Origin of the sequence: Alcaligenes sp. HNGD-HTN06, from assembly GCF_049932565.1 — a bacterium.
Taxonomy (GTDB): Bacteria; Pseudomonadota; Gammaproteobacteria; order Burkholderiales; family Burkholderiaceae_B; genus Alcaligenes; species Alcaligenes ammonioxydans.
Window position 1 is genome coordinate 3,547,081 of sequence record NZ_CP187782.1, and the last position, 115,343, is coordinate 3,662,423.

At 55.9% G+C, this 115,343-nt stretch carries 96 protein-coding genes and 4 tRNA genes (2 of these 100 only partly in view); 26 read left to right on the forward strand and 74 right to left on the reverse strand.

What is annotated here, in order from left to right:
- The 4 genes from ACOZ42_RS16225 to ACOZ42_RS16240 all read left to right on the forward strand — a co-directional run.
- A protein-coding gene (locus tag ACOZ42_RS16225; protein ID WP_003805303.1) for a penicillin-binding protein 1A crosses the window boundary here: on the forward strand, window positions 1-1,946 show its 3' portion. It extends 502 nt beyond the left edge of the window; only the last 1,946 of its 2,448 coding nucleotides appear in the window; its start codon lies beyond the left edge, outside the window; its stop codon occupies window positions 1,944-1,946.
- 96 nt (window positions 1,947-2,042) lie between these two features.
- On the forward strand, window positions 2,043-2,177 hold the full coding sequence (lptM, locus tag ACOZ42_RS16230) for an LPS translocon maturation chaperone LptM (protein ID WP_003805306.1): 135 nt from the start codon (window positions 2,043-2,045) through the stop codon (window positions 2,175-2,177).
- 41 nt (window positions 2,178-2,218) lie between these two features.
- Complete coding sequence (gene lysA, locus ACOZ42_RS16235; protein WP_003805308.1) at window positions 2,219-3,487, forward strand: diaminopimelate decarboxylase; 1,269 nt, start codon at window positions 2,219-2,221, stop codon at window positions 3,485-3,487.
- A 194-nt stretch (window positions 3,488-3,681) separates the two neighbouring features.
- The gene (locus tag ACOZ42_RS16240; RefSeq protein WP_426345375.1) at window positions 3,682-6,594 is read left to right on the forward strand and encodes a putative bifunctional diguanylate cyclase/phosphodiesterase; all 2,913 of its coding nucleotides are present in this window, start codon (window positions 3,682-3,684) and stop codon (window positions 6,592-6,594) included.
- Window positions 6,595-7,158: 564 nt separating this feature from the next.
- Here the strand turns inward: ACOZ42_RS16240 and ccsB are convergent.
- The 3 genes from ccsB to ACOZ42_RS16255 form a co-directional block, all read right to left on the reverse strand.
- Complete coding sequence (gene ccsB, locus ACOZ42_RS16245; protein ID WP_039944080.1) at window positions 7,159-8,517, reverse strand: c-type cytochrome biogenesis protein CcsB; 1,359 nt, start codon at window positions 8,515-8,517, stop codon at window positions 7,159-7,161.
- A gap of 12 nt (window positions 8,518-8,529) precedes the next feature.
- Entirely contained in the window at window positions 8,530-10,572 is a 2,043-nt protein-coding gene (locus tag ACOZ42_RS16250; RefSeq protein WP_240209111.1) for a cytochrome c biogenesis protein ResB, read from the reverse strand.
- A gap of 222 nt (window positions 10,573-10,794) precedes the next feature.
- Window positions 10,795-11,499 carry a c-type cytochrome gene (locus tag ACOZ42_RS16255; RefSeq protein ID WP_051010476.1) on the reverse strand — a complete coding sequence of 235 codons (705 nt, stop codon included), beginning with the start codon at window positions 11,497-11,499 and terminating at the stop codon, window positions 10,795-10,797.
- Between the two features lie 157 nt (window positions 11,500-11,656).
- Here ACOZ42_RS16255 and yihA point away from each other — a divergent pair, with 157 nt between their 5' ends.
- Window positions 11,657-12,280, forward strand: coding sequence for a ribosome biogenesis GTP-binding protein YihA/YsxC (yihA, locus tag ACOZ42_RS16260; RefSeq protein WP_003805318.1), 624 nt, complete (start codon window positions 11,657-11,659; stop codon window positions 12,278-12,280).
- Window positions 12,277-13,296, forward strand: coding sequence for a porphobilinogen synthase (gene hemB, locus ACOZ42_RS16265; RefSeq protein WP_003805319.1), 1,020 nt, complete (start codon window positions 12,277-12,279; stop codon window positions 13,294-13,296). The genes yihA and hemB overlap by 4 nt, the downstream gene beginning before the upstream one ends.
- A gap of 118 nt (window positions 13,297-13,414) precedes the next feature.
- Here the strand turns inward: hemB and dsbD are convergent, their stop codons facing one another.
- From dsbD to ACOZ42_RS16420, 31 genes are all read right to left on the reverse strand, one after another.
- Window positions 13,415-15,340, reverse strand: a complete 1,926-nt coding sequence (gene dsbD, locus ACOZ42_RS16270; protein WP_426345376.1) for a protein-disulfide reductase DsbD — start codon at window positions 15,338-15,340, stop codon at window positions 13,415-13,417.
- Window positions 15,341-15,377: 37 nt separating this feature from the next.
- Window positions 15,378-15,764 (reverse strand): divalent-cation tolerance protein CutA, encoded by a 387-nt coding sequence (gene cutA, locus ACOZ42_RS16275; RefSeq protein WP_003805324.1) that lies wholly within the window; start codon window positions 15,762-15,764, stop codon window positions 15,378-15,380.
- A 47-nt stretch (window positions 15,765-15,811) separates the two neighbouring features.
- Window positions 15,812-16,786, reverse strand: coding sequence for an AraC family transcriptional regulator (locus ACOZ42_RS16280; RefSeq protein WP_426345377.1), 975 nt, complete (start codon window positions 16,784-16,786; stop codon window positions 15,812-15,814).
- Between the two features lie 123 nt (window positions 16,787-16,909).
- Window positions 16,910-17,455, reverse strand: a complete 546-nt coding sequence (locus ACOZ42_RS16285; protein WP_003805328.1) for a flavin reductase family protein — start codon at window positions 17,453-17,455, stop codon at window positions 16,910-16,912.
- A 121-nt stretch (window positions 17,456-17,576) separates the two neighbouring features.
- Window positions 17,577-18,662 carry an LLM class flavin-dependent oxidoreductase gene (locus ACOZ42_RS16290; RefSeq protein WP_003805331.1) on the reverse strand — a complete coding sequence of 362 codons (1,086 nt, stop codon included), beginning with the start codon at window positions 18,660-18,662 and terminating at the stop codon, window positions 17,577-17,579.
- Between the two features lie 508 nt (window positions 18,663-19,170).
- Complete coding sequence (gene rplQ / locus ACOZ42_RS16295) at window positions 19,171-19,557, reverse strand: 50S ribosomal protein L17 (RefSeq protein WP_003805334.1); 387 nt, start codon at window positions 19,555-19,557, stop codon at window positions 19,171-19,173.
- Window positions 19,558-19,761: 204 nt separating this feature from the next.
- Window positions 19,762-20,745 carry a DNA-directed RNA polymerase subunit alpha gene (locus ACOZ42_RS16300; RefSeq protein WP_003805337.1) on the reverse strand — a complete coding sequence of 328 codons (984 nt, stop codon included), beginning with the start codon at window positions 20,743-20,745 and terminating at the stop codon, window positions 19,762-19,764.
- A 152-nt stretch (window positions 20,746-20,897) separates the two neighbouring features.
- Window positions 20,898-21,521, reverse strand: a complete 624-nt coding sequence (rpsD, locus tag ACOZ42_RS16305) for a 30S ribosomal protein S4 (RefSeq protein WP_003805341.1) — start codon at window positions 21,519-21,521, stop codon at window positions 20,898-20,900.
- Window positions 21,522-21,532: 11 nt separating this feature from the next.
- Window positions 21,533-21,931 carry a 30S ribosomal protein S11 gene (rpsK, locus tag ACOZ42_RS16310; RefSeq protein ID WP_003805343.1) on the reverse strand — a complete coding sequence of 133 codons (399 nt, stop codon included), beginning with the start codon at window positions 21,929-21,931 and terminating at the stop codon, window positions 21,533-21,535.
- A 14-nt stretch (window positions 21,932-21,945) separates the two neighbouring features.
- Complete coding sequence (rpsM, locus tag ACOZ42_RS16315; RefSeq protein WP_003805346.1) at window positions 21,946-22,311, reverse strand: 30S ribosomal protein S13; 366 nt, start codon at window positions 22,309-22,311, stop codon at window positions 21,946-21,948.
- 36 nt (window positions 22,312-22,347) lie between these two features.
- The gene (gene rpmJ / locus ACOZ42_RS16320) at window positions 22,348-22,461 is read right to left on the reverse strand and encodes a 50S ribosomal protein L36 (RefSeq protein WP_003805360.1); all 114 of its coding nucleotides are present in this window, start codon (window positions 22,459-22,461) and stop codon (window positions 22,348-22,350) included.
- A gap of 32 nt (window positions 22,462-22,493) precedes the next feature.
- On the reverse strand, window positions 22,494-22,712 hold the full coding sequence (gene infA, locus ACOZ42_RS16325) for a translation initiation factor IF-1 (RefSeq protein ID WP_003805361.1): 219 nt from the start codon (window positions 22,710-22,712) through the stop codon (window positions 22,494-22,496).
- A 9-nt stretch (window positions 22,713-22,721) separates the two neighbouring features.
- Window positions 22,722-24,047 (reverse strand): preprotein translocase subunit SecY, encoded by a 1,326-nt coding sequence (secY, locus tag ACOZ42_RS16330; RefSeq protein WP_003805363.1) that lies wholly within the window; start codon window positions 24,045-24,047, stop codon window positions 22,722-22,724.
- Between the two features lie 12 nt (window positions 24,048-24,059).
- Window positions 24,060-24,500: a 50S ribosomal protein L15 gene (gene rplO, locus ACOZ42_RS16335; protein WP_022983333.1), complete on the reverse strand. Its 441-nt coding sequence runs from the start codon at window positions 24,498-24,500 to the stop codon at window positions 24,060-24,062.
- A gap of 11 nt (window positions 24,501-24,511) precedes the next feature.
- Window positions 24,512-24,697 carry a 50S ribosomal protein L30 gene (gene rpmD / locus ACOZ42_RS16340; protein WP_003805366.1) on the reverse strand — a complete coding sequence of 62 codons (186 nt, stop codon included), beginning with the start codon at window positions 24,695-24,697 and terminating at the stop codon, window positions 24,512-24,514.
- 3 nt (window positions 24,698-24,700) lie between these two features.
- A complete protein-coding gene (gene rpsE / locus ACOZ42_RS16345) occupies window positions 24,701-25,222 on the reverse strand; it encodes a 30S ribosomal protein S5 (protein WP_003805367.1) in 522 nt (173 codons plus the stop codon).
- A 12-nt stretch (window positions 25,223-25,234) separates the two neighbouring features.
- Window positions 25,235-25,588: a 50S ribosomal protein L18 gene (gene rplR / locus ACOZ42_RS16350; RefSeq protein ID WP_003805368.1), complete on the reverse strand. Its 354-nt coding sequence runs from the start codon at window positions 25,586-25,588 to the stop codon at window positions 25,235-25,237.
- A gap of 21 nt (window positions 25,589-25,609) precedes the next feature.
- A complete protein-coding gene (gene rplF / locus ACOZ42_RS16355; protein WP_003805369.1) occupies window positions 25,610-26,143 on the reverse strand; it encodes a 50S ribosomal protein L6 in 534 nt (177 codons plus the stop codon).
- 12 nt (window positions 26,144-26,155) lie between these two features.
- On the reverse strand, window positions 26,156-26,551 hold the full coding sequence (rpsH, locus tag ACOZ42_RS16360) for a 30S ribosomal protein S8 (RefSeq protein ID WP_003805370.1): 396 nt from the start codon (window positions 26,549-26,551) through the stop codon (window positions 26,156-26,158).
- 11 nt (window positions 26,552-26,562) lie between these two features.
- Entirely contained in the window at window positions 26,563-26,868 is a 306-nt protein-coding gene (gene rpsN, locus ACOZ42_RS16365; protein ID WP_003805371.1) for a 30S ribosomal protein S14, read from the reverse strand.
- Window positions 26,869-26,878: 10 nt separating this feature from the next.
- The gene (rplE, locus tag ACOZ42_RS16370) at window positions 26,879-27,418 is read right to left on the reverse strand and encodes a 50S ribosomal protein L5 (RefSeq protein ID WP_003805372.1); all 540 of its coding nucleotides are present in this window, start codon (window positions 27,416-27,418) and stop codon (window positions 26,879-26,881) included.
- A 12-nt stretch (window positions 27,419-27,430) separates the two neighbouring features.
- On the reverse strand, window positions 27,431-27,751 hold the full coding sequence (rplX, locus tag ACOZ42_RS16375) for a 50S ribosomal protein L24 (protein WP_003805373.1): 321 nt from the start codon (window positions 27,749-27,751) through the stop codon (window positions 27,431-27,433).
- Window positions 27,752-27,764: 13 nt separating this feature from the next.
- Window positions 27,765-28,133 carry a 50S ribosomal protein L14 gene (gene rplN / locus ACOZ42_RS16380; protein ID WP_003805375.1) on the reverse strand — a complete coding sequence of 123 codons (369 nt, stop codon included), beginning with the start codon at window positions 28,131-28,133 and terminating at the stop codon, window positions 27,765-27,767.
- Window positions 28,134-28,412: 279 nt separating this feature from the next.
- On the reverse strand, window positions 28,413-30,353 hold the full coding sequence (locus ACOZ42_RS16385; RefSeq protein WP_426345378.1) for a bifunctional diguanylate cyclase/phosphodiesterase: 1,941 nt from the start codon (window positions 30,351-30,353) through the stop codon (window positions 28,413-28,415).
- Between the two features lie 105 nt (window positions 30,354-30,458).
- Window positions 30,459-31,091: a transglutaminase-like cysteine peptidase gene (locus ACOZ42_RS16390; protein ID WP_219235345.1), complete on the reverse strand. Its 633-nt coding sequence runs from the start codon at window positions 31,089-31,091 to the stop codon at window positions 30,459-30,461.
- Window positions 31,092-31,546: 455 nt separating this feature from the next.
- Window positions 31,547-43,153 (reverse strand): retention module-containing protein, encoded by an 11,607-nt coding sequence (locus tag ACOZ42_RS16395; protein WP_426345379.1) that lies wholly within the window; start codon window positions 43,151-43,153, stop codon window positions 31,547-31,549.
- 175 nt (window positions 43,154-43,328) lie between these two features.
- Window positions 43,329-43,943, reverse strand: coding sequence for a response regulator transcription factor (locus tag ACOZ42_RS16400; protein ID WP_003802989.1), 615 nt, complete (start codon window positions 43,941-43,943; stop codon window positions 43,329-43,331).
- Between the two features lie 108 nt (window positions 43,944-44,051).
- Window positions 44,052-45,338, reverse strand: coding sequence for an HlyD family type I secretion periplasmic adaptor subunit (locus ACOZ42_RS16405; RefSeq protein ID WP_230406343.1), 1,287 nt, complete (start codon window positions 45,336-45,338; stop codon window positions 44,052-44,054).
- A gap of 71 nt (window positions 45,339-45,409) precedes the next feature.
- On the reverse strand, window positions 45,410-47,599 hold the full coding sequence (locus tag ACOZ42_RS16410) for a type I secretion system permease/ATPase (RefSeq protein ID WP_039943650.1): 2,190 nt from the start codon (window positions 47,597-47,599) through the stop codon (window positions 45,410-45,412).
- Entirely contained in the window at window positions 47,577-47,798 is a 222-nt protein-coding gene (locus ACOZ42_RS16415; protein WP_003802992.1) for a hypothetical protein, read from the reverse strand. The genes ACOZ42_RS16410 and ACOZ42_RS16415 overlap by 23 nt, the downstream gene beginning before the upstream one ends.
- 41 nt (window positions 47,799-47,839) lie before the next feature.
- A complete protein-coding gene (locus ACOZ42_RS16420) occupies window positions 47,840-49,381 on the reverse strand; it encodes a TolC family outer membrane protein (protein WP_426345380.1) in 1,542 nt (513 codons plus the stop codon).
- Window positions 49,382-50,206: 825 nt separating this feature from the next.
- Between ACOZ42_RS16420 and ACOZ42_RS16425 the strand changes: the two genes are divergently transcribed.
- The 12 genes from ACOZ42_RS16425 (at window position 50,207) to cysG (ending at window position 67,665) form a co-directional block, all read left to right on the forward strand.
- On the forward strand, window positions 50,207-51,634 hold the full coding sequence (locus ACOZ42_RS16425; protein ID WP_059318604.1) for an NAD-dependent succinate-semialdehyde dehydrogenase: 1,428 nt from the start codon (window positions 50,207-50,209) through the stop codon (window positions 51,632-51,634).
- A gap of 106 nt (window positions 51,635-51,740) precedes the next feature.
- Window positions 51,741-52,394 carry a TetR/AcrR family transcriptional regulator gene (locus ACOZ42_RS16430; RefSeq protein WP_426345381.1) on the forward strand — a complete coding sequence of 218 codons (654 nt, stop codon included), beginning with the start codon at window positions 51,741-51,743 and terminating at the stop codon, window positions 52,392-52,394.
- 270 nt (window positions 52,395-52,664) lie between these two features.
- Window positions 52,665-55,010, forward strand: coding sequence for an acyl-CoA dehydrogenase (locus tag ACOZ42_RS16435; RefSeq protein WP_003802996.1), 2,346 nt, complete (start codon window positions 52,665-52,667; stop codon window positions 55,008-55,010).
- Window positions 55,007-56,302: an acetyl-CoA C-acetyltransferase gene (locus ACOZ42_RS16440; protein WP_003802997.1), complete on the forward strand. Its 1,296-nt coding sequence runs from the start codon at window positions 55,007-55,009 to the stop codon at window positions 56,300-56,302. Before ACOZ42_RS16435 ends, ACOZ42_RS16440 begins: the two co-directional genes overlap by 4 nt.
- Window positions 56,299-58,242 carry a 3-hydroxyacyl-CoA dehydrogenase NAD-binding domain-containing protein gene (locus ACOZ42_RS16445; RefSeq protein WP_240209117.1) on the forward strand — a complete coding sequence of 648 codons (1,944 nt, stop codon included), beginning with the start codon at window positions 56,299-56,301 and terminating at the stop codon, window positions 58,240-58,242. The genes ACOZ42_RS16440 and ACOZ42_RS16445 overlap by 4 nt, the downstream gene beginning before the upstream one ends.
- Window positions 58,243-58,367: 125 nt before the next feature.
- The gene (locus ACOZ42_RS16450) at window positions 58,368-59,693 is read left to right on the forward strand and encodes an OmpP1/FadL family transporter (protein ID WP_003802999.1); all 1,326 of its coding nucleotides are present in this window, start codon (window positions 58,368-58,370) and stop codon (window positions 59,691-59,693) included.
- Window positions 59,694-59,702: 9 nt separating this feature from the next.
- Window positions 59,703-60,221, forward strand: coding sequence for a DUF4442 domain-containing protein (locus tag ACOZ42_RS16455; RefSeq protein ID WP_003803000.1), 519 nt, complete (start codon window positions 59,703-59,705; stop codon window positions 60,219-60,221).
- Between the two features lie 19 nt (window positions 60,222-60,240).
- Window positions 60,241-60,813, forward strand: coding sequence for a chalcone isomerase family protein (locus tag ACOZ42_RS16460; protein WP_003803002.1), 573 nt, complete (start codon window positions 60,241-60,243; stop codon window positions 60,811-60,813).
- A gap of 23 nt (window positions 60,814-60,836) precedes the next feature.
- Window positions 60,837-62,501: an AMP-binding protein gene (locus ACOZ42_RS16465; protein ID WP_336580015.1), complete on the forward strand. Its 1,665-nt coding sequence runs from the start codon at window positions 60,837-60,839 to the stop codon at window positions 62,499-62,501.
- 154 nt (window positions 62,502-62,655) lie between these two features.
- Entirely contained in the window at window positions 62,656-64,488 is a 1,833-nt protein-coding gene (locus ACOZ42_RS16470) for an assimilatory sulfite reductase (NADPH) flavoprotein subunit (protein ID WP_219235355.1), read from the forward strand.
- Between the two features lie 11 nt (window positions 64,489-64,499).
- Window positions 64,500-66,209, forward strand: a complete 1,710-nt coding sequence (cysI, locus tag ACOZ42_RS16475; RefSeq protein WP_426345382.1) for an assimilatory sulfite reductase (NADPH) hemoprotein subunit — start codon at window positions 64,500-64,502, stop codon at window positions 66,207-66,209.
- A gap of 1 nt (window position 66,210) precedes the next feature.
- The gene (gene cysG, locus ACOZ42_RS16480; protein WP_240209118.1) at window positions 66,211-67,665 is read left to right on the forward strand and encodes a siroheme synthase CysG; all 1,455 of its coding nucleotides are present in this window, start codon (window positions 66,211-66,213) and stop codon (window positions 67,663-67,665) included.
- Window positions 67,666-68,040: 375 nt separating this feature from the next.
- On the opposite strand, the gene ACOZ42_RS16485 is transcribed toward cysG, so the two are convergent.
- The 5 genes from ACOZ42_RS16485 to ACOZ42_RS16505 form a co-directional block, all read right to left on the reverse strand.
- Window positions 68,041-68,790, reverse strand: coding sequence for an ABC transporter permease (locus tag ACOZ42_RS16485; RefSeq protein WP_426345383.1), 750 nt, complete (start codon window positions 68,788-68,790; stop codon window positions 68,041-68,043).
- A gap of 77 nt (window positions 68,791-68,867) precedes the next feature.
- Entirely contained in the window at window positions 68,868-70,064 is a 1,197-nt protein-coding gene (locus tag ACOZ42_RS16490) for an ABC transporter substrate-binding protein (protein WP_426345384.1), read from the reverse strand.
- Window positions 70,065-70,074: 10 nt separating this feature from the next.
- A complete protein-coding gene (locus ACOZ42_RS16495) occupies window positions 70,075-70,884 on the reverse strand; it encodes an ABC transporter ATP-binding protein (protein ID WP_426345385.1) in 810 nt (269 codons plus the stop codon).
- Window positions 70,881-71,972: an acyl-CoA dehydrogenase family protein gene (locus tag ACOZ42_RS16500; RefSeq protein WP_219235358.1), complete on the reverse strand. Its 1,092-nt coding sequence runs from the start codon at window positions 71,970-71,972 to the stop codon at window positions 70,881-70,883. The genes ACOZ42_RS16495 and ACOZ42_RS16500 overlap by 4 nt, the downstream gene beginning before the upstream one ends.
- The gene (locus tag ACOZ42_RS16505; protein ID WP_003803023.1) at window positions 71,957-72,517 is read right to left on the reverse strand and encodes a carboxymuconolactone decarboxylase family protein; all 561 of its coding nucleotides are present in this window, start codon (window positions 72,515-72,517) and stop codon (window positions 71,957-71,959) included. The genes ACOZ42_RS16500 and ACOZ42_RS16505 overlap by 16 nt, the downstream gene beginning before the upstream one ends.
- A 129-nt stretch (window positions 72,518-72,646) precedes the next feature.
- Here ACOZ42_RS16505 and ACOZ42_RS16510 point away from each other — a divergent pair, with 129 nt between their 5' ends.
- A complete protein-coding gene (locus tag ACOZ42_RS16510; RefSeq protein ID WP_426345386.1) occupies window positions 72,647-73,615 on the forward strand; it encodes a cupin domain-containing protein in 969 nt (322 codons plus the stop codon).
- A 329-nt stretch (window positions 73,616-73,944) separates the two neighbouring features.
- Here the strand turns inward: ACOZ42_RS16510 and rpsQ are convergent, their stop codons facing one another.
- The 17 genes from rpsQ to rpsL all read right to left on the reverse strand — a co-directional run bounded on the left by rpsQ (window position 73,945) and on the right by rpsL (window position 86,780).
- A complete protein-coding gene (gene rpsQ, locus ACOZ42_RS16515; protein ID WP_003803027.1) occupies window positions 73,945-74,220 on the reverse strand; it encodes a 30S ribosomal protein S17 in 276 nt (91 codons plus the stop codon).
- A 1-nt stretch (window position 74,221) separates the two neighbouring features.
- Window positions 74,222-74,413 (reverse strand): 50S ribosomal protein L29, encoded by a 192-nt coding sequence (rpmC, locus tag ACOZ42_RS16520; protein WP_003803032.1) that lies wholly within the window; start codon window positions 74,411-74,413, stop codon window positions 74,222-74,224.
- Window positions 74,414-74,422: 9 nt separating this feature from the next.
- On the reverse strand, window positions 74,423-74,839 hold the full coding sequence (gene rplP / locus ACOZ42_RS16525) for a 50S ribosomal protein L16 (RefSeq protein ID WP_003803033.1): 417 nt from the start codon (window positions 74,837-74,839) through the stop codon (window positions 74,423-74,425).
- A gap of 2 nt (window positions 74,840-74,841) precedes the next feature.
- Window positions 74,842-75,615, reverse strand: coding sequence for a 30S ribosomal protein S3 (rpsC, locus tag ACOZ42_RS16530; RefSeq protein WP_003803035.1), 774 nt, complete (start codon window positions 75,613-75,615; stop codon window positions 74,842-74,844).
- Between the two features lie 9 nt (window positions 75,616-75,624).
- Complete coding sequence (gene rplV, locus ACOZ42_RS16535) at window positions 75,625-75,954, reverse strand: 50S ribosomal protein L22 (protein ID WP_003803038.1); 330 nt, start codon at window positions 75,952-75,954, stop codon at window positions 75,625-75,627.
- 3 nt (window positions 75,955-75,957) lie between these two features.
- A complete protein-coding gene (gene rpsS, locus ACOZ42_RS16540; protein WP_003803039.1) occupies window positions 75,958-76,233 on the reverse strand; it encodes a 30S ribosomal protein S19 in 276 nt (91 codons plus the stop codon).
- 12 nt (window positions 76,234-76,245) lie between these two features.
- Entirely contained in the window at window positions 76,246-77,073 is an 828-nt protein-coding gene (gene rplB / locus ACOZ42_RS16545; protein WP_003803041.1) for a 50S ribosomal protein L2, read from the reverse strand.
- Between the two features lies 1 nt (window position 77,074).
- Window positions 77,075-77,371 carry a 50S ribosomal protein L23 gene (rplW, locus tag ACOZ42_RS16550; RefSeq protein ID WP_003803043.1) on the reverse strand — a complete coding sequence of 99 codons (297 nt, stop codon included), beginning with the start codon at window positions 77,369-77,371 and terminating at the stop codon, window positions 77,075-77,077.
- The gene (rplD, locus tag ACOZ42_RS16555) at window positions 77,368-77,988 is read right to left on the reverse strand and encodes a 50S ribosomal protein L4 (RefSeq protein ID WP_059318600.1); all 621 of its coding nucleotides are present in this window, start codon (window positions 77,986-77,988) and stop codon (window positions 77,368-77,370) included. The genes rplW and rplD overlap by 4 nt, the downstream gene beginning before the upstream one ends.
- 3 nt (window positions 77,989-77,991) lie before the next feature.
- Window positions 77,992-78,666 (reverse strand): 50S ribosomal protein L3, encoded by a 675-nt coding sequence (rplC, locus tag ACOZ42_RS16560; protein WP_003803046.1) that lies wholly within the window; start codon window positions 78,664-78,666, stop codon window positions 77,992-77,994.
- Between the two features lie 240 nt (window positions 78,667-78,906).
- On the reverse strand, window positions 78,907-79,749 hold the full coding sequence (locus ACOZ42_RS16565) for a quaternary amine ABC transporter ATP-binding protein (RefSeq protein ID WP_003803048.1): 843 nt from the start codon (window positions 79,747-79,749) through the stop codon (window positions 78,907-78,909).
- Complete coding sequence (locus tag ACOZ42_RS16570; RefSeq protein WP_426345387.1) at window positions 79,746-81,680, reverse strand: glycine betaine ABC transporter substrate-binding protein; 1,935 nt, start codon at window positions 81,678-81,680, stop codon at window positions 79,746-79,748. The genes ACOZ42_RS16565 and ACOZ42_RS16570 overlap by 4 nt, the downstream gene beginning before the upstream one ends.
- Window positions 81,681-81,952: 272 nt before the next feature.
- Window positions 81,953-82,264: a 30S ribosomal protein S10 gene (rpsJ, locus tag ACOZ42_RS16575; RefSeq protein WP_003803053.1), complete on the reverse strand. Its 312-nt coding sequence runs from the start codon at window positions 82,262-82,264 to the stop codon at window positions 81,953-81,955.
- 146 nt (window positions 82,265-82,410) lie between these two features.
- A complete protein-coding gene (gene tuf, locus ACOZ42_RS16580; protein WP_059318443.1) occupies window positions 82,411-83,601 on the reverse strand; it encodes an elongation factor Tu in 1,191 nt (396 codons plus the stop codon).
- 77 nt (window positions 83,602-83,678) lie between these two features.
- Window positions 83,679-85,781: an elongation factor G gene (fusA, locus tag ACOZ42_RS16585; RefSeq protein ID WP_003800876.1), complete on the reverse strand. Its 2,103-nt coding sequence runs from the start codon at window positions 85,779-85,781 to the stop codon at window positions 83,679-83,681.
- A gap of 17 nt (window positions 85,782-85,798) precedes the next feature.
- Window positions 85,799-86,269, reverse strand: a complete 471-nt coding sequence (gene rpsG, locus ACOZ42_RS16590) for a 30S ribosomal protein S7 (protein ID WP_003800875.1) — start codon at window positions 86,267-86,269, stop codon at window positions 85,799-85,801.
- A 139-nt stretch (window positions 86,270-86,408) separates the two neighbouring features.
- Window positions 86,409-86,780, reverse strand: coding sequence for a 30S ribosomal protein S12 (gene rpsL / locus ACOZ42_RS16595; protein ID WP_003800872.1), 372 nt, complete (start codon window positions 86,778-86,780; stop codon window positions 86,409-86,411).
- A gap of 420 nt (window positions 86,781-87,200) precedes the next feature.
- On the opposite strand from rpsL, the gene ACOZ42_RS16600 reads away from it, so the two are divergent.
- The 6 genes from ACOZ42_RS16600 (at window position 87,201) to azu (ending at window position 93,223) form a co-directional block, all read left to right on the forward strand.
- Window positions 87,201-87,905 (forward strand): response regulator transcription factor, encoded by a 705-nt coding sequence (locus ACOZ42_RS16600; protein WP_003800869.1) that lies wholly within the window; start codon window positions 87,201-87,203, stop codon window positions 87,903-87,905.
- 10 nt (window positions 87,906-87,915) lie between these two features.
- The gene (locus tag ACOZ42_RS16605; protein ID WP_059318608.1) at window positions 87,916-89,007 is read left to right on the forward strand and encodes a FecR family protein; all 1,092 of its coding nucleotides are present in this window, start codon (window positions 87,916-87,918) and stop codon (window positions 89,005-89,007) included.
- 19 nt (window positions 89,008-89,026) lie between these two features.
- A complete protein-coding gene (locus ACOZ42_RS16610) occupies window positions 89,027-90,994 on the forward strand; it encodes a CHASE2 domain-containing protein (protein WP_336580168.1) in 1,968 nt (655 codons plus the stop codon).
- Entirely contained in the window at window positions 90,984-91,778 is a 795-nt protein-coding gene (locus ACOZ42_RS16615) for an AraC family transcriptional regulator (RefSeq protein WP_059318606.1), read from the forward strand. The genes ACOZ42_RS16610 and ACOZ42_RS16615 overlap by 11 nt, the downstream gene beginning before the upstream one ends.
- 103 nt (window positions 91,779-91,881) lie before the next feature.
- On the forward strand, window positions 91,882-92,520 hold the full coding sequence (locus ACOZ42_RS16620) for a LysE family translocator (RefSeq protein ID WP_426345388.1): 639 nt from the start codon (window positions 91,882-91,884) through the stop codon (window positions 92,518-92,520).
- 256 nt (window positions 92,521-92,776) lie between these two features.
- Window positions 92,777-93,223, forward strand: a complete 447-nt coding sequence (gene azu, locus ACOZ42_RS16625; RefSeq protein WP_003800857.1) for an azurin — start codon at window positions 92,777-92,779, stop codon at window positions 93,221-93,223.
- A 148-nt stretch (window positions 93,224-93,371) separates the two neighbouring features.
- On the opposite strand, the gene rpoC is transcribed toward azu, so the two are convergent.
- The 17 genes from rpoC to mnmG form a co-directional block, all read right to left on the reverse strand.
- Window positions 93,372-97,634, reverse strand: a complete 4,263-nt coding sequence (gene rpoC / locus ACOZ42_RS16630) for a DNA-directed RNA polymerase subunit beta' (protein ID WP_003800854.1) — start codon at window positions 97,632-97,634, stop codon at window positions 93,372-93,374.
- Window positions 97,634-101,746, reverse strand: coding sequence for a DNA-directed RNA polymerase subunit beta (gene rpoB, locus ACOZ42_RS16635; RefSeq protein WP_003800853.1), 4,113 nt, complete (start codon window positions 101,744-101,746; stop codon window positions 97,634-97,636). Before rpoB ends, rpoC begins: the two co-directional genes overlap by 1 nt.
- A gap of 162 nt (window positions 101,747-101,908) precedes the next feature.
- Complete coding sequence (gene rplL, locus ACOZ42_RS16640; RefSeq protein WP_003800851.1) at window positions 101,909-102,286, reverse strand: 50S ribosomal protein L7/L12; 378 nt, start codon at window positions 102,284-102,286, stop codon at window positions 101,909-101,911.
- 79 nt (window positions 102,287-102,365) lie between these two features.
- Window positions 102,366-102,890 (reverse strand): 50S ribosomal protein L10, encoded by a 525-nt coding sequence (gene rplJ, locus ACOZ42_RS16645; protein ID WP_003800845.1) that lies wholly within the window; start codon window positions 102,888-102,890, stop codon window positions 102,366-102,368.
- A gap of 230 nt (window positions 102,891-103,120) precedes the next feature.
- On the reverse strand, window positions 103,121-103,816 hold the full coding sequence (gene rplA, locus ACOZ42_RS16650; protein WP_003800844.1) for a 50S ribosomal protein L1: 696 nt from the start codon (window positions 103,814-103,816) through the stop codon (window positions 103,121-103,123).
- A 3-nt stretch (window positions 103,817-103,819) separates the two neighbouring features.
- Window positions 103,820-104,254 carry a 50S ribosomal protein L11 gene (gene rplK, locus ACOZ42_RS16655; RefSeq protein ID WP_003800842.1) on the reverse strand — a complete coding sequence of 145 codons (435 nt, stop codon included), beginning with the start codon at window positions 104,252-104,254 and terminating at the stop codon, window positions 103,820-103,822.
- Window positions 104,255-104,321: 67 nt separating this feature from the next.
- The gene (gene nusG, locus ACOZ42_RS16660) at window positions 104,322-104,855 is read right to left on the reverse strand and encodes a transcription termination/antitermination protein NusG (RefSeq protein ID WP_003800839.1); all 534 of its coding nucleotides are present in this window, start codon (window positions 104,853-104,855) and stop codon (window positions 104,322-104,324) included.
- A gap of 9 nt (window positions 104,856-104,864) precedes the next feature.
- Entirely contained in the window at window positions 104,865-105,245 is a 381-nt protein-coding gene (gene secE, locus ACOZ42_RS16665) for a preprotein translocase subunit SecE (protein ID WP_426345389.1), read from the reverse strand.
- Between the two features lie 45 nt (window positions 105,246-105,290).
- Window positions 105,291-105,366 (reverse strand) — tRNA-Trp (locus ACOZ42_RS16670).
- A gap of 95 nt (window positions 105,367-105,461) precedes the next feature.
- Window positions 105,462-106,652, reverse strand: a complete 1,191-nt coding sequence (gene tuf / locus ACOZ42_RS16675; protein WP_059318443.1) for an elongation factor Tu — start codon at window positions 106,650-106,652, stop codon at window positions 105,462-105,464.
- A gap of 43 nt (window positions 106,653-106,695) precedes the next feature.
- A tRNA-Thr gene (locus ACOZ42_RS16680) sits at window positions 106,696-106,770 on the reverse strand.
- A 38-nt stretch (window positions 106,771-106,808) separates the two neighbouring features.
- Window positions 106,809-106,882: transfer RNA gene (locus ACOZ42_RS16685), tRNA-Gly, on the reverse strand.
- A 56-nt stretch (window positions 106,883-106,938) separates the two neighbouring features.
- Window positions 106,939-107,025, reverse strand: a tRNA-Tyr gene (locus ACOZ42_RS16690).
- Window positions 107,026-107,554: 529 nt separating this feature from the next.
- Window positions 107,555-108,493, reverse strand: a complete 939-nt coding sequence (locus ACOZ42_RS16695) for a ParB/RepB/Spo0J family partition protein (protein WP_059318442.1) — start codon at window positions 108,491-108,493, stop codon at window positions 107,555-107,557.
- 29 nt (window positions 108,494-108,522) lie between these two features.
- Complete coding sequence (locus ACOZ42_RS16700; protein WP_426345390.1) at window positions 108,523-109,338, reverse strand: ParA family protein; 816 nt, start codon at window positions 109,336-109,338, stop codon at window positions 108,523-108,525.
- Window positions 109,339-109,340: 2 nt separating this feature from the next.
- Window positions 109,341-110,012 carry a 16S rRNA (guanine(527)-N(7))-methyltransferase RsmG gene (gene rsmG / locus ACOZ42_RS16705; RefSeq protein ID WP_426345391.1) on the reverse strand — a complete coding sequence of 224 codons (672 nt, stop codon included), beginning with the start codon at window positions 110,010-110,012 and terminating at the stop codon, window positions 109,341-109,343.
- Window positions 110,009-111,925, reverse strand: coding sequence for a tRNA uridine-5-carboxymethylaminomethyl(34) synthesis enzyme MnmG (gene mnmG, locus ACOZ42_RS16710; RefSeq protein WP_240209125.1), 1,917 nt, complete (start codon window positions 111,923-111,925; stop codon window positions 110,009-110,011). The genes rsmG and mnmG overlap by 4 nt, the downstream gene beginning before the upstream one ends.
- Window positions 111,926-112,751: 826 nt before the next feature.
- On the opposite strand from mnmG, the gene ACOZ42_RS16715 reads away from it, so the two are divergent.
- Window positions 112,752-113,921 (forward strand): methionine aminotransferase, encoded by a 1,170-nt coding sequence (locus ACOZ42_RS16715; RefSeq protein WP_426345392.1) that lies wholly within the window; start codon window positions 112,752-112,754, stop codon window positions 113,919-113,921.
- Between the two features lie 1,166 nt (window positions 113,922-115,087).
- Here the strand turns inward: ACOZ42_RS16715 and ACOZ42_RS16720 are convergent.
- On the reverse strand, window positions 115,088-115,343 hold the 3' portion of the coding sequence (locus ACOZ42_RS16720; protein WP_426345393.1) for a metallophosphoesterase. 803 nt of this gene lie beyond the right edge of the window; only the last 256 of its 1,059 coding nucleotides appear in the window; its start codon lies beyond the right edge, outside the window — the gene reads right to left on this strand; its stop codon occupies window positions 115,088-115,090.

Here is a 115,343-nt window from a genome sequence, read left to right on the forward strand (position 1 = left end):
TCAAGATTGAAGCGACGCTGACTAAAGACCAGATTCTGGATCTGTACATGAACCAGATTTATCTGGGTCATCGTGCCTACGGATTTGCGGCGGCGTCACGAACCTATCTGGGCAAGCCCCTGGGTGAGATCACCACCGCTGAAGCCGCCATGCTGGCCGGCATTCCCAAAGCGCCTTCGCGCTTTAACCCGATCGCCAACTTTGAACGCGCCAAAACTCGCCAGGCCTACGTGCTGGGCCGCATGCGCTCACTGGGCTACATCACGGAGCAGGAATACCAGGATGCGATGGCACAGGAAATCGTGGTGAAGTCAGCCTTGGGCACCCCTGCTGGCGGTTACGCCATTCATGGCGAATACGCGGCTGAACTGGCCCGCCAACTGCTGTACGGTGTCTATCAGGACAATGTGTATTCGCGCGGCTTCAACATCTACACCACCATCAACTCCACCGACCAGGAAGCTGCCTACCTGGCTGTGCGCAACGGTATTTTGGATTACACCCGTCGCGCCCCCTACACAGGCCCGCAAGGTCAGGTGGATCTGCCTGCAGGCATTGAAAACGACCATGCCCAGTTGGATGCCATTTTGGACGACTTGCAGGACAAGTACCCCGATACCGGCGATCTGTTGACCGGTGTGGTGCTCGATGCCAACCCCAATCTGATCCGGGTTGCCCGGACCGCCCAGCAAATTATTGATGTCAACGACAAACGTGCCTTGAAGATCGTTGCGCGGGGCCTGGTGAACAATGCCAAGGCAGACGTGCGCATTCAGCGCGGCTCGGTAGTCTATCTGTTCCGCAATGGCGATTACTGGGAAGTAATCAATATGCCGGCGGTACAAGCGGCTTTTGTGTCGGTCCGCCCGCAAGACGGCGCGATTCAGGCCATGGTGGGCGGCTTTCACTTCTCCGATGGGAAGTTCAACCGCGTCACCCAAGCCTGGCGTCAGCCTGGCTCGGCCTTCAAGCCCTTCATCTACGCGTCCTCGCTGGAGCGCGGCCTGACCCCCGCCACCCAGATTTCAGATGAACCTTTTGTGCTGACCGCGGCCCAGACCGGCTCCAAGCCCTGGACGCCCAAGAACTACGGGCGCACGTACGAGCCCATGTTGACCATGCGTCAAGGTTTGTACAAATCCAAAAACATGGTGTCTATCCGTATCATGCAGGCCGTCGGGCCCAAGTATGTACAGGAGTATGTGACCCGCTTTGGTTTCGACAAGGCACGCCAACCCGCCGTTCTACCTTTGGCTCTGGGCGCGGGCAGCGTAACGCCCTTGCAAATGGCGGGTGCCTACTCGGTCTTTGCCAATGGTGGTTACCGTGTCGAGCCTTACCTGATCGACTACGTCACTGACAGCAGCAACAAGGTCATCATGCGCGCCAAGCCAGTAGTGGCCGGCGATGCCGCCGCCCGGGCTATTGATGCCCGTACGGCTTACGTCATGAACGATCTGCTGCGTGGCGTGGCGACCTCCGGGACGGGTGCGCGCGCGTCACGCGAATTGAAGCGTACCGATATTGGCGGTAAAACAGGCACTACCAACGATTCTCAGGATGCCTGGTTTGCAGGCTACACCCCCGAGCTGGTCGGCATCGCCTGGATGGGCTTTGACAAACCGCGCAGTCTGGGCTCCGGGGAAACCGGCGGCGGTGCCTCCATGCCCATCTGGATCAATTACATGCGCACTGCCCTCAAAGACAAGCCTGTGGTGCCTCCTGGCCCTGTGCCCTCTGGCCTGTCACGCATCAATGGGGACTTTTACTTTGACGAGTTCCCACCCGGTCAGGCCATTGCTCGCGTTGGTTTACCTGCTCCCGGTGACGGCGCCTTGCAACAGGGCGGCGGGGATCAGAACGATGGAATTGGTGACCTGCTGCGGCAGCTGGATTCTGATGCCAGCCCCTCGGGCGCTGCCGCGCAACCCTTTGTTCCCTTTTAAATCACCTACCCAAACGCCGGCCTAGCCGGCGTTTTTTTGCTTTGTCCTTCACAATGGCATAATGCTCTGCATTGTCCGCACTGGTTTCATACCTACATGAACAAACTACGTTCCTCCCGTTTGCTGGCCTTGTTGGCACTGAGCGCCTTGCTGGGCGCCTGCGGTTACAAAGGCCCCTTGTACCATCCCCCAGCGCAGGAATCAGCGGACGCCCAGACAGCGCCGCGCTGATTCCCGCCCTGCTCGCCTAACCTCTGTTATTTGTCGACACCATGACCGTTGCACCTCACTTTCAATTTCAGAACAACACGCTACACGCCGAGCAAATTCCCCTGAGCAAGCTGGCTGAAGAATTCGGCACCCCTCTGTATGTGTATTCCCGCCAAGCCTTGCGCGATGCTTGGGAGTCCTACCGAGTGGCTGGCCAGGACCGCAAGTTGTTGGTGTGCTATGGCATGAAGGCCAACTCCAATCTGGCCATTTTGCAAGAATTTGCCCGCTTGGGTACCGGTTTTGATATCGTCTCGGGCGGCGAGCTGGCCCGTGTCATCGCTGCCGGCGGCGACCCTGGCAAAGTGGTGTTCTCAGGTGTGGGCAAACAGGTTTGGGAAATCGAAGCGGCTCTGAAAGCAGGCGTGAAGTGTTTTAACGTCGAGTCCGAAGCGGAGCTGGAACGTGTAGCACAGGTTGCGGAACGCATGAATGTGAAAGCGCCTGTTTCCTTGCGCGTCAATCCAGACGTGGACGCACGCACACACCCTTACATCTCCACGGGCCTGAAAGACAACAAGTTCGGCGTGCCCATTGACCAGGCTCCCCGCATCTACGCACGCGCCCAAGCGCTGCCTAGCCTGAACATTGTGGGTGTGGACTGTCATATCGGCTCGCAGATTACCGAAGTCAGCCCCTATCTGGATGCGCTGGACAAACTGATCAAGCTGATCTTGGCCCTGAAGGAACAAGGGGTGAACCTGACTCATCTGGATTTGGGCGGTGGTCTGGGGATTCGCTATACCGACGAGACACTGGTGACCCCCACCCAACTGCTGACCGAAGTCTTTTCCGCCCTGGACACCAATGGCCTGGGCCATCTGGAGATCGTGCTGGAACCCGGCCGCTCCATGGTGGGTAATGCAGGGGTGCTGCTAAGCCGCGTGGAATATCTCAAACATGGCGAGACTAAAAATTTCGCCATTATTGATGCCGCCATGAACGACCTAATTCGCCCCACGCTGTACGATGCCTGGCACAGCGTGGAAGCGGTAGAGCCTCGCCCAGTGACCGAGACCACTCCCCGCTATGATCTGGTTGGCCCTATCTGCGAAAGCGGCGACTGGCTGGCCCGCGACCGCCAGCTGGAACTGAAACAGGGCGATTTAATTGCCATCATGTCCGCTGGCGCCTATGCCTTTACGATGGCCAGCCAGTACAACACCCGCCCCCGCGCGGCTGAGATTCTGGTCGATGGCGATCAGGTTCACCTGATCCGCCCCCGTGAGACCGTGGACAGTTTGTTTGCCACCGAACGTTTACTTCCCTAAGTCGGGTCTGGATGGCAGATCATAACCATTCAGCCTTAAAGAACTCTCGAATCTGACCGTAAAACAGGCCGGGACTGTACTACCCTTATCAGGCGCAGCAGTCCCGGCCTGTTGCATCCTTGCCGGGAAAGCACAGATTTCGCTGTCAGTGGCCAGACAGTTCGATGGTAAGCGCTGGAGACTGTACCACCATCATGACCACCCCCGGGATACCGACACACGGCTTCGAGCCGGTTACTTCGGCCAGCGAACGCCTGATTCGCGGCTTAAGTCTTTACGTCATCCCTTTGTTTCTGATCATGCTCACGGTATGGGCATTACTGTTCCTGCCGAATCGCTACCCTTCCGTGCCCGGTCAAAGTTTGAGCATTCAGGCACTGGCCAGCCAGCAAGAGCAGGCGGACGCAGAGTTACTGACGCAATTGGAGAACGCTCCGTCCCGGCAGCGGCTTCACCTGAGCGAGCCCCATTGGCTCCTGTTGACCTTGCCTGCTCCCTTCCCCCAGCAGGAGCAGGTCCTGCACTTTCCTGCCTCTCCCATTTCCTCGCTGCACTGCGTGGATGCTCGCAGTGGACGGCCCCTGCGCAACAGCCAGCTGGACCCGCCGACGCCTCTATCACCAGCGCCGGTCAAAAGCTATACCCTGGAGCTGGGTCAGGTCGACCACCCTGACAGCGTGCTATGCCGCGTCGAGACTTCGCGACCTGCCCTCTTGCAAGCCCAGCTTTGGGCCAGTGCTGACATCAGCCATTCCTCGATTCGACTCAGCCGGGGCATCGGGCTACTGGAGGGCGGCTTACTGACCATGGCCATGTTCATGCTGGTTCTGGCAGCCACCAACCGTGCCTGGATCTATCTGCTGCTATCGGTCTGGCTGATTGGCAACCTGCGCCTGGGCGCGATGGCCATGGGTTGGGATACGCAGTGGCTAGGGCTGATCCTGCCCGCCCAGTACATGCCCGTACTGCGCCAGCTCACGATTGCCTGCTACTTCATTCTGAGCTATTCCCTGTTTACCGTCCTGCTGGGCAACTCCATCACTACTGCCCGCCTGCAGCGCCTGCTCCCCACCGTCGGCATCCTGGGTCTGATCCTGCTGCCGGTCTCCCTGCTGGCGCCGGCCTCGATATTCCAGCCCCTCATGTGGATCAGCACTATCTACGCACTGTGCTGCGTATCCGCCGTGCTGCTGTCCATTCTCCTGCACACCCGCTCGCGCATCTTGCTCTGGCAACTGGTGCTGCTGAGCATGGCGCTGTGCATGCTGATTTCAGCCATTTTTCTGGTGGCGTTTGGCCGCTCCAGCTTTGTCGAGAATTTCAACGGCGTCATCGCTTTCCTGTTGTCCAATCTGATGGTGGCCCTGGCGGTAGGCGAGCGCCTGCGTGAAGACCGTAGTGAATCCCTGCGCGCCCGCAATGAATTGATGGCGCATTATCTGCTTACCCCCGTTGGCATGTTCACCCTCAATGAAGCGGGGATATTCTTGCGCATCAGCCCCATTCTGGCCCGCATGTTGAACATCGATGCCGATCCGAGCGAGAGCCCCATCCACTGGACCAACTTTTTTCCCGAGCAAGACTGGAAAGCGGTCGCACAAAGCACCCAGAACGGTCAGGATGTGACCATCACTTATTACGACGCAGACGCTCAACCATGTCAGTTCGCCTTGCGTGTAGCGATTGTCAATCAATGTATTGAAGGATCCTTGCAAGATATCACCGCCCGGGCCGAGACGTACCGTCAACTGCGCCTGATGGCTGACAACGATCCGGTCACCAATGTGCTGAACCAGCGCGGTATCGAAAAGGCACTGGAAGGTCTGCTCAATCGTAGCCAGAACGACAAGCCCTGTCTGCTGGCCTATCTGGACCTGAACCACATCAAGTACGTAAACGGCACCTTCGGACACTCGTCAGGGGATGCGCTGCTGCTGAAAGTATGCGAACAGCTGGAATCGGTTCTGCGCAGTAAAGACAAAATAGGCCGCATCGGCAGCGACGAATTCGTAATTATCTTTGAAGACTGCGAGCCAGAGCAGGCGCGCGTGCTGGCCAATGGCGTACTCGAATCACTGAACAAAAGCCCCCTGCTGGCCGGAAACCGCAGCTTTAACCTGCGCAGTACACTGGGTCTGGTCGAAGTCGCTCCCGGCATGGCGCCTCAGGAAGCCATCTCCGCTGCCAGCCGTGCAGCCCGCGATGCCCGCCGCCTGCATCAGGACATGATTATCTACGGGCAGGACTCCAATGCCCTGCAGGAACACGCTGAAGAACTGCGCCTGTTTGAAGAGCTGGAAGGGGGCTCCTCGCGCGCCCTGTACCTGGAAATGCAACCGATTGCGGCCTTGCGCCGCCCCATGGACAGCCTGAACTTCGAGGCTCTGCTACGCGTGCGGGACTCCTCCGGTCAATTGATTCCCACTGGCCGCATTATTGCCGCCGCCGAAGAAAGCGGCACCATCACCATCATCGACAAATGGGTGTTCTCGGCCACGCTGGAGTGGATGGCCAAGCATGAGGCCCAGTTAAGCAAAACCCAGTGGGTCACCATCAACCTGAGCGGTGTGTCCCTGAATGACGACACTTTCATTCAATGGTTCTTTGACATCCTGGCGCGTTTTGAACATCTGGCCCGCCGCCTGTGCGTGGAAATCACTGAGGGCGTAGCACTGGACGACCTGGAGCATACCCGCAACTTCATGCGGCGACTGCAAAAAATGGGTGTGCGCATCGCGCTGGACGACTTTGGAGCGGGCTACACGTCTTTTTCTTACCTGCGCGAATTACCCGCCGACGCCATCAAGATCGATGGTGCGCTGATTTGCGACATGCTAAAGAAAGAAACCAACGTCGCGATCGTACGCACCATCGTCGAGCTTGCCAACAACCTGGGCATGATCAGCATTGCCGAATGGGTAGAAGACGTCCCGACGCTCAGAGCCCTACAGGAATTAGGCGTAGATTACGTACAAGGCTTCATCATTTCCAAAGCCTGCACTCCGGCAGAGCTGCTCAAAGCCAAATCCATGCCGGACCTGGTCCATGACGCCGCCGCCCGACAGTTTCTACTGGACTCCCAGGAAAAATTCCCGCCAACCATGTAAACCAATAGCCACCCAAGGCCCGCAGAGAGCCTGGGTGGCAAATGACAGGGCCTGCCACCACCTGTGGACGCGCACTCGTCTCAAATGCCATGGGGAAGCTATGAGTGCTTTCCTGACACCATCGCCGTCACGCACATACCCAGCCAAGCCCTGTCGCACCCCTTATTACGGCGTGATACCCAGCTCTAAAATTTGCACTTCGGAGCGGATACTGCTGCAGGTGCAGGCGCGTATCTAAGACAGAAACAGTAAATAGAACGGATAGACCTGAAGGTCGATACAGACATCCCGCTAGCTTTGGCTTTGATGGTCTGGGTCTGGGGCCTAAGTCCTGACCTGAGTCTGGCTATGGCTCAATCGAGTCATCTCGATACAACAGGCTTCCGATCAACACCTGGCCCGGAACATCAGCGGCGCCCCCAGAGACTACTTCCCTGCAAAGAACGCCTCACCAAACAGTCTGGTCACAAAAAAACCCGAGTCCGGCATCCAGCCAAACTCGGGTTTCCCATTCTCAAGCTCGCATTCTGAGACCGATCCCCCAGCCTCAGAACAAGAAAAAACTTATAGTTCCCCGTAGGAGTGCAGCCCCGACAGGAACATATTCACGCCCAGGAAGGCAAAGCTGGTAATGAGCAAACCCGCCAGAGCCCAGTACGCTGCCATCGTGCCACGCAGACCTTTGAGCAAACGCAAGTGCAACCAGGCCGCATAATTCAGCCACACGATCAGGGCCCAGGTCTCTTTCGGGTCCCACTGCCAATACGTACCCCAGGCGTCAGCAGCCCACAAAGCGCCCAGCACGGTTGCTACCGTAAAGAAGGCAAAACCCACCGCAATCGCGCGGTACATGATGTCATCGAGCACTTCCAGCGACGGCAGCTTGCGTGAAATCGGACCCCGGAAATACAGAATTGTGCCCACGATCACGCTACCGATACCGAAATACAGCATCCAGGTCGGCGAGAGCTCCCGAGAACCAAAAATCATGGGTTCGGCACACAGAATGGCACCCAGCAAAAACACCGGAATCAGCTTGGCACGCGAACGGGTTTCGCCATTTTCCTTGACCAGATACGCAAACCCGACCATGGCTGCCAAGGAGAACGTACCGTAACCAATAAAGTTGGCAGGCACGTGCAACTTCATCCACCAGCTTTTGAGTGCTGGCACCAGCGGTTGAATCTGATGGGCATCACGCGTAAAGGAGTACCACAGCAAAAAGATCACCAGCGAACTGATTGCCAGCAGCACAAAGCCACCCAAGGCACGGGTGTTGTAACGACGTTCGTAGTACAGATAGAACAAGGCAGTAACCAGCGCCAGCAACACGAACACTTCGTACAAATTACTGACTGGAATATGGCCGATATCCGGGCCCAGCAAATGGCCTTCACGCCAGCGCACCAGCAACCCCGTCGTACCTGCATACACGGCCGCCCACGTCAGCCCAGAAGCCATCCAGGCTGCTGTATTACTGAAAAAGCCCGCCCAATACATGACGGTGGCCAGAATAAACAGCGCACACATCCACAAGATGGCAGACTGGGACGAAAACAGATATTTCAGCAGGAAAACCGAATCGGCTTTTTCAATGTCGCCGGTGCCAAGGCCATTACCGGTGCTGTAGAGCCAGATCGCCAGCAAGGCTGTCACGCCACATGCCAGCGTCAAGGTACGCAGCGGACGCCACAGCCACCCCAACCAGGCCACAAAAGGCACGAAAGCGACCAGAATGATCTTCTCGTAGTAATCCATGCTGGTGCTGTAGACGTTAAGCGCATAAGCCGCGCCCAAGGCCAGTACCACCAGATACAACACATCCGTCCAGTCAGGACGACCACGAATGCCTCGCCGGTCACCGCTGGAAGCGATATTGTCTTGCCACATCGTTGGAGTGGCCGAAGAAAGGGTCTGCGCCATAGCTACACCTTGTCAGACAGATAGCCGATTGAACGCCGCTTTCAGGCGTTCAAACTCGAGGTTAAAGTCCAAGTTGCGACGTTGAGAAGTCATGGCAGCCATTACGCGACTGCCTTGGTTGTGAGGGCGAATCCAAACCCACACGCGGCGATCCCGGATATAGAACATCGAGAACACGCCAATAATCAAAAACAGACAACCCAAGTACACAATGTACATGCCTGGGCTGCGTGCCACCTGGAATACACTGGCCTGAACCTGTTCAAAACTGTCCAGGGTCAACATCACCGGTGCCGGGTAATCCGGCAGATTGGCAAACGCCAGCACGGCAGATTGAATCCAACGGTTGGCCTCATTATTTTCCTGGCTGTAATCCAGTTCTGGCAAGCCTTGTTGCTGCCTGACCAAATCACGCAATTCCGACAAGGTGAACTGAATCATGGGGATAGCAAAACCCAGGATACGTTCCCGTTCAGCTTCGGGGACACGGCTGATCAAACCATCAAAACCAGCACGTACAAAGGTTTGCAATGCCGTTTTGGACGCCGACAACATCAACTCTTTTTGCTCGGGTGACGAGGAGTTGCGCTCGGCAAAGCGTTCAGCCGCCTGGCTGACCAAGGCTTCATTCTGCGTAGCCGCCCGCAAATCCATGAATTCTTTTAAAGAACCCTTGTCGTCAGCCGGCAGACGCACATAACGAAACGGCTCGGCGGGCGAAAAACGCATCCCGGCCAGAAACACCAGGGTGTCATCCAGTTCCACCGGCAGCATGTAATTCACAAACTCGCGAGACTGCCCCTGGTCGTCAATCAAACGATAGTTCACGCTGGGGCCGACGTTCTTCAAATTCTGGTCTTTCTTGTTGGCAGCGCTACCGGTGACCGCCGCCACGTGCTCAATCATGGCCTTGGGCTGGGGGTCGCCCTCGGACAGGTTTTCCACATTAATGGGACGCAGTTCAGTCAACTGAACAGTCAGAGCATGCTCGCTGGGACTTTGCTGGGCAGTAATGCCCATGCTCTCACCCACTTTCCCATTCAACTCAAAGGGTGCGGCACTCGGACCCACCAGCGGATAGCCCTTCAGACTCAACATACTGCCGCCATCGTCAAAACCGGACTGGTAAACCGTCACACCCTTGTAGCGTAACGGTTCGTTGACCTCGATCGTGCGCTCGAAGGTATCGCCCGTCACGGGATCGGTTACTTCCACTTCGCTCTTGAAACTGCTGGGCATCCCCGTGGAGTAGTACTCCACCAGAAAACGCTTCAACTCCAAGGCGAACGGCAACGGCTGAATCAGCACCCCTTCACCGGAATTGACTACTGCTGTCGCCGTGCGCGCCCCTTCTGGCACCAGCATGTTGGCACGGAAACTGGGATTGCCCAGACCCAGTCGTCCCGACTCGGGCACCTGGGAAATCAGCATATTTTCGGTAATCGGTTGTTTGCCACCCAACCACACCTGCAAACGCACGGGCAATTCGCTGTCAAGTAAACCGCCGACACAAATCACCACGATGGCCAGGTGCGCAAAAATGTATCCCAGCTTGTTGGCGCTCCCTTTTTTGGCCGCCATCATCATGCTGCCGTCATTATCATGACGCACACGCACCGCATAGCCTTGCGACTGCAGCCAGCCCTGAACCTGTTCACGATTATGCTCAGGGCCACCTGCGCTCTCCAGCTCGACGCGGTGAGGGAAGGCTTTCAGGCTGCCACCGCGCACGTGCTCCTTGAACGTGCGCATTTCACGGATCATCTTGGGCGCATTGCGGATGACGCACAGCGTGGTCGATACCACCAGAAACGCCATAATGACCATGAACCATCCACTGTTGTAGACAGACCAGATCGAGAAATGATCGAACAACTCAAACCAGTAAGGTCCAAATTGATCAATATAGGTATTGGCAGGCTGATTTTGTGCCAGAACGGTGCCGATCAGACTGGCTACGCAAATGAACATCAGCAAGCTGATGGCAAAGCGCATCGAACCGAGCAATTCCAGGAAATCGGCCGCAAAGCGACGCACGGGAGATACTTTTTTCACAAGGGCTAGCTTAGGAGGTGTGGGGGGTTCACCGGAAACATCCAGACTTGGAACGCAGAACACGCCCAAAGTTCGATTACTGGACAAAACACCAACACGAGACCTGGCCTGAAGCGGCACTGCCCGTTGTTACGGCACCCGAAAACTGCGGCCGTCAGGACTCGAAGCCGCAGCGAATACAGGTTTCAGACAGTCAGGGGGCCATTGGCCCCCCTTGACGGATTAACGCAGGCCAGCTGCGAAATCGGATACGGCCGCAATGTCGGCATCCGACAAACGGTCTGCGATGTCATACATCATCGGGCTGTTGGCACGGTCGCCACTACGGAACAACTTGAGCTGATCCGCAATATAGGCGGGGTGCTGACCGGCCAGACGGGGGTACTGGCCGGGCATGCCGGCGCCATCGGGCGAATGGCAAGCCGCACAGGCAGGAACACCGCGCTCGGGCAAACCACCCCGCCAGATCTTCTGGCCACGTACCATGGTGTCTTCCTTGGTCGCGTTAGCGGCCTGGTCCCAGTTCACCGCTTGCTGAGACAGGTAAAACGCCACGTTCTTGATATCGTCTTCAGTCATACCGGCAGCAATGGCAGTCATCAGGCTGTTCGCGCCATCAGGACCACGGCGGGCAGGAACGGACTTCTCGTCCTTGGCACGGAAGTCGTGCAGCTGCTTGACCAGGTACTCGTACGGCTGGTGAGCCAGCGACGGGTTGACCGGAATAATACTGTTGCCGCCATCCCCGTGACAGGTCACACAGGCCAGCACGCCACGCGACATCTCACCTTGCAGGTAGAGCTGCTCGCCTTTGGCGGCATCTGGCTCGGGCAGACCAGCTGCATTGGCCACGTTAGCGGTAAAAACCACAGAGCAAGCCATCGTCAGGCTGCTTGCGATAACGACTCGGGAAAGCGCACGCTTCATTTGGACCTCGATAATCGCGAATCAATCGGGGTGCCGCATGCGCCCCGCAAAAGCCACCGTAAGCCGCTGGTCAGTACCCAGTGGACTACGACATTACTGTTTCAAATCGAGAGATTATACAATAGGCGCTGAACCAATATGGAATTACGCTGCAACCATGTCGATACTGCACCGCGCTCACTTCACGATTTCAGCTGCTCAGATCGATCAGCTGCCTCCTCCCGGACCGCCAGAGGTCTGTTTTGTGGGGCGCTCCAATGCGGGCAAATCCTCCGCCATCAATGTGTTGGCCAACCAACGAAAACTGGCTTTTTCCAGTAAAACGCCAGGGCGAACACGTCTGATCAACATGTTCGGCATCCCCGATCCGCTCTCGCCGGGCGACTATCTGGGCCACCTGGTGGACTTGCCCGGCTATGGCTACGCCGCCGTGGCCCGCCACGAAAAGCAGGACTGGGCCGAGATTCTGGGCGACTACCTGGCCACCCGTCCCTCGATTGCCGGCATTGTGTTGCTGATCGACATCCGGCGCGGCGTGACCGACCTGGACTTGCGCCTGGTCGATTGGATTGCACCGACTGGCAAGCCCGTACTGGTGCTTTTGACCAAGGCCGACAAACTGCCTTATGGTCAACGTATCAAGGCGGTAGCCGAAGTACGTCGCCAGCTCCGGGAAATTGGCGCCCTTCACGCGCTGCCCTTCTCCTCCACTGATCGTATCGGCTTGCCCGAAGCGACCGAATGCATCGAAAACTGGATTTCTCCGAAGGTTGTTCCATGACTCGTTTTATTCCTCCTGCCGACTTTCCTAATACTCGCCTGCGCCGTAACCGCCGCGACGAGTTTTCCCGCCGTCTGGTGCGCGAAAACCGCCTGTCCACTGACGACCTGATCTATCCGGTCTTTGTGCGTGAAGGCGAGAAAGTGCAGGAGCAGGTCGGCTCCATGCCGGGCGTCATGCGCTACTCGCCTGACGAACTGATGCGCGTGGCCGAACAGTGTCTGGAACTGGGCATCCCCGTGCTGTCCCTGTTCCCTTCCATCGACCCGTCGCTGAAAACGCCCGATGGCAGCGAGGCCGCCAACCCGAATGGCCTGATCCCCCGGGTGGTGGGCATGCTCAAGCAGCAGTTTCCCGAGCTGGGCGTGCTGACTGATGTCGCTCTGGACCCCTATACCAGCCACGGCCAGGACGGCATTTTGGACGATGCTGGCCACATCCTGAATGACGAGACGGTGGCCATGCTGATCCGTCAGGCTCACACGCAGGCTCAGGCAGGCGTAGACATTGTGGCTCCCAGCGACATGATGGATGGCCGTATCGGCTCCATCCGCGCCGCCTTGGACAAGGACCAGTTCATCCACACCCGCATCATGGCCTACTCGGCCAAGTACGCCAGTGCCTTCTACGGCCCGTTCCGCGAGGCGGTGGGTTCAGCGGCCAATCTGGGCCGCTCCAACAAGAACACCTACCAGATGGACCCGGCCAACCGTAATGAAGCGCTGCGCGAAGTGGCGGCCGACATCCGCGAAGGTGCCGATATGGTCATGGTCAAGCCCGGCCTGCCTTATCTGGACATTCTGCGCGACGTCAAAGACGCGTTTGGCATGCCGACCTACGCCTACCAAGTCAGTGGCGAATACGCGATGATCAAGGCCGCTGCCCAGAACGGCTGGCTGGATCACGACAAGGTCATGATGGAATCGCTGCTGGCATTCAAGCGTGCCGGTGGGGATGGCATTCTGACCTATTTCGCCATCGAAGCGGCCAAGCTGATGCGCGAACAGAACTGCTGATTCACATCAATCAGAACGCAAAAAACGCAGCCCATGAGCTGCGTTTTTTGTTGCTTGTACGCGACGATCTACCGACTGTTAGGCACCGATAAGCCCGGTTTCGAAAAAATCAACGTCTTCAAGCACCGGCCAGAGCCTCATCCAACACTTTGGAAAAGCGGCTGGCATCCTGAAAACCAATCACGCGCAATTGCTCCAGCTGTTTCCCTTTGGAATCAAAAAACAGGATGCCGGGAGGTCCAAACAAGCGGAAATGTTTCAGCAATGCCCGATCCTCAGGGGTGTTGGCCGTCACATCCACCTGCAGCAACTCAAACTGCGCCATGCGTTGCGCGACGGCGGGATCGCTAAACGTGAAATTCTCCATTTCAATGCAGGACACACACCAGTCTGCGTAGAAATCCAGCATTACGGGGCGAGTGGTCTTGGCCAGACGCCCTTCCAGCTCCTGCAGGGTCAGTACGCGCTGGAACTCAACCTGGCTTTGGGCTGCCGTCACCGTACCCGAGGATTTCAGCCCTTCCAAAGGGCGAATCACGCTGGGGCGACCCAGGGCAATGCTGATCATCATCATGATGGCCCAGACCGCCAGCATCATGCCCACACCCTGTCGCAAGCCCGACCACGGCGTACGTGCAGCCGTGCCGCGCCCAAACGCGCCCAGCAAGGCAGCCGCCCACAAAGCCAGGACAACCCAGCCAAAGACAGCCATCGTGCCAGACATCAGGGGCGAGACCATCCACCAGGCGGTAGCCAGCAACAAGACACCAAAAGCGGTCTTGACGCTTTCCATCCAGGCGCCGGCCTTGGGCAAGACACTGCCCGAACCCGCACCCACAATCAGCAGCAAGACGCCTGAACCCCAGGCCAAGGCAAACAGGGCCGAACCACCCAGGACCACATCCCCCGTCTGCGAGATAAACAGCAGCACGCCCGCCAGAGGCGCTGCCACGCAAGGACCGACAATCAGCGCAGACAGCATGCCCATCAGGAACACGCCACCCATCTGCCCGCCCGGCAAACGGTTCATGGTTTTATTCAAACGATTTTGCAGCGCCGCCGGAGCCTGTACCGTGAAGACATCCAGCATGGACAAGGCCAGCACCACCAGGATCAAGGCGAACAGACCCAATACCCACGGGTTCTGCAACCAGCTCGCCAAACCGGCTCCCAGCAAGCCGGCGGCCACACCCAGCAAGGTGTAGACCAGGGACAGACCCAGCACAAAGGCGAACGCCATCTTCAGGCCGTGCCAGCGCGATGGCGCAGGCTGATTCCGTCCAGCAATGATGGACAGCAAAATCGGCACCATCGGCAGGACGCAGGGCGTAAAGGACAGCAGCAGGCCAAACACAAAGCTCAGCAGCACGATCTGACCCCACCCAGCCTGCTTGAGGTAGTCGGCCAGACCCACATCACTCAGGCTCAATGCCGAGGCCACCCCCGCACTACGGGAAGGGGCGACCGTGGAATCGGGGTTCGCCTGGGCCGGATTCTGGCTTGCCCCCTCTCCTGGGGCCGGCACCGACACCACGCCAAAAGGCCCCGCCACTTCCCAGCCCTGCCCGGTGGGGATCAAGGTCAGCGTTTGAGTCGACGGGGAATAGCATAGACCTGCGTCGGCACAACCCTGACTGACCACATCGACCGTCAGATCGTGTCCTATGGAGCTGTCTGCCAGGACCGGTACGCGCAACGTAACCGAATGGCGGTAGACCTCCATGACCTCGTCAAAGGTAGGATCGTAAACCCGCTCTCCTTCGGGCAGTTGAAGCTTGCCTACCTGCTCCGCCTTCTCGGTCGAGACGGCGAAACGCTTGCGATACATATAGTATTCAGGCGCAATCTGAAAGTGGATATCCAGCTGATCGGGCTGACTCATGGCCGCCGTCAACACAAACGCCTGCTCAGGGTCCAGAAACTCTTCTTCTGCCTGCGCCGCCAAGGGCGTTGCCAGCCAAGCCAGCATCAGGGCAAAAAAAACAGCAAACCAGGCCCCAGGGCCATGGGCGGAAAATGGAGAACGCTTTAAAGACAAAGGCACAAATCTATTCCGATTTATTAGGCTGGGCTATCTGCACTCACGCAGGGCGTGTCTGGGTACGAACCCAATCCAGATAAGCGGTGAAACCACCAACAACCGGAAGCACAATCAATTCAGGCAGCTCGTAAGGATGCTGCTCACGCAAGCGATCTGCCAATTCCGGTAGCCGGGCCACTGTGGTTTTGAAAGTCAGCGTGATTTCCTCATCGCCTTGCAACTCCCCTTGCCACATGTACATGGACAAGCTGCTGGGCGCAAGGTTCGCACAAGCGGCAATTCCGTCCTCAACCAGATGATGAGCCAGATATTTGGCCAGCATCATATCCGGCACCGTGGTTTGCGCCAGCACCAGCTGCTGCGCGTCCAGATCGGGCAAGGTCAAGGCTAAGGGCGTTTTGGAATTAGGGGGAGTATCAGCGGACATGCGGGGCTCCTAGTCAGAGCCCTTAGTGTAGCGCCGGATGGCAATGCTTAGCTGCCAGACCGGGGACGACTCAAGCCGCTCAATGTTTCAGACGGGCGCTCGCCAAAGCTATGCCGGTAATCCGCGGAAAACTGCCCCAAATGCGTAAAACCGCAAGCCAAGGCAACCTCGGTGACCGACATCCCGCCTTGTTGCAAGTAACGCCGGGCTGCCTCCAAACGCATTTGTTTCAAACGTGCCATGGGTGCTACGCCCAGATGCTCCCGGAACCCTGCGTACAGACTGCGCACGCTCACACCGGCCGCCTGGGCAATATCGCCATTGGTGATAGGCTGACCGGCCTGGCTTTCCATGAAGTCTAGGGCACGCCGCAAAACATGGGGCAAAGCGGCCGGCGTCTTGTGCGCAGGCTGATTGTGCTGATGCAGTTCGAACAAGGCATAAATCAGGGTCTGCTCAAACTGGCGCACCTGACGGGGCTGGTCGAACAAGGTGCCATCGGACACTTCGGCAAACTGCCAGTCCAGCAGGCGACGCAGGCTGGCACCACCGGGCGCATCAAAAGGAATGGAGGGCTGAAACTCCAATGGGCCACGCACGGGCTGCGCAAAATAGTCCTGATAATGACGCTCCAGCCCTTGGCGACCTATACGGACGAACAACTTGTCGGCTTCCAGGCTGTGTTCCATGCTGAAAGCTTGCGTCGGGCTGATGATGGAAGCCAGACGTGATGTGGAGGCAAAGCGTCCATGTTCCGTATGGATCTGCTCTTGCCCCGACAGGGGAATCTGCAAGAGATAGAAGTCATCCAGCGGCTGAGGCTCAATCTGCACCTGCGCCCCATAGCGCAAACGACCATAGGCCACATCCTGGCCTTGGCGTAAATACAGTCGGGCGTTCAGGCGCTGACGCGTATCCGCCAGGGTCAGGCTGTGCGGACAGAAAACCTGGGAGATATAGTGCTGAACGCAGTCCACATCCTGCGAATGCAGCTGGGCATAGCGATTCAGTATGGTGGTCATGAGCGTCGCAACAAGCGATAAAAAAAGCTGTGCCCTAGTGTGACACAGCCTCCCGCACTGCAACATCGAGACAATCCCTAGGCCGGGCTCACAGGGCCGGCCAAAGGTCGCTACGTCGACGAGCTACTGCCCCTGAAACCGTCCAAACCGCCCCTGCCAATACAGCAGGGGCGAATCCTGCTCTTGCTCGGCATGATGCACCTGCAGCACACGGCCCAGCACCAAGGCGTGGCTGTGACGCTCGATGACCTCCACAATCTGGCAAGCCAAAGCGGCAGGGGCCTGTCGAGCCAGCCAAATACCATGCTCGGTACACAGCCAATCGTGCCCAGCATAACGTGCATCACCTTGCTCGCCTTTGAAACCGGCAAACTGCAGAGCCAGGTCAGCCTGTTGGGCACCCAGCATATTTACACCAAACAAACCGCTGTCGCGCATCAAAGGCCAGGACGAGGAGCTTTGATTGACGCAAACCAGCACCTCTGCAGGATCCGCCGCTACCGAGGTCACCGAGGTCGCCGTCAGTCCACTGCGCTGACCTTGATGTTCAACCGTAATCACACTGGCTGTGCCGCCCAGATGGCGCATAGCACGTTTGAACTGATCGGCAGAAACTCCCGGCGCCTCAAGCGCTTGTTCTGTCGGTAAGAAAGCCAATTCCACAGGCATGATTCACCTTTTCTAATCGTAGGGGCAGCGCTGTCATCCGAACAGCGCCGCCTGCAGGGCGCACATGTACTGGCTATTCCCCCGGCAAGTCAGCCCCTGCCCGATAGCCAGCCGATCGCTCTTAGCGAATGCCGCGCTGCTGCAACAAAGGCAGCACAGTATCACGGAAATACGGGAATTCCTGAACATAGTCCACAAAGGACAAGGTTGTTCCCCGGAAACCGGCCGCGTGCAGTGCACACAAACCATCAGCCACTTGCTCGGGCGTACCCACCAGCGGGAAGCCGCCATGACCGGCTGCCATACGTTCGCGAATCTGTTCCAGCAGCTCATGCGGGAAGGAGTGCGCATGGGCAAACTGCAGGCGCATCAGATTGTCGACCGCGCCATTGTCGATGTTGCCCATGATGCGCTCCCACTCAGCCTTGGCTTCAGCTTCGGTGGGACGGCACACCACATGCGAAAAGGTCATCACATCGACCTTGCGACCTTGCGACTCGCCCAACGCCTTCAGTTCAGCCACTTCCTTGGCGGAACGGTCCAGCTCCATGGCCGGGGTGAACAGGAAATTGGCATTACGACTGGCGAACTCACGTCCCTGACCGGAACCGGCAGCATTAAAGATAGGCGGGTCAAACTCAGGGCGAGGATTGCCATACACTCCCTTGGCCTGGAAATACTTGCCGTCCCAATCGAAACGGCCATCGTGGTGCCAGATCTTCTTGATCAGGTCGAACCATTCCTGAGCATAGCCATACCGGGTTTCATGATCGTCCGGCAACGTGACTCCCAAGGCGTCGTATTCAGGCTTGTTCCAGCCCGCCACAATATTTAGACCAACCCGATTGCCACTCATCTGCGCCATGGTGGCGATCTGTTTGGCAATCACCACGGGGTGGTTGGCAACGGTATGCACAGTGGCAAACACGCTGATATTGCGAGTGTTAGCCAGCAAGGCCGTCGCCCAGGTCACGGTTTCCAGCACATAGCCATGAAAATCGGTTTCGCCGCCGTAACCGATCCAACGGGCAATGGGCAGCATGAAGTCGATGCCAGCCTCATCCAGCAGCTTGCCCAGCTTCAGATTGTTTTCCCAAGTAGCCTGCCAGCGATCCGGCAAGGTCGATACCGTCATGCCGCCGCCACAATTGGTGGCAAACGTACCCAGCAGAAACTTATCGTGTGTCAGCAATGTATTCTGTGCCATCGCCAGTCTCCTGAAAATCGTCGTTCTTTGCAGCCCGCCACCATGGCAAAGCTGATATAGCGCAGATTTTAGGGAGCGGCCGTCAGCCCTACTATCGAATCACTGCGGGTTTTATCAATTGCCTGCAATTATTTGAACCATAAAGCGATACACAGCACCCATATCAGTAAAAACCCTTATATAACAGCGTCTTGCTGTCAATACAGGCAGCGTTTTCCTGATCACGAAACCAGTAAGCGGGCCTTTACGCTGAACGTGGGATCAATGGGTGCGGGAATTTGAAAACAGTCTCGGCAAGCATGCGAAGGCAGGCGGGGCCTCAAACTTCCTGGTCTAAAGGGGAGCTGCTGCGCGGGCAGACTAAAAACAAATACGGGTGAGGCCGGAACCCCATGCCCGCGTCTGGAACATCCAGAGCCTTCTTCTCAGGGTGCAAGAAAGACCGTGGGAATAAAAAAACGGACTCCTGAGAGTCCGTTTTCAATACTACGAGAGAAACAAGCGATGCTTATTCAGCAGCGGCTTCTTCCTGAACTTCTGGACGATCCACCAGCTCCATGAATGCCATAGGAGCGTTGTCACCCTGACGGAAACCCATTTTCAGGATGCGGGTGTAGCCACCGTTACGCTCTTGGTAACGTGGGCCGAAAACTTCAAACAGCTTGGTCACTGCATCGCGGTCGCGCAGACGGGCGAAAGCCAGACGACGGTTTGCCAAGGTTGGGTTTTTAGCCAAAGTGATCAGGGGCTCAACCACGCGGCGCAGCTCTTTAGCTTTAGGCAGGGTGGTTTTGATGGCTTCGTGGGTCAGCAGGGACACGGACATGTTGCGGAACATGGCCAAACGGTGGCTGCTGGTACGATTCAGTTTACGTAGACCGTGACGGTGACGCATGATGATTTTCCTAAATAATGAATCTTAGTTGGCACGCCGCGTATGCGACATGCGTAAATCCGGTTCTTCTATCAGCTAAGCTGCGGACCAGATGGACAGCGCAAAACAATAGCACATTTTTAGCCGCCACCTACACTTTTTGCAGGTGTACCACACCAGAAAAAGTGTAAGCAGCGTCTAAGAAATGACTGTCTTGCTTACTACTTATGGACGCTCAAGACCCAGTGGCGGCCAGTTTTCGAGCTTCATGCCCAAAGTCAGACCACGTGCGGCCAACACTTCCTTGATTTCGTTCAAGGACTTGCGGCCCAGGTTTGGTGTCTTCAACAGTTCGTTTTCGGTACGCTGGATCAGATCGCCGATGTAGTAAATATTTTCGGCTTTCAGGCAGTTGGCGGAACGAACCGTCAGTTCCAGATCGTCGACAGGACGCAGCAACACGGGATCGATCTGTGGAGCGCCACGCACTGGAGCTTCGTAGGCATCGCCCACACCTTCCAGAGCAGCAAACACAGAGATCTGATCCATCAAGATACGAGCAGACTGGCGCACGGCTTCCTCGGGCGAGATCACGCCGTTGGTTTCGATGTCCAGAACCAGCTTGTCCAGGTCAGTACGCTGTTCCACACGGGCGTTTTCGACCGCGTAGCTCACACGACGCACGGGGCTGTAAGATGCGTCCAGCACGATACGACCGATCGTGTGGGTGCGATCATCGGCCAGGGCGCGCACGTTACCAGGAACGTAGCCACGGCCTTGCTCAACCTTGATTTGCATTTCCAGCTTGCCGTCGTCGGTCAAGGTGGCAATCACATGATTGGGGTTGATGATTTCAACGTCGTGCGGCAATTCAATGTCGCTGGCCAGAACTTGACCCGCGCCTTCTTTGCGCAGGATCAGCGTAACTTCTTCACGGCTGTGCAGCTTGAAGACCACGCCCTTCAGGTTCATCAAGATATCAACCACGTCCTCGCCCACGCCTGGCAGCGTGGAGTACTCGTGCACCACACCGGTAATCTGCACTTCAGTCGGTGCATAGCCGGTCATGGAGGACAGCAAGATACGACGCAGTGCGTTGCCCAGAGTGTGGCCGTAGCCGCGCTCGAAAGGCTCCATGATCACCTTGGCGTGATTTTTGCTGATCGGTTCAACTTCGATGGAACGGGGTTTCAAAAAACCTTGAGACATTCGATTTCCTTTTCAATACCCTCGGCTCGTTACACCGATAAGGCTGACGGAAACTGGCCTAAGCCAGCAGAAAGTATCGCAAAGCCCACTTGCCGAAAAACGGGAAGTGGGCCTGCTTTACTGCATTGTATAAGTGGTCTTCGCGTAAAAAATTAACGCGAGTACAACTCAACAACCAGCGATTCGTTAACGTCTTGAGCGACGTCAGCGCGGTCAGGAACTTGCTTGAACACGCCGGACAGCTTGGCAGCGTCCACTTCCACCCACTGAGGCAGGCCAATACCGGTCGCCAGTTCCAAGGATTCCTTGATACGGCTTTGGGATTTGGCTTTCTCACGCACGGCAACCACGTCACCGGCTTTGATCAGCATGGAAGCGATGTCAGCGGTGTGACCGTTGACTTCGATAGCACGGTGGTTAACCAGCTGGCGAGCTTCGGCACGTGTGGAGCCGAAACCCATGCGGTACACCACGTTGTCCAGACGCGATTCCAGCAATTGAATCAGCGTTTCACCGGTGTTGCCACGGCGGCGGTCAGCTTCAACGTAGTATTTGCGGAATTGCTTTTCCAGCACGCCGTACATGCGCTTGAGCTTTTGCTTCTCGCGCAGCTGCAGACCGAAGTCAGACGTACGGGCACCCGAGGTGCGGCCGTGCTGACCAGGACGCGATTCCAGTTTGCACTTGGAATCCAGCGAACGACGAGCGCTCTTCAAAAACAGATCGGTACCCTCGCGACGCGAGAGCTTGCATTTTGGTCCAATATAACGAGCCACTTCGCTTCCCCTTAGATGCGACGACGCTTGGGCGGACGGCAGCCGTTATGCGGAACCGGTGTGATGTCTGCAATGCTGGTGATCTTGATACCCAGAGCATTCAGAGCACGCACAGACGATTCACGGCCTGGACCGGGGCCCTTGATGCGAACTTCAAGATTTTTAATACCGTATTCCATGGCAGTACGGCCGGCTGTTTCAGCGGCAACCTGCGCGGCAAACGGCGTGGATTTACGCGAGCCTTTAAAGCCAGCGCCACCCGACGTAGCCCAGGACAATGCGTTGCCCTGACGGTCAGTAATGGTGATGATCGTGTTGTTAAAAGAAGCGTGGACGTGAGCAATCCCGTCCGACACGCTTTTTTTGACTTTCTTGCGTGCGCGTGAAGCGCTGCTAGAAGCTTTGGCCATCTTCTATTCCTCGATTATTTCTTCAGGGACGCGGCGGCGCGACGCGGACCTTTACGGGTGCGAGCGTTAGTGCGTGTACGTTGGCCGCGCACTGGCAGACCGCGACGATGACGCATGCCACGGTAAGTTCCCAAGTCAGCCAAACGCTTGATCGAGAGCTGAACTTCACGACGCAGGTCACCTTCAACGGTGAACAAGCCGATCTGTTCGCGAATGCGCTCGAGTTCCGCGTCGGTCAGATCTTTGACCTTCTTGGAGTATTCAATACCCGATGCTTCGCAAATCTTGCGAGCGCGGGTGCGACCGATGCCGAAAATCGCGGTAAGACCGATTTCGGCGTGTTGATGCGGCGGGATGTTAATGCCGGCAATACGGGCCATGGTTATTCCTTGTTAAATCGGTTGCGTTTCGGCAACTTAGCCTTGACGCTGCTTATGGCGTGGATCGGTGCAGATGACACGCACCACGCCATGACGTTTAATGATTTTGCAGTTGCGGCAGATCCGCTTTACTGATGCCATTACCTTCATGGTTTGACTCCTAGTTTCCTGTAACCGGCCGCTTATTTGGAGCGGAACACAATTCGTGCTCGGGATAGATCATAGGGCGTGAGCTCCACAGTGACCTTATCGCCCGGCAGAATCCGGATATAGTGCATACGCATTTTGCCTGAAATGTATCCGAGCACTACGTGACCATTTTCCAGCTTGACGCGAAAAGTTGCGTTGGGAAGGTTCTCAAGAACCTGTCCCTGCATTTGAATGACGTCGTCCTTTGCCATTTTCGTGAATTACCGCATCGGCAAGCTCGAGCCTTTGAAGTTAGCCTTCTTGAGCAGCGAGTCGTATTGTTGTGACATGACATAGGCCTGGGCCTGCGCCATGAAGTCCATGGTTACTACAACAATAATCAGCAAGGATGTGCCGCCAAAATAGAACGGTACATTCCAGCGCATTTGCAAGAACTCTGGTACCAGACACACCAAGGTAATGTAGATCGCACCGGCCAAGGTCAAACGCATCAAGATCTTATCGATATAACGCGCTGTTTGGTCACCGGGACGAATACCTGGTACGAAAGCTCCACTCTTTTTCAGGTTGTCTGCAGTTTCGCGGCTGTTAAACACCAGGGCCGTGTAGAAAAAGCAGAACAAGATGATCAGCGCGGAGAACAAAGTAATGTAAAGCGGCTGACGCGGCGACAAAGCAGCCTCGATTTCACGCAACCAACCCAAACCGGGCGTGCTGGAGAACCAATTAGCAATTGTCGCTGGCAACAGAATGATGGACGAAGCGAAGATCGGAGGGATCACGCCAGCCATGTTCAGTTTCAGCGGCAAATGCGAGCTTTGACCACCATAGATACGGTTGCCTACTTGCCGTTTGGCGTAGTTCACCGTGATACGACGCTGACCACGCTCGACAAAGACGACGAAGTACGTGACGGCGGCTACTAAAACGAGGATAAACAGTGCCGATAGAATCGACATGGAATCCGTACGCACCAGATCAAGCATACCGCCCAAAGCATTAGGCAGACCCGCTACGATACCGGCGAAGATCAGTATGGAAATACCATTGCCCAATCCACGTTCAGTAATCTGCTCACCGAGCCACATGACGAACATGGTGCCAGTGACCAGTGTTACCACTGTCGTGAAGCGAAACAGCATCCCTGGGTCGATAACCAGACCGGGCTGCGATTCTAGAGCGATGGAAATCCCAACTCCCTGGAACAAAGCCAAAAAGACCGTTCCGTAACGGGTGTATTGCGTGATCTTGCGACGACCCGACTCACCCTCTTTCTTGATTGCTTCCAGCGTGGGCACCACAGCGGTCATCAATTGCATGATGATGGACGCAGAGATGTAGGGCATGATTCCCAGTGCGAACACTGAGAATCGCTCTAAAGCACCACCGGAGAACATATTAAACAAACCCAGAATACCACTCTGGTTTTGAGTAAACAGTTCGGACAAGGCATCAGGATTGATGCCTGGTACCGGAATGTGCGTACCCAAGCGGTAGACAATCAGGGCGAGCAACAGGAAAACGAGACGACGTTTTAAATCGCCGTAGCGCGGACCCGACTTACTCTGTGCCTGAGCTTTTGCCACCGTGACCCCTTTTTATTCCAGCGAGCCGCCGGCTGCTTCGATCGCGGCGCGAGCGCCGGCCGTTGCATTAATGCCTTTCAGCGCAACTTTACGGGAAAGTTCACCGGACTTGATGACTTTAGCGTAACGCACCATTTGGCCAACCACGCCAGCCTGCTTCAGTGCCTGGACGTCGATAACTTCGGCATCCATTTTTTGCAGTTCGGACAGACGTACTTCTGCGTACAGGTGGTCGTCCAGGGTGGTGAAACCACGCTTGGGCAAACGACGTTGCAAAGGCATTTGACCGCCTTCGAAACCGACTTTATGAAAACCACCCGAGCGCGATTTCTGGCCTTTATGACCACGTCCGCCGGTTTTACCCAAGCCGGAACCGACACCGCGACCAACACGGCGTGCTGCGTGTTTGGCGCCAGCGGCGGGCTTGAGATTGTTCAATTGCAATTCAGACATCCCGATTCCTTTCAGGCTTCCGAGACCGTAACCAGATAATCCACCTTGCGGATCATCCCACGAACCTCAGGAGTATCAACCAATACACGGCTGGTGTTGACTCGGCGCAGACCCAGGCCGCGAACGGTGTCGCGGTGGCTTTGCTTTGTGCCGATGACCGAACGCACCAACGTAACTTTGATTTGTTTCTGTGCCATGACTTACCCCAGAATTTCTTCAACTGTCTTGCCGCGCTTGGCAGCAATGTCAGCAGGTGTCGAGCAAGCACGCAAACCGTTCAATGTAGCGCGAACCATGTTGTATGGGTTGCTGGAACCCAGGCTCTTGGCTACGACGTTGCGCACGCCCATCACTTCGAAGATAGCGCGCATTGGGCCACCGGCGATAACACCAGTACCTTCAGCTGCGGGAGAGATCAGAACGGTGGCTGCACCGTGCTTACCAACTACGGTGTGATGCAAGGTGCCGTTTTTCAGAGGCACTTTGATCAGGCCGCGACGGGCCTGTTCCATTGCCTTCTGAACAGCAACGGGTACTTCGCGGGCTTTGCCCTTACCCATGCCGATACGACCATCGCCGTCACCGACCACGGCCAGCGAAGCAAAGCTCATGGTGCGACCACCCTTAACCACTTTGCTGACGCGGTTGACCGCAATCATTTTTTCTTTCAGGCCATCATCGCGCTCTTGCTCTGGAGCCTGTCTGCCTTGTGCTTTAGCCATTTGATAATTCCTTTAGAATTTCAAGCCGGCTTCACGCGCGGCCTCGGCCAGCGCTTTCACGCGGCCATGGTAACGGAAGCCCGAGCGGTCGAAAGCAACCGTCTCGATGCCCGCAGCCTTCGCCTTTTCGGCGACGCGCTTGCCAACCAGGCTGGCTGCCGCTACGTTGCTGCCAACGGCCAATTCTTTGCGAACTTCGCTCTCGACAGTGGAAGCACTGACCAGAACGCGGTCGCCTTCGGGCGAGATGATGCTCGCGTAAATATGCGTATTCGTGCGATGCACCGACAGGCGGTGTACGCGCAGTTCGGCGATCTTGCGGCGAGTAGCCACTGCACGACGCATACGGGATTGTTTCTTGTCCATGATTCGTCCTTGCCTGCGGGCTTATTTCTTCTTGGTTTCCTTGAGGATGACGCGTTCGCCGACGTAACGTACACCCTTGCCTTTGTAAGGCTCTGGTGGACGATAGCCACGAATTTCAGCGGCAACCTGACCAACCACCTGCTTGTTCGAGCCCTTGATCACGATTTCGGTCGGAGTAGGACACTCGGCTTTGATGCCTTCAGGCAGGTCGTGCACGATGTCGTGCGAGAAACCCAGTTGCAACTTCAAGGCATTACCCTGGACGGAGGCACGGAAACCCACGCCAACCAGACTCAGCTTGCGTTCGAAACCGGCGCTCACACCAACAACCATGTTGTTGACCAGTTGGCGCACGGTGCCGGACATTGCGTTTGCGTGACGAGTTTCGTTCGCAGCGGCAAAAGACAGCTGACCGTCTTGAAGTTCGATGGTGACGTCGCCAGTCAGAGATTGAACCAAAGTGCCCAGAGGGCCTTTGACCGTGATCTGATCAGCGGCAATAGTCGTTTCTACGCCCTTGGGCAAGGAAACGGGATACTTAGCGATACGTGACATATGATGTTCTCCTTATGCCACGTAGCACAGCACTTCGCCACCGACGCCAGCTGCACGTGCTTTGCGATCGGTCATCACGCCGCGAGACGTGGACACGATGGCAACACCCAAGCCGTTCATGACTTGAGGGATGCTTGTGCTACTTTTGTAGATGCGCAGTCCAGGACGCGAAACGCGGTCGATGCGCTCGATGACTGGCTGGCCGGCATAGTATTTCAGGGTGACTTCCAGTTCTGGCTTGGCTTTTTCGCCAACGATACGGAAATCTTCGATGTAGCCTTCGTCTTTCAGCACAGCAGCAATAGCTGCTTTCAGCTTCGAGGAGGGCATGCTAACCGATGTCTTGTTGACCATTTGCGCGTTACGCACGCGGGTCAACATATCGGCGATTGGATCGCTCATGCTCATGTGTATTTCTCCTACCAGCTGGCCTTGGTCATACCGGGGATCTCGCCGCGCATTGCCATTTCGCGCACTTTATGGCGAGTCAAACCGAATTTCTTGAAAACACCACGGGGGCGACCGGTGATAACGCAACGGTTGCGTTGACGGGTCGGGTTCGCGTTGCGTGGCAATTGTTGCAACTGCAAACGAGCCTCGTAGCGCTCTTCGTCAGACTTGGACTGGTCGTCAATGATCGCTTTCAGTGCTGCACGCTTGGCGGCGAATTTCTCAGCCAGCTTGGCGCGCTTGATGTCGCGATTGATGAGGGAAAGTTTAGCCACGTTGCGCCCCTTAGTTGCGGAACGGGAAGCTGAACGCGCTAAGTAGCGCCTTGGCCTCTTCGTCCGTCTTGGCAGTTGTAGTGATGCTGATGTTCAGACCACGCACTGCGTCGATTTTGTCGTACTCGATTTCGGGGAAAATGATTTGCTCTTTAACCCCCATGTTGTAGTTGCCACGGCCGTCAAACGCACGACCCGACACACCACGGAAGTCACGTACGCGTGGCAGAGCCACAGCGACCAGACGATCCAGGAATTCGTACATGCGTTGACCGCGCAGGGTCACCATACAACCGATCGGGTAATCTTCGCGAATCTTAAAACCGGCAATAGCTTTGCGGGTTTTCGTGATAACGGGTTTTTGACCAGCAATTTTGGTCATGTCCGATACCGCGTTCTCGATAATCTTCTTGTCAGCAACCGCTTCCGAGACACCCATGTTCAGAGTGATCTTGGTGATGCGCGGTACTTCCATGATGCTCTTGTACTCGAACTGCTTTTGCAGGTCGGCAACCACTTTTTCGCGGTAGAAATCTTGTAAACGTGCCATGTTATCCGCCCCTTAAGCCTTGGCGCCAACGGCCTTGCCGCTGGAACGATAAACACGCGTTTTCTGACCGTCGATCACCTGGATACCAACGCGGTCGCCCTTGCCGGTTTCTGGGTTGAACAGTGCAACGTTCGAGATGTGGATAGGCATGGTCTTGTCGACGATACCACCCTGCGTGCCAGCCATAGGATTGGCTTTAACGTGTTTTTTGACTACGTTGATGCCTTCCACGATAACGTGGTCTGCATCGACGCGTTGCAGTACTGTGCCACGGCGTTTTTTATCACGGCCGGTCAGCACAATAACTTCGTCGCCTTTACGAATTTTTTGCATTTTTTCGCGCTCCTTACAGCACTTCGGGAGCCAAGGACACGATCTTCATGAACTTCTCGGTACGCAGTTCACGCGTAACGGGTCCGAAGATACGGGTGCCGATGGGTTCCAGCTTGGCATTGAGCAATACGGCAGCATTGCCACCGAAACGAATCAGCGAACCGTCTTTACGGCGCACGCCCTTAGCGGTACGAACCACTACAGCGTTGTAGATTTCGCCTTTTTTGACGCGTCCGCGCGGGGCCGCTTCTTTAACGGTAACTTTGATGATGTCACCAATTGCGGCATAACGGCGCTTCGAGCCGCCCAGCACCTTGATGCACATTACGGAACGCGCACCTGTGTTGTCGGCCACGTCCAGCGTGGTCTGCATTTGAATCATGATTTTTCCTGTTCCAACTTAATTGCAACGATCCAGCCAAAATGACTGGGTCACACAACCAGTTTTGGTCCCGTCAGATTCGGATCCAGCCAGTTCGATACCGTAAACCCGATCTCGATCTGGTCCGGCAAGCCGAACCCTAGGTTGAAATCTTGCGAGAGACAAAACGTTGTATTACCAACTTCAATCCGGATAGGCGACTAAAGCCTCTCCGGTCAAAATAAAGAGGTAAGCCACATATACTAGCAAATAAGCCCCAGAAAAACAAGGATTTATTTGCTAAGGCCTTGGCGGCACGGCGTTTTCGCGCAACAACTCGTCCAGTTGGGCGCTATTGCTGGCGCGTGTAACCCGACGCAAGCCAATACCCAGTTCCTGCAAGCTTTGCAGAAACGCCATCAGCAAATGACGTCCTCCGACCTCAGCCTGCAAGGTCTGCGCCCGTTCGTCATCCAGAACGATGTACTTGAGGGCCATCATGTGCAACCACAAAATGGATTCGGGCTGCTCCAGAACGCGACGCAAGCCAAACTGCACGCCCAAAGGACGCAATTTATCCACAAACGCGACCGTTTCCGCATCGTGTTCGCTGAGACAGTAGGCATCCAGTTCAATGATCAGACGCTGGGCCTTGTCACCAGTCTTGGACAGCACATCGGCCACCTGCTGCGCAAAGTCCGGCTTGACCACGGAGGCCCATGACACTCGCACGCTCAGACTGCCTTCATGCGTGGCCAGCCAGTCGCTGGCCAATTGCATGGTACGCAAATCACATTGCGCCGAAAGACCCAGGCGCACCGCCACGGGAATGAAGAGATAAGCGGGCAAACTGGCCTGCCCTGGCTGCTCGGGCAGCAAGTTCAGGGTGGCATCGTAAATCTGGCCTGCCTGACCCCAGACTTCGACACCCGGTTTCACGCTCAGCTCAATACGCCCCTGCTCCAGGCCGCGTTCAATGCGTGAATGCCACTCCTGCTCGCCGATTGAAGAACCCGCCTCGTGATGCCCCCCTTCCGAAGGTCGGTACTCCACCTCCTGGTGCCCCGCCCCTTCAGCGCGCATCAGCGCATTATCCAGGCGTGTCATCACAGCACTGAGCGAATCGTGAGCCTCATAGTTCGTCATCGCCATGGACCAGCGACACAGGCTGCCGTCCGGCAAGGGTTGGCGCAATTCCTGCAAGGCCGTGCGTAGCTCCTGGGCAAAACCCATCACCTGAGGGCCCGTCTGCCCCTTGAGCAGCACAATAAAGTCAGAGCCATTCAAGCGCGCCAGATCACCCACGTCCATACCATTTTCCCGCAACAGCTCAGCGCAACGCTGGGTCACCAATTTCAACCAGGCATCCACTGCATCGCGCGACAAGGAGGTATTCAATGGCAACAAATCTCGCTGTCGAAACAGCAAGACATGACCACCCTGCTCTTGCTGCAGCACTTGCCGGAACAGATTGACAAAGTACTTACGGTTAGCCAGACCAGTGACGGGGTCGCAATTGAGCTCCAGCTGCAACTGTTCGATCCGGGCATTTTGTTCCTGACTGCTGACCCGTATCCGCTTTTGCACGGTACTTAAAGTATGGGCGACCTCTTCCAACTCAGGAATGAGGCGTACTTTCTTGCGACCGGGCGCAGAGTCACTTTGATCCATCTGCTGCAATTCGAACTGCACATGGTCACGCAAGGCCCGACGCAACCAGGCCATGACCATCAATACAAACACGCCCCACGCAATCCCGGCGCCCAGCACCAGCAAGGTCACGCGCACAAAGCTTTTCCATAAACTGGCGCGGGCATACTCATCGGCAGGCTTGACCTCAACCGTACCAATCTGGTTCCAGCCATTACTGACATGCGCTAGCGCCACAGGCACCTCAATGGGCAAGGAGTTGGCAAACCATGCCGGTGAGGACGTGCTGACCTGCGTTTCCTGCTGCGTGCTGCGCTCAACCAATACGGCGTTGGCGGTATCAGAGAAGCGGATACGCTCAAACTGCCCGGTGTCGTACAAAGCAGCAATCAACAGCTCTTGGGTGACCGGGTCCTGGTTGCTGGGCTGCGACAAGGTCAAGGCCAGCGAAGTCGCCGCCGACTCTGCCTGGGCCTGCAACTGGCTGCTCAGGTATTGACGTGCCGAATCGACGCTAAACCACAGCGTGCCCACCAAAATAGCAAGAATCGCGCACGAGACACTTAGCAGTAGCTGTTTAAGTAAAGACATAGCGCTTCCGTATATTCCATAAATTCTTGTCTAGTCCGCCTTGAAAGGCCACCCTGGTCGTTGTTTCTGATCGGCGCCCCGACCCGCACAGCCTGGGGCTCATCATCATGGCACAAAGCCTTCCTTACGCATTTTGTCCAGCAAGCCACGCCAACGACTGATGCTGTCTACCGAGCCCTTTTGGGCATTACCGACATACACGCCTTGCGAGTTAAAACTGAACACAGGCGTTAAATCGGGACGCTGGCTGGCGGGACGGATCGAGCCGCTTAAGTTGTCCAGCAGCAAAGGCTCGGACTGCGGCGTAGGGTAATAGCCCAACACCATATGGGCAATGCTTTGGCCACCCACTTGCGCCCTGACATAAATCAATCGGAGTTTTTCATTGGGCACACCCAGATGCAACAAGGAAAAATATTTGCCAATCACAAAGTCTTCACAATCAGCGGCCCCTTTTCCCAGAGTCTCGACGGGGGTTGCCCAATAATCGAGTTGTCCCCAAATATGGATGTCCTCACCTGCCATTGCCGTCATGTTCCAGAAATCATTGACGGCATCGAGCTGGCGGCGCTCGCTTAAGCCCCGCGCAGACTCCAGATTAGCCATCCACCGGTCAATCGCTGTTCCGGCCCGGGCACCAAAGCGGGCGACCGCCGTCTGTCGAATCTTGCTGGCCTCGAACTGCAAGGCTGGCACTGACAAAGGCAGCCACACTCCAACCAGCAGTGTGACCAGCACAAGCAGCGCAACCCTAGATCGAAGAAAAAGGCGTAGCCAGGCAAAAGACAAGAACACGTCAGTCCCAAATAAGCAAACCCTTATAACGGCCTTACAGCTTGCCTATTTAGCGAGAGCCTGGCAATTGCCATAACACCTGAATACCGCATCGGCAGCGTATTTCGGACGCAAAATCAGTCTACCTGCCCCGTCATACTATCGAATCAGGAAGCAAGTCGGCAAACCGGTCGGACGACCACGCACAGACAGGCATACAAAAGGATCTGAAACGACCAGGGGCTTCATCCCGTCTGATTTTACTGGCTGATTCGCTCGATACTCCAGGATCATAGGCAGAAAAGTCAGACATCTGCTATTGGCGCTGACGACAAGCCACAGACAAAAAACCCCACAAACCCATGCGGATTTGTGGGGCGTAGCGCTATCGATGAGATAGCGCCGTGTCAGCTAACGATTTAGAAATCGGATGACTTCAAAGTACCGTCTTTCAGCGAGTTGGCAATTTGGGCTGCCTTCTCTGCGTCAAAGGCGATATTGTCCAGAATGATCTTCTGATCAATCTGACCGTTGCCTTGAGAGCTGATACCGATCTCCATCTTGCCGCTATCCGAACGGCCTACCGTCAAGTACTGGCTCAAATCACCATTATTGAGGTTATGGCCCGACAACAGATCGGTGATATCCAGCGTATCGGTGCCGGAGTCACCGAAGTCCATCACGTAATCCACAGCCGGCTTGCTGACAGTGCCTTCATCCCCCTTGTTCCACACGAAGGTGTCATTGCCCTCGCCGCCGAACAGGATGTCGTCACCCGCACCGCCGATCAGGGTGTCGGTGCCACCTTGGCCGTACAGGATGTCATTGCCTTTACCGCCATCCAGCGTATCGTCGCCGCCACGCTGGTCACCTGCCACATTAAAGGCGGTGTGATTCTGCTTGATGTACTCGTACAACTCAACGCCGGTTGCGGGTGTACCGCCGTTTTTCATCTGCAGGAACACTTCCAGTGCCTTCAGGCCGGAACCTTCTGGCAGATTATCCGGACGACCACCCACTTCATCCCATGGCAAGACGGAACCATCGGTGTTAATCGTGTCACCGAAGATGATGTCATTACCATCACCGCCCAGAATGGTGTCATTACCTACTGGTGCTGGATCGTTCGTTACCGAACCACCCTTCAGGGCAGCATCCAGGTCTTCCTTGGTATTGACGATGTCGACCTTGTTAACCTCTGTCCAATCCTGAGGATTGCCGGAGGACAACAGCGTTACGTCATCAATGTAGACCTTGTAGTTACTGCTGCTGGAACGATCGTCCACCAGGAACTCGAAGCGGTATTGGCCTTCGCCCACGGGCTTGGTCGTGATGGTGCCGGAGCTACCTGGACGACCGCCTTCCTGCACAACTTCCCAGTTACCTGTCTTCTCGTTGTACTTCTGCAACTGCCACTTAAACACATCTTGGCTGTTACGACCGTCTTCCGAGTAATAAAAGCTCAGTTTGCCGTAGTGTCCAGCAGCCACAGTCATGCCTGGGCCACGAATCGTCGTAGAGGTATCGTTCCCCTTGCTGTAAGTATCGGTAATTTCCAGACGCTTGTCGGCTTCCCAGCGCTGATTCCATGGCCAGCCTACATATTTACCCAAATCTTTGACTTGGACTGTGCCTTGACCATTAACCTTAGCCCAACCGTCGTGACGGCCATTCTCAAAGTCAGTAACGGCCCGGGTACCACCTAACACATCAATGACCTCGGTACCGGTATTGTCATACTTACGCAGAATATCCACGCTGACATCATTACCAATACCGACAGCGTAAACCTTGCTGCCTGAAGAACTCACCAGGCTGTCATACGCACTCTTACCACGCGCATCAGCAGTGGCGTCGTAACTATTGCCAGCACCCTGTGCATTACCATACTGAGTAGGATTCCCGTCAGTCAGGAAGTAGGTGACGTTTTCATACGCGTTGCCGTTCTTGTCCACAGCAGGCGCATCGCTCGTCTTGAACCATGCTTCGGCCGCTTTAAAGGCGGCTTCATAGTTGGTACCACCCTGCTTCGCACTCCAGTCCGCGTTGTAACCGTTCAAGGTGTCGATCGAATTGATCAGGCTCAACAAATCAGCATGAGTCAGATCCTTAAATATCATAGGCTGATCCGCGTAGGTACCAAAGCCGATGATGCTCAGGTTCACCGTACCACCTTCGTGGTTGGCCAGGCTGGTAGCCAACGTCGTCAGCGCAGCCTTGAGCAACTGCATACGGTTCAGACCATCCGTACCAGAGGCTTCCTTCATGCTGTTGGAACGGTCAACCAGAATGGCAATGTTGTAGCTCTGCCCATGAACGATATTTTCCTGGACACCGCCGCGGTCACCAATAATGACATCATCACCCACGCCACCGTTCGGGTTGCCACCGCCGTTACCGTCAACAATCAGTTGATCCAAATCCAGGGTGTAAGCACCTGAATCTTCTGCGGACGCGCTGTTGCCAGCGGAGTCTGTGATCGTTACTTTGGCATCAACCTTATCGTTATTCAGCAGATCCTTCACAGGCACAGGAATCTTGAAGGTCAAGTCGCTACCAACGGTGCCGGGGTACTCCTTACCGCCAATCGTCAGAATAACGGTGTCGCCAGGTTGAACATCCTTGCCAACCGTACCGGTCACATTGATCGTACCTGTACCATCACCTGCCTCATCGTGATCAATCACATTGTTGCCTGCGATCGGGTCCAAAGTGATCTCAGCCTCGGGCGGCGTGGTCTGGACATCAAACTCTACGACATCATCCGCTTCGTACGCATTACCGTACTGATCCTTACCCGTCACCTCGGCCGTGATATCGCCCGGCTGCAGATCTTTCACCGCATCGGCAGGCACCGTCACACTCCAGGTGTTACCTGGCTGCACGGTCGCGGGGTATTCTTTACCGCCAATCGTCACGACAACCGCATCGCCTGCTTTCGCGGCACCGCCCACGCTACCGGTGATCGTCTGCTCAACCTTGGACTCGTCCTGATTCAGAACACCGTCAACAAACGGCTGATCAATCTCGATCGTGGCCACGGGCGTCTCGGTCTGAACATCATAGTCACGGCTCGTATCGGCGTCGTACGCATTACCGTACTGATCCTTACCCGTCACCTCGGCCGTGATATCGCCCGGCTGCAGATCTTTCACCGCATCGGCAGGCACCGTCACACTCCAGGTGTTACCTGGCTGCACGGTCGCGGGGTACTCTTTACCGCCAATCGTCACGACAACAGCATCGCCTGCTTTCGCGGCACCGCCCACGCTACCGGTGATCGTCTGCTCAACCTTGGACTCGTCCTGATTCAGAACACCGTCAACAAACGGCTGATCAATCTCGATCGTGGCCACTGGCGTCTCGGTCTGAACATCATAGTCACGGCTCGTATCGGCGTCATACGCATTACCGTACTGATCCTTACCCGTCACCTCGGCCGTGATATCGCCCGGCTGCAGATCTTTCACCGCATCGGCAGGCACCGTCACACTCCAGGTGTTACCTGGCTGCACGGTCGCGGGGTATTCTTTACCGCCAATCGTCACGACAACCGCATCGCCTGCTTTCGCGGCACCGCCCACGCTACCGGTGATCGTCTGCTCAACCTTGGACTCGTCCTGATTCAGAACACCGTCAACAAACGGCTGATCAATCTCGATCGTGGCCACGGGCGTCTCGGTCTGAACATCATAGTCACGGCTCGTATCGGCGTCATACGCATTACCGTACTGATCCTTACCCGTCACCTCGGCCGTGATATCGCCCGGCTGCAGATCTTTCACCGCATCGGCAGGCACCGTCACACTCCAGGTGTTACCTGGCTGCACGGTCGCGGGGTATTCTTTACCGCCAATCGTCACGACAACCGCATCGCCTGCTTTCGCGGCACCGCCCACGCTACCGGTGATCGTCTGCTCAACCTTGGACTCGTCCTGATTCAGAACACCGTCAACAAACGGCTGATCAATCTCGATCGTGGCCACGGGCGTCTCGGTCTGAACATCATAGTCACGGCTCGTATCGGCGTCATACGCATTACCGTACTGATCCTTACCCGTCACCTCGGCCGTGATATCGCCCGGCTGCAGATCTTTCACCGCATCGGCAGGCACCGTCACACTCCAGGTGTTACCTGGCTGCACGGTCGCGGGGTATTCTTTACCGCCAATCGTCACGACAACCGCATCGCCTGCTTTCGCGGCACCGCCCACGCTACCGGTGATCGTCTGCTCAACCTTGGACTCGTCCTGATTCAGAACACCGTCAACAAACGGCTGATCAATCTCGATCGTGGCCACGGGCGTCTCGGTCTGAACATCATAGTCACGGCTCGTATCGGCGTCGTACGCATTACCGTACTGATCCTTACCCGTCACCTCGGCCGTGATATCGCCCGGCTGCAGATCTTTCACCGCATCGGCAGGCACCGTCACACTCCAGGTGTTACCTGGCTGCACGGTCGCGGGGTACTCTTTACCGCCAATCGTCACGACAACAGCATCGCCTGCTTTCGCGGCACCGCCCACGCTACCGGTGATCGTCTGCTCAACCTTGGACTCGTCCTGATTCAGAACACCGTCAACAAACGGCTGATCAATCTCGATCGTGGCCACGGGCGTCTCGGTCTGAACATCATAGTCACGGCTCGTATCGGCGTCGTACGCATTACCGTACTGATCCTTACCCGTCACCTCGGCCGTGATATCGCCCGGCTGCAGATCTTTCACCGCATCGGCAGGCACCGTCACACTCCAGGTGTTACCTGGCTGCACGGTCGCGGGGTATTCTTTACCGCCAATCGTCACGACAACAGCATCGCCTGCTTTCGCGGCACCGCCCACGCTACCGGTGATCGTCTGCTCAACCTTGGACTCGTCCTGATTCAGAACACCGTCAACAAACGGCTGATCAATCTCGATCGTGGCCACGGGCGTCTCGGTCTGAACATCATAGTCACGGCTCGTATCGGCGTCATACGCATTACCGTACTGATCCTTACCCGTCACCTCGGCCGTGATATCGCCCGGCTGCAGATCTTTCACCGCATCGGCAGGCACCGTCACACTCCAGGTGTTACCTGGCTGCACGGTCGCGGGGTATTCTTTACCGCCAATCGTCACGACAACCGCATCGCCTGCTTTCGCGGCACCGCCCACGCTACCGGTGATCGTCTGCTCAACCTTGGACTCGTCCTGATTCAGAACACCGTCAACAAACGGCTGATCAATCTCGATCGTGGCCACGGGCGTCTCGGTCTGAACATCATAGTCACGGCTCGTATCGGCGTCGTACGCATTACCGTACTGATCCTTACCCGTCACCTCGGCCGTGATATCGCCCGGCTGCAGATCTTTCACCGCATCGGCAGGCACCGTCACACTCCAGGTGTTACCTGGCTGCACGGTCGCGGGGTACTCTTTACCGCCAATCGTCACGACAACAGCATCGCCTGCTTTCGCGGCACCGCCCACGCTACCGGTGATCGTCTGCTCAACCTTGGACTCGTCCTGATTCAGAACACCGTCAACAAACGGCTGATCAATCTCGATCGTGGCCACGGGCGTCTCGGTCTGAACATCATAGTCACGGCTCGTATCGGCGTCATACGCATTACCGTACTGATCCTTACCCGTCACCTCGGCCGTGATATCGCCCGGCTGCAGATCTTTCACCGCATCGGCAGGCACCGTCACACTCCAGGTGTTACCTGGCTGCACGGTCGCGGGGTATTCTTTACCGCCAATCGTCACGACAACCGCATCGCCTGCTTTCGCGGCACCGCCCACGCTACCGGTGATCGTCTGCTCAACCTTGGACTCGTCCTGATTCAGAACACCGTCAACAAACGGCTGATCAATCTCGATCGTGGCCACGGGCGTCTCGGTCTGAACATCATAGTCACGGCTCGTATCGGCGTCGTACGCATTACCGTACTGATCCTTACCCGTCACCTCGGCCGTGATATCGCCCGGCTGCAGATCTTTCACCGCATCGGCAGGCACCGTCACACTCCAGGTGTTACCTGGCTGCACGGTCGCGGGGTACTCTTTACCGCCAATCGTCACGACAACCGCATCGCCTGCTTTCGCGGCACCGCCCACGCTACCGGTGATCGTCTGCTCAACCTTGGACTCGTCCTGATTCAGAACACCGTCAACAAACGGCTGATCAATCTCGATCGTGGCCACGGGCGTCTCGGTCTGAACATCATAGTCACGGCTCGTATCGGCGTCGTACGCATTACCGTACTGATCCTTACCCGTCACCTCGGCCGTGATATCGCCCGGCTGCAGATCTTTCACCGCATCGGCAGGCACCGTCACACTCCAGGTGTTACCTGGCTGCACGGTCGCGGGGTATTCTTTACCGCCAATCGTCACGACAACCGCATCGCCTGCTTTCGCGGCACCGCCCACGCTACCGGTGATCGTCTGCTCAACCTTGGACTCGTCCTGATTCAGAACACCGTCAACAAACGGCTGATCAATCTCGATCGTGGCCACGGGCGTCTCGGTCTGAACATCATAGTCACGGCTCGTATCGGCGTCATACGCATTACCGTACTGATCCTTACCCGTCACCTCGGCCGTGATATCGCCCGGCTGCAGATCTTTCACCGCATCGGCAGGCACCGTCACACTCCAGGTGTTACCTGGCTGCACGGTCGCGGGGTACTCTTTACCGCCAATCGTCACGACAACCGCATCGCCTGCTTTCGCGGCACCGCCCACGCTACCGGTGATCGTCTGCTCAACCTTGGACTCGTCCTGATTCAGAACACCGTCAACAAACGGCTGATCAATCTCGATCGTGGCCACTGGCGTCTCGGTCTGAACATCATAGTCACGGCTCGTATCGGCGTCATACGCATTACCGTACTGATCCTTACCCGTCACCTCGGCCGTGATATCGCCCGGCTGCAGATCTTTCACCGCATCGGCAGGCACCGTCACACTCCAGGTGTTACCTGGCTGCACGGTCGCGGGGTATTCTTTACCGCCAATCGTCACGACAACCGCATCGCCTGCTTTCGCGGCACCGCCCACGCTACCGGTGATCGTCTGCTCAACCTTGGACTCGTCCTGATTCAGAACACCGTCAACAAACGGCTGATCAATCTCGATCGTGGCCACGGGCGTCTCGGTCTGAACATCATAGTCACGGCTCGTATCGGCGTCATACGCATTACCGTACTGATCCTTACCCGTCACCTCGGCCGTGATATCGCCCGGCTGCAGATCTTTCACCGCATCGGCAGGCACCGTCACACTCCAGGTGTTACCTGGCTGCACGGTCGCGGGGTACTCTTTACCGCCAATCGTCACGACAACAGCATCGCCTGCTTTCGCGGCACCGCCCACGCTACCGGTGATCGTCTGCTCAACCTTGGACTCGTCCTGATTCAGAACACCGTCAACAAACGGCTGATCAATCTCGATCGTGGCCACGGGCGTCTCGGTCTGAACATCATAGTCACGGCTCGTATCGGCGTCATACGCATTACCGTACTGATCCTTACCCGTCACCTCGGCCGTGATATCGCCCGGCTGCAGATCTTTCACCGCATCGGCAGGCACCGTCACACTCCAGGTGTTACCTGGCTGCACGGTCGCGGGGTACTCTTTACCGCCAATCGTCACGACAACCGCATCGCCTGCTTTCGCGGCACCGCCCACGCTACCGGTGATCGTCTGCTCAACCTTGGACTCGTCCTGATTCAGAACACCGTCAACAAACGGCTGATCAATCTCGATCGTGGCCACGGGCGTCTCGGTCTGAACATCATAGTCACGGCTCGTATCGGCGTCGTACGCATTACCGTACTGATCCTTACCCGTCACCTCGGCCGTGATATCGCCCGGCTGCAGATCTTTCACCGCATCGGCAGGCACCGTCACACTCCAGGTGTTACCTGGCTGCACGGTCGCGGGGTACTCTTTACCGCCAATCGTCACGACAACCGCATCGCCTGCTTTCGCGGCACCGCCCACGCTACCGGTGATCGTCTGCTCAACCTTGGACTCGTCCTGATTCAGAACACCGTCAACAAACGGCTGATCAATCTCGATCGTGGCCACGGGCGTCTCGGTCTGAACATCATAGTCACGGCTCGTATCGGCGTCATACGCATTACCGTACTGATCCTTACCCGTCACCTCGGCCGTGATATCGCCCGGCTGCAGATCTTTCACCGCATCGGCAGGCACCGTCACACTCCAGGTGTTACCTGGCTGCACGGTCGCGGGGTACTCTTTACCGCCAATCGTCACGACAACCGCATCGCCTGCTTTCGCGGCACCGCCCACGCTACCGGTGATCGTCTGCTCAACCTTGGACTCGTCCTGATTCAGAACACCGTCAACAAACGGCTGATCAATCTCGATCGTGGCCACGGGCGTCTCGGTCTGAACATCATAGTCACGGCTCGTATCGGCGTCGTACGCATTACCGTACTGATCCTTACCCGTCACCTCGGCCGTGATATCGCCCGGCTGCAGATCTTTCACCGCATCGGCAGGCACCGTCACACTCCAGGTGTTACCTGGCTGCACGGTCGCGGGGTACTCTTTACCGCCAATCGTCACGACAACAGCATCGCCTGCTTTCGCGGCACCGCCCACGCTACCGGTGATCGTCTGCTCAACCTTGGACTCGTCCTGATTCAGAACACCGTCAACAAACGGCTGATCAATCTCGATCGTGGCCACTGGCGTCTCGGTCTGAACATCATAGTCACGGCTCGTATCGGCGTCATACGCATTACCGTACTGATCCTTACCCGTCACCTCGGCCGTGATATCGCCCGGCTGCAGATCTTTCACCGCATCGGCAGGCACCGTCACACTCCAGGTGTTACCTGGCTGCACGGTCGCGGGGTATTCTTTACCGCCAATCGTCACGACAACCGCATCGCCTGCTTTCGCGGCACCGCCCACGCTACCGGTGATCGTCTGCTCAACCTTGGACTCGTCCTGATTCAGAACACCGTCAACAAACGGCTGATCAATCTCGATCGTGGCCACGGGCGTCTCGGTCTGAACATCATAGTCACGGCTCGTATCGGCGTCGTACGCATTACCGTACTGATCCTTACCCGTCACCTCGGCCGTGATATCGCCCGGCTGCAGATCTTTCACCGCATCGGCAGGCACCGTCACACTCCAGGTGTTACCTGGCTGCACGGTCGCGGGGTATTCTTTACCGCCAATCGTCACGACAACAGCATCGCCTGCTTTCGCGGCACCGCCCACGCTACCGGTGATCGTCTGCTCAACCTTGGACTCGTCCTGATTCAGAACACCGTCAACAAACGGCTGATCAATCTCGATCGTGGCCACGGGCGTCTCGGTCTGAACATCATAGTCACGGCTCGTATCGGCGTCATACGCATTACCGTACTGATCCTTACCCGTCACCTCGGCCGTGATATCGCCCGGCTGCAGATCTTTCACCGCATCGGCAGGCACCGTCACACTCCAGGTGTTACCTGGCTGCACGGTCGCGGGGTATTCTTTACCGCCAATCGTCACGACAACAGCATCGCCTGCTTTCGCGGCACCGCCCACGCTACCGGTGATCGTCTGCTCAACCTTGGACTCGTCCTGATTCAGAACACCGTCAACAAACGGCTGATCAATCTCGATCGTGGCCACGGGCGTCTCGGTCTGAACATCATAGTCACGGCTCGTATCGGCGTCGTACGCATTACCGTACTGATCCTTACCCGTCACCTCGGCCGTGATATCGCCCGGCTGCAGATCTTTCACCGCATCGGCAGGCACCGTCACACTCCAGGTGTTACCTGGCTGCACGGTCGCGGGGTATTCTTTACCGCCAATCGTCACGACAACAGCATCGCCTGCTTTCGCGGCACCGCCCACGCTACCGGTGATCGTCTGCTCAACCTTGGACTCGTCCTGATTCAGAACACCGTCAACAAACGGCTGATCAATCTCGATCGTGGCCACGGGCGTCTCGGTCTGAACATCATAGTCACGGCTCGTATCGGCGTCATACGCATTACCGTACTGATCCTTACCCGTCACCTCGGCCGTGATATCGCCCGGCTGCAGATCTTTCACCGCATCGGCAGGCACCGTCACACTCCAGGTGTTACCTGGCTGCACGGTCGCGGGGTATTCTTTACCGCCAATCGTCACGACAACCGCATCGCCTGCTTTCGCGGCACCGCCCACGCTACCGGTGATCGTCTGCTCAACCTTGGACTCGTCCTGATTCAGAACACCGTCAACAAACGGCTGATCAATCTCGATCGTGGCCACGGGCGTCTCGGTCTGAACATCATAGTCACGGCTCGTATCGGCGTCGTACGCATTACCGTACTGATCCTTACCCGTCACCTCGGCCGTGATATCGCCCGGCTGCAGATCTTTCACCGCATCGGCAGGCACCGTCACACTCCAGGTGTTACCTGGCTGCACGGTCGCGGGGTACTCTTTACCGCCAATCGTCACGACAACAGCATCGCCTGCTTTCGCGGCACCGCCCACGCTACCGGTGATCGTCTGCTCAACCTTGGACTCGTCCTGATTCAGAACACCGTCAACAAACGGCTGATCAATCTCGATCGTGGCCACTGGCGTCTCGGTCTGAACATCATAGTCACGCTCAGTACCCACGGTAACAGTGTTCCCTGCGTCGTCCGTGGTGGTGACCTTGGCCTCAACCTTGTCGTTGTTGGCCAGCTCGGAGCCGGGAACGTCCACGTTCCAGGTCTTACCGTCCGGATTAACCGTGGTTTCGTATTCTTTGCCACCAACCGTAACGGTGACCTTGTCCCCGGGTTTAACGTCTTTACCAACCGTACCGGTGATCGTGACGTCACCGCCCGATTCATCCTTGTTGATCACATCGTCATCCGTAATCGGATCAATCGTGATCTCGGCTTCAGGAGATGTGACGTCTACACCGTAAGGCTTCTCGTCCGTCGCGGTTGTCGTGTTACCTGCATCGTCCGTGGTGGTGACCTTGGCCTCAACCTTGTCGTTGTTGATCAGTTCGGAGCCAGGAACGTCCACGCTCCAGGTCTTACCGTCCGGATTAACCGTGGTTTCGTATTCTTTGCCGCCAACCGTAACGGTGACTTTGTCACCCGGTTTAACGTCTTTACCAACGGTGCCAGTGATGGTTACGTCGCCGTCAGACTCCTCTTTATTAACCACGCCGTCGCCCGTGATGGGGTCGAGCGTGATTTCAGCCTCGGGAGGCAGAGTGTCAACCGTCGTCGTGTCCTGACCGCCGTTACCAGGGGTCCCAGCTTCGTTGGTGTAGCTGCCATCAGGCACTGTGATGGTAATGTCGCCTTCGTAGTTCGGTGGAGGAACCAGCGTACCCGTCCAGTTTTTTGGATCATTGTTATCGGGCGTCAGGCCTTCAATGCGACCGCCGCCAGTGACCACAATGTCTCCAACATCGAAGCCAAATGGCACTTCAGTGAAGGTGAAGGTAACCGTGCCGTCATCATTGATCTTGACCGTAACAGAGGGAGGAACCAGGGGGCCGGCTTCCTCTTCGCCGGTACCGCTGTAACCGCCCAAGCGCACGTTTTCAACAGTGGGCACGCCAGGACGTGGATATTCCAACGCCAAGGGACGGGTAGTTTCCACAATGCTGACCAGACGGGTAAAGCTGCTGCCACCGCCTTCGCCACCACCGGTCAAGACCGCAGCGGTAGGATCAAGTTGGGAAAATGGGTCATCGCCGGCTTCCAAAGCGGCCAACACAGCCGTAATGGCTGGATCGTCGGGATTGGCCAAGGCGGCTGCAACAGGGTCTACATCCGTTTCTGCAATATCGCCGCTCACCAGGAAGGAGCGGTTGTCAGAAATAGTCATGGGCGGGCTGCCCGGAATTTCTAGTTCAACGGTCGCGCCGGTCTCGGTAATGATTTCAGCATTGACAGGGACGCGCATCCCTTCTTTAACAGCTACTTTGGAGCCATCGCTGGTACGAATCCATGCCGTACCTTCAACTCGTGTCACTAAAACTGTATCCAGTGCCATGACTGTCTGATTCCTAAAAAAAGACTGCCGCAACGCAGCAGTCAGAAATGGACTTTCTTTGTTTAGAGAATAGCGAGTTGGGTCGCTACTCGGTATTGGCGTCGCCGCCAGTTCGCTGTTTTATTTATAGTTATTGACTGAACTTAACAATGCGAACAAGACGGCAAACAGCTTGTTAGGCTATGCCGTGTACTTTTAGCGCCAACATCAAACGATCTGTTACATTTAGTTTTTCGAAAACAGCCTGAAGGTGGGCACGAACCGTCCTTTCAGTGATACCCAGATCATCTGCAATCAATTGATTGGAATGGCCCAGAGAGGCACGTTGCGCAACCTCGATTTCCCGACTGGTCAGCGAACTTTCCCAGCCCGACTTGGGTTCCAGACGGCGGGTCACGTCACTGAGCAAACGGCTCAACAGCGACTCGCCCACCCAGACCTGACCGCTTGCAACATGATCCAAAGCCTGAATCAGTAAAGGCGACGAGCTGTAAGCGTGAATATAGCCACGAGCGCCCTGAGCCAGAACGGCCTGACCTTCGGTATCCGAAGGACGGGGGCTGGCGACAATAATTTTCATGCCCTGCACCGCCTGAGCCCATTGTGGATGGTTCCACAATGCCAAGGCGCTATCGACCACCACCAGATCTCGATGCTGTTGTTTCCAACGCAACAAATCGTCCATCCCGTGTCCTCTGGCAGGCAGCCAGGTGACGGAATCCAGATGACGCCAATGCTGCCACAACGCCTCATCGGCCGTCAGAAATAAAACCGAATTTACTTGTCGCATACCGCTTTTCCCTTACTGGTAACACGAGCTATAAGCCATCAGCTCTTGGTCTGACTCGGGTGTTACACCTCTATCGTCAGCGCTACTCCCCCAACGGACCAATCGGCCTTAACGCTCCCTGAATGCGTTGGATCTGGCCCTGAGAATAGGTTTGAGTAAGTACTGCATAACGGTCCGCTTACCCGTCAGAATGTGCACTTCGGCCACCATGCCAGGCAGGATCGGACGGTTATCGTCACCGACATACACCGTGTCAGTACGTACTTTAGCTATATAAAATGAATTGCCTTTTTCATCGGTAATGGTGTCAGCACTGGTCTGCTCCAGCACGCCGGGCAGCCCGCCGTAAATGGCAAAGTCATAGGCAGTGAACTTCACTTCGGCACTTTGACCAGCGTGCAAAAACCCGATATCGCGTGGGTTGATGCGCACTTCCAGCAACAAGGTGTCATCGGTAGGCACGATCTCCAGGATGTCCTTGCCAGGTTGAACCACTCCACCTACGGTATTGGCCGACAAGGTTTTGATGGTGCCACGCACGGGCGAACGCACTTCAGCCAGTCGTACCCGATCGGCCAAGGCACGTTGGCCCTGTTCCAAAGAAGCCAGCTTGGCGCGTGTTTCCGCCAGCTCGGTACGAGCCTGATTGCGGAACGTAATTTCCACCTCACCGATCCGGTTTTGAGCTTCCTGAATCGAAGCCTGAATACGACTGATCTGAGCCGTGGCCGCTTTTTGCTCACCACAGTAACGAGCCACATCGCGCTGCAGGCGCAGCAAATCCACCTCGGACACCGCTCCGCTTTTGAGCAAAGGACGGGTCATTTGCAACTCTTGCGAGGTCAAACCGCAACTGGACGCCGCCTGATCACGATTAGCTTGTGTTTCGCGCAATTCCTGCTGGCGCTGATTCAACTGTTCCTGAGCCACGGAAATATTGGAACGCAGCTCCTCAGTGCGAGCCAGCCAGACGCGGCGCTCCCCTTCGGCCAGATCCGGGGCCTTTTCCAGAACTTCGGCAGGCATGTCCAGGGGCTGGTCGGCGGCAATGGCTTCCAAACGAGCCGCCTTGGCCTTCAAGGACAAGGATTCTGCTTCGTTCTCCCCCAACGAGGAGGAGGCGCGCGTGGGGTCAATACGCAACAGCACCTCACCGGCTTCCACAGACTGGCCGGGGCGCACCAGAATTTCTTCTACTACCCCGCCATCCAGACTCTGCACGACCTGAACCTGGCGAGACGGGACCACTTTACCCTCACCACGTACCACTTCATCAATACTGGCCAGACTTGCCCAGACGATCAGCAAGCAGATGGCCAGCAAAGTCAGCCAGATCAGCAGCGTGGAACCTCTGACGTCCTGGTATCGGGCGGTCCATGATGCATTTTTGAGCATATTGCTGCCCGGCGGCGGCGAAGTGGTATCTTGAAGCTGCGCACGCACCCAATTGATCAGGTTCTGTATCTTCATGCTGCACTCCGGGCCTTGCCAATCTGCCCGCTACGCAAAGCGGCAATAACCTGATCTTTAGGGCCATCCGCCACAATGCGCCCCATATCCATCACGATCAGTCGATCGACCAATTCCAGCAACGCTGTGCGGTGTGTCACCAGCACTACGGTCTTGCCTTCACATTCTTTCTGCAAGCTGCGACGCAGGGCAGATTCGCTCTGGTTATCCATATTGCTGCTGGGCTCATCGAGCAGCAATATGGACGGGTTGCCGATCAAGGCACGGGCCACGGCAATGGCCTGACGCTGGCCCCCAGACAGGGAATCACCCCGCTCGCCAATCATCATGTCGTATCCATCGGGATGGAGTCGGGCGAAATCATCTACCCCTGCCTGGCGGGCGGCCGCCAGCATCTGATCATCGGTCGCGTAAGGAGTACCCATCATCAGATTGTGTTTGAGGCTGCCGTAAAACAGCATGGGGTCCTGCGAGACATAACCCATGGAGCGACGTACGTCTGCCGGGTCGATCTGCTGGCTATCGATACCATCCAGCACCACAGTACCGCCCGTAGGCTTGTACAAGCCCAGAATCAGCTTGGACAAGGTGGTTTTACCGGAGCCGATGCGACCAATAATGCCGACCTTCTCGCCCGCCTTCAAAGAGAAGCTGACTTTATCAAGCACGTTCTGGCTTGCGCCCGGATACGCAAAACTGACGCTACGAAACTCGATGGAACCTTCCAGGTAAGGCCGCGGCACAAAATGTCGATCTTCCGGATGCTCGATGGGCATCGTCATGTAGGTATCCACCGACCCCAATGACGTTCGGGCATTCTGGTATTGCATCATCAGGCCGGCGACCTGCCCCAAGGGCGCAAGGCAGCGTCCCGCAATCATGGACGCAGCAATGATGCCCCCCATGGACAATTTCGTCTCCTGAACCAGATACACACCAATAATGACCACGCTGATAGTGACCATTTGCTGCAGCATCTGTACCGTGTTGACGGTCAAGGTCGAGGTCATCTTGATGCGTGCACCCTGTCGCGCCAGATACTCGGTGGACTGTTCCCAATCGCGCTGGGCATTGCTTTGCGCGTTCAGAACCTTCAGAGTTTCCATACCGGCCAGGGATTCGATGAGGCCGGCGTTACGCTGGGCAGCTGCCTGAAAGGTTTGCTTGGTCAGACGTTCCATACGCGCCTGAGCAAACCAGGAGATGCCCAAGATGACCACAATGGCCACCACGGGCGGGATCAGCATCCAAGGCGAAATCCAGGCCAGCACCGCCAAAAACAGCAGCACAAACGGCAAGTCGACCAGCGTGGTCAGACTGGCCGAAGCGATAAAGTCGCGCACTGATTCAAAAGAGCGCAGATTGGCCGCGAAAGAGCCTACCGACGGCGGCCGGTTTTCCATCCGCAAGTCCAGCACCCGCTCCATAATCCGCGCGGACAGCTGGATGTCCACCCGTTTACTCGCGACATCGACCACGTAGGCACGCACTGTACTGAGCACCATGTTCATGATCAGCACCAGTCCGATCCCGATCGACAGCACCCACAAGGTTTCAAGCGCCTTGTTGGGAACCACCCGGTCGTACACGTTCATGGTGTAGAGCGGAAGGGCCAAGGCAAACAGATTGATCAACAAGGCAGCGCCAAGCGCATCGCGATACAGTCGCCAGTTCTGCACCACGGCGGTCCAGAACCAGTGCTTGCCCTTCATAGGGGCTACACCATCCTTGGCACGCGCCTCAACCCGGAAATCGGGTTTGACAACGACCAACAGCCCGGAATACTGCGCTTGCAGATCATCCAGGCTGATTTCGCTGGGGCTCCCGCTTTCGGGGAAATGAACGTGCGCACGGCCTTCTTCCAGCCCCAGCAAGACACATGCCCGGTTGTTCTTCAACAACAAAATGACCGGGAACAAGCTGGCGTCCAGCTCGGTAAATACCCGGCGCCAGATCCGCGCCGTGCAATGACCGCGTGCCGCCGCCCGATTCAACAGTGCAGGCGTCAAGCGCCCCCGCTGCAAAGGCAAGCCCGCAGACAAGTGCTGGGGCGTGCAGGGATTACCGTGTATACGGGTAATCTCCGCCAGGCAAGTTAGAAGAGGATCATCATGAGTCAGATGAGGCGGGACACTGAATTCCCCGCTTGTTGGTGCCGTGCTATCAGATGAGTGGTTCATCGTCATTAATCAAATCCAACGAATCCCGCAGGCGCTGGCGGGTCAGTTTGCGCTCATTCAACTTGGCCAAAGCCTGGGGAGGCAGATCAGTCATGCGAAGCACACCGTTTGCAACCAGTGCGTCAATCAAATCTTCCAGTACCCGGATAAAACTCGCATCCGAGGCCGAAAGCTCTTGTTTGTAATCGTCTTCGTTCTGACTCATCCATGCCTCCTTTTTCTATCTAGTACGCCATCAGGCAGATATTAAAGTCCGGCTGCCTTCTCGCGCAGGACAGGCGGGGCCATGCCGTCGCGATAATCAACAGAGACTGGCATCAGGTTAGACGTATCTGGAACCGGTGTCATACATGCCTTGAACGCTTCTTCAGGAAAATCGAGCTTGGCCGCTTCTTCAGGTTGTTCCGAGTAGGGCTGGGACAGGCCTACGGACGACACCAGGCGGTGCGACAAAGTCAACCAACGGTATTCAGCTTGCTGGAGATCGTAAGTGGCATTGGCCAGCGCGCGACGGGCATCAAACAGCTCGTTTTCCGTATCCAGCAAGTCCAGCAAAGAGCGTTGACCAATCTGGAACTGCTGCATATAGGCAACTCGCACCTTGGAGGTCGCCAGTTCGTGCTGCTTCAGGAAAGGCAACTGGGCACGCAGACGCTCGATATTGTTCCAAGCCACTGCCAGATCCTGCTGTACGTTGCGGCAGGTGTAGTCGCGCACATCGCGGGCAGCATACTGTTGAGCCGTGGTTTGACGGATGCGGGCGGCATCAGCACCACCTCGGAACAGGTTGTACGACAGCATCAACTGCACATTGCTGCTTTGTGAATCACGGTAGGCAGATGCACCTGGGGGGTCAGTCTTGTCTTTACCAGTGGCAGCGCGCAACTCCAGCGTTGGCGACAGACGACCTTGGGCTACATGCTTGCCCGACTCGGCGGCCTGGTACAAAGCTTGTTTAGCCAGAATTACCGGGCTGGTACGCAAAGAAGGCAGGAAGTCCACGGTCTTGGCAGGGATGGACTCGCTCAGGCTGGGTGCGGCCTGCAATACTTCCGGCGCAGGCACGCCCACAATACGGCGGTAACGCTGCAACACGTCATTCAGATTGCCCGCTTCGGTCATCATATTGCTTTGGGCCAGGGCTTGGCGACCATAGGCCTGTTCCAGATCCACACCACGGCCTACGCCCGATTCGGAACGCTCCTGAATCTGGCTCAGAATGTTCAGGTGCATGCCATAGTTTTCACGGGCAAGCTTTTCCATTTCGCGGTAACGCAACACATCAATGTGCGCATTGGCCGCTTCCAGGGCCAGCGAATCTACCGACGCCAGCAACTCATAGTAAGTAGCCAGTTTTTCGTAGCCCAATTGACGCACTTGATTGATCGAGGAGAAACCATCAAAGATCAATTGACGCAATTGCAGGCTGTAGCCATTACGGGTCCAGTTGACCGATGGCGCACTCGATGTACCACCCCGCCATTCTTTACCGACCCAGCCCTGAGCATTGATTTCGGGCATCAAGGCACCCCGGCCCACATTCTGGCCTTCCAGCGCCGACTGGAAATCCTGAAAGCGAGCGCCAAGTTCAGGGTTGGACATAATTGCCCGCTCAATACTGTCCTTGAAGCTCAAGCTGTTTTCCTGCTGGGCAAGCGCTGGCTGCGCCAGTAGTAACGCTGTCAGCAGCGAACTTACCGTTAGAGTTTTCTTACCACGCACGTCGGCCTCCGTAAGATCCTGAGCCGCGTCCGCAACAGACGTCCTCGCGTCAGCGTTGCAACGCATGGCCGGATCATATTTAAGTACAAAAATGAAAGAAGAGTGGGATCGGTGTGCCACTTAAGATAAGCGAAAGGAACACCACCCGAGGGCCCAACACCTATGTATTGCACATAGGATTTACATCTAAGGCTGGCAAACCTGACGCCAGCCGCAGCAGTATGTTCATAATGGACCGGGGCAAGACAAGGCGGAGCTACAGGCTTCTGACCTGTATTCTTGGAGCATAACCTTGTGTCTATTTGTGACTTTTCGTATAGAGAAAGGTGAAACTCTCTACGTCGATCACAGGACAAATTGTATCTTAAATTACAAAGCTCTTCGTCGATCACAATGTTAAAAATGATAAATAGCCTGTGACAAAATCAGCAATAACGCCATGAAATTAAACGACTCCAAGATATTAGGCGCTTAACGACAAACCATTGTGTCATAAGTCACGCTCAGCACCGTTGGTAATAATCTACAAAAAACTTTCACCTTAATAAGCATTTGGGTTACATCGTCTACCGATCTAAATCTCATCTGTCGGTAAAAGGAATTTACGGGGCCAACATATAACTTTCTTTATTGTCGACAATAACTCACTTGTAACCGTTTCCCATTGCAGTTTGGTTTCTTTTTACTTCCTTGTACAAGGAATTGAAAAAAATACTTGTAATCAAAAACTTATAGCAATCGCGCGTTCCCCCCTGTGCCAGGCCCCTTTGGTCGCTTCTTAGAACCATCGCTTACCAGTTGTCCACTCCCTGGCGCTTGTCCCACCTCTGCCTGCCCGATACCATCGGAAGATACGTATTCAGTGAGCAACACTCAACTTGGAGGCCGCACATGTATCAACACCTGGCCCTGTATATCAATGGTCAATTTCTGGATGGACAAGGTCGCCAGACCCAGGCCGTCATCAACCCGGCCAACGGCAGCACGCTAGGCCAACTGCCGCTGGCGTCACAGGCCGATCTGGATGCCGCACTGAGCGCCGCCCAAGCCGCATTCAAAAGCTGGCGTCACAGTTCCCCGATGGACCGCAGTGCCATCTTGCGCAAGGTGGCGGAACTGTCCCGTGAACGCGCGCAGGAGATTGGCCGCAATTTGACGCTGGATCAAGGCAAGCCTTTGGCCGAGGCCGTCGGCGAGATCATGTCCTGCGCCGACCATGCGGATTGGCACGCCGAAGAGTGCCGCCGGATTTATGGTCGCGTCATCCCTGCCCGCAATCCAAAAGTGCAGCAACTGGTGCTGCGCGAGCCTATCGGTGTCTGCGCTGCGTTCACACCCTGGAACTTCCCCTATAACCAGGCCATTCGGAAAATCTGCGCCGCCATCGGAGCGGGCTGCACCATTATTCTGAAAGGCCCGGAGGACTCCCCCAGCGCAGTCATGGCCATTGCCCAGGCCTTTCACGATGCGGGCTTGCCACCGGGCGTATTGAATATTGTCTGGGGCATTCCACAAGAGGTCTCGGATTATCTGATCCGCTCCCCCATCGTGCGTAAAGTCTCGTTTACCGGCTCAGTCCCCGTTGGCAAGCAGTTGGCAGCGCTGGCCGGCGCTCATATGAAACGCATCACCATGGAACTGGGAGGGCACTCGCCCGTTCTGGTCCTGCCCGATGCCGATGTCGCCCGCGCTGCTCGTCAGCTCGCCCGGTTCAAAATACGCAATGCCGGGCAGGTGTGCATTTCACCCACACGCTTTTATATTCACGACGACATCTATACCCAGTTCGTGGACCGCTTTACCGAAGAATTGGCGAATGTGAAGGTGGGAGACGGCCTGGACCCGGATACACAGATGGGCCCCTTGGCCCACGAACGCCGTATTCCCATGATGCAAAAGTTTGTCGACAACGCCCGTTCGCTGGGCGGCAAAGTCGTGCTGGGAGGCGAGCAGATCAAACGCGACGGTTTCTTTTTCTCGCCTACGGTACTGACCGACTTACCTGACGATGCACTGGTCATGACCGAAGAGCCCTTCGGCCCCATCGCCCCCCTGACCCGCTATCATGATCTGGACGATGCCATCGCCCGCGCCAACAGCCTGCCTTACGGTTTATCGGCCTACGCCTTTACGCAATCCTTACAGGCTGCGCATCGCTTGGGCACAGAACTGGAATCGGGTATGGTCAACATCAATCACTTTGGCAGCTCTTTGCCCGAAACTCCCTTCGGAGGAGTCAAAGACAGTGGCATTGGCAGTGAAGGCGGGACTGAAACCTTTGACGGATACTTAGTCACCAAATTTGTGACACAGATCTAAGAATGGCTCCTGGCCCCGCTTTACGGGGCTAGGGTGAACCCCTACTGTACTAATTGTGTATTCCCGTTAAATTATTCAAACACTCGTTTGAAATTAGGAAATAACGGTGAAACGCTCTGATCGGACACAGTCCGCCATTCTCGACGCAGCCGAGCATCTTTTCGCGCTGTATGGCCACGAAAACACCTCCATGCGCCAGATTACAGCGCAGGCCAAGGTGAACCTGTCGGCTGTCAATTATCACTTCGGCAGTAAAGACGGACTGACACAGGCTGTATTTCAACGCCGCCTGAACAGCATCAATCAAGAGCGGCTGGAAAAGCTGGCTTTTTATCGCCAGCAAGCCGGTGATGGACCGTTGAAAGCATCTCAGGTGGTCGATGCCTTTTTTGGCCCGCTGATACGTCTAGCCGGTTCAGGCAAGGGCGCTCCACGCTCGTTCATTCCTTTGCCCGGACAGGATCGTCCAGCGCCACAAGACTTTATTCAGTCCATCTGCTGGGACGAACAAGTCGCCATCTTTCTTCCTTTCAAGCAGGCTTTGCACGAGGCGCTGCCCACCGTGCCGGAAGAAGAAATCATCTGGCGATTCCATTTCATGCTGGGTGCTACTTCGTATGCCCTGATGGGCACCCAATCATTGCGTCGGGCCTTGCAATTGCCCCTTAACGACTCTCCTGAAAGTGAGCAGCAATTGCAACAGCGTCTGATGAGTTTTCTGCTGGGTGGATTACGGGCCCCTTTGCCGGCCAGCAACTGATCTGCGAGGTCCTGGCAGTCGGGCTGCACCGAGGCGAACCGTACTGTTAGGGAACGACAAGCCTCAGGTAAGCATGAAGGTGTTTTTGCCGCTGAGCCGTACCGAGGGACAAAACGCCCCCCAAGGGGGCAACAAGCCAGCGGCGCAGCATGGGGGTAATTTTCCTACCGCCAAGCCGTCCCACGGTACAAAGCGCCCCCTCAGGGGGCAGCACGCTGAAGGGGCTGCATGGGGGCATTCTTTTTCTTTTTGAGCTAGTCCGGAGTTGCTATGTTTCTGACCTTGCTATTGATACTGCTGGTGCTTGGCTGCGTCTACGTTCTCAAAAACCGGAATCTACGCACTAAGTGGCTCAGTCGCCCAATTTACCGTGCCTTTTCCAGTGTTTTGCCCGCCATGTCCCAAACTGAGCGCGATGCGCTGGAGGCAGGGACAGTCTGGTGGGAAAGTGAGCTGTTTCGTGGAAAACCCAACTGGAATACCTTGAGCGCTTACCCCGCCTATCGGCTCACCGAGGAAGAGCGTCAGTTTCTGGACAATGAAGTCAATGTGGCCTGCGCCATGATTGATGACTGGCAAGTCAGCCAGGAAGACTTCGACATGCCCGTCGAAGTCTGGAACTACCTGAAAGAAAACCGCTTTTTCAGTCTGATTATTCCCAAGGAATACGGTGGTCGCGGTTTCTCGGCACAGGCGCACTCGGCCGTGGTGGCCAAGCTCTCGACACGCAACTCGGCCCTGTCCGTGTCGGTCATGGTGCCCAACTCACTAGGCCCGGCCGAGCTGCTACTGCATTACGGCACCGATGAGCAAAAGCAACACTATCTGCCCCGTCTGGCTGATGGCCGTGACATCCCCGCTTTCGCCCTGACCAGCCCATGGGCCGGTTCCGATGCGGCGGCCATTCCCGATGTAGGGATTGTCTGCAAAGGCGAATGGGAAGGTCAGGAAGTACTGGGCATGCGCGTCACCTGGGACAAGCGCTACATCACTCTGGCCCCGGTATGCACCTTGCTGGGACTGGCCTTTCGCCTCTATGACCCGGACGGCTTGCTCGGGGGAGAGAAAGACATTGGCATCACCTGCGCCCTGGTCCCCAGCGATCACCCAGGGGTAGAGACCGGTCGTCGTCACTTCCCTTTGAACGCCATGTTCATGAATGGCCCGACCCGCGGTAACGATGTCTTCATGCCACTGGAATTCATTATTGGTGGCCCTGCCATGGCCGGGCAAGGCTGGCGCATGCTGATGGAGTGTCTGGCGGCAGGGCGCTCCATCTCCTTGCCCTCCTCGTTTACCGGCATGGCCAAGTTAACCAGCCGCGCGGTAGGCGGGTATTCCGCCGTACGCACCCAGTTTCGCAGCGCCATCAGCAAGTTTGAAGGTGTGGAAGAAGCGCTGGCTCGCATTGCTGGCCACACCTATGCCATGGATGCCGCCCGCACCATGACAGCCGCGGCGGTGGACCTGGGCGAAAAGCCATCCGTCGTCTCAGCCATCGTCAAATACCATGTGACCGAGCGGGGCCGCATGGTGGTTAACGACGGGATGGATGTGATCGGCGGCAAAGGCATTTGCCTGGGCCCCTCCAATTTCCTGGGTCGCGCCTACCAACAAATACCAGTCGGCATCACGGTAGAAGGCGCCAATATTCTGACGCGCAGCCTGATTATTTTTGGTCAGGGCGCGATCCGTTGCCATCCTTTCATTCTGGAAGAAATGACTGCTGCGCTGGACCCGGATCGTGAAGCTGGACTGCGCAAGTTTGACCAAGCCTTCTGGGCTCACGTTCGTTACACTCTGGCCAACACGGGCCGTTCTTTCTGGCTAGGCCTGGGTGGCTGGCGTTTGCTAAGTGGCCCCACGGGCACAGCCAAGTCCATGCATCCCTACTACGGTCAGGCCAGCCGTTACAGCGCAGCCTTTTCCTTGTTGGCCGATGCTTCCATGCTGGTGCTGGGCGGCTCTCTGAAAATGCGCGAGCGCCTCTCCTCTCGTCTGGGAGATGCACTGTCCGAACTCTATATGCTCAGCGCGGTCCTCAAGCGTTACCAGGACGAAGGCCGTCAACAAGAAGATGCGCCTTTAGCTCACTGGGCGGCCCAGGATGCCTTGATGCGCACACAGCATGCCCTGGACAAGGTGCTGGAAAACTTTCCGAACCGACCTTTGGCTGGCCTGCTGCGCCTGCTGGTCTTTCCGCTAGGCCTGCGCCGCCTGGGGCCCAATGACAAGCTGGATCATGCCGTCGCCAAACTGTTGACCCGACCCGGCCCCACTCGTGACCGCCTGACCTACGACACCTATCTGCCCAACGATGACAAGGAGCCCGTGGGCGCTATCGAAGCGGCATTGCTGGCGGCTCTGAATACTCGCGATATTGACGCGAAAATCCGTCAGTTCGAAAAGAGCGGTCAGTTGCAGGACAACCCCAAGGCCAACGTACGTGATATAGCCGAAGCGGTCTTCCAGGCAGGCGGAATCAGCGCTCAAGAGTTCGAGCAAATTCAGGCGCGCGATGTCCTGCGCGACCGAGTGATCGCCGTGGACGATTTCCCTTTCGATCTGCGCCGGGAACGCGCCGCCACTGAAACCACCAGTGGGAGCCAAGCATGAGTTTTCAACCGGTCTATATTATTGACGGCGCACGCAGCCCGTTTCTGAAAGCGCGTAACGCGCCCGGCCCGTTCTCAGCGGGAGACCTGGCGGTACAAACCGGCCGCGAGCTTTTGCTACGCCAACCCTTTGAGGCGTCGCAGCTCAGCGAAGTCATTCTGGGTTGCGCGGCTCCGTCGCCCGATGAAACCAATATTGGCCGGGTGCTGGGTCTGCGTCTGGGCACCGGCCACAAAGTGCCGGGCTGGACCGTGATGCGCAACTGCGCTTCGGGCATGCAAGCGCTCGATTCAGGTGTGCAGGCCATCCAAACCGGTCGCTCGCAACTGGTACTGGCCGGCGGCGTAGATGCCCTGTCTCACGCCCCCATCCTGTTCAGCGACGATATGGTTCGCTGGCTGGCAGGCTGGGGCAAAGCTCGCAGCATGGGCGCACGTCTGAAAGCACTGGGCAGCCTGCGGCTGTCTTACCTGAAACCCGTCATCGGATTGCTCAAGGGGCTGACAGACCCCGTAGTCGGCTTATCCATGGGGCAGACCGCAGAAATTCTGGCCCATCAATTTGGCATCAGCCGTCAGGACATGGACGAATTTGCCGCTCGCAGCCATCGTCTGGCTCTGCGTGCGCAACACGAACACGCGTTTGAAGAAATCGTGCCGCTCAGCGATACGCGCGGCAACAGCTACCCGAACGATGATGGCGTACGTGCGGACTCCACACCTGACAAGCTGGCCAAGCTGCGTCCGGTCTTTGACCCGCCCTGGGGCAACATCACAGCGGGCAACAGCTCACAGGTCACCGATGGCGCTGCGTTGTTGATTCTGGCCAGCGAGACAGCCGTCAAAGAGCACCAGCTCAAACCGATAGGCCGAATTGTGGATGCCCAGTGGGCGGGACTGGACCCGGCCACCATGGGTTTGGGGCCGGTATTTGCGGCCACACCGATTCTGGAACGCAATCGTTTGGCCTTGAATGGCCCGGACTTGTGGGAAATCAACGAAGCCTTTGCGGCGCAAGTGCTGGCATGTCGCGCTGCATGGGACGATCAGCAATGGTGCCAGACGCATCTGGGACGTGATGCCCTGGGCTTGCTGGACATGGACAAGCTCAACGTGGACGGTGGCGCAATTGCGATCGGCCACCCGGTGGGCGCCTCTGGCGCCCGAATCGTACTGCATTGCCTGCATGCCCTGCGTCGTCGCAACTTGCGTCTGGGCATGGCCGCCATTTGTATTGGCGGTGGCCAGGGCGGCGCCATGTTGATCGAATCGCTGCAAGGAACTGAATCATGATGCCTGTCGCTACCTTGGATTTGCAAAACTTCACCCTGCATACGGACGATCAGCACATTGCCTGGCTGAAAATCGACTGTGTGGGCAGTTCGGTCAATCGACTCTCTGCACTCGTGTTGCAAGAACTGAATCAGGCCCTGGATTACCTGAGCGGCCATCCCCCAAAAGCGTTGATCATTTACTCAGGCAAAGCCGCCGGATTTATCGCGGGGGCTGATATCGACGAGTTTTCCGAACACGGCAACAATCCTGAAAAGGGTCTGGCATTGGTCACGCGCGGCTGGACGGTGTTCAACAAACTGGCCAAGCAAACCTATCCGACCCTGGCACTGGTACAAGGCCACTGCCTGGGCGGGGGACTGGAGCTGGCCCTGGCGTGTCGCTACTGCCTGGCCGTGGATCAGGACGACACGCGCCTGGCTCTGCCCGAAGTCATGCTGGGTATCTTCCCAGGCTGGGGAGGAATGTTGCGCCTGCCTGAATACATCGGCCCGGCTGCCGCCATGGACCTGATGCTCAGTGGCAAAAGCGTCGATGCGCGCAAGGCAGCCCGTCTGGGCATCGTCGATGCCTGCGCCCCGGTGCGTCTGGCCCGGCAAGCGGCCGTCAAGCAGGTTCTCAGCGGTAAAAAACCTCGTCGTGCCCAGGGCTTGCCCCGTCTGATGAACAGCAAGCTGCTACGTCCCCTGGTGGCTCGCCAGATACGCCAGCAACTGGAAAAACGTGATCCGTATCAACACTATCAAGCCCCTCGCGCCATTTTGGAAATTTGGGAGAAACACAATGGCAACGCGCTGAAAGCACCCGAGCTGATTGAACAGATCACCCGCTCTGACACCGCAGCCAACCTGCTGCGTGTCTTTCACCTGCAGGAGCGGCTAAAGAGCATCGGCAAACACGCCTCATCACAAGTGCTCAGTCATATTCATGTCGTAGGTGCGGGCGTCATGGGCGGCGATATTGCTGCAGTATGTGCTCTCAAAGGCCTGCGAGTGACCTTGCAGGATCAGGACCGAGAGCGGATCGCACAGGCTCAGGGGCGGGCCGCCAAGTTGTTCCAGCGCCGTCTGAAAGACCGCAGGCTGGTGCAGGCGGCGCTGGATCGTTTGATCCCGGACCCGAACGGTCATGGCATCGCTTCAGCGGATCTGGTGCTCGAGGCAATCTTCGAGAACGCCGACGCCAAGCGCAGCCTGTACACCACGATAGAGCCGTTGTTGAAGCCGGGGGCCATTCTGGCGACCAATACCTCCAGTTTGCCTTTGTCCGAGCTCAGCCTGAATCTGATCAATCCGCAGCGACTGGTGGGCATTCACTTCTTTAACCCGGTCTCTCGCATGCCGTTGGTTGAGGTCGTGGAAAGCGAATTGCTCGCACCTGACGTACGCAGCACCGCCTACGCCTTTGTGAACCAGATCGGCAAGTTGCCTTTGCCCGTCAAAGACAGCCCGGGGTTTTTAGTCAATGCCGTCTTGGCGCCCTACATGCTCGAGGCCATGCGCTGTGTGGACGAAGGACTGGAGCCGGCCACCGTGGACAAAGCCATGGTCCAGTTCGGCATGCCGATGGGACCACTTGAACTGGCCGACACGGTAGGTCTGGACATTGCCCGGGATGCCGGTGCGCAACTTAGCCAGCAGGCCGTCATGCCCGCCTGCCTGAAAAGCCATTTGGATCGCCAGGAGCTGGGTCGTAAAACGGGCCAGGGTTTCTATACCTGGAAAGATGGCAAAGCCCAGAAGCCACCCGCAGGAACGATACCCAGCGGTCTGGCAGATCGCCTGATCAAGCCCCTGATCGAACAGACGGAGCACCAGGTGCGCATCGGGGTGGTGCAAAACGAAGATCTGGCCGATGCAGGCGTCATTTTCGGTACAGGCTTTGCCCCCTTCCGGGGAGGGCCGCTGCATTACAAAGCAACACAAAAACAACGCAATTAGCTCGAATTGGCACAAATACCTATACGCCGATTGGCCTAGGTCATGCACCATAGAAAACAAACAGGTGTTTTAAAACTTATCATAAGCCTCTGTCAGACGTCGCACCTATACCTTGGAGAAGAGACATGAAAAAGACGGTTGTAGCTTTGCGTACCATTCCTGCCTTGCTCATTCCTCTGGGAATGAGCGTGGGCATGGGCCAGGCCCATGCGGCTGGTTTCAACTTGCTCGAACAAAATGCGAGCGGCCTGGGCAATGCCTACGCAGGCTCGGCTGCCATTGGTGAAAATGCCAGCACGATCTACTTCAACCCGGCTGGCATGACCCTGCTGCCCGACAACAACTTCTCGGCCGGCTTGAATGTCATCAAACCCACGTTCAAATTCTCCGATAAAGGCAGTACCGACCCCCTGGCTCTGACTGGTGGCGCCAGCCGTCCGGCAACCGGCGGCTCGGGCGGCGATGCAGGTAAAGTAGCGGCAGTTCCCAATATTTATCTGTCTCACCAGCTCTCGCCCAAATGGTGGGTGGGTCTGGGGATTGGTGTACCGTTTGGTCTGACTACCGAATACGATGAAGGCTGGATTGGTCGTTATCACTCCGAAAAATTCGCCATTGAAACCGTCAACGTCAACCCTTCGGTGGCCTACAAGGTCAACGACCAATTGTCGTTCGGTGTGGGGGTGAACTGGCTGCACATTGACGCGGACTACCGCCTGGCCACGCCGGTCGGCTACCATCCTGCACTGGGCCCCCTGGATATGGACACCCGCGTCAAGATGAAGGGCGACGCATGGGGTTGGAACGCCGGCTTACTCTATCAACTGACCCCCAGCACACGTTTGGGCGTGTCCTACCGCTCCCAGATTAAGATCACGGCTGATGGTGACACCAAGCTGCGCAATCGCAATGTCCCCGCCGGCATTCCTGCACCCAATATCAACTGGGATGCCGAAGCCACCATCAAGCTGCCTGACACTGCCATTGTCAGTCTGGTACACGACCTGAACTCGCGCTGGCAATTGTTGGCCGACGTATCCTGGACCGGCTGGAGCAGCATTCCGCGCCTGACTATCGAAAACAGTGGCCCCGGCGCCCGGGATTCCGGTCTGGAACTGAAATTCAAGGACGCCTGGCGCGTCGCCCTGGGCGCCAATTACCATTACAACGAGCAATGGACCCTCAAAGGGGGGGTGGCCTGGGACCAATCGCCAGTACGTGATGAAAACTACCGCCCCACTGCGTTGCCTGACAGCGATCGTTACTGGGTGTCTCTGGGTGCGCAATACCGCCCCAGCAAAAACGCCACCTGGGATATCGGCTACACCCACTTGTTCCTGAAAAATACAGATATGAACAACAACACCGATGTCGTCAATCGCGGCCTGACTCGCGGTACCTATAAAAACAGTGGCGACATTCTGGGCGTGCAGTTCACCTACCGCTTCTAAGGATGCACCATGGCCCGCAGTCGCCGCATGGAGCTGCTCGCACGCCTGCCTCCCACCTGGCGTGCCCGCTTTTTGCAGCTGGGCTTTAACTGGCACCCCGCCTTCCGGGCAACCGGGGGGCGGGTCCATAAAGTTTCCCCAAACCTGCAGCACATCGTCGTACGCCTGCCATTGCGTCGACGCACCCGCAATATCAATGGCTCCTTATTTGGCGGTTCCCTGTTTGCCATCACGGACGGCGTACACGCCACCATGCTGCTGGCCGGCCTGCAACGCCCTGTGATCGTGTGGGACAAAAATGCAGAGATCCAGTATCGCCGTCCCGGTTATCAGACTCTGTACGCCGATTTTCAAATCCGTCCGGAAGAACTGGACGCAATACGAGGACAGCTAGACCAGTATCACGAGGCTGAAGCCACCTTCACCGTACACATCCAGGACCCGCAAGGACAGGTCTACACCACGGTGGAACGCACCATCTACATTGCCGACGCCCACTTTTACAAGCAGAAATCACAATCACGCTAATTTGCAGGAGGACCGCTTCATGTTTACCCCCCGCTGTGCCGCCCTGATTTTAAGTCTGTCCCTTGGGCTACCCGCCGTTCAGGCGGCCACCGTCGCGCAGGTCTCCGTGCCTGATGCCGTCATGGTGGACCAACAAAGCCTGACACTCAATGGGGCAGGCCTGCGCAAGAAAGTTGTTTTTGATGTGTACGTCGCCGCCTTGTATACCGCCTCCCCGTCGCAGGATGCCCAAGCCATCATCCAGTCCCCCGGGCCGCATCAGGTTCGCTTGGTTCTCAAACGCGATCTGGATGCCCAAACCCTGATCGATGCACTGAAAGAAGGCATTCACAACAACCTAACCGATCCTGAAAAACAAGACCTGGACCCGGTCCTTAAACAGTTTGAGGATCTGATGCGCCAGGTGGGGCAAGCCAAAGAGGGCGATATCGTGATTCTGGACATGAACTCCCCCCAGGTCAGAATCCTGTTTAACGACAAAATGCTGGGCGAGCTCTCTCACCCGGGGCTGACCCCTGCCTTGTTGAAAATCTGGTTAGGCAAGAAACCTGCCCAAGAATCGCTCAAAAAGGCCCTGCTGGGATTGTCTTGAACCTACACGCCTCGGAGCGCTTCATGGATAAAGTCTGGCTGCAGAGCTACCCCGCCGGTATTCCTGCCACGATCGAAGATCAGGCCCAGCAGTACTCATCCCTGCTGGATGTATTTGAACAAAGCTGCACCGAGTTCGCGCAGCGCACGGCCTATATCAGCATGGGCAAGCGCATGAGCTTTCGTGAACTGTCTGAAAATGCCCTGGCGCTGGCCAGTTGGCTGCAAAGCCAGGGTGTGAAAAAAGGCGACCGAGTCGCCCTGATGATGCCCAATATGCTGCAGTACCCCATCAGCCTGTATGGCGTATTGCGCAGCGGGGCCACCATTATCAATACCAATCCACTGTATACCGCCCGGGAGCTGCGTCACCAACTGCAGGACAGCGGCGCAGAGACCATCATCATTGCTGAAAACTTTGCGCACGTACTGCAAGAAATCCTGCACGAGACTCCCATCAAGCGAATTATTGTGACCAGTGTGGGAGACTGCCTGGGCAGCGTTAAAGGGTGGCTGGTCAACCAAGTGGTGCGCCATATCAAGAAGGGAGTGCCTGCCTGGTCCTTGCCCGGTTCCCTGTCCTTTAAATCGGTGCTGGCAAAGGGCCGTACCCGCCCCCCTGCCCCGGTCACCCTGACCCACGACGACATTGCATGTCTGCAGTACACCGGTGGCACCACGGGCGTAGCCAAAGGCGCCATTCTGACGCACGGTAATCTGGTCTCGAACCTGAGCCAGGCCCTGGCCTGGATTCGCCCCTACCTCAAAGAAGGCCAGATCGACTGCGTGGTGACCGCCCTGCCGCTCTACCATATCTTCGCCTTCACCGCGAACCTGCTGGTGTTTCTTCGCCTCGGGGCGGAGAACCTGCTGATCATCAATGCACGCGATATTCCGTCCATGATCAAGGACATGGCCAAGCTGCGCTTTACCGCCATTACCGGCGTAAATACCTTGTTCAACGCCATGCTGAACAATGCCGAGTTCCGCAAACTGGATTTTTCCTCGCTTCGCTTTACGCTGGGCGGCGGTATGGCAGTACAGCAAGTCGTCGCCAAGCGTTGGCTGGAAGCAACCGGTAAACCCCTGGCACAGGCGTATGGCCTGACAGAAACTTCGCCAGCCGCCACCATCAACCCCCTGGATAAGCTGGAATTTACCGGATCAATTGGTCTGCCCGTACCCTCGACCGACATCCGCATCCGTGATGAAAACCAGAACGACCTGCCTTTGGGAGAAACAGGCGAACTGTGCATTCGCGGCCCGCAAGTGACCCCTGGCTATTGGCAGCGCCCCGATGAGACCGCCAAGGTCTTTGACCGGGACGGCTTTTTGCGCACGGGTGACATCGGCTATATGGATGAGCACGGATACGTGTTTTTGCTTGACCGTAAAAAAGACATGATTTTGGTTTCGGGCTTTAATGTCTATCCCAATGAAGTCGAAGCGGTTGCCGCGCAGCACCCGGATATTGTCGAGGCTGCCGCCGTTGGGGTTCCCGACGAGAAAGCCGGTGAAGTGGTCAAGCTCTATGTCATCAGCCGTAATCCCGCGCTGACTGAAAAAGAGGTCATTGCCTTTTGCCGCAAGAACCTGACCGGGTACAAGGCGCCACGCTATGTTGAATTCCGCGACGACTTGCCACGCACCAACGTTGGCAAAATCCTGCGACGGGAACTGCGTCCCTAGCACGTATTTGGCGCAGGCTTAGACGAAGATGAAAGGGGCTTATGCCCCTTTTTCATTAACCGGCGTATTCATAAACAAATAAGAATCAGATCGTTCGTCACCCTGATACCGCTCTTTAGAATGGGACAAACTATTCATATAAGCGAGTGTCAGAATGCACGCCCTGTCCCGCCTCTCGGAAACGAATCGCACCGCGATTGCCCAAATCACCGAAGAGCTCGATCCGCTGTCCCTGAACTGGCTGTCCGGTTATCTCGCAGGGGTCGCACAAATACGCCATAACGGGCTTCCCGTTCAGGTGCCGGCCGCTCCTGAACTGTCTTTGGTACCGGCCGCCGCTGCCCCCGCCCAACGTCCTGCCACCATTGTGTTTGGCAGTCAAACGGGCAATGCTCAACGCGTCGCCGAAGCTTTTGCTCAACGGTGTGAGGCGGCCGGTATTGCCGTGCGCCTGCTGCGCGCCGACCGCTACCCCACGCGCGAGCTGAAAGAAGAGCGTTTGCTGTATGTCATTATCAGCACGCAGGGCGAAGGCGACCCACCCGACGACTCCATCGGATTTTTCGAATTCCTCTCCGGTGCCCGCGCTCCCAAACTGCCCGGATTGAAGTTTGGCGTGCTGGGTCTGGGCGACTCCAGCTACCCCTTGTTCTGTGGGATCGCGGAAAAAATCGATCAACGTCTGGTCGCTCTGGGGGCAGAGCGCATCCTGGATACTGGCCTGGCCGATCTGGATATTGATACGGTAGCCGCCCCCTGGCAGGACAAGGCTTTTGCTTTTCTGGAAACGGATCACCAGGCCCACGCTGCAGCAGACTCGCCTGCTGCGCAATCGAGTAACGTCACCGTACTGGAAACCCCAGCGCGTAGCAGCTATACCCGTGATAATCCCTTCCAGGCCACCATCCTGCAAAGTCAAAGCATCACGGGCCGTGACAGCACCCGCACTATCTATCACTATGAGCTGTCATTGGAAGGCAGTGGCCTGCAGTACCAACCCGGTGATGCACTGGGTGTCTGGCCTACACAAAATGCCAAGCTGGTTGAAGCCGTCATTCAAACCTTGAAACTGGACCCGACCGAAACCGTCACCATTCAGGGCACCTCGCACACGCTGCAAGCATGGCTCAGCCACTACCGCGAACTCACCCAACTGACCAAACCTTTCCTGGTGGAACTGGCCAAACGCAACAGCGATACCGTGCTGCAAACAGCCGTAGGGCCAGACGGTTTGAACACCTTGCAAGCGTTGCTAAAGACCCATCAAGTACTGGACGTACTGGAACGCTTCCCGGCCACCTGGAGCGCCGCCGAGCTGGTACAAGCCTTGCGCCCTCTGGCACCGCGCATGTACTCCATCGCATCAAGCCAGTCCGAAGTGGACGAGGAAGTACATCTGACCGTCGCCAATGTGCACTACCAGTTCAACGGACAGGATCGGTGGGGCGTCGCCTCGGACTATCTGGCCAGCCGCAGCGAAGGCGATACCGTGCCGGTCTTTATCGATCCCAATACGCGTTTTCGCCTGCCTGAGGACAACGACCGGGACGTCATCATGATTGGCCCCGGCACTGGGGTTGCTCCCTTCCGGGCTTTTGTACAGGAACGCGGTATCCAGGGCGGTAAAGGCCGCAACTGGCTCTTTTTTGGCAATCCGCACTTTCACTCTGATTTCCTCTATCAGACCGAATGGCAGCGCGCCTTGCAGGATGGGCAGTTGCAGCACCTGGATCTGGCTTTCTCGCGGGATCAGGAAAACAAGATATACGTTCAACATCGCCTGCTGGAAAAAGCGGCCGAAGTCTATGCCTGGATTCAGGGCGGTGCCCATATTTATGTATGCGGCGATGCCACACAAATGGCTAAAGACGTTCACCAGACCCTGCAAAAAATAGCGCAGCAGGAAGGCGGACTGGATGCAGACCAGGCTCGCAGCTGGTTGGAAGAACTCTCGGCGCAGGGCCGCTACGCCCGCGACGTTTACTGAGAAGCAAGGACATGACAACAAAGAAAATCGCCGCTATCGAACAGGTCAAGATTGATAGCCACTATCTGCGCGGTAGCATTACCGAGGGTTTGGCCGATCCCATTACCGGCGCCATCAGCGAAGACGACAACAAACTGCTGAAATTTCACGGCAGCTATCAGCAAGACGATCGCGACCAGCGCGAAGAACGCCGCAAGCAAAAGCTGGAGCCGGCCTTTAGCTTCATGATTCGCGCCCGCTTGCCCGGTGGCGTGGTGACGCCTGCCCAGTGGCTGGCATTTGACAAGATCGCCTGTGACTGGGCCCAGTTCGGCCTGCGCATTACCACCCGTCAGACCTTTCAATGGCACGGCGTACGCAAGCCATTTTTAAAACCCACCCTGCGCGCCATTAACGACGCCTTGTCCACCACCCTGGCAACCTGCGGCGATGTGAACCGCCAGGTTGTCAGCGCAACCAACCCCCTGCTGTCCGAGCAGCACGGCCTGGTACAAGAGTGGGCTGACAAGATTTCTGAAACCTTCCTGCCCAAAACCCGCGCGTACGCCGAAATCTGGCTGGATGGCAAAAAAGTCGAAGACGCCATTGACGGCGAGGATTTCGAGCCGCTTTACGGCAAAACCTACCTGCCTCGCAAGTTCAAGATTGGTATTGCCGTGCCGCCTTTGAATGATGTGGACGTATTTGCGCAGGACATCGGCCTGATCGCCATTATCGACAACAATCAATTGCAGGGCTTTAACGTGGCGATCGGCGGCGGTATGGGCGCCACCCACGGAGATGAAACCACGTATCCGCGCCTGGGCAGCGTGATCGGCTTTGCGCGCCCCGAACAGATATTGGCGGTATGCGAGGCCATCATCACCACCCAACGGGACCACGGTAATCGAGATGAACGTCGTCATGCCCGTCTCAAGTACACCGTGGACAAGCTGGGGGCAGACTGGTTTCTGGAAGAGGTACAAAACCGCAGTGGTCATACTCTGGAGCCTTCAAGGCCCTATCACTTTGACCACAATGGCGACCGTTTTGGCTGGATTCAAGGCAACAATGGCCGCTGGCACCTGACCCTGCGGGTGGATTCGGGACGCCTCATGGATACCGAAACAGGTCCCTGGCTAAGCGGCATGCGTGAAATCGCCAAGATTCATCAAGGCCATTTCCGGCTGACCTGCAACCAGAACCTGATTATTGCCGACGTTCCCGAGGCGGATAAAACCGCTATCGACAAACTGGTGGCCGACCACAAGCTGGACGTATATCAAACGCAAAGTGGCATACGCAGCAGCACGATTGCCTGCGTCTCTTTGCCCACCTGCGGTCTGGCCATGGCCGAAAGCGAACGCTACGCCCCCATCCTGTTGCCCAAGCTGGAAACCCTGCTGGACAAATACCAGCTGCGTAATGAGCGCATTGTGCTGCGCATTTCCGGTTGCCCCAACGGCTGCGCCCGCCCTTACCTGGGTGAAATTGCACTGGTTGGACGCGCACTGGGCCGCTATGACTTGCGCCTGGGAGCCAACTTCAGCGGCGAACGTCTGAACGTGATCTATCGTCAGAATATTGCCGAACCGGAAATCCTGAGCATTCTGGACGAGCTGTTTGGCCGTTTCGCAGCCGAGCGTCTGCCAGATGAGCACTTCGGAGATTTCCTGGTGCGCGTCGGCGTCATTACCGAACCCACGAGCCGTCTGATTCCCCTGGTTTTACAGCCGGCCTGACATGAACCTCTTTCCTCTATTCGCCAACTTGAAACAACGTGCAGTACTGGTGATCGGCGGTGGCGAAATTGCCGAGCGCAAAGTACGTCTGGTCCTGGCTGCCGGAGCTCAGGTCACGCTAGTCGCCCCTTATGTGGTGGACAGCCTGGAAGCTCTGGCTCGTCAGGGACGCATTACCCTGATCCGGGAACGCTACCAGGCCCTGCACCTGCAGGGGGCTTGGTTGATCATTGCCGCAACCGACAAGCGGGAAGTAAACCAGGTGATCGCCCAGGACGCCCAGGAAGCGCGCATTCTGGTCAATGTGGTGGACGACCCCGAGCTGTCCAGCTTTCAAGTGCCTGCTATCGTGGATCGTTCCCCCCTGATTATTGCCATTTCCTCGGCCGGTTCGGCCCCCATGCTGGCACGACGAGTCAGGGAGCAATTGGAAACCATGTTGGACCACAGTCTGGGGGCGATCAGCCGTCTGGCGCAAGAGTACCGCAGCGCCATTCGACGCGCCCGCCCCGAGCTGGGTGCGCGCCGCCGGTTTTACGACTGGTTGCTGGATGGCCCGGTGGGCGCCGCCCTTCGCAGCCACCAGGATGAACAGGCACGTCTTAGCCTGGAAAACGCGCTGCAAGAGCCTGAAGCCCCCCGTGCCTCTCAAGGTCGTGTCATTCTGGTGGGCGCCGGCCCAGGCGATCCCGGACTGTTGACCCTGCACGCCTTGCGCGCGCTGAACCGTGCCGACGTGATTCTGTACGATCGCCTGGTATCCGATCAGGTGATGGAACTGGCCCGCCGTGACGCCCATCGTATTTTTGTGGGCAAACAGTTGGGCGAGGACCATCATCAAACCCAGCACCGCATTCATCAGCTGATGATTGACTACGCCCGCGCTGGCCAGACCGTCGTGCGCCTGAAAGGCGGCGATGGCTTTATTTTTGGCCGGGGCGGCGAAGAACTGGAGCATCTGGCCGAGCATGGTATCGCGTTTGAGGTGGTGCCCGGCATCACGGCTGCCATCGCATGTGCCGCCTATAGCGGCATCCCGCTGACGCACCGTGAGCACGCACAGTCCGTGCAGTTCGTAACGGCACATCGCAAAAGCGGGCACGGAATCGAGGATTGGAATCCTTTGCTCGATACTAGCCAAACAGTCGCTGTCTACATGGGCTTGCAGCAAATCCTGGGCTTTAGCCATGAGCTGGTACAGCGTGGCCGCAGTGCCTCCACACCCTGCGCCCTGATTGAAAACGGCTCACGCCCGGAGCAGCGCACCTTGTTGTCCACCCTGGACACCATTGCCCAAGATGCCCAGCAACATCAGTTTGCCAGTCCGTGCATTTTGGTAATTGGTCAGGTCGTGACCCTGGGCAGTACCTTGTCCTGGTATGGCGAGTTGATTGATCAATTAAGTCCCCGTGCCGTCATTGAACCAACGTTGGACAAGGCGCTTGCCGCAGCCTGATTGCCAGCCCAGACACGGGCCTCGATCTCAAAGCAGGTTTTCTCGCCGCGCCGGGCCGTTATGGCGAGCAATTCAGACACAAGGTTACGTCTCTGAACAGGGAATCATCAGCAAGACAGGCAGAAGGACGACAAACTCAACCGGCGGCGCTCGCTGCTGACGAGGTCACTGGCCGGCATGGTTTCAGACAAAAATCGCCAAAGCCCTCAACATTCAAAAACGTTGAGGGCTTTTTTCTTAAGGCTCTTGGCTTGGGAGATGCTGACAGTCTGGAAACACTCATCACTGAGCAATTCCTCATGCTTCTGCACACTCCAAAGGCGGGAGCACGCGGAAAGACTCAAGCCCTTGGCCAGCCTTGAAGGGCCTGATCATTCAGCGCTGCGCAACAGCCGAAAACAGGGCACGCAAGGCGCTATCGAGCAAATAGCCAATCAGGCCAATCAGAACGATCACCGCCATCAGTTCGGAATAAGCCATACGATCACGCGTATCCAGAATCAGGTAACCCAAACCAGCGGACACACCCAGCATTTCGCACGGCACCAGCACAATCCATAACACACCAATAGCCAGTCGGCTGCCTGTCAGCACAGACCCGACAATACCCGGCAAAATCAGATACAACAGCGTCTCCAGCCTGGTCGCGGCCAAACTACGGCCCAACATCAACCAGCGCGGATTCAAATGCCGTACACCCGAAGCGGTATTGAGCAGGACCGGCCAAACACCGGCCACCCCCAGCAGAAAATAAATCGGTGCGTCCCCAATCCCGAAAGCCATCACGGCAATCGGCATCCAGGACAGGGGCGAGATCATGCGCAGGAACTGAAATAAGGGCGTCAAGGCGGCATGGGCACGGGCAGACAAACCCAGCAGCAGACCCGCGGGCACACCCACGCCCAGGGAGATAGCCAGACCAACAAAGATACGCTGCAAGCTGGCACCCACATGCATCCAGGTCTCTGACCAGCCCAGTATCTCCAGCAGGCTATGAAACGCAGCCGCAGGCCCGAACTGCTGCATAAGGGGGCTGCTGGACCACGCGGTGGCCAACCACCACAGCAGGACCCCGGCGACCAGACCGCCCAGGCCCCACAAGGTGCTGGCTACCCAGGCGTTCATTTTGGGCCTGACAGTCGCTCGCTGAGGGGGCTGCGTCAAAGACGGCACGCTGGATGGGGGGGCAGACGCAGTCAAACTCATACCACGATGCTCTCATTGCGGGTGTATTGCTCGGACAAGCCAAACTGGGTCAGCCCGCCCTGCTTTTCCAAGGCCGCACGCACAAAGCGGTCGTCCACAAGATCTTTAGCCACCTGTTGTGGCGACAAACCCTCCAGAAAACCACGCTCGCCCTGAATCAGCGTGCCCTGCAACAGGTGCACCAGGGATTCGGTATAGCTGGGGAATGGGTAAGGCTGGAAGTCAATGCGCTGGTCATCCCAGTCCGGATGACGAATGACGCCGGACTTCACATACTGGGCACGGTCGCTCGAGTCCGGAGCCAAAACTTTCAACAGATTTTCCTGGGTGTGCGGGGTATAGCGATTCCCACCCTCACGCGACAGGATACGAGCCGCGTCGGCACGGTTATCCCGAATCCAGATCTGCGCCTTGACCAAGCCATCGACGACCGCCTGCGACCACTGCGGTCGCGCCTGCAAATCCTGCTCATGCATAAAGGCCACGCAACAGGCATGATCGCGCCAGACATCGCCGGTAAAGCGCAAGATGCGGCCCATGCCCTGGGTCTCCGCCAACGCATTGAACGGTTCAGCGACAGTGAAACCCGCAATCCGTCCTAATGCCAGCGCCGGCGGCATGTCGGCCGGCGCCATCACCACCAGATTGACCTCGTTGGGAGCCAGCGCGCCCGAGTTCTTCACCACCGGCGTCAGGCCATGGGCCTTGAGCACATGCTGCAAAACCACATTATGGATGGAATACCAGAAGGGAATCGCTACCGTCTGCCCACCCAGTTGCTCAGCAGAACTGATATTTTGCGCCACGGTAATGGCCGAGCCACTCATATGATTCCAGGCGACCACTTTGGCAGGCACCTTGCTGCCATAACGTGCCCACACCGTCATGGGCGAGAGCAAATGCACCAGATTGACCTGCCCGGAGATAAAGGCTTCGATCAACTGGGCCCAGCTACGCACCATGACAGGCTTTTCAACAGCAATGCCCGCTTCTTCAAAGTACCCATTGTGATGCGCCACCAACATGGCGGTAGCATCCGTGATTGGCAAGTAGCCGATACGCAAAGGCGCATTTGACTCACTTTGCGCACGGGCAGCCCCTTGGGCCAGCAAAGGTGCAGCGCCCGCGACTGTCAGCAGGGATGCCAGTTTCAGCAAGTCACGACGGGTACGGGAGGTAGGAGATTCAATCATGAAGTGCACCTTACAAAACAGAAGCGTGAACCGCCTGGGAGAGGCTTTGCTCCAGGCTGGCCACAATTTCCAGGCGTATGGCCTGAAGCCAGTTATCCAAATGAGATCGGGGATGTGCCGGGCAGCTCCACTCACGCTGCAGTCCGGCCGGACGGCCGCCTAAGAGCAGCACACGGTCAGCCAGCAACAGCGCCTCATCGATATCGTGAGTGACCAGAACAATGGCGCAGCCGGTCTGACCGCGAATCGACAGAATCAACTCCTGCATCTGACGACGAGTTACCTCATCCAGCGCCCCAAAGGGTTCATCCATCAACAAGACCTGTGGACGTCGTGCCAGACAGCGGGCAATCGCCACACGCTGTGCCATACCGCCCGACAAGGCACCAGGACGCTGGTGGCGGCTGTCATATAAACCGACCTGACGCAGTGCTTGTTCCACTCGCAGGCGGCGCTCTGCTGCAGAGACGCAGGGCTGACGAGCAAAGCCCAAACCAAAACCCGTATTGGCCTGCACGTTCAGCCACGGCAAGAGAATGGCTTCCTGAAAAGCCATGGCCAAAGCGGGATGAACTCCACGCACGGCCTGCCCCAGAAAGGACACCTCGCCCTGAGTGGGCGCTTGCAAACCCGCCAGCACCCGCAGCAACGAGGATTTACCGACTCCGCTGGGACCGAGCAGCGCGACGATCTCGCCCGCGCCTACGTTCAGGTCCAGGTTCTGCAAGATAGTCTGGCCACCGTAGGCCAGACTGATACCCCGCGCGGACAAGAGCGCGACCCCTTCAGAATCAGACGGCAAGGGGGTGGCGGAACTCATAGGGCATCCTGTCCAAGTTCAGCTTTCAGTTGCGCTACAGTAGGCGATATCAAAGGCACCAACATGGCTTCGCGGTAACGGCGCAGCAGTTGGGGGTGCTTGCCTTGCATATAGGTCGCCCCGCCAATCGCGGAGCTTTCCAAGGCCACGGCCTGCAACGCCAGACTGCTGAGCTCGATACGAACTCTGAACAGATCAGGCGGCGTGGCCGAGTCTGGCTTGCGCACGGCATCCAGCAGCACATCCGACAATTCCTGCACGCGATCCAACAAGCGGCGGGCGGGCTGTTCCTGCACCCATTGGCAGCGTGGCGCCTTGAGTACCTGCTTTAAGGAGCGACGCGCCAGCCCCATCGCCATGCCGCACTGCAACGCCATGAATCGAGGTCGCACCGAACGCACAAACAGGCCGGCATCAGGATGCAACAAACGCTCTTGTTCCAGGCGCACGGCATTAAAGGTCAAGGCGGCGGTATTGCTGCCGCGCAAGCCGACCAAATCCAGGTCCTCCGAACGCTCCAGCCCTGAATCACCCAACTGGGCCACCCATATACCCGCCTGATCGCCGGGCATGGCGGCCACAATAGCAACCAGACAATTACCGGGACGCAGATTGGTAATCCACGGTAAACGGCCATCAAACTGCCACTGACCTTGCTCGGGCCGGGCGCGCACTTGCAGCTCTTCAATGCCACCCAGGAACTTGATGGCATTGGACAGTCCGGTCGCACCTGCAATACTGCCGTCCAGCAAACCGGGCAGGTAACGCTCTCGCATGGCAGGGTCCTGAACCTCACGCAGATATTCAATAAAGGTGCGCTGACTCCACAGGACAAAACCCGCCGTCAGCGAATGCTCAGCCACTTCCACAATAGACTGAACGGCATCACCAAAATCGGAAAAGTCCGCTTGCAGACCCAGGCTCAACAAACCGTCTTGCGCCAGGCGGGGCAACAAGGCCTGCGACTGGGAGGCCTCACTATCCAGCGACAGGGCGTGCTCTTCGAGCCACTGGGCCAGAGCAGGCGATAAAACCGAGCGCTCTGAGGCCAGCACAGCCTGTTCGGCGCGTGTTAAGGCGTTTCCCATGCGTAGGCCTCCAACTGGCTATTGAGCGGCGTACGAGCCAGATTATTGGCAAAGTTGCAGATGGTCGCCAAACCAATGCCGGTAATGACCTCCAGAGCCTGCTGATCGCCATAGCCCGCAGCACGGAAGGCGGCCAGATCCTGATCCGATACCTGACCACGGGTGTCAATCACCGCGCGGCTGAACAGGGCCAGGGCCTGGAGACGTTCATCATTGATCTGATCAAAACCACGAGCACGCAAGGCGGCCAGAATCTCTGGGTCCAGCTTGGCTTTGTTCGTCGCGATGGCGGTATGACCGGCCACGCAGAAGCGGCAGCCGTGTGTGGTACCGGCAACCAGCTGCACCACCTCGCGCTCGACCAGCGACAGGCTGGCGGTGGCATTCAAGGCAGACATGTCCTGGTAGGCTTGCAAGGCAACGGGGGCGTTCGCCAAAATAGCCAGCAGGTTAGAGAGAAAGCCACTACCACGCACAGCTTTTTCCAGTGCTGGTTTGACGGCCTCAGGGGCGGAGTCCACAGTATGCAACGTTAAGCGGGTCATGATCGCGACAATTCCTTAGTTAATCCGAGAAGGTTTTATTGTCGATTGACTGGCGCCTGATCTCCATGTGCGAACATAGCGGTATTCATATTAAAAATATCCACGAAAAGAAATAAGCATATTTTCCACATGAGTGATTCTGCCTTTCCTGACGGCCATTGCGCCCTCAACTCCCACGACACAGGGCGCCCTGTGGAAGAGCTGCTCTTGTCGGGGCTGGAGATCTCGGCCAGCCTGTTTCATTTGGGCCAGTATTGCAATCAATGGGAAAGCAGCCTGCACGGGCATCAACGGGCCGGCTTTCATGTGGTCTTGCATGGACCGTGCTGGCTACACATCCCGCATCAGGACACCCTGGCCCTGCAAGCAGGCGACGCCGTGTTTTTTCTGCGTGACATTCCTCACCGGCTGAGCTCATCGCCACAGCCCCCAAACTGGAATGCGGCGTTGCAGCGGCAAAACATGCAAGGTCTGGAGCCTCAAGTGCCCCAGAGCACCGGCCTGCTCTGCGGCTTTCTGAATTTGGGTCGGGGTTTGAGTGAATTGCTTCTGGCAACGGTGCCTGATGTTTTGCTGATTGACGGTTCGCAGGCTGATGCCGATACGGGCCGTCCTTTGCTGGACTTGATCCAGGCGGAAATGCAGCGCCACCCACAGGCCAACCCCAGCCTGTTGGAGAAACTGGTGGAGCTTTTGCTGTTCTACACTTTGCGGCGGCAAATTGGTCAAACGCCCTCCGAAGGAGCCTTGCCAGCGGGCCTGATCCATCTTGCCAGCGACCCTGCTTTTGGTGGTCTGATCGAACAACTGCTGCGGGAACCGGCCAAGGCCTGGTCAGTCGATGACATGGCGGCCTATCTGAACATGTCACGCGCCGCCTTTCACCGACGCTTTACCCTGCTATGCGGGATGGCACCGGCCCAGATACTGTTGCAACTACGCATGCAACTGGCCAAACGGCAGCTGGAACAGGGGCTCACCATGGAACAGATCGCCGAGCGCAGCGGCTACAGTTCCGCGGCGGCATTCAGTGCGGCATTCAGGCGCAGTGTCGGTGTCAGCCCGGCTCAATGGCGTAAGCAAGAGCCACGCACCTGAGCGGCCACACCGCCAGCCACGAACGACAGTCCAACCCTGTCATCACGCGGCTCATCCGTGCAGACAATCAGCCCCAAGGTGATCATCGTGATGCCGCGAGCGGCCTACCACGCCGGTCAGACAAAAGGCTTGTCCCACCCGTTCAGACTCAAATACGGACTCTGGTAATCATCCTGAGCCCTGTTCGCCCCTTACCTCCCTGATTTCCCAGCCTTCTCCCACCACAGAGGGGCAGACAGCGGGGCATAAAAAAAACCCCAATCTGTAAACAGATTGGGGTTTTTTTGACCTACCAGAGCCAGGCCAAGGCCTGACATCTGAGCAAGCGTTTAGATCACGCGGGCTGCTTCGATCAGACGCACAACAGTCCAGGACTTGCTGCGGCTGATAGGACGGCCTTCGGAAATCTCAACGGTATCGCCTTCGTTGTACTGGTTGGTCTCGTCGTGTGCTTTGTATTTATTGGAGCGCACGATGATCTTGCCATACAGAGGATGTTTAACGCGGCGTTCAACCAGAACGACGACAGTTTTGTCCATCTTGTTGCTGACAACTTGACCAATCAGGGTACGTTGACGTTTTTCGGTAGTTTGAGTTTCGCTCATCTTACTTTCCTGCGGTCTCAGCCATGACAGTGCGCACGCGAGCGATGTCGCGGCGTACTTTGCCCAATTGGCTGGTGTTGGAAAGCTGTTGAGTAGCACGCTGCATGCGCAGGTTAAATTGTGCTTTCAACAGGCTCTCGAGCTCTTTCTGGAGCTCGGCGGCATCTTTAGTACGGAGTTCGCTGGCTTTCATGACGTCTCCTTAAGCACCGATCTGACGCGTTACGAACGTCGTCGAGATAGGCAGCTTGGCAGCGGCCAGACGGAATGCCTCGCGTGCCAGCTCTTCGCTAACACCTTCCATTTCGTACAGGACCTTGCCTGGTTGAATCTCAGCGACCCAGAACTCTGGATTACCCTTACCGTTACCCATACGAACTTCGGCAGGTTTCTGCGAAATTGGCTTATCGGGGAAGATACGGATCCAGATGCGGCCACCACGTTTGATGTGACGGTTAATTGCACGACGTGCTGCTTCGATCTGGCGAGCAGTCAGACGGCCACGGTCAGTGGCTTTCAGACCAAATTCGCCAAACGAAACTTGCGCACCGCGAGTCGCCAGACCGGTATTACGGCCTTTGTGCTCTTTGCGATACTTTCTGCGAGAAGGTTGCAGCATGTTTATTCTCCTTCGGACGCAGCAGGAGCAGCGTCTTTACGAGGACCGCGACCACGACCACCTGGACGGCGGTTTTCAGGGCGGTCACCACGTGGACGACGTGGGCGGCGCTCTTCAGGGGCTACGGTGTCAACAGGCATTTCGCCGTTAGGCAGCATGTCGCCCTTGTAGACCCAGACCTTGATACCGATGATCCCGTACGTCGTGTGCGCTTCGGAAGTACCGTAATCGATGTTAGCGCGCAGGGTGTGCAGAGGCACACGGCCTTCGCGGTACCATTCGGTACGAGCGATTTCGATGCCGTTCAAGCGACCCGAGCTCATGATCTTGATGCCTTGGGCACCCAGACGCATGGCGTTTTGCATGGAACGCTTCATCGCACGACGGAACATGATGCGCTTTTCCAATTGCTGGGCAATGGAATCGGCGATCAGTTGAGCGTCGGTTTCAGGTTTGCGAATTTCTTCGATGTTAACGTGCACGGGCACGCCCAACAGGCGCTGCAGGTCAGCCTTCAGGCTTTCGATATCCTCGCCGCGCTTGCCGATCACCACACCTGGACGAGCCGAGTAAATGGTGATGCGAGCATTTTTGGCAGGACGCTCGATGACCACACGGCCAACGGACGCGCTTTTCAGCTTGCGTTTCAGGTATTCGCGCACACGGATGTCGTCAGCCAACATCGTACCGAACTCAGCACCGTCAGCGTACCAACGCGAGCTCCAGTTACGGTTAACAGCCAGGCGGAACCCAATTGGGTGGATTTTCTGTCCCATTGTGACTCCTTAAGCGCCGACTTTGACCACAATGTGGCAAGTCTGCTTCTCAATACGGTTACCGCGGCCTTTGGCTCGTGCAGAAAAACGCTTCAACGACTGAGCCTTGTCCACGTAAATGGACGTAACTTTCAGTTCGTCGATATCGGCGCCGTCATTGTGCTCAGCGTTGGCAATAGCCGATTCCAGAGCTTTCTTGATGATGCCAGCGGCTTTCTTGGGAGTGAAAGTCAGCGTATTCAGAGCGTGAGCAACGGACTTGCCGCGGATCATATCCGCAACCAGACGTGCTTTTTGCGCCGAAATATGGACTCCACGAATAATTGCTGTAGTTTCCATCACTTATCTCCGGGCCTTTTTGTCCGCAGCGTGACCCTTGAAAGTACGGGTCAAGGCGAACTCGCCGAGCTTGTGGCCAACCATGTTCTCGTTAATGTAAACGGGAATATGTTGACGACCATTGTGAACGGCAATCGTCAGCCCAATGAACTCGGGCAGGATGGTCGAGCGGCGCGACCAGGTCTTGATTGGTCGCTTGTCGTTACCCACAACGGCTGCATCAACCTTTTTGATCAGGTGAGCATCAACGAATGGGCCTTTTTTGATCGAACGTGACATAGTGTTCGCCCCTTACTTGCGCTTACGGCGCGAAACAATCATGTTGTCTGTGCGCTTGTTACGACGGGTGCGGTAGCCCTTGGCAGGCGTACCCCATGGGCTGACTGGCTCACGGCCTTCACCCGTACGACCTTCACCACCACCGTGCGGGTGATCGACTGGGTTCATCGCCACACCGCGAACGGTAGGACGAATACCACGCCAGCGAACAGCACCGGCTTTACCGATCTGACGCAGGCTGTGATCGTGGTTGCTGACTTCGCCAATCGTGGCGCGGCAGTCGATGTGAATGCGGCGAACTTCACCGGAACGCAGACGCACTTGAGCGTACGTGCCTTCACGAGCCAGCAACACAGCGGAACCACCAGCGGAACGAGCGATTTGAGCACCCTTACCAGGCAGCATCTCGATGCAGTGAATGGTTTGACCCACAGGAATGTTGCGGATAGGCAAAGTGTTGCCGGAACGGATAGGAGCTTCCGCGCCAGATACAACCGTTGCACCCACTTCCAGACCACGAGGGGCGATGATGTAACGACGCTCGCCGTCCGCGTAGCACACCAATGCGATGTGAGCGCTGCGGTTAGGGTCGTATTCCAGACGTTCTACTTTCGCAGGAATACCGTCCTTGTTGCGACGGAAGTCGACAATACGGTAATGCTGCTTGTGACCGCCGCCACGGTGACGAACCGTGATGTGGCCGTTGTTGTTACGGCCAGCACTGCTGGATTTCTTTTCCAGCAAAGCCGCGTAAGGAGCGCCTTTGTGCAGTTCAGGGTGAACCACTTTGATCATGCCACGGCGACCTGGCGACGTTGGTTTTACTTTTACCAATGCCATATTAGTTCACCTCAGAAAAGTCGAGTTCCTGACCGGGCTTGAGCGAGACATATGCCTTGCGCACACTGCGGCGGCGACCCATGAAACGGCCAAAGCGCTTTTCTTTGCCCTTCTGATTGAGCACCTGAACCGACTCAACTTCTACCTTGAACAGCAGTTCAATAGCAGCTTTGATTTCGGGCTTGGTGGCATCAGGAGCGACGCGGAAAGCGATTTGCTGATTTTTTTCGGCAACGTACGTGGCTTTTTCAGTCACGACAGGTGCCAGAATGACTTGCAATAGACGTTCGGCGTTCATCCCAACATCTCCTCAAACTGAGCGACAGCCGCTTTAGTGACCAACACTTTTTTGTAGTGGATCAGGGACAGCGGGTCGGCGTAGCGTGGCTCAACCACAGCAACGTGAGGCAGGTTACGCGTAGCCAGGTACACGTTCTCGTCCAGCGCGTCGGTGATGATCAACACGGATTCCAGGCCCAGGTCTTTCAGCTTGTTGGCTGCCAGACGGGTCTTGGGTGCTTCCAGAGTGAAGGAATCAACAACCAACAGACGCTCGTCGCGGACCAACTGAGACAGAATCGCGCTGATACCGGCGCGGTACATCTTCTTGTTGACCTTGTGTGCGTAGTTTTCTTCACCGGTGTTGGGGAATGCACGACCGCCTCCACGCCACACGGGCGAGGATGTCATACCAGCACGAGCGCGACCGGTGCCTTTTTGGCGCCATGGCTTTTTGGTGCTGTGGTTGACTTCAGCGCGTGTCAATTGCTTGCTGTTGCCGCTGCGAGCATTGGCTTGGTAAGCAACAACGATCTGGTGAACCAGAGCTTCGTTGAATTCACGACCGAAAACGTTTTCGTTGGCCTGCAATGTGGATGCAGCTTGGCCTTGTTCGTTCAGGAGCTTCAGTTCCATGGTTTAGGCTCCTTTCACAGCAGGGCGCACAACGATATTGGCGTTCTTGTGACCTGGGACAGCGCCCCGGACCAACAACAAGCCACGCTCGGCGTCGACGCGGATCACGTCAAGATTCTGAACCGTACGGGTAACGTCACCCATATGGCCCGACATTTTTTTACCTTTGAACACACGGCCTGGATCCTGGGCTTGACCAATGGAACCGGGTACGCGGTGCGAGCGCGAGTTACCGTGGCTGTTACGCTGGCCGCCAAAATTGTGGCGTTTGATGGTACCGGCAAAGCCTTTACCGATCGTGGTGCCCGTAACGTCAACCTTCTGACCCGCTTCGAAAATGCTTTCCACAGCAACTACGGAACCGGCGGAAAGCTCGGCGATAGCAGCGGGGTCGAGGCGGAATTCTTTCAGGATGCTGCCAGCTTCAACGCCAGCTTTTGCATAATGCCCTGCCTGGGGCTTGGTAACGCGTGTTGCACGACGGGTGCCAAAGGCAACCTGTACAGCAGCGTAACCGTCAACTGCGGGCGTCTTGACCTGGGTGATGCGGTTGTTGGACACGTCCAGCACGGTCACAGGGATGGACTCGCCTTCCTCTGTAAACACACGGGTCATGCCAACTTTACGCCCAACAAGGCCCAGCCGCCACGCGGCAGGCGTAGGTGTCGAGTTCGACATCGTTTTCTCCATTCCTGACTACGATTGGTCAGGGCTAACTGAGAGTACACGCAATAATTTGCGCGACGACCATAGCCAAAACTTTTTGGCTAAGCTAGTAAATATAGCACGGTGCTGTAAAGCCAAGCAAGATTTACTGCAAAAAATGGCCCGAAACTGCTTGATTGACAACAGTTTTTTCCCATTTGCCCCTGCACGCCATCAGGGCGCCATCAAGAAAACGGATTCCACCCCCGCCATTTATTGATGTGCCTTATTCACGAATCGAGCGACGTACTCATTGACCGGTTCATCCCGAATTTGCGTCGGCGTCCCGCTTTGCTCCACCCTCCCCTCACGCAACACCACAATATGCTGCCCCAGCCGCAATGCCTCATCGATATCGTGCGTAATGAAGATAATGGTTTTGTTCAGGCTGCTCTGCAAACGCAAAAGCTCATCCTGCATCTCGTAGCGAATCAAGGGGTCCAGGGCCGAGAAGGCCTCGTCCATCAGCAAAATATCGGCATCGACAGCCAACGCTCGCGCCAGGCCTACGCGTTGCTGCATCCCGCCTGACAATTCGTCAGGGTAGTTATCGGCATAATCATGCAGACCCACGCGCTCCAGCCATTGCCGAGCTTGCTCTCGGGCTTGCGAACGCTTGTCTCCACGCACCTCAAGACCGAAGGCGACATTCTCCAACACGGTCAAATGGGGCAGCAGGCCAAAGGCCTGGAAGACCATGCTGATTCCATAGCGGCGGAATTGTCGCAGGCTGGCCATGTCCAGCTGCAAGATGTCCTGCCCATCCACTAGCACCTGTCCGGCGCTGGGGTCGATCAAACGGTTGATGTGGCGCACCAGCGTGGATTTGCCCGAACCGGACAAGCCCATCACGCAGGATATCTGCTGCGCGGGAAAGCAGGCATCTACCCCCGCCAGCCCCACAATGCAGTCCGTCTGCTTTTGCACGGCCTGCTTGTCGACCCCCTGCTTTAACAAATCGACGGCTTCGGTCGCCCGATTACCAAAAACCTTATACACATCCCGCAGCTCAATCTTGCAGTCGGAGTCATGGTGAGAAGTAGGTATCGTCGTCATGCTTGCCTCCTGACCTTACGACGGTGACGCTGAGAACGACCAAAGGGTTGGGTGATCCGATCAATGACAATCGCCAGGATCACAATCGCTACCCCTGCCTGCAAGCCACGACCGATATCCAGGGTCTGAATCCCCGCCAGCACGTCTTCACCCAAACCCTGAGCCCCAATCATGGAGGCCACCACCACCATGGAAAGTGCCATCATGGTGGTCTGATTGATGCCCGCCATGATACTGGGACGGGCCAGAGGCAAGGTGACCTTGGTCAACATTTGCCAGCGCGTGACCCCATACGCCTGTGCCGCTTCCATCACATGCTTGTCCACCTGTCGCAGTCCCAGACTGGTCAGGCGAATCAAGGGAGGGACAGCATAGACAACGGTGGCCAGGACGGCGGGGACTTTACCCAGGCCAAACAGCATCAGCACCGGAATCAGGTATACAAAGCTAGGCATGGTTTGCATCACATCCAGCACGGGCGTCAGCACTTTTCTAAGCAGACGACTTCGGGCGCTAAGAATGCCAAGTGGGACACCGATCAGAATCGAAAAAACGGTTGCCACCAGCACCAGAGTGAAGGTTTGCATCAGCTTGTCCCACAAACCCATGGCGCCTATCAGGTACAGACCGGCCACGTAGAGCAGGACCGGCAGGAAACGTCGCTGGCCCCACCAGGCCAGCAAACCGGTCAAGGCCAGGATGGCCCAGGCGGGCACCTGCTGCAAGACCCGCTCCACCGGCAAGATGGCGTTCGTCAGAATCCAGGCGCTGATCTGACGAAAACCTGTGCCCCAATCCCGCACGGCTACCAGCAATTGGCGATTCACCCAATCCGCCGCCGACCACTGTGCAAAAAATGACGGCTGCGAGACAGCGACCTTCCCTGTTGACTGCGGCTCCAGGGAGGCCAGCAGCCGCTCTGCCTGTGCCGCAGGCATCCACTGGCGCCATTGCTCAGGGTTCTCTTTCAAGAATTTCTGCACCTGTGTACGGGCATTCTGTCCGCCTTCCGTCATACCCAGAATGATCTTGTTCATCTGCTCAGGCTCAAGCTGGATTTTTTCGAACAGATCCACCAGATCAGGATGCGACTGTACGAAAGGCGTGGAGGCCGCCACACCAATATGGGCCAGAATGAAGTCTGTGGGGCAAACCTGGCCTTTGCCAGACACCGCCGCTTCCCAGCAGCGTTCATTGAAAGGCGCGCTGGCCAGCTTTTTGAAGGAATACTTGGCCATGAGGCCTGCTGGCTGCCAATAATAGAACAGGATAGGCTCACGCCTGTCATAAGCAGCACTGATGGCCGCATCCAGAGCCGCACCCGTACCGGGTCGGAAATTCTGATAGTGTTCGCCCAGACCATAGAGATCGAACAGACGGCTATTGAAGGTTTCACAGACCCAACCGGAGGGACAGTTATAGAAGCGACCTTTATGGGGCTGTTCCGGGTCGCTGAAAATAGTGGCGTAGCGCCCCAAATCTTCAACTTTCTGGAGATCGGGGGCAATTGGCTTGATTCCCTTGTCAGGATCACCCTCGACCACATAGTCCGGAACGTACCACCCCTGCTCGGCCCCGCCCTTCAGCGTATTGCCCAGAACCTGAACCTGTCCGGCTTCAATGGCTTTCTCGATGATCTCGGTACGCCCGGACCAGATCTCGCCGATTACCTGGATATCATTCTGTGCCAACGCACTTTCCAAGGCAGCCGAGGAGCCCGGCACCCGTTCAGTCTTGCAGCCATACGCCCTTTCCAGAATCTGTTGATACAGCTCCGTGCTGAACGCGGCACTCTCCCAGCTCAAGTCAGCCAGACGTATTGGTTTGTCCGGCTGACAAGCTTGCGCGTATGCATGACCTCCCCACAGGCAAAGCCATAGGCCCAGGCAGTACCACAGGGCCAGAAATGGCTTTCGTATCTGATTTTTCATTCTCGTCCTCCTTCACCCCGCTCATCGTCGCATTTGTTTCCGGGTGAAAGTGTGTCCGGTCGTAAAAACAAACTAAAAACAGGTTTTACTCCACGGCGGCATCAGCGTGCATCGCTCACAACAGGGTCAAGGACGAGAGACAAAACCCCTGCTCAGAAAAAATGGCGGCTAGTCACCCTATCGTCTGAGTCAGACCGCTGCTTACGGACGAAAAAAAACGCCATGCAGTTGCATGGCGTTTCTTTCGATGTATATCGAACTGCTAGGCAGAATTACTGCAGAGCGATTTCGACGTCAACACCGGCTGGCAAATCCAGACGCATCAGAGCGTCGACGGTCTTGTCGGTAGGATCGACAATGTCCATCAAGCGCTGGTGGGTACGCATTTCAAACTGATCGCGCGATGTCTTGTTGACGTGCGGCGAACGCAGAATGTCGTAGCGACGGATACGTGTTGGCAGTGGTACTGGACCACGAACAACAGCGCCGGTGCGCTTGGCGGTTTCTACGATCTCAGCAGCAGACTGATCGATCAACTTGTAATCGTAAGCCTTCAGACGGATGCGGATTTTCTGGTTTTTCATGGGTAATCCTAAAGAACGATATAAGTGGGGGCTTTTTGACTGGGCTTACCGATTGCTCGAAGAAACTCTGACTAAAAAGCACCCCTTTTGGGGGTAGCAAAGACGCGGCGGGAAGGTTTGCACCTTCACACCGCGATCAAGGCTTATTACTTGATGATTTTTGCCACCACGCCAGCGCCAACGGTACGGCCGCCTTCGCGAATAGCGAAGCGCAGACCTTCTTCCATGGCGATAGGAGCGATCAGGGACACTTTCATCGAAATGTTGTCGCCTGGCAGAACCATTTCCTTGTCTTCTGGCAGCTCGATCGTGCCGGTCACGTCAGTTGTACGGAAGTAGAACTGAGGACGGTAGCCCTTGAAGAAAGGCGTGTGACGACCACCTTCTTCTTTGGACAAAATGTACACCTCGGCGTCGAAGTCCGTGTGTGGCTTGATCGAACCGGGCTTGGCCAGAACTTGACCACGCTCCACGTCTTCACGCTTGGTACCACGCAGCAACAGACCGACGTTATCGCCAGCTTCGCCTTGGTCCAGCAGTTTGCGGAACATTTCAACGCCGGTACAAATGGTCTTGACCGTGTCTTTGATACCCACGATTTCGATTTCTTCGCCGACTTTGATGATGCCGCGCTCAATACGACCGGTCACAACCGTACCACGGCCGGAGATCGAGAACACGTCTTCAACAGGCATCAAGAAGGTACCGTCAACGGCACGCTCAGGCGTAGGAATGTAGGTGTCCAGCGCTTCGGCCAGAGCCAGAACAGCTTGGCTGCCCAGTGGGCCTTCGTCGCCTTCCAGAGCCAGTTTGGCCGAACCCTTGATGATCGGGGTGTCGTCGCCAGGGAAGTCGTACTTGGACAACAGCTCACGAACTTCCATTTCAACCAGTTCGATCAGCTCTTCGTCATCAACCATGTCGGCCTTGTTCAGGAACACGATGATGTAAGGAACGCCAACCTGACGGCTCAGCAGGATGTGCTCGCGAGTCTGGGGCATTGGGCCGTCAGCGGCCGAGCAAACCAAGATAGCGCCGTCCATCTGGGCAGCACCGGTAATCATGTTCTTGACGTAGTCAGCGTGGCCGGGGCAGTCAACGTGAGCGTAGTGACGGTTAGGCGTTTCGTACTCAACGTGCGACGTGCTGATGGTGATACCACGTGCTTTTTCTTCAGGGGCGTTGTCGATCTGCGAGTAATCGCGTGCTTCGCCGCCGTATGCCTTGGACAGAACCGTGCAGATTGCAGCGGTCAGAGTGGTTTTACCGTGGTCAACGTGACCGATAGTACCGACGTTGACGTGCGGTTTAGTCCGTTCAAACTTACCTTTTGCCATGATTTATCCCAATTATGTTTTACAGGAAAACAAAAAAATTGTTGAGCAGCCCGCCATGAGGCGGGCTGATATTGCTATTACTTACCGCGAGCGCTGATCACTTCTTCCGCTACGTTCTTTGGAGCTTCAGCATATTGCTTGAATTCCATCGTGTACGTAGCGCGACCTTGTGTTTGCGAACGCAGGCTGGTCGAGTAACCGAACATCTCGGCCAGAGGAACCTCGGCCTTGATGATCTTGCCACCACCAACGATATCGTCCATGCCTTGAACCATACCGCGACGGGAGGACAAGTCACCCATCACAGTACCGGCGTATTCCTCAGGAGTTTCAACCTCAACAGCCATGGTTGGCTCCAGCAGAACAGGGGCAGCCTTACGCATACCATCCTTGAAGGCCATCGAAGCGGCCATGCGGAAGGCGTTTTCGTTCGAGTCCACATCGTGGTACGAACCGAAGAACAGCGTAGCTTTGACGTCCACCACTGGGTAACCAGCGACCACACCTGCGGACAGGGTTTCGCGAATACCTTTTTCAACAGCAGGAATGTATTCGCGAGGAACCACACCGCCCTTGATGGCGTCAACGAACTCAAAGCCACCGCCTGCTTCCAGGGGCTCCAGCTTGAGGACCACGTGACCGTACTGACCACGACCACCGGACTGTTTGACGAACTTACCTTCGATTTCGTCGCAAGTCTTGCGGATGGTTTCGCGGTAAGCCACTTGGGGTTTGCCCACGTTGGCTTCCACGCCGAATTCACGGCGCATGCGGTCTACCAGAACTTCCAGGTGCAGCTCGCCCATACCGGAAATAATGGTCTGGCCGGACTCTTCGTCGCTGCTGACGCGGAAAGATGGATCTTCCTGAGCCAGACGGGACAAGGCCACGCCCATTTTTTCCTGGTCGGACTTGGTTTTTGGTTCCACAGCCTGCGAAATCACGGGCTCGGGGAACTCCATGCGTTCCAGAATGATGTGCTGGCTGGCGTCACACAGGGTTTCACCCGTGGTCACGTCTTTCAAGCCCACCACGGAGGCGATGTCACCGGCCACCAGCTCTTTCAGTTCGGCACGGTTGTTTGCGTGCATCTGCAAAATACGGCCAATACGCTCTTTCTTGCCCTTGATAGGGTTGTAGACCGTATCGCCCGAACGCAGAACGCCCGAGTAAACGCGCACGAAGGTCAATTGACCAACAAAGGGGTCAGTCATCAGCTTGAACGCCAGAGCGGACATCGGCTCTTCGTCGTTGGCTTTACGATGAATGACATTACCTTCGTCATCCGAACCTTCGACAGGAGGAATATCCACTGGCGATGGCAGGTAGTCGATCACGGCGTCCAGCATACGCTGCACACCTTTGTTCTTGAACGCGGTACCGCACAGCATTGGCTGAATTTCGCAGGCAATGGTACGTGTACGCAGACCCAGGTTGATGTCCTCTTCGGAGAGGTCACCGTTTTCCAGGTACTTGTTCATCAGGTCTTCGCTGGCTTCGGCAGCCGACTCGACCATTTTTTCACGCCATTCTTCAGCCGAAGCTTGCAGCTCAGCAGGAATGTCGGTGTATTCAAATTTCACGCCGTTGCTGGCTTGATCCCAGATGATGGCTTTCATCTTGATCAGGTCAACCACGCCTTGGAAATCTTCTTCAGCACCAATCGGGATAACGACAGGCACAGGATGGGCTTTCAGACGCAGCTTGAGCTGGTCGTAAACCTTGAAGAAGTTTGCGCCCGTGCGGTCCATCTTGTTGATGAAGGCCAGACGAGGCACACCGTACTTGTTGGCTTGACGCCATACGGTTTCCGACTGAGGCTGAACACCACCCACCGCGCAGTAAACCATGCAAGCGCCGTCCAGCACACGCATGGAACGCTCAACTTCAATGGTGAAGTCAACGTGGCCGGGGGTATCAATGATGTTGATACGGTGCTCTGGATAATTGCCCGCCATACCACGCCAGAAAGCAGTGGTAGCAGCCGAGGTAATGGTGATCCCGCGCTCTTGCTCTTGCTCCATCCAGTCCATGGTGGCCGAACCTTCGTGGGTTTCGCCCAGCTTGTGGTTCACACCGGTGTAGAACAGGATGCGCTCGGTAGTGGTCGTTTTCCCGGCGTCGATGTGAGCCGAGATACCGATGTTGCGATAGCGCTGAATAGGGGTTTTGCGGGCCATGATTATATGTCCTCAGATTACCAACGGAAATGGCTGAATGCTTTGTTAGCATCGGCCATCTTGTGCGTGTCTTCACGCTTTTTCATTGCACCGCCACGGCCTTCAGCCGCATCGGACAATTCGCCGGCCAGGCGCAAGTCCATCGATTTTTCACCGCGTTTCTTGGCGGCTTCACGCACCCAGCGCATGGCCAGAGCCAAACGACGCACGGGACGCACTTCGACAGGTACCTGGTAGTTAGCGCCACCAACACGGCGGCTCTTCACTTCAACAACAGGTTTTACATTATTGATGGCAGCATTAAACACTTCGAGCGGATCTTTGCCGGTTTTCTGCGCAATTTGTTCCAGCGCGCCATAAACAATACGTTCGGCAACAGCTTTCTTGCCGGACAGCATGACCACGTTCATGAACTTGGCCAGCTCAACGCTGCCAAATTTTGGGTCAGGTAGGATTTCACGTTTGGGTACTTCGCGACGGCGAGGCATTTTTATTTCCTTGTGACTATTCAGTTGAACCGCGTTATGCGGTCTCGGCCATTCATGACAAATGACCACTTACCTACCATGGCGCTCAGGCCACGGTTGCACGGATCCAGATCAGAGAACTGATCAATGGATACATGGATTACTTGGGACGCTTGGCGCCGTACTTGGAGCGGGCTTGCTTACGGTCCTTGACGCCTTGCAGGTCAAGAGCACCGCGAACAATGTGGTAACGCACACCTGGCAAGTCTTTAACACGACCACCGCGGACGAGAACGACCGAGTGCTCTTGCAGGTTGTGGCCTTCACCACCGATGTAAGAAATGACTTCGAAGCCGTTGGTCAGGCGCACTTTGGCGACTTTACGCAGAGCGGAGTTAGGCTTCTTGGGGGTCGTGGTGTATACACGTGTGCAAACACCGCGGCGCTGTGGGCAGTTCTCGAGCGCGGGGCTCTTGCTGCTAACGCGGCTGACTTCGCGCGGTTTACGCACGAGCTGGCTAATGGTTGGCATGACCTTTACGTATCCTATAACGTACTTTACGTACTGGTTGACGTATATGTTTTGAAAAACGCCGTCCAGTTGGCGGGTATTGAAACCCCGGACCGGAAGCGGCATTGCGCAATACCACTCCCCATAAAACACGAAAAAGAGCGGTCTTGCACATGGCTTGGGCTTGATTTCAGACACCAAAAAAGTGCCCGCAGCCCCTAAATTCAGGGCTGCCATCAAATTACTGCAAGGTGTACCGGCAAAGGATCCTTAAAGTAAGCTCTAAAATTTACCACAGTAAACCCTTATAGGTCAACGATTTGGGCGCCAATCCGGCTCTTTCCCGTTGTCAGGGCACACGCATGGAAGCACTTGGTCACTCGCTATCTACATATCGTTATACTGCAGGGCTATTGCACTTCTGCGACAAGGACAATACCCATGATCATCGCTTCCCTGGAAGACGACCTCGTCCAGGCTGAACTGATTGCCCGGATCTTGACCGAGGCTGGCTATGAGTGTCGCTCCTTTCATCAAGGAAAAGACCTGCTGGCCGCCCTGGCCAAGCCACACGATTTCGGTTTACTGCTGCTGGACTGGGAACTGCCGGATGTCAGCGGCCTGGATGTGTTGCGTTGGGTTCGCACCACACTGGGTCATGCTATGCCCGTTCTGTTTCTGACCAGCCGTACCCAGGAAGAGGATCTGGTCACCGGCTTGCAAGCCGGTGCCGACGACTATATTAATAAGCCCGTGCGCAAGGGAGAGCTGGTGGCGCGCGTCAACGCCGCTGTACGACGTCTGGATTTGAACACCACCGTCACACAGGACAGCCGCTTCTCGTTTGCCGGTTACGATATTTTCCCCGAGCAAGGTCAGATCATGCTGTCCGGTGAGACTGTTACCCTGGCCCCCAAAGAGTTCGAGTTGGCTCTTTTGCTGTTTCGCAATCCTGGCCGTTTGTTCTCGCGTGATGTTTTAAGCTCCGCCGTCTGGAATCGGGAGATTCCGGCCACCTCCCGTACGCTGGACACGCATTTGTCCAATATACGCCGCAAGCTCCAGCTGCGCCCTGAAAACGGGGTACGCCTGACCGCGTCCTACGCCCTGGGCTATCGCCTTGAACTTTTGACCGACCCTAGCTAGTCCACTTTTTATGATTAATCTGCGTATCGCCGCCCCCCTTGTCTGCGGCTTGATCTGGGGCGGTCTTGTGTCCGCCCAGCCTTCGGGCGCTCGTGGCGAAAATTTTGTCTACAAAGTTCTGGCCGGAGACACCCTGCTGGACATTTCCCAGACATACACACGCCAAGGGCGCAACTGGTCCGAGATCCAGCGCTTGAATGCGGTGGCCGATCCGTATCGCCTGCCCATTGGCAAGGAGCTGCATATTCCGTTTCGCATGATCCCGGAAGTGGACGCCCCAGCCCGCATCACCCATCAGACCGGCCAGATCCTGGTCAATGGTCAGACTCTGGCCGCGGGGACCACGCATTTACAGGAAGGAGATCTGATCCAGACGGGCAGCAATGGCTATCTGACACTGGAACTGCAAGATGGCAGTCAACTCAGTGTGCCTGCTCAGGCTTCACTAAATGTGACGCGTCTGCGGGCCTTTGAGGGGACGGGCCTGACCGATTCGATCATTGCCCTGGACGACGGCGATGTGGAATCGCGGGTTTCACCTGAAAAAAATGGAGTGGGCCGCTTTGAAGTGCGCACCCCAGTCAGCATTACGGGGGTACGTGGGACCGAGATGCGCGTTCGCACCCAGCGTGGCATGGCACACAGCGAAGTGCTGACGGGCCGTGCCGAGCTGGGCACGCAGCAGCGCGACACTCCCACAAGTTTGAAACAGAATCAGGGTGCTGCAGTGGGCACGGACGGCAGTATTCTGGCATTGCAGCCGTTGTTGCCTGCCCCGCAGATTTCCAAGCCTGAGCGTCGCGGTGGTCAATGGAACAGTACGATTCAAGCTGTGCCCGGTGCTCAGGCCTATCTGGTCCAGACCTCCACCGACCCGCAAGGCGCCAAGCTGCTGTGGCGCGACATTACAACAGATACGGAGATACAGTTCGGTGCCTCACGCCCCGGCACCTACTACGTCACCGTACGTGCCATTGACCGCCACGGGCTGATGGGCCCGGACACGATCGAAAGCTTTGAAGGCGCCGCCAGCCTGACCAGCTCGGATGGCCAAGCCGTGGTCAACCGTTTTGGCGACCCCATTCTCTTGACGCAGTTCTAGAACCTGAACGGCAGACGGCATGAGCAGCCCGGCCCCTGAAAACAACAAGCTCCTCTCGGACCGGATTCGGAAAGAGTGGCATCTGGTGTCGGGTTTGCTCATGTTACTGACCCTGCTGTTCAGCGTCGTGCGTGATGATGGTGCGCTGGGCAAACTCAATAACCTGATCTACGACTTCACCATGGCGGCTGCATTCACGCAGCCCGCCCCGTCAGATATTGTTATCGTCGCCATCGACGACTACAGCATTTCCCAACTGGGATTCTGGCCTTGGCGACGTATCCATCATGCGCAACTGCTCGGCCGTCTTGCACAGGCACGCGCGGTTGGCATCGATCTGGTGTTTCAGGAACCCAACCCTGTCTACCCCAGTGATGACCGTGCCTTGGCCCAAGCGATTGAGCAACACGGGCGCGTTGTACTGCCCTTGATTTATGACACCCAGCGCCAGGAAGTCAATACCGCGATTCCTATGCTGAGCCTGGCCGCAAAAGCGGCAGGCTACATCAACATCGAACCCGATTCGGATGGGGTGGTACGACGCGTCGCCCTGCAGCGACTCACCCCTTCTGACCAGATTCTGCCGCACTTCACGATCGCCATGTTGATGACGGGCGACGATGTGGATCTGGCCCTGCACGCCCTGAACGCCAGCCAATCCGACACGCCCCACATTCCTTTCCTGGGCCGCAGCGGGCACTTTCAAACCGTCCCTTACTTTAATGTCCTCAATGGCGATATCCCGCCCTCCTTTTTCAAGGACAAATATGTATTGGTTGGAGCATGGGGGAGTGGGTTGGGCGACACCTTCCCCACTCCCTTATCCAAAGCCGGCCTGAGCAGCATGTCCGGGGTGGAAATTCTAGCCAATACCTTACAGGCCGTCCGCAGCGACAACTGGATACGCACTCCCCCGGCCTGGTTCATCGCCCTGGCCAGTTGCCTGCCCGTTCTGCTGGCTTGTCAGGTGCTGTTTTATCTGTCACCGCGCGCAACCTTGCTGGGCCTGATCGGCTTGGTCATTGCCATTTTGCTGGTGAACTGGGTGGCCATGCACGCCTTTGATCTGTGGATTCCACCCTTGGCCAGTCTGATGACTGTCCTGCTGGCCTATCCCCTTTGGCACTGGCGCAGTCAGGAAGCGGCGCTCAATCAGGTGACCGAGGAACTGAACAAGCTGCAACTGGAGTACCCCGATGTCAGGGCAGCGCTGAACGAGCGCCTGTCCGGTCTAAGTACGCGCAACCTTCCCCATCGACTGACCCAGCTGCACAAGTCCATTAATTTGTTGCGTCAGGCACAAACCAAGCGGGAAGAGACATTGCGCTTCATTTCACATGATATGCGGGCGCCTCAAAACTCTATTCTGGCCTTGACCAGCTTACAGCGTCAGGATGAAAGTAAACTGCCACCCGATCAATTCCTGCACAAGATGGAAGGTTATGCCGAGCAGACCCTGGAACTGGTCGACAACTTCATCAGCCTGGCGCGAGCCGAAGCCATGGAAATGGTGCTGAGCCCCTTGAGCCTGCCTGATTTGCTGGCAGACTGTCTGGATGATGCCTGGGCCAGCGCCAACAAACGCTCCATCAGTTTGAATCTGAATGATTCGGATCTGATATGGATAAAGGGCAATGCTCCCATGCTGCGCCGCGCTTTTACCAATCTGATTCAAAACGCCATCAAATACGGGCCAGACGGCAATCGGATCGACATAGACCTGATTGCCGAACCGCAAACCGTGCAGGTCCGGGTCATGGACCAAGGCTGGGGTGTACCGGCAGATAAACGGGCAAGTATTTTTGAGCCTTATCACCGGGCCCATGAAAATACAGCAGGCGCCCCTTCGGGTAGCGGACTGGGCCTGGCGTTTGTAAAAACCGTAATCAACAAACATGATGGCGATATCGTGCTCGATAGCACGCGTGAACAGGGCTGTACCTTTATTGTCTCCCTGCCCCGCCTGGATAGTAGCGATGAAGACTGAGTTCTGGCGTGACCCGGCCTTGCCTTATGTGGAAAGTCGCCGTGCCTGCGACAGCCGGGTCTGTTACCAGCAACACAGCCACCCCACCTATTCGATTGGCGCAGTCGACGCAGGTGGCAGTATTTTTAGCGGAGCACCTGGCGGCCCCGTGCCGCTTGCTCCGGGTTCAGTCGTCTTGATCCCGGCCCATCGCAGCCACGCCTGCAACCCTAGACCTGACCAGACCTGGAGCTACCAGATGCTGCACCTGGACGCGACATGGCTGGAACAGTTATGGCAAGAAAGCACAGGGTTCAGGCCCAAGACCGCAGAGCCTGTTCGTGTCAGTCACCAGCCCTCGCTTTATGCCGCCTACTGTGAGCTGAACACAGTCTTGTTCTCTGAGGCCCCCGTACTGAACAAAGAGGCGGCACTGATCGACTTTTTGCTCCATCACTGGCCAGATCAGGCCCAACTCCTGGTGCCTTCGCCTCCGCCCAGCCCCCTGTTGCAAAAAACCCTGAAACGCTGGATTGAAGGCCAGCTAGCCACTGTGCCCCTGCACGAGCTGGCTCAGGAAACAGGGCTGAGCCGCTATCAGCTCATTCGAGCCTTTCGTCGCCACACGGGCCTGACGCCGCAGCGCTGGCAACTGAATCAACGTGTCAATCTGGCTCGCCATGCCTTACGGGAAGGGGACGGGCTGGCAGACATTGCCTATCGTCTGGGTTTTGCCGATCAAAGCCATTTTCAGCGCGTTTTCAAACTCTATACCGGCGTCACCCCCGGGCAATATCGCGGCTAATTCCGCTCTTCCCGCCACCGCAACGAGGAGACAGACGCACTTTTATTCAATACGGCGCCTTTCCTGTCCGGGCACACTGCATTTTTTGTCTGGATATACCGCCGTGTCCCTGTTCTTGCTGATCGCCAGCACCCATTTTCTGGCACTTCTTTCGCCAGGCCCAGATTTTTTCCTGATTACCCACAGTACCTTGACCCATGGACGACGAGTCGCAAGCGGTGTCTGCGCCGGCGTCGCCCTGGCTAATGGGATTTATATCGCTCTGGCCCTGACCGGCTTTGCCCGACTCAGCCTCAACAGTCCGCTCTTTTTGCTGATGCAAACCACTGGTGGACTGTATCTGCTGTATTTAGGCGTGAAATTTCTGCAGGCAGCCCGTCGCCCCTCGTCGCGGCATCGGCTCCCCGCCACGGCTTCTTGCCCAGGCGGGTGGTGGCGCCATGCTCTGCTAGGTCTGCTATCAGGGCTACTGAACCCAAAGAACGCCCTGTTCTATGCCAGCCTTGCCTCCGTGCTGGCCAGTCGCCATACCGACACCCATGTGCAGATGCTACTGGGTTTGTGGATGTTTCTGACCGTGCTGATCTGGGACTTGTTCCTGACCCTACTAATCGGACATCCCCATTGGCAACACCACATTGAAAAATATCTTCCCTATGTGCAACGGCTCTGCGGCCTGCTGCTGTGCCTGATTGCAGCAGCCGCATTGCTAAATGTCATTACGCACTTGGATGAAGCCTGAGCTTGCAAAAAGCACAAGCCAGTCCACGCCAGCCGTCAAGCACCCAGGAGGCGATAGAGCAAAGCTGTTAGAGCCACATCAAACGATGAGAAAACAAATCATTTGCGAGCTCTGACGGGGCAACATAAGCCGGTAAAATAGTCCGGGTCTACGTTTTGTTAAGCACCTTGAGTGCGCGACAGTCTATGCTGTAAGACCGGAACAACACTTGGGTGTCCCGTTCCATTTTTAAGTCTGTTTTCGAGGAGTTACTAGAATGTTTGCCAAAATCGCTTTTACAGCCGTTCTTGGATTGGCTAGCGTGCCTGCTTTTGCTGCGTGCGACGTCAGCATTGAAGGCAATGACTCCATGCAGTTCAACACCAAGAGCATCGTTGTTGACAAGACATGCAAGGAATTCACGATCAACCTGAAACACACCGGCAAGCTGCCCAAAGCAGCCATGGGCCACAACGTGGTTGTCTCGAAAAAATCCGACGAAAGCGCAGTTGCCACTGACGGGATGAAAGCCGGCCTGGACAACAACTACGTCAAAGCGGGTGACGAGCGCGTTATCGCTCACACCGACGTGATCGGTGGTGGCGAAAGCACCTCCGTCACTTTTGACGTCTCCAAGCTGAAAGAAGGCGAAGACTACGCGTTCTTCTGCTCTTTCCCCGGCCACTGGAGCATCATGACTGGCGAAATCAAGCTGGGCAGCTAATACGTTGCTTGCAGCCGCTAGACGGCCATAAAAAACCCCACGTGGCAAAGCCATGTGGGGTTTTTTACTGGGCGATCCAGTTATATGCCGACTATCCTGCTGGTTCCCCACCCCCTGTGTAAGCCGGGTGGGAATCCTGCATGGTCGTTTATTCCTGTTCGCCTTCAGGGGCTTGAGGCTGCTGCTCAGGCTCGGTCGCACCCGACACAAAGACGGGATCGTCCGAAGGCTCAGGAGCCGACGCGAATGGGTTCTCCAGTTCACGGGCTGCTTTGCGCTCTGCCATTTCAAAGGCTTCTTTTTCCTTGCGAGCGGAATGGAAAGCCATACCGGTACCAGCAGGAATCAGACGGCCCACGATCACGTTTTCTTTCAGACCACGCAGATCGTCGGTTTTGCCCATAATGGCCGCTTCGGTCAACACGCGAGTGGTTTCCTGGAAGGAAGCCGCCGAGATGAAGGAGTCGGTCGACAGCGAAGCCTTGGTAATACCCAGCAGTACGTTTTCGTACGTAGCAGGGATACCGTTTTCAGCCAGGACGCGATCGTTCTCGTTCAGCAGTTCGGAGCGTTCAACCTGTTCACCCGTGATGAAGTTGGTATCACCGGCATCCACAATGTTCACGCGGCGCAGCATCTGACGAACAATCACTTCAATGTGCTTGTCGTTGATCTTCACACCTTGCAGACGGTAGACGTCCTGCACTTCGTTAACAATGTAGTTAGCCAGCTTCTCGATACCCTTCAAGCGCAGGATGTCGTGCGGATCGGCTGGGCCGTCCACAATCATCTCGCCCTTGTTCACCACTTGACCGTCGTGAGCCAGGACCTGTTTTTCCTTCGGAATCAGGAACTCGTGGCTGACGCCGTCCAGGTCGGTAATAACCAGACGCTGTTTGCCCTTGGTGTCTTTACCGAAGGAAACCGTACCCGTAACTTCGGCCAGCAGACCGGCGTCCTTGGGCGAACGAGCTTCGAACAGTTCAGCCACACGTGGCAGACCACCGGTAATATCCCGAGTCTTTTGCGATTCCTGAGGAATACGCGCCAGAATCTCACCCACGGACACTTGCTGACCGTCGCGAACGGTAATCAGCGCGCCCACCGGGAAGGAGATATTGACCATGTGATCGGTACCCGCGATCTTGATCTCCTGACCTTGCTCGTTCAGCAGCTTGATCTGTGGACGCATGGTGATCTTGCCACCACGTGTCTTGGGAGTGATCACAACCAGAGTCGACAGACCGGTTACTTCGTCCACCTGACGAGCCACGGTCACGCCTTCTTCGATGTTCTCGAAGCGAACGGTACCTGTGTACTCGGACACGATAGGACGGGTCAGCGGGTCCCAGCTAGCCAGGCGCTGACCAGCCTTGATCGCTTCGCCATCGCCCACCGTAATGGTGGCACCGTAAGGCACTTTGTGGCGTTCGCGCTCGCGGCGGTTGTCGTCAAAAATGACGATTTCACCGGAACGGGAGATCGCAACACGTTCGCCCTTGGCGTTGGTCACGTAGCGCAGACCGATTTCAAAGCCGACCGTACCAGCCGTCTTGGTTTCCACCGAGCTTGCCAGCGCTGCACGCGAAGCCGCACCACCAATGTGGAACGTACGCATGGTCAGTTGGGTACCCGGTTCACCGATGGACTGAGCAGCAATAACACCGATAGCTTCACCACGGTTAACCAGCATACCGCGGCCCAGATCACGACCGTAGCAGCTTGCGCACAAACCGTGACGGGTTTCGCAAGTCAGCGGAGTACGGATCTTGACTTCATCAATACCCAGATTGTCGATCAGGTCGACCAGGTCCTCGTTCAGCAAGGTGCCGGCGGGGATGACCAGTTCCTGATTGTCAGGATTGACGATATCGGTCGAAGCGACACGGCCCAGAATCAGATCGCGCAGGGGCTCGATAACCTCACCACCATCCAGGATGGCTTTCATGGTGTAGCCGCCCTTGGTGCCGCAATCGTCTTCGGTAATGACCAGATCTTGCGTCACGTCGACCAGACGACGCGTCAGGTAACCGGAGTTAGCCGTCTTCAAGGCCGTGTCGGCCAGACCCTTACGCGCACCGTGAGTCGAAATAAAGTACTGCAGTACGTTCAGACCTTCACGGAAGTTCGCGGTAATAGGCGTTTCAATAATGGAGCCATCAGGCTTGGCCATCAGACCACGCATACCGGCCAGCTGACGAATCTGTGCAGCCGAACCACGAGCACCGGAGTCCGCCATCATGTAGATGGAGTTGAAGGACTCTTGACGTACTTCTTCACCAAAACGGTTGATCACTGGCTCGGAAGCCAGTTGCTCCATCATGGCCTTGCCCACGCGGTCACCGGCTTTACCCCAGATGTCCACCACGTTGTTGTAGCGTTCCTGAGCGGTCACCAGACCCGAGGAGTACTGCTTGTCAATTTCTTTGACCTCGTTGCTCGCCTGGGCCAGGATGCTTTCCTTGACAGCAGGCACCACCATGTCGTTCATGGCGATGGAAATGCCGCCACGGGTTGCCAGACGGAAACCGGACTGCATCAACTTGTCGGCAAAAATCACAGTGGCACGCAGGCCGCAGCGACGGAAAGACTGGTTGATCAGGCGCGAAATTTCTTTCTTTTTCAACGCACGATTCAAGGCGCTGAAAGGCATGCCCTTGGGCAGAATTTCGGACAGCAAGGCACGGCCAGCCGTCGTCTCGTAACGCTTGATGGTCTTGACCCACTCACCGTCTTCGCCCTTCTCGAATTCTTCGATACGGACGGTCAGACGAGTTTGCAGCTCGACTTCCTTGTTGTCATAGGCGCGCTGAACTTCAGCCACGTCGGCCATGAACAAGCCTTCGCCCTTGCCGTTCACCAGTTCGCGGGTCGCATAGTACAGACCCAACACGATATCCTGGGAAGGAACAATGGAAGGTTCGCCGTTGGCGGGGAACAGCACATTGTTGGAGGCCAGCATCAGGGTGCGCGCTTCCAGCTGGGCTTCCAGCGACAGCGGCACGTGAACGGCCATCTGGTCACCGTCAAAGTCAGCGTTAAAGGCGGCACACACCAAGGGGTGCAGCTGAATCGCTTTACCTTCAATCAGGACCGGTTCAAAAGCCTGAATACCCAAACGGTGCAGCGTAGGCGCACGGTTCAGCATCACGGGATGCTCGCGGATCACCTCTTCGAGGATGTCCCACACGACCGGTTCCTGGCTTTCCACCAGCTTCTTGGCTGCCTTGATGGTCGTAGCCAGACCCATCAATTCCAGACGATTGAAAATGAAAGGCTTGAACAGTTCCAGCGCCATCAGCTTGGGCAGACCGCACTGGTGCAGCTTCAACTGAGGACCCACCACAATCACGGAACGACCGGAGTAGTCCACGCGCTTGCCCAGCAGGTTCTGACGGAAACGACCGCTCTTGCCCTTGATCATGTCGGCCAGGGACTTGAGTTGACGCTTGTTGGCGCCGGTCATGGCTTTGCCGCGACGACCGTTATCCAGCAAGGAGTCCACGGACTCTTGCAGCATACGTTTTTCGTTGCGCAAGATGATGTCCGGAGCCTTCAGTTCCAGCAGACGCTTCAAACGGTTATTACGGTTGATGACGCGGCGGTACAGATCGTTCAGGTCGGAAGTCGCAAAACGGCCGCCGTCCAGTGGTACCAGCGGACGCAGGTCCGGTGGCAGCACGGGCAGCACTTCCATGATCATCCAGTCTGGCTTGATGCCGGATTTCTGGAAGCCTTCCAGCACTTTCAGACGCTTGGAGATCTTCTTGATCTTGGCATCCGAGCCAGTGGCTTTCAGTTCGGCACGCAGGCGCTCGACTTCGCGATCGATGTCGATAGTACGCAGCAGTTCGCGCACGGCTTCCGCACCCATCAGGGCGTGGAAGTCGTCACCGTATTCTTCGGTCTTGGCCAGGAAATCGTCGTCGGACATGATCTGACCGCGCTTGAGCGGGGTCATACCAGGTTCGATCACGCACCAGGCTTCAAAGTACAGCACGCGCTCGATGTCACGCAGGGTCATGTCCAGCACCATGCCCAGACGGGATGGCAGGCTCTTCAGGAACCAGATGTGAGCAACCGGGCAGGCCAGTTCAATGTGACCCATACGCTCGCGACGTACTTTGGAGACGGTGACTTCAACGCCACACTTCTCGCAAATGACGCCACGATGCTTCAGACGCTTGTACTTGCCGCACAAGCATTCGTAGTCCTTGATGGGACCAAAAATCTTGGCGCAAAACAGACCATCACGCTCAGGTTTGAAAGTGCGATAGTTGATGGTCTCTGGCTTGCGGACTTCGCCGAAAGACCAGGACCGGATTTTCTCGGGCGAGGCGATGCCGATCTTGATGGCATCGAACTGCTCGTCCTGAGTGACTTGTTTAAAGAGATCGAGTAGCGCTTTCATTATTTACGCTCCAAATCCATGTCCAGGGACAAGGAACGGATTTCCTTGACCAGAACGTTAAAGGACTCCGGCATACCGGCGTCGATCACGTGGTCACCCTTGACAATATTCTCGTAGACCTTGGTACGGCCGGCGATGTCGTCGGATTTAACCGTGAGCATTTCCTGCAGGGTGTAGGCGGCGCCATAGGCTTCCAGCGCCCAGACTTCCATCTCCCCGAAGCGCTGACCACCGAACTGCGCCTTACCACCCAGCGGCTGCTGAGTAACCAGCGAGTATGGGCCGGTGGAACGGGCGTGCATCTTGTCATCGACTAGGTGATGCAGCTTCAGGTAGTGCATGTAGCCTACGGTGACCATGCGTTCAAAGGCTTCGCCGGTACGACCGTCAAACAGGCGGACCTGGGTGCGGTGGGGTGCCAGCTGCAGCTTCTCGGCGATATCGTCAGGATAGGCCAGACGCAACATCTGGTCGATTTCCTGTTCGGTGGCACCGTCGAACACGGGGGTGGCCAGAGGCAGACCTTTTTGCAAGTTGGTGGCCAGGTTCATCACTTCCTCGTCAGTCAACTCGTTAATACGAGTTTTCTTGCCGGTCGTGTTGTAGACCTTGTCCAGGAACGCACGCAGTTCGGAAACCTGCACGTTCTTTTCCTCTTGCATCATGTCGTTGATGCGGTGGCCAATACCCTTGGCAGCCCAACCCAGGTGCACTTCCAGAACCTGACCCACGTTCATACGCGAAGGCACACCCAGCGGGTTCAGCACGATGTCCACGGGGGTACCGTCAGCCATGTGCGGCATGTCTTCCACGGGAACGATGCGGGAAACCACACCCTTGTTACCGTGACGACCGGCCATCTTGTCACCAGGCTGCAGACGACGCTTAACAGCCAGGTATACCTTGACCATTTTCAGCACGCCAGGAGGCAGTTCGTCGCCTTGGGTCAGCTTCTTGCGCTTTTCTTCAAAAGCCAAGTCGAACTGGTGACGCTTCTGCTCCAAGGATTCCTTGGTGTGCTCCAGCACCAGTGCATGCTGCTCGTCAGCCAGACGGATGTCGAACCACTGCCAGCGATCCAGATCGTTCAGGTATTCAGCGGTCAGCTCAGTGCCCTTGGGCAGCTTGCGGGGACCACCGTTGACGGTTTTACCGACCAAGAACTTCAAGGCACGGTCAAAGGCGTCGTCTTCAACGATTTGCAGCTGGTCGTTCAGGTCCTGACGGTAGCGACGCAGTTCATCGTCAATGATGGACTGGGCGCGCTTGTCACGCTCGATACCTTCACGGGTAAAGACTTGGACGTCGATCACCGTACCGACCATACCCGAAGGCACGCGCAGGGAGGTGTCTTTAACGTCGGAGGCTTTTTCACCAAAAATGGCGCGCAGCAGCTTTTCTTCTGGGGTCAGCTGAGTTTCACCCTTGGGTGTCACTTTACCGACCAGCACGTCGTCGGCACGCACTTCGGCGCCGATGTACACAATGCCGGAATCGTCCAGACGGTTCAGCTGAATTTCGGACAGGTTGCTGATATCGCGAGTGATATCCTCAGGTCCCAGCTTCGTGTCACGGGCAACCACCGTCAGTTCTTCAATGTGAACCGACGTGTAGCGATCGTCAGCCACGACCTTCTCGGAGATCAGAATCGAGTCCTCGAAGTTGTAGCCGTTCCAGGGCATAAAGGCGATCAGCATGTTCTGACCCAGCGCCAATTCGCCCAGGTCAGTCGATGCGCCGTCAGCCAGCACGTCACCACGCGCCACGATATCGCCACGTTTGACGATAGGACGCTGGTTGATGTTGGTGTTCTGGTTGGAACGGGTGTATTTGGTCATGTTGTAGATATCTACACCGACCTCACCTGCCACGTTCTCGTCATCGTGCACGCGAATAACCACGCGTTGTGCATCAACGTCCACCACCACACCGCCACGACGGGCTTGTACGGTCGTACCCGAGTCAACCGCTACCGTACGTTCGATACCGGTACCGACCAGAGGCTTCTCAGGGCGCAGGCAAGGAACTGCCTGACGCTGCATGTTGGCGCCCATCAGTGCTCGGTTGGCGTCATCGTGCTCCAGGAACGGAATCAGCGACGCAGCCACAGACACGATCTGCGACGGAGCCACGTCCATGTAATGGATGTTCTCTGGCGCCGTCATCATGGTTTCACCCGCCTCACGGCAGGCAACCAGATCATCTGCAAAAGCACCGTCTTCGGTCAACTCGGCGTTAGCCTGAGCGATAACGTAATTGCTTTCTTCAATGGCCGACAGGTAATCGATCTGCTCGCTGACCTTACCGTCAACAATCTTGCGGTACGGTGTTTCCAGAAAGCCGTACTCGTTCAGACGAGCGTACAGCGCCATGGAGTTGATCAGACCAATGTTTGGACCTTCAGGCGTTTCAATCGGGCACACGCGACCGTAGTGGGTGGGGTGCACGTCGCGCACCTCAAAGCCCGCACGTTCACGCGTCAGACCACCGGGGCCCAGAGCCGAAACACGACGCTTGTGCGTGATTTCGGACAGCGGGTTGGTTTGGTCCATAAATTGCGACAGCTGGCTGGAACCGAAGAACTCCTTGACGGCCGCAGAGATAGGCTTGGAGTTGATCAGATCGTGCGGCATCAGGTTTTCGGTCTCGGCCTGGCCCAGACGTTCCTTAACAGCACGCTCCACACGCACCAGACCGGCGCGGAACTGGTTCTCGGCCAATTCGCCCACGCAACGAACACGACGGTTACCCAGGTGATCGATATCGTCGATCTGACCGCGGCCGTTACGCAGATTCACCAGCACCTGAATGGTGTCCAGAATATCTTCGTCGGTCAGGGTCATGGGCCCTTCAATGCTGTCACCACGACCCAGACGGCTGTTGACCTTCATGCGACCCACACGCGACAAGTCGTAGGACTCTTCGCTGTAGAACAGACGGTTGAACAGGGCCTCAACCGCTTCTTCGGTTGGTGGCTCGCCGGGACGCATCATGCGATAGATCGCGATACGGGCTGCATTGGAATCCGCCGTCTCGTCAGTGCGCAGGGTCAGGGAGATAAAGCCGCCCTGATCCAGTTCATTGATGTACAGGGTCTCGAAGTCACGCACATTGGCTGCGCGCATTTCGGCCAGAATGGATTCGGTGATTTCGTCGTTGGCGTTGGCAATCACCTCGCCGGTTTCGGCGTTGATGATGTTCTTGGCCAGCACACGACCCAGAAGGAAATCTTCCGGGATGGAAATGTATTCGATCTTGGCTGCTTGCAGGTCGCGCAAATGCTTGGCATTGATGCGCTTGTCCTTTTCAACCAGTACGCGACCATCACGATCGGTAATGTCGAAACGGGCAACCTCGCCCTTCCAGTGTTCTGGAACGAATTGCAGCTTGCCGCCTTCCTGATGCAGTTCGATGTGATCGAACTCGAAGAAGTGCGCCAGGATCTGTTCTGGCGTCAGGCCAATGGCCTTTAGCAAGATGGTCACAGGCATTTTGCGACGACGGTCGATACGGAAGAACAGAATGTCCTTAGGATCGAACTCGAAGTCCAGCCAGGAACCACGGTAAGGAATCACGCGAGCCGAGAACAGCAACTTGCCCGAGCTGTGCGTTTTACCGCGGTCGTGTTCAAAGAACACACCGGGAGAACGGTGCAGCTGGGAAACGATGACTCGTTCGGTACCGTTGATCACAAAAGAGCCGTTATCGGTCATCAGGGGCATTTCGCCCATGTAGACCTCTTGCTCTTTTACTTCCTTGACGGTAGGCTTGCTCACCTCGCGGTCCATCAGGACCAGACGAACCTTCGCCCGCAAGGGGGAGGCATAGGTCAAACCACGAAGTTGACACTCTTTGACGTCGAACACCGGTTCGCCGAGCGTATAGCTCACGAACTCTAGCCGCGCCATTTGGTTATGGCTTACTATTGGAAATATGGAACTGAAAGCTTCCTGCAGGCCTTCAACCTTACGCTGCGAAGGCGGCGTGTCCTTCTGCAAGAAGGTTCTGAAAGAATGCAGCTGGGTAGCCAACAGGTAAGGAACCTGCTGTACGTCTTCACGTTTGGCGAAGCTCTTGCGTATGCGCTTTTTTTCGGTGTACGAATAAGGCATGAGCACTCCGACTCAAGGGTTACACGGACCGTCAACCACGGCCCTGGTTTACGACTCTAAAAAACCCGACTTTCTACAATACTAATTAAAAATCGTGGGTTTTCTGGAAACGCAAAAGCCCGGGAAGGCTTGAAACGCATTCCCGGGCATCTATCGATACTCTTACTTGAGCTCGATCTTGGCGCCAGCTTCTTCCAGCTTCTTCTGAGCGTCTTCAGCATCAGCTTTGGACAGGCCTTCTTTAACAGCCTTAGGAGCACCGTCAACCAGATCTTTGGCTTCTTTCAGGCCCAGACCGGTGATTTCGCGCACGACTTTAATGACGCTAACTTTGTTTGCGCCAACGTCAGCCAGGAACACGGTAAATTCGGTTTGCTCTTCAGCGGCAGCAGCAGCGCCACCAGCAGCAGGAGCTGCAACAGCAACAGCGGCGGCAGCAGCCGACACACCGAATTTTTCTTCCATTTCTTTGATCAGCTCGGACAGTTCGAGCACGGACATTGCGCCGATGGCGTCAAGGATTTCAGCTTTAGTAGCCATTTTTAAGAACTCCAGATATTAGGTAAATGCCAGGTTTGGTTGTCGTTCGCAACGACGAAGTTTCCTGAAAGAAAACAGCTTACGCAGCTTCTTTCTGATCGCGCACAGCCGCCAGGCCGCGAACAAACTTGGTGGGAACTTCGTTAAGCGTACGCACAAAAGTAGCGATAGGTGCTTGCATGGTGCCCAGCAGTTTCGCCAGCAATTCGTCACGCGAGGGCATTGTGGCCAGAGCCTTAACACCATCAGCACTCAGAACGCTATTGGGCAGCGCACCGCCCATGATGACCAATTTGTCATTGGTCTTGGCAAAATCTGCAACGACTTTCGCCGCAGCCACAGGATCTTCACTGATGGCGTACATCAGAGGACCCACGAGCTGGCTGGAGATACCGTCAAACGAGGTACCTGTCAGCGAACGACGAACCAGCGTGTTTTTCAACACACGCAGGTACACGCCAGACTCACGCGCTTTTTTGCGCAATACGGTAGCAGAAGCGACGTCCAGACCACGGTACTCGGCGATAATGATCGATTGGGCCTTTGCCAGTTCGGCAGTGACTTCTTCGATGACTACCGCTTTCTCTTCACGATTGAGACTCACGGTTGAACACTCCTTCAAACGATGTCGGGAAGGCTTCCCAACATCAACCGAATGCGGCGCACCTGGACGAGTTCTATAACGAATTCTTCCACGGGCGCCGTCTACGCTGGATAGGACATTTGCCCTGATTAAGTAGCCAGCTATGTCAGCCTGACTGCTCCAACGGTCTTTGACAGCAATGACCCTGTAAACAGGGTCACAGCCCAAAGTTCTTTTTTTCTAACTGTGGATTAAGCAGTCAGAGATGCAATTTCAACACGTGCACCGCCACCCATGGTGGAGGACACGGCAACCTTGCGCAGGTAAACACCCTTGGCAGCGGCTGGACGAGCCTTGTTCAAGGCATCAACCAGAGCAACCAGGTTGGTCTGCAGCTGTTCAACATTGAACGAGGCACGACCGATGGTGCTGTGAATGATACCGGCCTTGTCAGTACGGTACTGAACCTGACCAGCCTTGGCATTCTTGACAGCGGTAGCAACGTCAGGCGTTACCGTACCCACTTTGGGGTTTGGCATCAGGCCGCGAGGACCCAGAACCTGACCCAGGGTACCCACAACACGCATCGTGTCGGGCGAGGCGATCACAACATCAAAGTCCATTTGACCGGCTTTGATCTGTTCGGCCAGGTCGTCCAGACCGACGATGTCGGCGCCAGCTTCACGAGCGGCGTCAGCTTTTTCACCTTGGGCGAAAACGGCAACACGAACGGTCTTGCCGGTACCAGCAGGCAGAACCACCGAGCCACGAACCAGTTGGTCGGACTTACGGGGATCGATGCCCAGCTGAACAGCGATATCGATGGACTCGTCAAACTTGGCAGTAGCCGTTTCTTTTACCAGGGCCAGAGCTTCGGCCACAGGGTAGAACTTGTTGCGGTCGATCTTGGCAGCAATAGCGGCTGCGCGTTTGCTTACTTTAGCCATGATTTACACCACCCCTTCAACGTTGATGCCCATGCTGCGAGCGCTGCCAGCGATGGTACGCACAGCGGCGTCCAGATCGGCGGCGGTCAGGTCGGGTTGTTTGGTCTTGGCGATTTCTTCAGCCTGAGCGCGAGTCAGCGTACCGACTTTGTCCGCGTTAGGACGTGCAGAACCGGATTTGATGCCAGCAGCCTTTTTGATCAGGATGGTTGCTGGAGGAGTCTTCATGATGAACGTGAAGCTCTTGTCAGCAAAAGCGGTGATCACCACAGGAATAGGCAGACCGGGTTCCAGACCCTGTGTCTGGGCGTTGAACGCCTTGCAGAATTCCATGATGTTCAGACCGCGCTGACCCAGCGCTGGACCGATTGGAGGGGATGGGTTTGCCTTACCAGCTGGGACTTGCAGCTTGATAAAGCCGACGATTTTCTTCGCCATGCTTAGCTCCTTGCGGGTGATGACGCCTGACGCAGGCTGCGACAGGCTTCCCGGGGGTTGTAATTAATCAGGTCTTTTCGACTTGATCGAAATCGAGTTCGACAGGGGTAGCGCGGCCGAAAATGGTAACGGTGACACGAACCTTGTTTTTCTCGTAGTTAACTTCTTCGACGTTACCGTTGAAATCTGCAAACGGACCGTCCTTGACGCGTACCAGTTCGCCAACCTCAAACAGCACTTTGTGCCGTGGCTTCTCAACGCCCTCTTCCATTTGCGACAGGATTTTTTCCACTTCGCGCTCGGAGATAGGAGCGGGACGGTTACCGGAACCGCCCAAAAAGCCGGTGACTCGCGGCGTACTTTTTACCAAGTGCCAGGTTTCGTCGGTCAAGGCCATCTCGACCAGGACGTAACCAGGGTAAATACGTCGCTCTGTAATTGATTTCTTGCCGTTCTTTACTTCAACGACTTCTTCCGATGGAACCAGAATGCGACCAAACGCTTCTTGGAGTTCAGCGCGTTCAATGCGCTCCACCAGAGCTTTGTGCACGCTTTTTTCCATGCCGGAATAAACGTGAACCACATACCAGCGTTTGCTCATGTGTGCCCTTTATTTCCAGCCCAGCAACAGGCCATAAATGATCCAGCCGAGCCCTTTGTCAATCAGCCACAACAAAATGGCCATAACGGAAACAAACACAAAGACGATGCCCGTCATTTGCGTTGCTTCTTTACGAGATGGCCAGTGGACGCGTCGCACTTCCGTGTAGGCATCACGAGAAAAAGCGACCAGACGACGGCCTGTATCGCTAAACCAGATGATCAATGCGGCAACGATTAAGCTGACTACAAATACCCCAGCGCGAACCAGTGAATTTTGGCCATCCAGAACGGAATAGCCAACAATACCGGCGGCGACGACTAGGACCGCTAGGCCCAGCTTGATGCGCTCGGAACCTCGGTTAACGGTTTCTACGTTGGTATTCGACATATTCCGACGAGTGACGCCACGCGAGATGGTGGCGAGTGACTGTGGTGGCAGGGGCAGAAGGAATCGAACCCTCAACCTTCGGTTTTGGAGACCGACGCTCTGCCAATTGAGCTATACCCCTATACCGTGACAAATCATAGCGCGTTAAATTGCTATGTTTGGCTTTTAGGCAAAAGAGGATATTAACCTCTTTTGCCTAAAATTACTACTCTTTTTTTACTTGATGATTTTTGCCACCACGCCAGCGCCAACGGTACGGCCGCCTTCGCGAATAGCGAAGCGCAGACCTTCTTCCATGGCGATAGGAGCGATCAGGGACACTTTCATCGAAATGTTGTCGCCTGGCAGAACCATTTCCTTGTCTTCTGGCAGCTCGATCGTGCCGGTCACGTCAGTTGTACGGAAGTAGAACTGAGGACGGTAGCCCTTGAAGAAAGGCGTGTGACGACCACCTTCTTCTTTGGACAGAATGTACACCTCGGCGTCGAAGTCCGTGTGTGGCTTGATCGAACCGGGCTTGGCCAGAACTTGACCACGTTCCACGTCTTCACGCTTGGTACCACGCAGCAACAGACCGACGTTATCGCCAGCTTCGCCTTGGTCCAGCAGTTTGCGGAACATTTCAACGCCGGTACAAATGGTCTTGACCGTGTCTTTGATACCCACGATTTCGATTTCTTCGCCGACTTTGATGATGCCGCGCTCAATACGACCGGTCACAACCGTACCACGGCCGGAGATCGAGAACACGTCTTCAACAGGCATCAAGAAGGTACCGTCAACGGCACGCTCAGGCGTAGGAATGTAGGTGTCCAGCGCTTCGGCCAGAGCCAGAACAGCTTGGCTGCCCAGTGGGCCTTCGTCGCCTTCCAGAGCCAGTTTGGCCGAACCCTTGATGATCGGGGTGTCGTCGCCAGGGAAGTCGTACTTGGACAACAGCTCACGAACTTCCATTTCAACCAGTTCGATCAGCTCTTCGTCATCAACCATGTCGGCCTTGTTCAGGAACACGATGATGTAAGGAACGCCAACCTGACGGCTCAGCAGGATGTGCTCGCGAGTCTGGGGCATTGGGCCGTCAGCGGCCGAGCAAACCAAGATAGCGCCGTCCATCTGGGCAGCACCGGTAATCATGTTCTTGACGTAGTCAGCGTGGCCGGGGCAGTCAACGTGAGCGTAGTGACGGTTAGGCGTTTCGTACTCAACGTGCGACGTGCTGATGGTGATACCACGTGCTTTTTCTTCAGGGGCGTTGTCGATCTGCGAGTAATCGCGTGCTTCGCCGCCGTATGCCTTGGACAGAACCGTGCAGATTGCAGCGGTCAGAGTGGTTTTACCGTGGTCAACGTGACCGATAGTACCGACGTTGACGTGCGGTTTAGTCCGTTCAAACTTGCCTTTAGCCATGGCAGACTCCTGAAGGGATAGAACGATAGAGAGAAGAGAGATGTGGTGCCCATGACGCGGATCGAACGCGTGACCTCTCCCTTACCAAGGGAGTGCTCTACCACTGAGCCACATGGGCATTCAACTTCAGCCGAGCGTGGCTAAAGATTTTAAACCTGGAGCGGGTGAAGGGGATCGAACCCTCGTCTTAAGCTTGGAAGGCTTCTGCTCTACCATTGAGCTACACCCGCAGACTTTTCTTCACCCTCTCCTAAAGTTGCCTTGCTGGCTAACTTTAGAAAAGTGCTGGTGGTGGGAGTTGGATTCGAACCAACGTAGGCGCAGGGCCAACAGATTTACAGTCTGCCTCCTTTAACCACTCGGACATCCCACCCGAAGCGAAAATCGAATTATGGACATGTTTTAGGATGTCGTCAAGTCTTTTGACAAGAAAACTGAATAATTCACGGAATTTTTTTAAAAAATGGCGATTCAAGTCCCTTTTCCTCTGGTTTTGCTCCGTTTTCAGGGTGACTTTTCGGCTCATTTCGAGCGTATTGGAAAAAGGGAAATCGGTGTGAAATCCGGGTAAACACCGCATTTTCTTCGTATTTTTACTCTTTTTTTTGTAAGCAAAAGATACTGTAGCCTGTTTTTAGATTTTTAGTTCCAACTACCGCTGCGCCCAAGCTTTTGGATTCAGCGCTGTCTGCGCTCTGCAAGCAGTTGCCCCTGGCATTGGATAAGTCACCTGGTCTGTCAGCAGTTCCACGGCCCTTCCAACCTCATCGTCCTTGAATAGCCCTTTCCGACAAAAGCGTGCTGCCATTGATCCGGCAAGACAGGAGCAAACGACATACAAGACAAAGAAAAAGCCGACCTGCGGTCGGCTTTTAAATATGGCGACATTGCCCGGGCCAGACTTAATCGTCAGTCTGATCCAACAAGGACGACAAGCCCTGCTTTTCCAGCAAGGCATTCAAATGCTCCCAGCCATGAAAAGCGATTTGCAATTGACCCTTATCCTTGGCCCCCACCTTCAGGGTCACTTTTGTGCCCAGGTGGTCCGACAACACCTTTTCAAACCGCTGAACATCGCCACTGCGACTTGCTTTGTTGTTCGCCTGCTTGCTGGCCGGCTCATCATCCTCATGCAAGGCGCGCGCGACCAGCTTCTCGGTTTCACGCACCGACAGTCGTCGAGCGATCACTTCATTGGCCAGCATGATCTGTCGTGCCGCATCCACCGCCAGCAAGGCACGAGCATGCCCCATGTCAATATCCCCTGCCAGCAACATGATCTGAACAGGTTCGGCCAGGTTGATCAGGCGCAACAGATTGCTGGTCGTCGAACGCGATCGACCAATGGCCTGGGCGGCCTGCTCATGGGTCAACCCGAACTCATCCAGCAGACGCTTCACACCTTGTGCTTCTTCAAGCGGATTAAGGTCTTCACGCTGAATGTTCTCGATCAGGGCCATGATAGCGGCGTTTTCATCGCCCACTTCCCGAACCAGAACCGGCACTTCTTCCAAGCCCGCAATCTGGGAGGCCCGAAAACGGCGTTCACCGGCGATGATCTCGTACTTGCCTTTGTCCTTACCGGATAAAGGACGCACCAAAATAGGTTGCATCACGCCTTGTGCGCGAATGGATTCGGCCAGCTCATTCAGAGCGCCCTCGTCCATGCGGGTACGTGGCTGATACACCCCGGCCTTGAGCAGCTTGACCGGCAACGTGGAAGGCGGGCCATCGCTCACTGCCGCTTCGCCTTTCTTTCCTATGCTTGCGATAGCGCCTGCGTCTGCGCCGAGCAAGGCATCCAAGCCTCGACCTAGACCTTTGGGTTTTCGTGTAGCCATGCTTACATTCCTATTGATTCTTATGTGCCTTATGCCTTGTCGCTGCGGGATTCTTTTTTCAAGCGTTTGATCAGCTCTTTGCCAAAATCCATATAGGCCTTGGCGCCCCGGGAATTCTTGTCATAAACAATACCTGGCATGCCGTGACTTGGCGCTTCCGCCAAACGCACATTACGTGGCACTACTGTCTTGAACACCTTATCGCCAAAGTGTGTCTCGATCTGGTTGGACACCTGCTGCTGCAAGGTAACACGCCCATCAAACATCACTCGCAGCAAACCAATCAACTGCAAATCCGGGTTGATATTGCGATAGACCCGCTTGACTGTATTGACCAGGTCCGACAGCCCTTCCAATGCAAAGTACTCGCATTGCATGGGGATAATCACGCCGTGCGCGCTGGCCAGACCATTCAGTGTCAGCAGCGACAAGGTAGGCGGGCAGTCAATCAACACAAAATCATAATCGTCCAGGACCTGTGCCAGCGCTTGCTTGAGCTGTTGCTCACGCTCTTGCATCTGAATCAGGTCAATTTCAGCCCCCGAGAGCTCCCTGTTGGAAGGCAGGACATCGTAACCACCTGTTTCTGAATATATCTTTACATTAGCAATGCTTTCATCGCCAATCAGCACTTGATACAAATTACCCGATAGGCTGTTTTTATCAATGCCGCTGCCCATGGTGGCATTGCCTTGGGGGTCCAGGTCGATCAATAAAACTTTTTTCTTCAAGGCAGCAAGTGCAGCGGCCAAGTTAATGGCTGTGGTTGTCTTGCCTACCCCACCTTTCTGGTTTGCAATACAAAACACATAGGCACGGGGAGTTTTTACGTCGTTTTTACTCATGATTATCCTTGCTGCACCAACCACACTAGACAACGCTGTGCCTCTAGCTCCGGTACGGTTAATGATTCAATTCGTTCGACCTGCCAGTTGCTTTCGGATTGCAAGGCAGCTATCTCCAGATCGGGTTCTTTACCCTTCATAGCCGCAATGCGCCCACCTGGACGAACATGCCTACCTGCCAAATTCACAAAATCAAGCAGCGAAGAAAAAGCTCGGGAAACTACGATATCTGCTTGCAAAGGTTCCTGCTGCTCTACCCGTACATGCATGGCTGATAAATTGGGCAAACCCAATGCCCCAACCATTTGCTGGACAAATGCCATTTTTTTCTCGACCGCATCAATGCAGGTAATGTTCCACGTGGAACATGAGGCAGCCAAAACTACCCCTGGCAAGCCTGCCCCCGATCCCACATCTACAATCCGAACCGCTTCCTGAGTCAGAAGATTTTTACTGGCCAGATAATTCTGAAACGGTCGAACAATCGACAGGCTATCAAAAATATGTTGCACCAGCATTTGATCTGGGTCACGCAAGGCGGTCAGATTATAGGTACGGTTCCAGCGCTGCAATTGCTTGATGTAGTCGAGCAGCTTGCGCACCAGTACGGGGTCCTGATCAAGCCCCAGATCTACCAGGGCCTGATTCAGACGTTTTGAATACATATCACTCATGCCGATTGCTTGCTTTTCTGCTTGCGTTTCAGGTGTACCAACAATAATGAAACCGCGGCGGGAGTCACACCTTGAACCCGTCCGGCCTGTCCAATCGTCAATGGCTTAGCCGCCTTCAACCGTTGGCGAACTTCGATCGACAAGCCTTTGATATCGTCATAATCCAGATCCTCTGGAATACCCTGCTCTTCCAGGGCTGCCTGTCGCGTCACCTCATCCTGCTGGCGCGCTACATAGCCGGCGTACTTAACCTGAATCTCCACCTGTTCAATATGAACTGGATCTTCTAAGCCTGGTCCCGCTACGGGTAGTCCTTGGTCGTTCAGTACGGCCATTAACTTCCCATAGTCCACTTCAGGCCGCTTGAGCAAATCAAAAAAGGAATATTCCCGTTCGATATTTTTACCTAACAGTGCTTGGGCTTGCTCAGAAGGCAGACTGCGAGGGTTCACCCAAGTTCCCTTCAAACGCTCAATTTCACGTGCGACAGCGTCACGCTTGCGGTTGAAATGGTCCCACCGAGCATCATCCACCAGGCCCAGTTCACGACCAATTTCGGTCAGCCGCTGGTCGGCATTATCTTCCCGTAAGCTCAACCGGTATTCAGCACGTGAAGTGAACATGCGGTAAGGCTCGGTGACACCGCGAGTGATCAGGTCGTCAACCAAGACGCCAAGATAAGCCTCATTACGACGAGGGTACCATTGCTCTTTATCCTGGGCTAAACGGGCCGCGTTCACCCCCGCCAACAAGCCCTGAGCGGCGGCTTCCTCGTAACCTGTCGTACCATTGATCTGACCGGCAAAGAACAAGCCACGAATCTGCTTGGTCTCCAGCGTGGGATACAGGGATCGAGGGTCGAAATAATCGTACTCAATCGCGTAGCCTGGGCGCATGATGCGGGCATTCTCCAAGCCAGGCAGACTGCGCACCATAGCTAACTGAATATCAAATGGCAAGCTAGTTGAAACACCATTTGGATAAATCTCGGTGGTGCTCAGCCCTTCGGGCTCCAGAAATACTTGATGACTGCTTTTGTCCGCAAAGCGATGAATTTTGTCTTCGATCGATGGACAGTAGCGTGGACCAATTCCCTCAATCGTTCCCTGGTCGCTATACATAGGCGAACGATCCAGACCCGAGCGAATAATGTCGTGAGTACGCTCGTTGGTATGCGTAATCCAACACGGCATCTGTTGGGGATGCATGGAAACATCCCCCATATAAGAGAACACCGGAATGGGATCACTATCGCCGGGCTGAACTTCCAGACGGGAAAAATCGATGGTATTGGCATCAATACGCGGAGGGGTTCCTGTCTTCAATCGCCCTTGGGGCAGTTGCAGTTCCCGCAAGCGATGCGCCAGGCTGATGGAAGGGGGGTCCCCTGCCCGACCGGCAGAATAGTTATTCAGGCCCACATGGACCAGACCATTCAAAAAAGTACCTGCCGTCAGAACCACGGACTTGGCCTTGAACTCCAAGCCAATCTTGGTCACGGCACCGACCACCCGATCACCTTCCACAATCAGGTCCTCGACCGACTGTTGGAACACCATCAAATTGGGTTGATTCTGCAGAACCTCCCGAATAGCCTTGCGGTACAGGGAACGATCTGCCTGTGCACGAGTAGCACGCACCGCTGGGCCTTTGGAGCTATTCAGGGTGCGAAATTGAATACCTGCGCGGTCGGTAGCCAAAGCCATTGCCCCGCCCAATGCATCTACTTCCTTAACCAAATGGCCCTTACCAATCCCGCCGATGGAAGGATTGCAGGACATCTGTCCCAAGGTATCCATATTATGGGTTAGCAATAAGGTAGACACGCCGGTTCGAGCTGCCGCTAAAGCCGCTTCGGTACCAGCATGTCCGCCGCCTATGACAATAACGTCAAACTCTTCGGGATAAATCATGTCAGAACAGCTAAAAAATAAAAATCAATTATACGATTACCAGCGAGGTATGTTCCACGTGAAACACTTGGAATCTGGATCTGTTCCACGTGGAACACACTTTTTTGCGTAAATACCACTGTGGATAACTTTGTGGAGAAAGAGGCCGTTTTTTCAAGTCGGACTTGACCAAGAGACGCGGAGCAACGCTACAAAGCCAATCCTCGAGGGGATGACGCTATGGAGCGAAGCCATAAAAGGCGGGCTTGTCACTCTTAAATCTCTTAAAAGTAGCTATCTGAGCAGCTACTCCAGCTCATGGGTATAGAAGCTTGACTGTCAGGTGGCAAAATTGTGGATAACAGAACCCTAAGATGAAATATCGCCTGATGTCTTCCTAAGTGCTTCCAACGTGAAACAACCATAAAATCTCGGCAATTGTTGAACGAAACGGCACTACCGCTACTCCCTTTCTCCCGCTCCAACAGCTCACTGTGAAACGTCCTATGAGCAAGCAAAAAGGGAAACAGACAAAGCGGGTACACAGATTTATTCTCCTTGTCATACCCGTGGGGCACGGCGATGCTGAAAAAATCCCAAGAAAAAAGGAGCGTTATCTAGGACTTTGCAAGAGGCCGTAAAAACGTGAAGAAGCGAAAAGCAGGGCCTATATAGGCACACGCTATATTCATGTGTAAAAACAGCTCAGCCAAGCCGTTCCACGATCAACGGAACCATACGAAATCTATGGTATTTTCCTCAGGAATTCGTCTGATACGTCGCCACCCCACTTTTTCCAGAAAATTTAAAGGGCGGGTGCATTCTTATTATTTATATCAGTAGACCCATGCAGATTACCTCCAAGCTCCCCTCTGTGGGCACCACTATCTTCACCACCATGAGTCAGCTGGCTCTGGAACATAAGGCTATCAATCTGGGACAAGGTTTTCCAGATTTCAATCCTGATCCCGCGCTTATTGAGGCCGTCCACCAGGCCATGCTCGATGGTCTTAACCAATACCCGGCAATGGCAGGTTACCTGCCTTTACGCAACGCTATCGCCAGCAAGACGCAATCACGCTATGGCCGTCGCTATGACGTAGAGACAGAAATTACCGTTACCAGCGGTGCCACCGAAGCATTGATGGCCAGTTTCCAGGCTTTCGTACACCCTGGCGACGAAGTCATTGTGATCGAGCCGTTCTACGATCTCTATATCCCTGCCATTGAACTAGCGGGAGGGATTCCTGTCGCCGTCCCAATGACACCACCAAGTGAAGCTGTACCTTACTACCGGGTAGATTGGGATCGCGTCGAATCTGCAATCAGCAGTAAGACACGCATGTTGGTGATCAACTTTCCACACAATCCCACTTGCACTATTTTGCGAGCAGAGGATCTGGATGCTCTGGAGCAGATTGTAGAAAAGCATCCTTTGATTATTTTGTCTGATGAGGTTTATGAGCACCTGACCTTTGATCAGAGAGAACATTTAAGCTTGGCGACCCGTCCCTCTCTGGCCGAACGAGCAGTGATCGTCTCTTCCTTTGGCAAGACCTTCCATGCCACAGGCTGGAAGGTTGGCTATTGCTGCGCCCCAGCCGAACTAAGTGCAGAGATTAGAAAAATCCATCAATACACAGTTTTTACCGTTCCCAGCCCTTTACAGGCGGGTCTAGCGACTTATATGCAAGAACCTGCTACCTGGGAGAGCCTGCCCTCTTTCTACCAGGAAAAACGCGACCATTTACACCAAGGCTTACAGCACACCCGTTTCAAACCCATGCCCAGCGAAGGTACGTTTTTTCTGTTGGCCAGCTATGACAATATTTCAGATCTACCTGAGTTGGATTTTGCCAAATACTTGAACCAACACTATGGTGTAGGCGCAATACCGGTCTCTGCCTTTTACCTGAATCCACACTCCGAACAGGCTAATCATCGTTTGCTGCGCTTTTGCTTTGCCAAACAGCCCAGAACCCTGGACCAAGCAATCGAACGATTAAAGAAGGTCTAGCACTCCGTTAACTATTCCGTACCACCAACCGCCGCCAGGCGGTTTTTTTTATCCCATTTTTGTGGACAAGTACACATCAGTAAATCTCATCTCTTCAAATGCAGAGGAGCGGCTCAGGCCTTGTGAAACATGCCTCCCCACTTGAAGCACAAAACATCGTGCGCGCAACACAAAATCACCGCTTTGTGGCACATGCATAAAGAAACGTAAAACAGCCCTCTCAGCCTTCAAACGAGCCCCTGTTGATAACTTTGGGGGTAAACCTGATTTTTTCTCCAGTTATGGCCTTTCTTTCACCGAGAAAAAAGCAAATTAAGCTATACAGTCGCTTTTTCGTGTTGAGTCCAAGCTTTACGAATGAAACCGGAGCAATAAACACAAAAAAGAAAAATATAGATATAAAACAATGACTTATTTCGATATTGAAAGCACATTCACAACTACGTAACTGTGTAAAAAAACAGCCTACTGACCTCAAGCGAACACAGGTGACAAGTGACAAACCGCCACTGACGCTTTACCCACAAATTGTGGATAAGTCAAAAGTCTAAACACGATTGACCTAGTACAAGCTCCAGGCACAACAACTCCCTAAGCCAAAGCAAATACTTGGCTAAACAATTTTTACCGGTAGAACAGGTCTTTTTGCTGCCAACACCCTTTCCTTGAGCTTTTCTCATACTGCAGTAAAGCCTCAGAAGACAACAACAAAGCCGATCCTCAACAGGCTTGAAAAATATTTTTCAGCTCTGTTGGCTCAGTTTTCTGTATGCAAAACATGCATAAGCCAGTCTTGAGCGAGATCGTGATTTTTGTTCATGGACTGCATCTTAGTCGAGAACTTTTGACTTGCAAAGGGTAAGAGCCTGGTCAGGGTACCGCTGAACTTATCTTATATAACAAGCACTTAAATTTTTTATTAAGATGATTGGATGGATGCCTGTTGATAAGTCGAACAAGTGCTTTTAAGATTGGTAAAACAAGTACTTAGCCTGTTTTTTAACGGGGATAGATCTGACGCTTGTCAGTGGATGGTTTAGGAACAACTTTTAGAGAGCGCGAAGAAGTACCTACTTATGCCTTATGTATCCACACGCTGTGCACAATCCCCTTCCTAGAGCTTATCCACAGAAAAGAAAATTGTAACAGCGCACGGAAAGCCTTATTTATCGCGTGGGGTAAGTAAAACCGGTGTCGGTCATGATGATTTTTTCAGGCCAACGCAACGCTGCCAGATGAAAAGCGGAGTCTTCAGGCGCCTGGGCTTTATGCCGATCGCGCCAGCGTGCCCCTACGGAGTAATCGATGCAAAACGTATTTTTCTTCGCTCCGTGCCATGAAAAAGGATCTATGTCTTTGAATAATAAGGAATATTTAGACATTTTCGCAACTGGCTGAGGAAACAGCTGACGCCAGTAATGG

Coding starts and splice junctions, on each gene's coding strand:
- rpoB (WP_003800853.1), bottom strand. CDS start 101,746: ATGCCTTATTCGTACACCGAAAAAAAGCGCATACGCAAGAGCTTCGCC.
- ACOZ42_RS16425 (WP_059318604.1), top strand. CDS start 50,207: ATGTATCAACACCTGGCCCTGTATATCAATGGTCAATTTCTGGATGGA.
- ACOZ42_RS16495 (WP_426345385.1), bottom strand. CDS start 70,884: ATGAGTTCCGCCACCCCCTTGCCGTCTGATTCTGAAGGGGTCGCGCTC.
- ccsB (WP_039944080.1), bottom strand. CDS start 8,517: ATGGCGCAGACCCTTTCTTCGGCCACTCCAACGATGTGGCAAGACAAT.
- secE (WP_426345389.1), bottom strand. CDS start 105,245: ATGTCGAATACCAACGTAGAAACCGTTAACCGAGGTTCCGAGCGCATC.
- lysA (WP_003805308.1), top strand. CDS start 2,219: ATGACCGTTGCACCTCACTTTCAATTTCAGAACAACACGCTACACGCC.
- ACOZ42_RS16605 (WP_059318608.1), top strand. CDS start 87,916: ATGATTAATCTGCGTATCGCCGCCCCCCTTGTCTGCGGCTTGATCTGG.
- rpsL (WP_003800872.1), bottom strand. CDS start 86,780: ATGCCAACCATTAGCCAGCTCGTGCGTAAACCGCGCGAAGTCAGCCGC.
- rpsS (WP_003803039.1), bottom strand. CDS start 76,233: ATGTCACGTTCGATCAAAAAAGGCCCATTCGTTGATGCTCACCTGATC.
- ACOZ42_RS16255 (WP_051010476.1), bottom strand. CDS start 11,499: ATGAAGCGTGCGCTTTCCCGAGTCGTTATCGCAAGCAGCCTGACGATG.
- nusG (WP_003800839.1), bottom strand. CDS start 104,855: ATGAGCAAACGCTGGTATGTGGTTCACGTTTATTCCGGCATGGAAAAA.
- rplA (WP_003800844.1), bottom strand. CDS start 103,816: ATGGCTAAAGTAAGCAAACGCGCAGCCGCTATTGCTGCCAAGATCGAC.
- ACOZ42_RS16510 (WP_426345386.1), top strand. CDS start 72,647: ATGAGTGATTCTGCCTTTCCTGACGGCCATTGCGCCCTCAACTCCCAC.
- ACOZ42_RS16470 (WP_219235355.1), top strand. CDS start 62,656: ATGCACGCCCTGTCCCGCCTCTCGGAAACGAATCGCACCGCGATTGCC.
- ACOZ42_RS16565 (WP_003803048.1), bottom strand. CDS start 79,749: ATGACGACGATACCTACTTCTCACCATGACTCCGACTGCAAGATTGAG.
- hemB (WP_003805319.1), top strand. CDS start 12,277: ATGACTCGTTTTATTCCTCCTGCCGACTTTCCTAATACTCGCCTGCGC.
- ACOZ42_RS16400 (WP_003802989.1), bottom strand. CDS start 43,943: ATGCGACAAGTAAATTCGGTTTTATTTCTGACGGCCGATGAGGCGTTG.
- rpsQ (WP_003803027.1), bottom strand. CDS start 74,220: ATGAGCGAAACTCAAACTACCGAAAAACGTCAACGTACCCTGATTGGT.
- ACOZ42_RS16440 (WP_003802997.1), top strand. CDS start 55,007: ATGAGTTTTCAACCGGTCTATATTATTGACGGCGCACGCAGCCCGTTT.
- ACOZ42_RS16570 (WP_426345387.1), bottom strand. CDS start 81,680: ATGAAAAATCAGATACGAAAGCCATTTCTGGCCCTGTGGTACTGCCTG.
- rplR (WP_003805368.1), bottom strand. CDS start 25,588: ATGGACAAGAAACAATCCCGTATGCGTCGTGCAGTGGCTACTCGCCGC.
- ACOZ42_RS16285 (WP_003805328.1), bottom strand. CDS start 17,455: ATGCCTGTGGAATTGGCTTTCTTACCGACAGAACAAGCGCTTGAGGCG.
- rpsK (WP_003805343.1), bottom strand. CDS start 21,931: ATGGCCAAAGCTTCTAGCAGCGCTTCACGCGCACGCAAGAAAGTCAAA.
- rplE (WP_003805372.1), bottom strand. CDS start 27,418: ATGGCACGTTTACAAGATTTCTACCGCGAAAAAGTGGTTGCCGACCTG.
- azu (WP_003800857.1), top strand. CDS start 92,777: ATGTTTGCCAAAATCGCTTTTACAGCCGTTCTTGGATTGGCTAGCGTG.
- ACOZ42_RS16435 (WP_003802996.1), top strand. CDS start 52,665: ATGTTTCTGACCTTGCTATTGATACTGCTGGTGCTTGGCTGCGTCTAC.
- ACOZ42_RS16610 (WP_336580168.1), top strand. CDS start 89,027: ATGAGCAGCCCGGCCCCTGAAAACAACAAGCTCCTCTCGGACCGGATT.
- rpoC (WP_003800854.1), bottom strand. CDS start 97,634: ATGAAAGCGCTACTCGATCTCTTTAAACAAGTCACTCAGGACGAGCAG.
- ACOZ42_RS16290 (WP_003805331.1), bottom strand. CDS start 18,662: ATGGCACAGAATACATTGCTGACACACGATAAGTTTCTGCTGGGTACG.
- rplW (WP_003803043.1), bottom strand. CDS start 77,371: ATGAACGCCGAACGTCTATTGCAAGTCATTCTGGCACCTGTCGTGACT.
- rpsM (WP_003805346.1), bottom strand. CDS start 22,311: ATGGCCCGTATTGCCGGCATTAACATCCCGCCGCATCAACACGCCGAA.
- ACOZ42_RS16415 (WP_003802992.1), bottom strand. CDS start 47,798: ATGAGTCAGAACGAAGACGATTACAAACAAGAGCTTTCGGCCTCGGAT.
- rplK (WP_003800842.1), bottom strand. CDS start 104,254: ATGGCGAAGAAAATCGTCGGCTTTATCAAGCTGCAAGTCCCAGCTGGT.
- rplB (WP_003803041.1), bottom strand. CDS start 77,073: ATGGCATTGGTAAAAGTAAAACCAACGTCGCCAGGTCGCCGTGGCATG.
- ACOZ42_RS16500 (WP_219235358.1), bottom strand. CDS start 71,972: ATGGGAAACGCCTTAACACGCGCCGAACAGGCTGTGCTGGCCTCAGAG.
- rpmJ (WP_003805360.1), bottom strand. CDS start 22,461: ATGAAGGTAATGGCATCAGTAAAGCGGATCTGCCGCAACTGCAAAATC.
- rsmG (WP_426345391.1), bottom strand. CDS start 110,012: ATGAGTGATATGTATTCAAAACGTCTGAATCAGGCCCTGGTAGATCTG.
- ACOZ42_RS16450 (WP_003802999.1), top strand. CDS start 58,368: ATGAAAAAGACGGTTGTAGCTTTGCGTACCATTCCTGCCTTGCTCATT.
- ACOZ42_RS16465 (WP_336580015.1), top strand. CDS start 60,837: ATGGATAAAGTCTGGCTGCAGAGCTACCCCGCCGGTATTCCTGCCACG.
- rpmD (WP_003805366.1), bottom strand. CDS start 24,697: ATGGCACAGAAACAAATCAAAGTTACGTTGGTGCGTTCGGTCATCGGC.
- rpsH (WP_003805370.1), bottom strand. CDS start 26,551: ATGAGCATGAGCGATCCAATCGCCGATATGTTGACCCGCGTGCGTAAC.
- rplX (WP_003805373.1), bottom strand. CDS start 27,751: ATGCAAAAAATTCGTAAAGGCGACGAAGTTATTGTGCTGACCGGCCGT.
- cysG (WP_240209118.1), top strand. CDS start 66,211: ATGAACCTCTTTCCTCTATTCGCCAACTTGAAACAACGTGCAGTACTG.
- rpsE (WP_003805367.1), bottom strand. CDS start 25,222: ATGGCTAAAGCACAAGGCAGACAGGCTCCAGAGCAAGAGCGCGATGAT.
- cutA (WP_003805324.1), bottom strand. CDS start 15,764: ATGTCCGCTGATACTCCCCCTAATTCCAAAACGCCCTTAGCCTTGACC.
- ACOZ42_RS16385 (WP_426345378.1), bottom strand. CDS start 30,353: ATGTCTTTACTTAAACAGCTACTGCTAAGTGTCTCGTGCGCGATTCTT.
- infA (WP_003805361.1), bottom strand. CDS start 22,712: ATGGCAAAGGACGACGTCATTCAAATGCAGGGACAGGTTCTTGAGAAC.
- ACOZ42_RS16485 (WP_426345383.1), bottom strand. CDS start 68,790: ATGAACGCCTGGGTAGCCAGCACCTTGTGGGGCCTGGGCGGTCTGGTC.
- ACOZ42_RS16420 (WP_426345380.1), bottom strand. CDS start 49,381: ATGCGTTGCAACGCTGACGCGAGGACGTCTGTTGCGGACGCGGCTCAG.
- ACOZ42_RS16300 (WP_003805337.1), bottom strand. CDS start 20,745: ATGTCTCAAGGTTTTTTGAAACCCCGTTCCATCGAAGTTGAACCGATC.
- ACOZ42_RS16600 (WP_003800869.1), top strand. CDS start 87,201: ATGATCATCGCTTCCCTGGAAGACGACCTCGTCCAGGCTGAACTGATT.
- rpsG (WP_003800875.1), bottom strand. CDS start 86,269: ATGCCTCGCCGTCGCGAAGTACCCAAACGTGAAATCCTACCTGACCCA.
- ACOZ42_RS16505 (WP_003803023.1), bottom strand. CDS start 72,517: ATGACCCGCTTAACGTTGCATACTGTGGACTCCGCCCCTGAGGCCGTC.
- ACOZ42_RS16615 (WP_059318606.1), top strand. CDS start 90,984: ATGAAGACTGAGTTCTGGCGTGACCCGGCCTTGCCTTATGTGGAAAGT.
- lptM (WP_003805306.1), top strand. CDS start 2,043: ATGAACAAACTACGTTCCTCCCGTTTGCTGGCCTTGTTGGCACTGAGC.
- ACOZ42_RS16410 (WP_039943650.1), bottom strand. CDS start 47,599: ATGACGATGAACCACTCATCTGATAGCACGGCACCAACAAGCGGGGAA.
- ACOZ42_RS16695 (WP_059318442.1), bottom strand. CDS start 108,493: ATGGCTACACGAAAACCCAAAGGTCTAGGTCGAGGCTTGGATGCCTTG.
- rplD (WP_059318600.1), bottom strand. CDS start 77,988: ATGGAACTGAAGCTCCTGAACGAACAAGGCCAAGCTGCATCCACATTG.
- rplV (WP_003803038.1), bottom strand. CDS start 75,954: ATGGAAACTACAGCAATTATTCGTGGAGTCCATATTTCGGCGCAAAAA.
- rplO (WP_022983333.1), bottom strand. CDS start 24,500: ATGTCTGAATTGCAATTGAACAATCTCAAGCCCGCCGCTGGCGCCAAA.
- rplN (WP_003805375.1), bottom strand. CDS start 28,133: ATGATTCAAATGCAGACCACGCTGGACGTGGCCGACAACACAGGTGCG.
- rpsJ (WP_003803053.1), bottom strand. CDS start 82,264: ATGAAAAACCAGAAAATCCGCATCCGTCTGAAGGCTTACGATTACAAG.
- ACOZ42_RS16460 (WP_003803002.1), top strand. CDS start 60,241: ATGTTTACCCCCCGCTGTGCCGCCCTGATTTTAAGTCTGTCCCTTGGG.
- ACOZ42_RS16445 (WP_240209117.1), top strand. CDS start 56,299: ATGATGCCTGTCGCTACCTTGGATTTGCAAAACTTCACCCTGCATACG.
- rplC (WP_003803046.1), bottom strand. CDS start 78,666: ATGTCGAACTCGACACCTACGCCTGCCGCGTGGCGGCTGGGCCTTGTT.
- tuf (WP_059318443.1), bottom strand. CDS start 83,601: ATGGCAAAAGGTAAGTTTGAACGGACTAAACCGCACGTCAACGTCGGT.
- ACOZ42_RS16700 (WP_426345390.1), bottom strand. CDS start 109,338: ATGAGTAAAAACGACGTAAAAACTCCCCGTGCCTATGTGTTTTGTATT.
- cysI (WP_426345382.1), top strand. CDS start 64,500: ATGACAACAAAGAAAATCGCCGCTATCGAACAGGTCAAGATTGATAGC.
- fusA (WP_003800876.1), bottom strand. CDS start 85,781: ATGGCCCGCAAAACCCCTATTCAGCGCTATCGCAACATCGGTATCTCG.
- rplQ (WP_003805334.1), bottom strand. CDS start 19,557: ATGCGTCACCGTCACGGTCTACGTAAACTGAATCGTACCAGCAGCCAC.
- rplP (WP_003803033.1), bottom strand. CDS start 74,839: ATGCTGCAACCTTCTCGCAGAAAGTATCGCAAAGAGCACAAAGGCCGT.
- ACOZ42_RS16395 (WP_426345379.1), bottom strand. CDS start 43,153: ATGGCACTGGATACAGTTTTAGTGACACGAGTTGAAGGTACGGCATGG.
- ACOZ42_RS16240 (WP_426345375.1), top strand. CDS start 3,682: ATGACCACCCCCGGGATACCGACACACGGCTTCGAGCCGGTTACTTCG.
- ACOZ42_RS16405 (WP_230406343.1), bottom strand. CDS start 45,338: ATGCTCAAAAATGCATCATGGACCGCCCGATACCAGGACGTCAGAGGT.
- tuf (WP_059318443.1), bottom strand. CDS start 106,652: ATGGCTAAAGGCAAGTTTGAACGGACTAAACCGCACGTCAACGTCGGT.
- ACOZ42_RS16715 (WP_426345392.1), top strand. CDS start 112,752: ATGCAGATTACCTCCAAGCTCCCCTCTGTGGGCACCACTATCTTCACC.
- yihA (WP_003805318.1), top strand. CDS start 11,657: ATGTCGATACTGCACCGCGCTCACTTCACGATTTCAGCTGCTCAGATC.
- ACOZ42_RS16490 (WP_426345384.1), bottom strand. CDS start 70,064: ATGATTGAATCTCCTACCTCCCGTACCCGTCGTGACTTGCTGAAACTG.
- ACOZ42_RS16280 (WP_426345377.1), bottom strand. CDS start 16,786: ATGACCACCATACTGAATCGCTATGCCCAGCTGCATTCGCAGGATGTG.
- rpmC (WP_003803032.1), bottom strand. CDS start 74,413: ATGAAAGCCAGCGAACTCCGTACTAAAGATGCCGCCGAGCTCCAGAAA.
- mnmG (WP_240209125.1), bottom strand. CDS start 111,925: ATGATTTATCCCGAAGAGTTTGACGTTATTGTCATAGGCGGCGGACAT.
- rpsC (WP_003803035.1), bottom strand. CDS start 75,615: ATGGGACAGAAAATCCACCCAATTGGGTTCCGCCTGGCTGTTAACCGT.
- rplL (WP_003800851.1), bottom strand. CDS start 102,286: ATGGCTACTAAAGCTGAAATCCTTGACGCCATCGGCGCAATGTCCGTG.
- ACOZ42_RS16455 (WP_003803000.1), top strand. CDS start 59,703: ATGGCCCGCAGTCGCCGCATGGAGCTGCTCGCACGCCTGCCTCCCACC.
- rplF (WP_003805369.1), bottom strand. CDS start 26,143: ATGTCACGTATCGCTAAGTATCCCGTTTCCTTGCCCAAGGGCGTAGAA.